Annotated in this window: 103 protein-coding genes and 3 pseudogenes (2 of these 106 running past the window's edge); 50 read left to right on the forward strand and 56 right to left on the reverse strand. The window is 65.5% G+C overall.

Annotated elements, in window-relative coordinates; all coding sequences use genetic code 11:
* The 3 genes from SA190iCDA_RS03115 to SA190iCDA_RS03125 form a co-directional block, all read left to right on the forward strand.
* Positions 1–310 carry the final stretch of a 5-(carboxyamino)imidazole ribonucleotide synthase gene (locus SA190iCDA_RS03115; protein WP_070884943.1) on the forward strand. 773 nt of this gene lie to the left of the window's left edge, so only the last 310 of its 1,083 coding nucleotides appear in the window; its start codon lies off the left edge, out of view; it ends in the stop codon at positions 308–310.
* 99 nt (positions 311–409) lie between these two features.
* The gene (locus SA190iCDA_RS03120; RefSeq protein WP_070884944.1) at positions 410–658 is read left to right on the forward strand and encodes a GlsB/YeaQ/YmgE family stress response membrane protein; all 249 of its coding nucleotides are present in this window, start codon (positions 410–412) and stop codon (positions 656–658) included.
* A gap of 66 nt (positions 659–724) precedes the next feature.
* Positions 725–1,258: a DUF3299 domain-containing protein gene (locus SA190iCDA_RS03125; protein ID WP_070884945.1), complete on the forward strand. Its 534-nt coding sequence runs from the start codon at positions 725–727 to the stop codon at positions 1,256–1,258.
* A gap of 41 nt (positions 1,259–1,299) precedes the next feature.
* Here the strand turns inward: SA190iCDA_RS03125 and SA190iCDA_RS03130 are convergent, their stop codons facing one another.
* From SA190iCDA_RS03130 to SA190iCDA_RS03170, 9 genes are all read right to left on the reverse strand, one after another.
* On the reverse strand, positions 1,300–2,451 hold the full coding sequence (locus SA190iCDA_RS03130; protein WP_070884946.1) for a lipase family protein: 1,152 nt from the start codon (positions 2,449–2,451) through the stop codon (positions 1,300–1,302).
* Between the two features lie 33 nt (positions 2,452–2,484).
* Complete coding sequence (locus SA190iCDA_RS03135) at positions 2,485–2,889, reverse strand: DUF4198 domain-containing protein (protein WP_236100988.1); 405 nt, start codon at positions 2,887–2,889, stop codon at positions 2,485–2,487.
* Between the two features lie 298 nt (positions 2,890–3,187).
* Positions 3,188–4,423 (reverse strand): TIGR02270 family protein, encoded by a 1,236-nt coding sequence (locus tag SA190iCDA_RS03140; RefSeq protein WP_070884948.1) that lies wholly within the window; start codon positions 4,421–4,423, stop codon positions 3,188–3,190.
* Positions 4,423–5,319 (reverse strand): hypothetical protein, encoded by an 897-nt coding sequence (locus SA190iCDA_RS03145; protein WP_083329740.1) that lies wholly within the window; start codon positions 5,317–5,319, stop codon positions 4,423–4,425. The genes SA190iCDA_RS03140 and SA190iCDA_RS03145 overlap by 1 nt, the downstream gene beginning before the upstream one ends.
* Positions 5,316–6,533, reverse strand: a complete 1,218-nt coding sequence (locus SA190iCDA_RS03150; protein ID WP_070884949.1) for a PAAR-like domain-containing protein — start codon at positions 6,531–6,533, stop codon at positions 5,316–5,318. The genes SA190iCDA_RS03145 and SA190iCDA_RS03150 overlap by 4 nt, the downstream gene beginning before the upstream one ends.
* On the reverse strand, positions 6,533–7,570 hold the full coding sequence (locus SA190iCDA_RS03155) for a 3-oxoacyl-ACP synthase (RefSeq protein ID WP_070884950.1): 1,038 nt from the start codon (positions 7,568–7,570) through the stop codon (positions 6,533–6,535). The genes SA190iCDA_RS03150 and SA190iCDA_RS03155 overlap by 1 nt, the downstream gene beginning before the upstream one ends.
* Positions 7,567–8,679: a DUF2169 family type VI secretion system accessory protein gene (locus tag SA190iCDA_RS03160; protein WP_070884951.1), complete on the reverse strand. Its 1,113-nt coding sequence runs from the start codon at positions 8,677–8,679 to the stop codon at positions 7,567–7,569. The genes SA190iCDA_RS03155 and SA190iCDA_RS03160 overlap by 4 nt, the downstream gene beginning before the upstream one ends.
* Before the next feature lie 11 nt (positions 8,680–8,690).
* Positions 8,691–9,143, reverse strand: coding sequence for a DUF6484 domain-containing protein (locus SA190iCDA_RS03165; RefSeq protein WP_070884952.1), 453 nt, complete (start codon positions 9,141–9,143; stop codon positions 8,691–8,693).
* A gap of 25 nt (positions 9,144–9,168) precedes the next feature.
* Complete coding sequence (locus tag SA190iCDA_RS03170; protein WP_070884953.1) at positions 9,169–11,394, reverse strand: type VI secretion system Vgr family protein; 2,226 nt, start codon at positions 11,392–11,394, stop codon at positions 9,169–9,171.
* Positions 11,395–11,675: 281 nt separating this feature from the next.
* On the opposite strand from SA190iCDA_RS03170, the gene SA190iCDA_RS03175 reads away from it, so the two are divergent.
* The gene (locus SA190iCDA_RS03175) at positions 11,676–12,335 is read left to right on the forward strand and encodes an HD domain-containing protein (RefSeq protein ID WP_070884954.1); all 660 of its coding nucleotides are present in this window, start codon (positions 11,676–11,678) and stop codon (positions 12,333–12,335) included.
* Between the two features lie 8 nt (positions 12,336–12,343).
* Positions 12,344–13,510 carry an N-methyl-L-tryptophan oxidase gene (gene solA / locus SA190iCDA_RS03180; RefSeq protein ID WP_070884955.1) on the forward strand — a complete coding sequence of 389 codons (1,167 nt, stop codon included), beginning with the start codon at positions 12,344–12,346 and terminating at the stop codon, positions 13,508–13,510.
* A 309-nt stretch (positions 13,511–13,819) separates the two neighbouring features.
* On the opposite strand, the gene SA190iCDA_RS03185 is transcribed toward solA, so the two are convergent.
* The 4 genes from SA190iCDA_RS03185 to SA190iCDA_RS03200 form a co-directional block, all read right to left on the reverse strand.
* On the reverse strand, positions 13,820–14,308 hold the full coding sequence (locus SA190iCDA_RS03185) for a GNAT family N-acetyltransferase (protein ID WP_070884956.1): 489 nt from the start codon (positions 14,306–14,308) through the stop codon (positions 13,820–13,822).
* A gap of 16 nt (positions 14,309–14,324) precedes the next feature.
* Complete coding sequence (locus tag SA190iCDA_RS03190; RefSeq protein WP_070884957.1) at positions 14,325–14,786, reverse strand: RES family NAD+ phosphorylase; 462 nt, start codon at positions 14,784–14,786, stop codon at positions 14,325–14,327.
* Positions 14,786–15,256 (reverse strand): antitoxin Xre/MbcA/ParS toxin-binding domain-containing protein, encoded by a 471-nt coding sequence (locus SA190iCDA_RS03195; protein ID WP_070884958.1) that lies wholly within the window; start codon positions 15,254–15,256, stop codon positions 14,786–14,788. Before SA190iCDA_RS03195 ends, SA190iCDA_RS03190 begins: the two co-directional genes overlap by 1 nt.
* 88 nt (positions 15,257–15,344) lie before the next feature.
* Positions 15,345–15,887 (reverse strand): gamma carbonic anhydrase family protein, encoded by a 543-nt coding sequence (locus SA190iCDA_RS03200; RefSeq protein WP_070884959.1) that lies wholly within the window; start codon positions 15,885–15,887, stop codon positions 15,345–15,347.
* Between the two features lie 99 nt (positions 15,888–15,986).
* On the opposite strand from SA190iCDA_RS03200, the gene prlC reads away from it, so the two are divergent.
* Positions 15,987–18,035, forward strand: a complete 2,049-nt coding sequence (gene prlC / locus SA190iCDA_RS03205) for an oligopeptidase A (RefSeq protein WP_070884960.1) — start codon at positions 15,987–15,989, stop codon at positions 18,033–18,035.
* The gene (locus SA190iCDA_RS03210) at positions 18,032–18,322 is read left to right on the forward strand and encodes a YheV family putative zinc ribbon protein (RefSeq protein WP_070884961.1); all 291 of its coding nucleotides are present in this window, start codon (positions 18,032–18,034) and stop codon (positions 18,320–18,322) included. Before prlC ends, SA190iCDA_RS03210 begins: the two co-directional genes overlap by 4 nt.
* Before the next feature lie 65 nt (positions 18,323–18,387).
* On the opposite strand, the gene SA190iCDA_RS03215 is transcribed toward SA190iCDA_RS03210, so the two are convergent.
* The 3 genes from SA190iCDA_RS03215 to SA190iCDA_RS03225 all read right to left on the reverse strand — a co-directional run bounded on the left by SA190iCDA_RS03215 (position 18,388) and on the right by SA190iCDA_RS03225 (position 21,484).
* Positions 18,388–19,908, reverse strand: coding sequence for a tripartite tricarboxylate transporter permease (locus tag SA190iCDA_RS03215; RefSeq protein ID WP_070884962.1), 1,521 nt, complete (start codon positions 19,906–19,908; stop codon positions 18,388–18,390).
* A 9-nt stretch (positions 19,909–19,917) separates the two neighbouring features.
* The gene (locus SA190iCDA_RS03220) at positions 19,918–20,442 is read right to left on the reverse strand and encodes a tripartite tricarboxylate transporter TctB family protein (RefSeq protein ID WP_070884963.1); all 525 of its coding nucleotides are present in this window, start codon (positions 20,440–20,442) and stop codon (positions 19,918–19,920) included.
* 64 nt (positions 20,443–20,506) lie between these two features.
* Positions 20,507–21,484, reverse strand: coding sequence for a tripartite tricarboxylate transporter substrate binding protein (locus SA190iCDA_RS03225; protein WP_070884964.1), 978 nt, complete (start codon positions 21,482–21,484; stop codon positions 20,507–20,509).
* A gap of 616 nt (positions 21,485–22,100) precedes the next feature.
* On the opposite strand from SA190iCDA_RS03225, the gene SA190iCDA_RS03230 reads away from it, so the two are divergent.
* The 4 genes from SA190iCDA_RS03230 (at position 22,101) to SA190iCDA_RS03245 (ending at position 26,798) form a co-directional block, all read left to right on the forward strand.
* Complete coding sequence (locus SA190iCDA_RS03230) at positions 22,101–23,408, forward strand: MFS transporter (protein ID WP_070884965.1); 1,308 nt, start codon at positions 22,101–22,103, stop codon at positions 23,406–23,408.
* Positions 23,409–23,434: 26 nt separating this feature from the next.
* Positions 23,435–24,853: an FAD-binding oxidoreductase gene (locus SA190iCDA_RS03235; protein WP_070884966.1), complete on the forward strand. Its 1,419-nt coding sequence runs from the start codon at positions 23,435–23,437 to the stop codon at positions 24,851–24,853.
* A gap of 72 nt (positions 24,854–24,925) precedes the next feature.
* Positions 24,926–25,999: a hypothetical protein gene (locus SA190iCDA_RS03240; protein WP_070884967.1), complete on the forward strand. Its 1,074-nt coding sequence runs from the start codon at positions 24,926–24,928 to the stop codon at positions 25,997–25,999.
* A 19-nt stretch (positions 26,000–26,018) separates the two neighbouring features.
* Complete coding sequence (locus tag SA190iCDA_RS03245; RefSeq protein WP_070884968.1) at positions 26,019–26,798, forward strand: DUF1835 domain-containing protein; 780 nt, start codon at positions 26,019–26,021, stop codon at positions 26,796–26,798.
* 1 nt (position 26,799) lies between these two features.
* On the opposite strand, the gene SA190iCDA_RS03250 is transcribed toward SA190iCDA_RS03245, so the two are convergent.
* A complete protein-coding gene (locus SA190iCDA_RS03250) occupies positions 26,800–27,588 on the reverse strand; it encodes an AraC family transcriptional regulator (RefSeq protein WP_070884969.1) in 789 nt (262 codons plus the stop codon).
* 98 nt (positions 27,589–27,686) lie between these two features.
* Here SA190iCDA_RS03250 and SA190iCDA_RS03255 point away from each other — a divergent pair, with 98 nt between their 5' ends.
* Both SA190iCDA_RS03255 and SA190iCDA_RS23210 read left to right on the forward strand, forming a co-directional pair.
* Entirely contained in the window at positions 27,687–28,703 is a 1,017-nt protein-coding gene (locus SA190iCDA_RS03255; RefSeq protein ID WP_070884970.1) for a bile acid:sodium symporter family protein, read from the forward strand.
* Positions 28,704–28,936: 233 nt separating this feature from the next.
* Positions 28,937–29,397 (forward strand): annotated as a pseudogene (locus SA190iCDA_RS23210) (REP-associated tyrosine transposase).
* Positions 29,398–29,544: 147 nt separating this feature from the next.
* Here the strand turns inward: SA190iCDA_RS23210 and SA190iCDA_RS03265 are convergent.
* From SA190iCDA_RS03265 to SA190iCDA_RS03275, 3 genes are read right to left on the reverse strand one after another with little or no spacing between them, the layout of a single operon-like run.
* The gene (locus SA190iCDA_RS03265) at positions 29,545–32,631 is read right to left on the reverse strand and encodes an efflux RND transporter permease subunit (RefSeq protein WP_070884971.1); all 3,087 of its coding nucleotides are present in this window, start codon (positions 32,629–32,631) and stop codon (positions 29,545–29,547) included.
* Positions 32,628–33,692: an efflux RND transporter periplasmic adaptor subunit gene (locus SA190iCDA_RS03270; RefSeq protein ID WP_070884972.1), complete on the reverse strand. Its 1,065-nt coding sequence runs from the start codon at positions 33,690–33,692 to the stop codon at positions 32,628–32,630. The genes SA190iCDA_RS03265 and SA190iCDA_RS03270 overlap by 4 nt, the downstream gene beginning before the upstream one ends.
* A complete protein-coding gene (locus tag SA190iCDA_RS03275; protein ID WP_070884973.1) occupies positions 33,689–34,798 on the reverse strand; it encodes an efflux RND transporter periplasmic adaptor subunit in 1,110 nt (369 codons plus the stop codon). Before SA190iCDA_RS03275 ends, SA190iCDA_RS03270 begins: the two co-directional genes overlap by 4 nt.
* A gap of 149 nt (positions 34,799–34,947) precedes the next feature.
* Here SA190iCDA_RS03275 and SA190iCDA_RS03280 point away from each other — a divergent pair, with 149 nt between their 5' ends.
* The 15 genes from SA190iCDA_RS03280 (at position 34,948) to SA190iCDA_RS03350 (ending at position 52,895) form a co-directional block, all read left to right on the forward strand.
* Positions 34,948–36,009: a PA0069 family radical SAM protein gene (locus tag SA190iCDA_RS03280; RefSeq protein WP_070884974.1), complete on the forward strand. Its 1,062-nt coding sequence runs from the start codon at positions 34,948–34,950 to the stop codon at positions 36,007–36,009.
* Between the two features lie 298 nt (positions 36,010–36,307).
* Positions 36,308–37,030: a carbonic anhydrase gene (locus SA190iCDA_RS03285; protein WP_070884975.1), complete on the forward strand. Its 723-nt coding sequence runs from the start codon at positions 36,308–36,310 to the stop codon at positions 37,028–37,030.
* Between the two features lie 393 nt (positions 37,031–37,423).
* Positions 37,424–38,329 (forward strand): helix-turn-helix domain-containing protein, encoded by a 906-nt coding sequence (locus SA190iCDA_RS03290; protein WP_070884976.1) that lies wholly within the window; start codon positions 37,424–37,426, stop codon positions 38,327–38,329.
* 221 nt (positions 38,330–38,550) lie between these two features.
* Positions 38,551–39,861: an ABC transporter substrate-binding protein gene (locus SA190iCDA_RS03295; protein ID WP_070884977.1), complete on the forward strand. Its 1,311-nt coding sequence runs from the start codon at positions 38,551–38,553 to the stop codon at positions 39,859–39,861.
* Positions 39,862–39,969: 108 nt separating this feature from the next.
* Positions 39,970–40,902, forward strand: coding sequence for a carbohydrate ABC transporter permease (locus SA190iCDA_RS03300; RefSeq protein ID WP_013793411.1), 933 nt, complete (start codon positions 39,970–39,972; stop codon positions 40,900–40,902).
* Positions 40,903–40,911: 9 nt separating this feature from the next.
* Positions 40,912–41,745 carry a carbohydrate ABC transporter permease gene (locus SA190iCDA_RS03305; RefSeq protein ID WP_027908524.1) on the forward strand — a complete coding sequence of 278 codons (834 nt, stop codon included), beginning with the start codon at positions 40,912–40,914 and terminating at the stop codon, positions 41,743–41,745.
* Between the two features lie 18 nt (positions 41,746–41,763).
* On the forward strand, positions 41,764–42,870 hold the full coding sequence (locus SA190iCDA_RS03310; RefSeq protein ID WP_070884978.1) for an ABC transporter ATP-binding protein: 1,107 nt from the start codon (positions 41,764–41,766) through the stop codon (positions 42,868–42,870).
* Between the two features lie 17 nt (positions 42,871–42,887).
* On the forward strand, positions 42,888–44,363 hold the full coding sequence (locus tag SA190iCDA_RS03315) for a mannitol dehydrogenase family protein (protein WP_070884979.1): 1,476 nt from the start codon (positions 42,888–42,890) through the stop codon (positions 44,361–44,363).
* A gap of 3 nt (positions 44,364–44,366) precedes the next feature.
* Positions 44,367–45,851: a xylulokinase gene (xylB, locus tag SA190iCDA_RS03320; RefSeq protein WP_070884980.1), complete on the forward strand. Its 1,485-nt coding sequence runs from the start codon at positions 44,367–44,369 to the stop codon at positions 45,849–45,851.
* A gap of 70 nt (positions 45,852–45,921) precedes the next feature.
* A complete protein-coding gene (locus tag SA190iCDA_RS03325) occupies positions 45,922–46,857 on the forward strand; it encodes a carbohydrate kinase family protein (protein ID WP_070884981.1) in 936 nt (311 codons plus the stop codon).
* Positions 46,858–46,982: 125 nt separating this feature from the next.
* Positions 46,983–48,647: a glucose-6-phosphate isomerase gene (pgi, locus tag SA190iCDA_RS03330; RefSeq protein WP_070884982.1), complete on the forward strand. Its 1,665-nt coding sequence runs from the start codon at positions 46,983–46,985 to the stop codon at positions 48,645–48,647.
* Positions 48,648–49,032: 385 nt separating this feature from the next.
* A complete protein-coding gene (locus SA190iCDA_RS03335; protein WP_070884983.1) occupies positions 49,033–49,764 on the forward strand; it encodes a carbonic anhydrase in 732 nt (243 codons plus the stop codon).
* A gap of 198 nt (positions 49,765–49,962) precedes the next feature.
* The gene (locus SA190iCDA_RS03340) at positions 49,963–51,492 is read left to right on the forward strand and encodes a SulP family inorganic anion transporter (RefSeq protein ID WP_070884984.1); all 1,530 of its coding nucleotides are present in this window, start codon (positions 49,963–49,965) and stop codon (positions 51,490–51,492) included.
* A 198-nt stretch (positions 51,493–51,690) separates the two neighbouring features.
* On the forward strand, positions 51,691–52,320 hold the full coding sequence (locus SA190iCDA_RS03345) for an SCO family protein (RefSeq protein WP_070884985.1): 630 nt from the start codon (positions 51,691–51,693) through the stop codon (positions 52,318–52,320).
* A gap of 143 nt (positions 52,321–52,463) precedes the next feature.
* Positions 52,464–52,895, forward strand: coding sequence for a GFA family protein (locus tag SA190iCDA_RS03350; protein WP_070884986.1), 432 nt, complete (start codon positions 52,464–52,466; stop codon positions 52,893–52,895).
* A 223-nt stretch (positions 52,896–53,118) separates the two neighbouring features.
* Here the strand turns inward: SA190iCDA_RS03350 and SA190iCDA_RS03355 are convergent, their stop codons facing one another.
* The 7 genes from SA190iCDA_RS03355 to SA190iCDA_RS03385 form a co-directional block, all read right to left on the reverse strand.
* Complete coding sequence (locus SA190iCDA_RS03355) at positions 53,119–53,895, reverse strand: MetQ/NlpA family ABC transporter substrate-binding protein (protein ID WP_070884987.1); 777 nt, start codon at positions 53,893–53,895, stop codon at positions 53,119–53,121.
* Positions 53,896–53,955: 60 nt separating this feature from the next.
* Positions 53,956–54,621 carry a methionine ABC transporter permease gene (locus tag SA190iCDA_RS03360; protein WP_139159454.1) on the reverse strand — a complete coding sequence of 222 codons (666 nt, stop codon included), beginning with the start codon at positions 54,619–54,621 and terminating at the stop codon, positions 53,956–53,958.
* Positions 54,621–55,625 carry a methionine ABC transporter ATP-binding protein gene (locus SA190iCDA_RS03365; RefSeq protein ID WP_070884989.1) on the reverse strand — a complete coding sequence of 335 codons (1,005 nt, stop codon included), beginning with the start codon at positions 55,623–55,625 and terminating at the stop codon, positions 54,621–54,623. Before SA190iCDA_RS03365 ends, SA190iCDA_RS03360 begins: the two co-directional genes overlap by 1 nt.
* A 146-nt stretch (positions 55,626–55,771) precedes the next feature.
* Complete coding sequence (locus tag SA190iCDA_RS03370) at positions 55,772–56,593, reverse strand: hypothetical protein (RefSeq protein WP_070884990.1); 822 nt, start codon at positions 56,591–56,593, stop codon at positions 55,772–55,774.
* A gap of 85 nt (positions 56,594–56,678) precedes the next feature.
* A complete protein-coding gene (znuB, locus tag SA190iCDA_RS03375; protein ID WP_070884991.1) occupies positions 56,679–57,467 on the reverse strand; it encodes a zinc ABC transporter permease subunit ZnuB in 789 nt (262 codons plus the stop codon).
* Positions 57,460–58,263 carry a zinc ABC transporter ATP-binding protein ZnuC gene (gene znuC, locus SA190iCDA_RS03380; protein WP_070884992.1) on the reverse strand — a complete coding sequence of 268 codons (804 nt, stop codon included), beginning with the start codon at positions 58,261–58,263 and terminating at the stop codon, positions 57,460–57,462. The genes znuB and znuC overlap by 8 nt, the downstream gene beginning before the upstream one ends.
* Complete coding sequence (locus SA190iCDA_RS03385) at positions 58,260–58,760, reverse strand: Fur family transcriptional regulator (protein ID WP_170833924.1); 501 nt, start codon at positions 58,758–58,760, stop codon at positions 58,260–58,262. The genes znuC and SA190iCDA_RS03385 overlap by 4 nt, the downstream gene beginning before the upstream one ends.
* A gap of 153 nt (positions 58,761–58,913) precedes the next feature.
* Between SA190iCDA_RS03385 and znuA the strand changes: the two genes are divergently transcribed.
* Positions 58,914–59,870, forward strand: a complete 957-nt coding sequence (gene znuA, locus SA190iCDA_RS03390) for a zinc ABC transporter substrate-binding protein ZnuA (RefSeq protein WP_070884993.1) — start codon at positions 58,914–58,916, stop codon at positions 59,868–59,870.
* Here the strand turns inward: znuA and SA190iCDA_RS03395 are convergent.
* The 3 genes from SA190iCDA_RS03395 to SA190iCDA_RS03405 form a co-directional block, all read right to left on the reverse strand.
* The gene (locus SA190iCDA_RS03395) at positions 59,867–60,529 is read right to left on the reverse strand and encodes a TVP38/TMEM64 family protein (protein ID WP_170833925.1); all 663 of its coding nucleotides are present in this window, start codon (positions 60,527–60,529) and stop codon (positions 59,867–59,869) included. The genes znuA and SA190iCDA_RS03395 overlap by 4 nt on opposite strands.
* A gap of 176 nt (positions 60,530–60,705) precedes the next feature.
* Positions 60,706–61,656, reverse strand: coding sequence for a homoserine kinase (locus SA190iCDA_RS03400; protein ID WP_070884995.1), 951 nt, complete (start codon positions 61,654–61,656; stop codon positions 60,706–60,708).
* 12 nt (positions 61,657–61,668) lie between these two features.
* Complete coding sequence (locus tag SA190iCDA_RS03405) at positions 61,669–61,953, reverse strand: DUF2782 domain-containing protein (RefSeq protein WP_013793388.1); 285 nt, start codon at positions 61,951–61,953, stop codon at positions 61,669–61,671.
* A gap of 74 nt (positions 61,954–62,027) precedes the next feature.
* Here SA190iCDA_RS03405 and polA point away from each other — a divergent pair, with 74 nt between their 5' ends.
* Positions 62,028–64,883 carry a DNA polymerase I gene (polA, locus tag SA190iCDA_RS03410; RefSeq protein WP_070884996.1) on the forward strand — a complete coding sequence of 952 codons (2,856 nt, stop codon included), beginning with the start codon at positions 62,028–62,030 and terminating at the stop codon, positions 64,881–64,883.
* 408 nt (positions 64,884–65,291) lie between these two features.
* Here the strand turns inward: polA and yihA are convergent, their stop codons facing one another.
* From yihA to SA190iCDA_RS23300, 3 genes and pseudogenes are all read right to left on the reverse strand, one after another.
* A complete protein-coding gene (yihA, locus tag SA190iCDA_RS03415) occupies positions 65,292–65,939 on the reverse strand; it encodes a ribosome biogenesis GTP-binding protein YihA/YsxC (RefSeq protein ID WP_070884997.1) in 648 nt (215 codons plus the stop codon).
* 266 nt (positions 65,940–66,205) lie between these two features.
* Entirely contained in the window at positions 66,206–67,102 is an 897-nt protein-coding gene (locus tag SA190iCDA_RS03420) for a D-hexose-6-phosphate mutarotase (RefSeq protein WP_070884998.1), read from the reverse strand.
* Between the two features lie 112 nt (positions 67,103–67,214).
* Positions 67,215–67,370 (reverse strand): annotated as a pseudogene (locus tag SA190iCDA_RS23300) (C4-dicarboxylate ABC transporter); the annotation flags it as partial.
* Between the two features lie 15 nt (positions 67,371–67,385).
* On the opposite strand from SA190iCDA_RS23300, the pseudogene SA190iCDA_RS03425 reads away from it, so the two are divergent.
* A pseudogene (locus tag SA190iCDA_RS03425) lies at positions 67,386–67,535 on the forward strand (ABC transporter substrate-binding protein); the annotation flags it as partial.
* 253 nt (positions 67,536–67,788) lie between these two features.
* Here the strand turns inward: SA190iCDA_RS03425 and argB are convergent.
* The 4 genes from argB to coaBC all read right to left on the reverse strand — a co-directional run bounded on the left by argB (position 67,789) and on the right by coaBC (position 73,016).
* Positions 67,789–68,694, reverse strand: coding sequence for an acetylglutamate kinase (gene argB, locus SA190iCDA_RS03430; protein ID WP_070885000.1), 906 nt, complete (start codon positions 68,692–68,694; stop codon positions 67,789–67,791).
* A 23-nt stretch (positions 68,695–68,717) separates the two neighbouring features.
* Positions 68,718–70,109: a phosphomannomutase/phosphoglucomutase gene (gene algC / locus SA190iCDA_RS03435; RefSeq protein ID WP_205881593.1), complete on the reverse strand. Its 1,392-nt coding sequence runs from the start codon at positions 70,107–70,109 to the stop codon at positions 68,718–68,720.
* A 1,211-nt stretch (positions 70,110–71,320) separates the two neighbouring features.
* Positions 71,321–71,776 carry a dUTP diphosphatase gene (dut, locus tag SA190iCDA_RS03440; RefSeq protein WP_070885002.1) on the reverse strand — a complete coding sequence of 152 codons (456 nt, stop codon included), beginning with the start codon at positions 71,774–71,776 and terminating at the stop codon, positions 71,321–71,323.
* 31 nt (positions 71,777–71,807) lie between these two features.
* Positions 71,808–73,016 carry a bifunctional phosphopantothenoylcysteine decarboxylase/phosphopantothenate--cysteine ligase CoaBC gene (gene coaBC, locus SA190iCDA_RS03445; RefSeq protein ID WP_070885003.1) on the reverse strand — a complete coding sequence of 403 codons (1,209 nt, stop codon included), beginning with the start codon at positions 73,014–73,016 and terminating at the stop codon, positions 71,808–71,810.
* A gap of 165 nt (positions 73,017–73,181) precedes the next feature.
* Here coaBC and radC point away from each other — a divergent pair, with 165 nt between their 5' ends.
* Complete coding sequence (gene radC, locus SA190iCDA_RS03450; protein ID WP_070885004.1) at positions 73,182–73,856, forward strand: RadC family protein; 675 nt, start codon at positions 73,182–73,184, stop codon at positions 73,854–73,856.
* A gap of 24 nt (positions 73,857–73,880) precedes the next feature.
* Here the strand turns inward: radC and SA190iCDA_RS03455 are convergent, their stop codons facing one another.
* Positions 73,881–75,242, reverse strand: a complete 1,362-nt coding sequence (locus tag SA190iCDA_RS03455) for an esterase-like activity of phytase family protein (protein WP_070885005.1) — start codon at positions 75,240–75,242, stop codon at positions 73,881–73,883.
* A 124-nt stretch (positions 75,243–75,366) separates the two neighbouring features.
* Positions 75,367–76,944: an ABC transporter substrate-binding protein gene (locus SA190iCDA_RS03460; RefSeq protein WP_070885006.1), complete on the reverse strand. Its 1,578-nt coding sequence runs from the start codon at positions 76,942–76,944 to the stop codon at positions 75,367–75,369.
* A gap of 381 nt (positions 76,945–77,325) precedes the next feature.
* Between SA190iCDA_RS03460 and rpmB the strand changes: the two genes are divergently transcribed.
* Positions 77,326–77,562, forward strand: a complete 237-nt coding sequence (gene rpmB / locus SA190iCDA_RS03465) for a 50S ribosomal protein L28 (protein WP_013793374.1) — start codon at positions 77,326–77,328, stop codon at positions 77,560–77,562.
* A gap of 10 nt (positions 77,563–77,572) precedes the next feature.
* On the forward strand, positions 77,573–77,728 hold the full coding sequence (gene rpmG, locus SA190iCDA_RS03470) for a 50S ribosomal protein L33 (protein ID WP_013793373.1): 156 nt from the start codon (positions 77,573–77,575) through the stop codon (positions 77,726–77,728).
* A 74-nt stretch (positions 77,729–77,802) separates the two neighbouring features.
* On the opposite strand, the gene SA190iCDA_RS03475 is transcribed toward rpmG, so the two are convergent.
* Complete coding sequence (locus SA190iCDA_RS03475; protein ID WP_070885008.1) at positions 77,803–80,181, reverse strand: penicillin acylase family protein; 2,379 nt, start codon at positions 80,179–80,181, stop codon at positions 77,803–77,805.
* Between the two features lie 106 nt (positions 80,182–80,287).
* Entirely contained in the window at positions 80,288–80,884 is a 597-nt protein-coding gene (locus SA190iCDA_RS03480) for a DUF6436 domain-containing protein (protein WP_070885009.1), read from the reverse strand.
* A gap of 123 nt (positions 80,885–81,007) precedes the next feature.
* Between SA190iCDA_RS03480 and SA190iCDA_RS03485 the strand changes: the two genes are divergently transcribed.
* A complete protein-coding gene (locus SA190iCDA_RS03485; RefSeq protein WP_070885262.1) occupies positions 81,008–81,949 on the forward strand; it encodes an alpha/beta hydrolase in 942 nt (313 codons plus the stop codon).
* Here the strand turns inward: SA190iCDA_RS03485 and SA190iCDA_RS03490 are convergent.
* Positions 81,943–82,674: a hypothetical protein gene (locus tag SA190iCDA_RS03490; protein ID WP_070885010.1), complete on the reverse strand. Its 732-nt coding sequence runs from the start codon at positions 82,672–82,674 to the stop codon at positions 81,943–81,945. The genes SA190iCDA_RS03485 and SA190iCDA_RS03490 overlap by 7 nt on opposite strands.
* An 82-nt stretch (positions 82,675–82,756) precedes the next feature.
* Here SA190iCDA_RS03490 and SA190iCDA_RS03495 point away from each other — a divergent pair, with 82 nt between their 5' ends.
* Positions 82,757–83,380 carry a 2OG-Fe(II) oxygenase gene (locus tag SA190iCDA_RS03495; protein WP_070885011.1) on the forward strand — a complete coding sequence of 208 codons (624 nt, stop codon included), beginning with the start codon at positions 82,757–82,759 and terminating at the stop codon, positions 83,378–83,380.
* Between the two features lie 62 nt (positions 83,381–83,442).
* On the opposite strand, the gene serA is transcribed toward SA190iCDA_RS03495, so the two are convergent.
* Positions 83,443–84,672 carry a phosphoglycerate dehydrogenase gene (serA, locus tag SA190iCDA_RS03500; protein ID WP_070885012.1) on the reverse strand — a complete coding sequence of 410 codons (1,230 nt, stop codon included), beginning with the start codon at positions 84,670–84,672 and terminating at the stop codon, positions 83,443–83,445.
* A gap of 184 nt (positions 84,673–84,856) precedes the next feature.
* Here serA and SA190iCDA_RS03505 point away from each other — a divergent pair, with 184 nt between their 5' ends.
* From SA190iCDA_RS03505 to SA190iCDA_RS03525, 5 genes are all read left to right on the forward strand, one after another.
* Positions 84,857–86,248, forward strand: coding sequence for an FAD-binding oxidoreductase (locus SA190iCDA_RS03505; RefSeq protein ID WP_070885013.1), 1,392 nt, complete (start codon positions 84,857–84,859; stop codon positions 86,246–86,248).
* Positions 86,249–86,272: 24 nt separating this feature from the next.
* On the forward strand, positions 86,273–86,938 hold the full coding sequence (locus SA190iCDA_RS03510; RefSeq protein WP_070885014.1) for a fumarylacetoacetate hydrolase family protein: 666 nt from the start codon (positions 86,273–86,275) through the stop codon (positions 86,936–86,938).
* A 283-nt stretch (positions 86,939–87,221) separates the two neighbouring features.
* Positions 87,222–87,569: a NirD/YgiW/YdeI family stress tolerance protein gene (locus SA190iCDA_RS03515; RefSeq protein ID WP_070885015.1), complete on the forward strand. Its 348-nt coding sequence runs from the start codon at positions 87,222–87,224 to the stop codon at positions 87,567–87,569.
* Between the two features lie 365 nt (positions 87,570–87,934).
* Positions 87,935–88,855, forward strand: coding sequence for an SdiA-regulated domain-containing protein (locus tag SA190iCDA_RS03520; RefSeq protein WP_070885016.1), 921 nt, complete (start codon positions 87,935–87,937; stop codon positions 88,853–88,855).
* 104 nt (positions 88,856–88,959) lie between these two features.
* Entirely contained in the window at positions 88,960–89,880 is a 921-nt protein-coding gene (locus SA190iCDA_RS03525; protein WP_070885017.1) for an SdiA-regulated domain-containing protein, read from the forward strand.
* 278 nt (positions 89,881–90,158) lie between these two features.
* Here SA190iCDA_RS03525 and SA190iCDA_RS03530 read toward each other — a convergent pair whose 3' ends face one another.
* Together SA190iCDA_RS03530 and rpiA are read right to left on the reverse strand one after the other, a co-directional pair.
* The gene (locus SA190iCDA_RS03530; protein ID WP_070885018.1) at positions 90,159–92,111 is read right to left on the reverse strand and encodes an autotransporter domain-containing protein; all 1,953 of its coding nucleotides are present in this window, start codon (positions 92,109–92,111) and stop codon (positions 90,159–90,161) included.
* A gap of 237 nt (positions 92,112–92,348) precedes the next feature.
* Positions 92,349–93,020 carry a ribose-5-phosphate isomerase RpiA gene (gene rpiA, locus SA190iCDA_RS03535; protein ID WP_070885019.1) on the reverse strand — a complete coding sequence of 224 codons (672 nt, stop codon included), beginning with the start codon at positions 93,018–93,020 and terminating at the stop codon, positions 92,349–92,351.
* A 390-nt stretch (positions 93,021–93,410) separates the two neighbouring features.
* On the opposite strand from rpiA, the gene ilvA reads away from it, so the two are divergent.
* A complete protein-coding gene (ilvA, locus tag SA190iCDA_RS03540; RefSeq protein ID WP_070885020.1) occupies positions 93,411–94,925 on the forward strand; it encodes a threonine ammonia-lyase, biosynthetic in 1,515 nt (504 codons plus the stop codon).
* Between the two features lie 113 nt (positions 94,926–95,038).
* Complete coding sequence (locus SA190iCDA_RS03545; RefSeq protein WP_070885021.1) at positions 95,039–95,479, forward strand: DUF2269 family protein; 441 nt, start codon at positions 95,039–95,041, stop codon at positions 95,477–95,479.
* 51 nt (positions 95,480–95,530) lie between these two features.
* Here SA190iCDA_RS03545 and SA190iCDA_RS03550 read toward each other — a convergent pair whose 3' ends face one another.
* On the reverse strand, positions 95,531–96,184 hold the full coding sequence (locus SA190iCDA_RS03550) for an HAD family hydrolase (RefSeq protein WP_070885022.1): 654 nt from the start codon (positions 96,182–96,184) through the stop codon (positions 95,531–95,533).
* A 165-nt stretch (positions 96,185–96,349) separates the two neighbouring features.
* Here SA190iCDA_RS03550 and SA190iCDA_RS03555 point away from each other — a divergent pair, with 165 nt between their 5' ends.
* Both SA190iCDA_RS03555 and ptsP read left to right on the forward strand, forming a co-directional pair.
* A complete protein-coding gene (locus tag SA190iCDA_RS03555; protein ID WP_013793353.1) occupies positions 96,350–96,829 on the forward strand; it encodes an RNA pyrophosphohydrolase in 480 nt (159 codons plus the stop codon).
* A gap of 10 nt (positions 96,830–96,839) precedes the next feature.
* Positions 96,840–99,119 (forward strand): phosphoenolpyruvate--protein phosphotransferase, encoded by a 2,280-nt coding sequence (gene ptsP / locus SA190iCDA_RS03560; RefSeq protein ID WP_070885023.1) that lies wholly within the window; start codon positions 96,840–96,842, stop codon positions 99,117–99,119.
* 116 nt (positions 99,120–99,235) lie between these two features.
* Here the strand turns inward: ptsP and SA190iCDA_RS03565 are convergent, their stop codons facing one another.
* Together SA190iCDA_RS03565 and SA190iCDA_RS03570 are read right to left on the reverse strand one after the other, a co-directional pair.
* Positions 99,236–99,982, reverse strand: a complete 747-nt coding sequence (locus SA190iCDA_RS03565) for an NRDE family protein (protein ID WP_070885024.1) — start codon at positions 99,980–99,982, stop codon at positions 99,236–99,238.
* Entirely contained in the window at positions 99,973–100,437 is a 465-nt protein-coding gene (locus SA190iCDA_RS03570; protein WP_070885025.1) for a hypothetical protein, read from the reverse strand. The genes SA190iCDA_RS03565 and SA190iCDA_RS03570 overlap by 10 nt, the downstream gene beginning before the upstream one ends.
* Before the next feature lie 25 nt (positions 100,438–100,462).
* Here SA190iCDA_RS03570 and SA190iCDA_RS03575 point away from each other — a divergent pair, with 25 nt between their 5' ends.
* The 3 genes from SA190iCDA_RS03575 to SA190iCDA_RS03585 are packed head-to-tail and all read left to right on the forward strand — an operon-like array spanning position 100,463 to position 102,846.
* Complete coding sequence (locus SA190iCDA_RS03575) at positions 100,463–101,245, forward strand: sulfite exporter TauE/SafE family protein (RefSeq protein WP_070885263.1); 783 nt, start codon at positions 100,463–100,465, stop codon at positions 101,243–101,245.
* A gap of 9 nt (positions 101,246–101,254) precedes the next feature.
* A complete protein-coding gene (lgt, locus tag SA190iCDA_RS03580) occupies positions 101,255–102,055 on the forward strand; it encodes a prolipoprotein diacylglyceryl transferase (protein ID WP_070885026.1) in 801 nt (266 codons plus the stop codon).
* Positions 102,052–102,846, forward strand: a complete 795-nt coding sequence (locus tag SA190iCDA_RS03585) for a thymidylate synthase (RefSeq protein WP_070885027.1) — start codon at positions 102,052–102,054, stop codon at positions 102,844–102,846. Before lgt ends, SA190iCDA_RS03585 begins: the two co-directional genes overlap by 4 nt.
* A gap of 93 nt (positions 102,847–102,939) precedes the next feature.
* On the opposite strand, the gene SA190iCDA_RS03590 is transcribed toward SA190iCDA_RS03585, so the two are convergent.
* Together SA190iCDA_RS03590 and SA190iCDA_RS03595 are read right to left on the reverse strand one after the other, a co-directional pair.
* Positions 102,940–103,269, reverse strand: coding sequence for a hypothetical protein (locus SA190iCDA_RS03590; RefSeq protein ID WP_139159455.1), 330 nt, complete (start codon positions 103,267–103,269; stop codon positions 102,940–102,942).
* Positions 103,266–104,189: a LysR family transcriptional regulator gene (locus tag SA190iCDA_RS03595; RefSeq protein WP_070885028.1), complete on the reverse strand. Its 924-nt coding sequence runs from the start codon at positions 104,187–104,189 to the stop codon at positions 103,266–103,268. Before SA190iCDA_RS03595 ends, SA190iCDA_RS03590 begins: the two co-directional genes overlap by 4 nt.
* A 90-nt stretch (positions 104,190–104,279) precedes the next feature.
* Between SA190iCDA_RS03595 and SA190iCDA_RS03600 the strand changes: the two genes are divergently transcribed.
* The gene (locus SA190iCDA_RS03600; RefSeq protein ID WP_070885029.1) at positions 104,280–105,161 is read left to right on the forward strand and encodes a DMT family transporter; all 882 of its coding nucleotides are present in this window, start codon (positions 104,280–104,282) and stop codon (positions 105,159–105,161) included.
* Between the two features lie 107 nt (positions 105,162–105,268).
* Here SA190iCDA_RS03600 and SA190iCDA_RS03605 read toward each other — a convergent pair whose 3' ends face one another.
* From SA190iCDA_RS03605 to SA190iCDA_RS03625, 5 genes are all read right to left on the reverse strand, one after another.
* Positions 105,269–105,589 (reverse strand): cupin domain-containing protein, encoded by a 321-nt coding sequence (locus SA190iCDA_RS03605; RefSeq protein ID WP_070885030.1) that lies wholly within the window; start codon positions 105,587–105,589, stop codon positions 105,269–105,271.
* Positions 105,590–105,605: 16 nt separating this feature from the next.
* Complete coding sequence (locus SA190iCDA_RS03610; RefSeq protein ID WP_070885031.1) at positions 105,606–105,878, reverse strand: hypothetical protein; 273 nt, start codon at positions 105,876–105,878, stop codon at positions 105,606–105,608.
* Complete coding sequence (locus SA190iCDA_RS03615) at positions 105,875–107,293, reverse strand: GTPase/DUF3482 domain-containing protein (RefSeq protein WP_070885032.1); 1,419 nt, start codon at positions 107,291–107,293, stop codon at positions 105,875–105,877. Before SA190iCDA_RS03615 ends, SA190iCDA_RS03610 begins: the two co-directional genes overlap by 4 nt.
* Positions 107,286–108,662, reverse strand: coding sequence for a DUF2868 domain-containing protein (locus SA190iCDA_RS03620; RefSeq protein ID WP_070885033.1), 1,377 nt, complete (start codon positions 108,660–108,662; stop codon positions 107,286–107,288). Before SA190iCDA_RS03620 ends, SA190iCDA_RS03615 begins: the two co-directional genes overlap by 8 nt.
* Positions 108,663–108,726: 64 nt before the next feature.
* Positions 108,727–109,833: a glycerophosphodiester phosphodiesterase gene (locus SA190iCDA_RS03625; RefSeq protein WP_070885034.1), complete on the reverse strand. Its 1,107-nt coding sequence runs from the start codon at positions 109,831–109,833 to the stop codon at positions 108,727–108,729.
* Between the two features lie 111 nt (positions 109,834–109,944).
* Here SA190iCDA_RS03625 and SA190iCDA_RS03630 point away from each other — a divergent pair, with 111 nt between their 5' ends.
* Complete coding sequence (locus tag SA190iCDA_RS03630) at positions 109,945–110,469, forward strand: dihydrofolate reductase (RefSeq protein ID WP_070885035.1); 525 nt, start codon at positions 109,945–109,947, stop codon at positions 110,467–110,469.
* Between the two features lie 18 nt (positions 110,470–110,487).
* On the opposite strand, the gene SA190iCDA_RS03635 is transcribed toward SA190iCDA_RS03630, so the two are convergent.
* On the reverse strand, positions 110,488–111,923 hold the 3' portion of the coding sequence (locus tag SA190iCDA_RS03635; RefSeq protein WP_070885036.1) for a hypothetical protein. 517 nt of this gene lie beyond the right edge of the window; the window shows 1,436 of its 1,953 coding nt (coding positions 518–1,953); the start codon falls outside the window, past its right edge; the stop codon is at positions 110,488–110,490.

A 111,923-nucleotide genomic window follows, 5' to 3' on the forward strand; every position in this document is an offset into this window, starting at 1 on the left:
GCCGCGGGTGCACAACTCCGGGCACTGGACCATCGAAGGCGCCGAGTGCAGCCAGTTCGAGAACCACCTGCGTGCCGTCGCCGGCCTGCCGCTGGGCTCGACCGCCAAGGTCGGCGAGAGCGCCATGCTCAACTTCATCGGCAGCGTACCGGCTGTGGATAAGGTCACCGCCATCGACGAATGCCACCTGCATCACTACGGCAAGGCCTTCAAGGCCGGTCGCAAGGTCGGCCACGCCACCCTGCGCTGCGCGGACCGGGCGACCCTGGACAGCCGCATCGCCCAGGTGCAGGCGCTGATTCCAGGCTAGATAGGCGCGGGCGAGGCAGGTTGAACCTCTGCGCCGTCGCTCTCGTCAGATGAAAGGCGCCGCAGCAGTGCGGCGCCTTTTTCAATTCTGGAGGGCATCATGGGTATTATCGGCACTATTCTAATCGGCCTGATCGTGGGTTTGATTGCCCGTTTCCTCAAGCCTGGCGACGACAGCATGGGCTGGATCATGACCATCCTGCTGGGTATCGGTGGCTCCATCGCCGCGACCTATGGTGGCCAGGCCCTGGGCATCTACCAGGCAGGTGAAGGCGCTGGTTTCATCGGCGCGGTGGTTGGTGCGATCATCCTGCTGGTGATCTACGGCATGATCACCAAGAAGCGCTAAACCGGTAGCCTGACGCATCGACGCCTGGCTGCTCCCTGTTGGCCATTACCACCGCGAGTCCCGTCGATGCGTTACCTGTTGTTGGTCCTGCTGCTGCTGAGCGGCTTCGCCCGCGCCGAACTCCCCGAAACCGACTGGCTGGAGCTGATGCCCGAAGAGGATCAGCGCGCCCTTGAGCGGATGCCGGAAATCGTTCACAACGGCCCTGAGGGCGCCGGCACCTTCGACAGCAAGGGCGGTTTGAAACAGCAGGAAAAAGGCCTGCCCGCCGTCATGTATTCGGCCAAGACCGTGCCGGCCATGAACGGCAGGAAGATCCGCCTCGGGGGCTATCCGGTGCCGCTGGAAACCGACAACGCCGGGCGCAGCACGCTGTTCTTTCTGGTGCCTTACCCAGGCGCCTGCATCCACGTCCCGCCACCGCCGCCCAACCAACTGGTGCTGGTGCGCTACCCCAAGGGCATCGCCCTCAACGATATCTACGAGCCGCTATGGGTCAATGGCACGCTGAAGATCGAAGCGGTCAGCAATGACCTGGCGGACGCCGCCTATGCGCTGGATGCCAACAGTGCGCGGATGGTCGAGGAAAGCGACCTGTGATGTGAAAACGGCGCCTTGAGGGCGCCGTTTTTCTTTTCGGCTCAGGAGCGTATGACCAGGTGCATGGCCTGACGGGCCATATCGACGACCGCCCTGGCGAGCAGATCGAGTACCCAGCGCAGGAAGAACGTGGTCACTTCAATGGTCGCGGGCACTGCACGGCCCAGGAACTTGAAGATTTTCACGATCAGGGCGCGGACGGAATCGCTGATGTCTTTGCAGATCTGGGCACCTTGCACCAGGATCCCGGCAATCTGATCCAGCACCGTGACGCCGATGGTGATCGCGCTGCCGATGACGATATTGGCGGCCTTCTTGAGCAGGTACTGCATGGCCTTGGAGATCATCCACAACGTTGCCGCGGAAAACAGGGTCGGACCGTAGCTGGCGCTTTCCAGCCAGATATCGATTTCCCGATCCAGAGGCGGCTCCGGATTGCGGTAGAGCCCCCTCCAGCTGGCATCGCCAATCGATGGCAGGTAGGAGGTCATGCGGTGAGCGTCAGGGCTGATCTGCGCGCCCTTCCAGGGGATCATGCAGACATTGCCGGTAACCGGCACATGGCTGAACGGGAAGATCGGCACCATGCTCACCGGATCGGCGCTGTGGTAGACCCGGTGGATGTTGCTGGCGCCGAGCTTGCCGCTCAGGTGGCGTGCGAAGCCAGCCACCCCGGTGCGTGGTGAACCAAAGGTATAGAGCTTGATGCCGGCTACACCGAGTTCGCTCAGGTGATCGGCCGCCAGCGTGGCGAGGGCGCCGCCCAGGCTATGGCCAACGCAGTGCACGGTGCTGGGGTTGCGGCCGCGCATGAAGTTATCGATATCGCCACGCAGCGATTTGAACGTTTCGTTGAAGCCTGCGTGAACCGGCCAGGTGCTCGGCCCACGTTGCAGGCCGGCGTTCGCATCGGTCAGAGCGTCGGCAATGCTGTCGGTGCCGCGAAATGCCAGCAGCATCTCCCCTTGGCGGCCGCCCACGCCCTGCACGGCGTAGGCGAATCCGGTACGCGTACGGAAAATCGCGCCGCTGGTTCCACTGGCCATTTGCAGATTGGAAAAGTCGAACGAGTTGCTCAGCCCGAGACGGGCGGCTTCATCCGCTATACCTCCCATCGGTGACACGGCGGCGTCTTTGACCGTGTAGACGTGAGTGGCGATTTGCGCGGATTGTTTGGGGCTCAGGGGGTTCACAGCCGAATCCTTCTGGTCTGGTGAGAGAGGGCGCTATTGGATAACGCAGATACCAAAGGTCTCTGTTTCAGGGTACGCGACGGGCTCGCTATTGAGCTCACAGATGAACTTCAATGGCCGATTCTTTACTTCGCCCAGGTTGTCGTAGTTGTGCTTGGTGAAGACCCAGCCTTTGTGGTCCTTGCCTTGGTAACGAAGCGTCAGACGCTGGCCGATCACCGGTTCATGGGGCATGAAGCCGGCGGTCAGTGACTTGGCCGTCACGGCCGGAAAATGGAAGCGACCCTGTGCATCGCTTTTCACCGAGTTCTTGCGGTGCTCGTTCTTCCAGTGCCAGTGATACTCCTGCTCGATCTCCACGCCTTGCGCGGGCTTGCCATCGAGCAACACGGTGCCCTCGACCTCGGAGAACAGATAAAGCGTCTTGGAAAAAGCCATGGCGTAACCCTGTGTGAGTAGTCCGATAAGCAGCAATGTGCAGCAGGAAAGTGTTTTGCGGTTCAAGGTCGTTCCCTCGCCGAGTGGCTGAGCGTTCCGGGACGTGCCGCAGGTTGATTGCTGCGGCGGAGCGAAATCAGCGGCGCTATGCGCAGACTGACGGAGTGGTCGTGCTTGTCAGCAGGCGGTTTCTTCGAGCGGGATTTCTGCCCATGGCTGGCGCTGCAGTATAGCGACGAGGCCAGCTGGGATTTCTTGAGCATGTTCGCACTCTCCTTGTGTCGTTGATCGCCTGGGCTCAGCAGCCCAGCAATCGCTTTTGCCGGCGTGCCGGCGCATCCGTTGCAAACAGCATGCTGGTCGGCTGGTAGCGCGCCAGCAAGCTGGCCGCTGCACGTCTCTGCCGCTGTGTACCGCTGCGCAGCACGGCCATGCACTGTCTCTCGCTGAACGGCTGGCCCAGCAGATACCCGGTGCCTGGCTGCAAGCTGTGCTGCTGGCCTTGCCACCATTGCTCCACCTGCTGCGGATCGGGCCAGGGCAGATCGATGTCCGGATCCATGGCGACGTTGGCGTCGGACGGATCATCGGTAGGGCCTTCGTCGTAGTCGGGATAGACGTCTAATTCCAGGTCGAGTTCCGCGAGGTCGGCGCCGGTGATCAGGCTGAAGGCTTCACCCGCCGCGCGGGCTGTGGGCAGTTCGTGCATCTGCCGGATCAGCCAGGGAACGGTCTGCGGGTCGCCGAGCAGGCCGATGGCCTGGATCGCCATATGGCGGTGCGCCGCGCTCTGCATCAGGCCGCGCAGCCAGGCGATGCTGGCCTCCCGGGGTTGCCAGGCAAGCAGTACCTCGAGCGCGGGCCGGCGCCGTTCACCCGGCTGTTCGGCGAACAGGCGCAGGTTGCCGAGCGCTTCCTGATCACCCATCTGGGCGCTGGCCCAGTTGCTCCAGAAACGTACGTCGTCGTCGCCATGCAGGCGGTGCTGACGCAGCGGTTGCAGCAGGTCGCGACGCCGCAGGGTGCCAGCCAGCCGGGCCGCGGCAGCCAGTACGCTGGCATCACCGTGGCCAAGGGCCGAGAGCAGCGCCGGGCCGGGATCCCTGCCGTGCAGGGTAAGGATAGCCAGGGCGATCCGGCGGCGCTGCGCGTCCGTGGCATGCAGGTCGGCCTCGACCCGTACCGAGACCTCGTGCCACTCCAGCCAACCCAGTGCGGCGACAAGAAACGGCTCGCCCTCGGGGTTGGTATGCAGATGCTGGTAAAGCGTTTCCAAGGCGCTGTCGTTGCTCAGCCGCAGTGCCAACGCAGCCGTAGCGAATACTTCGCCCTGGGCGTATGGGTTCAGTTGCTCCAGCAACAGGTGAAGCCCCTTGAGGCCGGCGATCTGCAGGCCATCGAGATGGGCCTCGATCCGCTCGTCCAGGTCGCCGAGATGGGCCAGGTCATAATGCGGCGCGCCGACGGCGTAGCTGCGCAGGCCGGCGAGGAAGGCGGCTTCTTCGGTGTGCTGGTCGAGGATGGTGGCGATCATTACTCGACTCGGGCCCACGAAGTACCGTCGAAGGCCAGGATGTCATTTTCCCCGATGGACCAGAGCAGCCCATCTGCACTACTCAAGCTGTGGCAACTATTGGGGATCAAATCACCGAAGTCGACCAGTTCGAGCTGGTCTCCGTTGAGCCAGTACAGTGCGTGGAGTGTAGAGATATAAAGCTTGCCCGCGAACCACTCGAGATCCCATAGATCCGAATCGGTTGCCTCATGATCGATGGTTTCCCATTGATCGTTTTTACCCTTCAAAAGAATGCCATGCATGCCGCAGGCATAAACCCAGCCATCGTCGGCACAGCACACCCGAGTGAGGTTTATGTTGGTAGGGCTGGCGCAGTTCTTCCAGGTTTTACCGTCGAAATGCCAGATTTCGCCATACCAGCCGACGGCGTAGATATCTTGCTCGCTGTAGCCATGAATGGATTCGAAGCCGAAAACCATGTCCTTGGCTGGCTGGTCAGGCATGTCGCCGTGTAGGACGATCCAATTGCCCGGGCTTTCGCGCTTGAATACCTGACGATCCATGCCACAGACATAGGCGAACCCGCCGATATTGCGTATCTCTCGCATGATACTGAGCGTTACGCCCGGACAGGCTATCTGCTCATCGTAATCGTCGTTGTTGCCCATCACGCGAATATTGCCGTGCTCGCCTAGCGCCATGGCTTGGTCTTTTGGGGTTTGAGTAACGCAGATCGAATGAGCGTTCCAGCGGCCTATCTCATACATGCCCCATCCGCCATTGTCCCAGGCATAAAAAGAGGTATGTGGTAAGCCGTCTGACGCGAGATCAGGGTCAATGCACAAGACATAAGCGAGGTCGCCGTAGCGCACAGCCCCGCTGCGGTAACGGTAACCAACATCCTTGAACATCATCGTGTGATACTCCCTGGGTTATCTATTGATCGTTTGCCCTTGTCGTATTGCTGCCAAGCTTTCTCGGCAACCTTGCTTTCGGTTCTACCACTGGGTGACGAGGGTATTTTCGTGTCTGGTTTCACGCCCACTTCTGGGCTGGAGTGGTAGGCATTGAGTTGTGACTCCAGGCACTTCTGATCGCACCCGCCCTGAAAGACCATATTCACTGACGCGGCCCCGCATTCGGTGGCCTGGCGCAAGGTCCATGTACCGTCAGGAGCCAGTTTCTTTGCCCTGACGCCTTGGTAGGTATGCATCAAACCGTGGGTCGCGGTCGTATTGTCAGGGCCTTCCGCGCATACGCAGGGTGCTCGATCAAGGTCATATTTCGAGTTCTTGAACTGTGCCCGCAAGGAGCCACCTTCTTTGCGGGTACCTGGCTCAAGGAACGCCGAAGCCTCTATGAGGTGGTGGCCCGTTTGGCCAGGGCAACAGCCCGGCTGGCGGGTTTTGCCGCGGCCTTTGGGTTTGTAGGGCGTTAGCATGCAGCGCCGAGCCTGCAGGCATTTGTTGGCTCGATTCTTACTAGCGAGTTGCTCGTAGGCGCTCTTGAGCGATGCATTGGCCTGGGTTCTGGCCGCAGAGCCCTTGGCGGTAAGCGCCCGCGCTTTTTGGGCTTTCACCAGTTCCGTGGTAGGCGGGCATGGGTCCCCATCCCCATGAGGGGTGTATTCCTTACAGGCATCCTTCTCTTTCTTGATGTCTTCCTTGCATGGCCCTTCACCCTTGCTTACCGCCATCTGATCCAGATACGGCCAGGTCGGTGTATTCCCTGGAAACGACCCATGGTTATGGGTCGTCAAATCCATATGCCGCACCACGTTCTTGCCTTCGAACTTGACGTCCATCGACCAGGAGGTGAAGTACACCTTGCCCTTGATCTTGCCCGTGATGATGCCTTTCTTCGGCGCGCGGCCGGGTTCGTCGCCGTAGCTGGTCTTGTAGTAGCTCTTGTTCTTGAGCATCACTTCCTTGCGGGTGATGCGGATGGTGCGGGTGCCCTTGGTGGTGTCCTTGGACAGCCCGGTGTTGGGGTACGGGATCGGAATGCCCAGGGGCATGGGCGGCGTCTGCGGTGGGGTGAAGCAGACGTCGGGAAAGGCGGCGATGGACTTGCCGCTGGCCGCCTTGCAGGAAATCTCCCGGTTGTTGGCATAGACCTCGTTGGCCATCAGGCGGCTCCTACCCGTTGATAACGTAGCAACGCCACGGCGCGTTCGCCGGCGTCGTTGCCCAGTTTATAGACGATGTTCGGGCCCAGGCTGTAGCCCTTGCGCGATGCGGCCAGAGCCACCGCCAGCATGGCCGGGCCGATGGCGGCGCCGCATTCGCCGATGCAGTCGGCGGGGTGCCAGATGTCGAACTCTTCCTTGACCACCCGCAGCGTGCGGCTCAGTGCCAGGGCGGCTTCCTTGAAGTAGTACTGCTCGCCGGAATTGTCGGTCAGGCGGTAGTCCATCTGCTCCATACGGCAGTTGCCATCCTTGAGCGCCTCCTGGGTGGCCTGCACCAGGCCGTCGGCGCGCAGCGGCATGTCGTCGGCTTCCACGGTGGCCTTCTCGACGCCAAAGCCCAGCCCGAAGCAGATCAGCTGTTCGGCATCCTGGCGCACCGGCGCACCGACGACCACCGCCGCTGCGCCTTCGCCCGGAATGAAACCGTTGGAGTGGCGGCTGGTCAGCAGCCGCTGGCGCTGTTCGAAGGCGGACAGGGTGGCGGCGTTGAGAAAGGAGTCGACCCCGGCGATCAGCACGTGGCGATGGCCGCCTTCGTGGATCAGCCGGCGCGCATTGAGCAACGCCACCCCGGCACTGACCCGACCCCGCGGGATCAGCGTGGAGGCGTCATGAAAGCGCACGCCCAGCTCGCGCTCGATATCGCGCAGCAGGCTGTTGTCCAGGCCGTCGCAACGCCCTGGGCGCTCCAGTTCAGCAACGCCGAGCAGCAGCGGCGTGGCGGCGCAATCGATGCCCGGCACGGCCGCCAGGCTTTCGGCGATGGCACGGGCCGCCATCTTCATCAGCTTGGCTCGGCCGCGCCACGGCTCTTCCAGCGGCACGCTGGCTGCCACCTGCCACTCGCCGCCGCCATCGATGAAGCGGGTTTCCTGGAAATTGTCGAGGGCGCAGCGGATTGCCGCGCAACTGGCCGGCGCGCTCAGGCCCACGGCGCTGAGCATGCCGCTGGAGAGGATGCTGAGGGCGCTCATGACAGGTCATCCTCAGTCGAGCGGCTGCGGCTCAGGGCGGCCAGCGACGGGTAGTAGTCCTTGCCCAGTTCGCGGGCGCGCCACCAGCCCCGGGACTTCTCACCCACCAGCACCTGGGCGATCTCGAACAGGCTGCGCTTGAGCGGGCGGCGCGTGCGCCAGGTGATTTCCACCTGGTTGGCGTCGGTGTCGATCAGCAGGGTGTCGATCACCGCCAGCGCCGTTTCATGGCCGCCGGCGCTGAGAAAATAGGTCACCGGCATGGGCATGCTGGGCACCCGGAAGCCGGCGCGCTCGGTGGGCAGCAGGCCGAGCAGGAAGACCTCTTCGCCACCTTTGAGGTGGTCGGTCTGCTGATCGGCCGGGGCCGCCTGGAAGTAGCGCTCGTCGAAGTCCCGGGGCAGGAAGGGAAACTGTTCGTCCTGCCAGGCCTGATCGTAGGTGCCGGCGAAGCCGACGCGCGCCTGCCAGTGCTTGCCCAGCGGGCCCAGGGCCATGGGTTCGAAATCACCATGGGGTGCATCCACGGGCTGGCCGAGCTTTTCGGTGCTGGGCATCGGCATGCCGACCACGGTACCGCCGCTCAGGCTGCGCGGGTACCAGCCCTGGCCGGCCGGGTTGCGCAGGTTGCACAGCAGCTGCTCGGGGTTGCCCGGCGCCGGGTGGCTGCCGCCGAAGGCGCTGGCGTAGGAAATATCCTGGCGCACGAAGGGCTGTGGCGCGCCGGCGCTGGTACCCAGGGCGCCGGGCTGCCAGTGGCGTGGGCCGAACACGCTGAACGCCTTGCTGACCCGGCCGACGCGGATGCCCACGGTCAACTGGCTGACCGGACGCCCGCCCGGTGCGTGGGCGCTACCACTGACCAGCACGTCGCAGTAAGGCTTGAACGGCGCGAAGTCGAACTCGCGCAGTGGCGCCGAGAGTGCCGGGTCACCGACGAAGGTGTCGCTCATCAGCAGCGGCTGCTGCTCATCGAGCAGGCGCGCCACGCTGCCGTCCACCGGCAGGCTGAAGGTGCCCTTGACGATGACCACCAGGTATTCGCGGCCATCGGCGTCCAGGCCCTGGTTGTAGGCGGCCACCATCCGGGTGGCATTGAGCAGTTCCATGGGGCGGCTTCTTAGTTGATTTGCACCGAACCGCCCTTGATGCGGTTCACGCCGCTGGAGCGGCTGGACAGGTAGGCGCCCTTGACCAGCACCTTGCCTTCGCGAGTCAGGGTGATGCTGGCCTTGCCGCAGCGCAGCACGATCTCGCGCTCGGCGCTGAATTCCAGGCGTTCGCCGTCCATATGTGCCACGGCCGCTGGAGCAGTGACCGGCGCCTGTGGCAGGCGCTGGATGCGGCCGATCACCAGGGGCTGGCTCGGGTCGCCGCCGACGAACATCAGGGCCACCTGAGCGCCGATGTCCTCGCGGCTGAGGGCCGTGGTGGTGGTCGCGGCGATGCCGGTCTCCGACGGGCAGCCGGGGAAGGCCACCACCGGGCTTGCGGCCTGCGGCACATCGAGCAGTACGCCGATGACCACGCCGTCCAGGCGAGTGGCGGCGGGAGTGTGGTGCTGGACAGTCATGGGAGCTCCTGGCGGTGATCGCTGCCTAGTTCTGCAGGATTTTCTGGCCTTTCATCACGATGTTCTTGGCGGCCTTGACGTTGATCGCCCCGGAGCCGTCGATGCTGATGTTCTTGCCACGAATGGCGATGGTGCCGTCCTTCTTCATGGTGATGCTGGCGGCGCCGGTCTGCAGGGTGATCGAATCGCCGGCCTTGAGCACGAAGTGTTTGCCGACGTTGAGGGTGTCGTCCTTGCCGATACGGGTGTTGCGTTCGCCGCGCACGTAGCGCGACTCGCTGCCGCCGACGGCGGTGGTCTGGTTGGCGCCGATGAACACGCTCTCGTTGGCGGTGACCAGCTCGGTGCGATCGGCGCCGATGGTGATGCGCTCGTTGTTGCCCACGCTTTCGGTACGGTTGGCGCCGATGCTGATGGTTTCGTTGCTGCCCACGCTCTCGGTGCGGTTGGCGCCGATGCTGATGGTCTCGTTGCTGCCCACGCTCTCGGTACGGTTGGCACCAATGCGGATCGATTCGTTGCTGCCGACTTTCTCGGTGCGGTTCACGCCGATGGTGATGGACTCGTTGTTGCCGACCTGTTCGGTACGGTCGACGCCGATGGTGATGGTCTCGTTGTTGTCCACCGTCTCGGTGCGATCATGTTTGACGTGCACCCTCTCGTCGTTGTCAATGGTCTTGCTGCGGTCGTGGCCGACCCAGTGGGTCTCGTCGTTCTCGACCTCGATGTCCTGGTTCTTCTCGGCATGGATGAACAGTTGCTCTTCGCCCTTCTTGTCCTCCATGCGGATCTCGTTGAAGTTCGCCGGCGTGCCGCCCTTGCTCGAACGGCTCTTGGTGCCGCTCTGGGTGGCATTGGCGGGCAGGTCGTAGGGCACCGTCTGCTCGGCGTTGTAGACGCGACCGGTGATGATCGGCCGGTCGGGGTCGCCTTCCAGGAAGCTGACGATGACCTCCTGGCCAATACGCGGGATCTGGATAGAGCCCCAGTTCTTGCCGGCCCAGTTCTGCGACACGCGAATCCAGCAGGAGCTGTTCTCGTTGGACTGGTCGTGGCGGTCCCAGTAGAAGTGCACCTTCACGCGGCCGTACTGATCGGTCCAGATTTCCTCGCCCTTGGGGCCGACCACCATGGCCGTCTGCGGGCCCTGTACGATGGGCTGCACGGTCCGCGGCAGCGGGCGGAACACCTGGCTGGCATCGATGCAGGTCAGGCTACTGTCGAACTGGAAGCTCTCGCTGCCGCGGCCGCTCTCGTAGAGGTCCTGGGTGATGGTGTATTCGGCGTCGACGATCAGGTATTCGCGGTTCTGGTCGTCGCGCGGGTAATCGGTGAGGCTGAACAGGTGGCCGCTGCCCAGGCCGCGGGCATTGCCCTTGAGGCGGATCTGCTCGTACTGCGCCTGAATCGCCTCGATGCGATTGCGCGCGTACTGCTCGCCGTCCTTGCTCTGCACGTATTCGCCCGGGTAGTCGTACAGCGGATAGTCGGCGTTGGCGTGCTCGCGGGCGATGCTGGAGCGTACTTCCAGGCGCGCGCTGGGGCGCTGGAAGTCGTAATCGTTGAGCGCCAGGGAGCCAGGCTGCACTTCGTGGGCCAGGTGCCAGTCGTGAATGTGGTCGCGCTCGCGCATCTGGTCGTCGAGCGGGTAGAAGGGCACGCGCCCGTAACCGGGCGCCGTGCTGTGGGCGCCGTAGGCGTCGCAGAGCACCAGCACGTGGCGCTCCTGCTCGTGGCGAAAGTAGTAATAGATGCCTTCCTGCTCCATCAGCCGGCTGACGAAATCGAAGCTGGTCTCGCGGTACTGCACGCAGTAGTCCCACTCGCGGTAGGAGCGGGTGAGGGCGTCCTCGAAGTCGGAGAAACCCAGGTCGCGGAACACCTGCTTGACGATGTCCGGCACCGTCTTGCCCTGGAAGATGCGGCAATCGGAAGTGCGCGACAGCAACCACAGCCAGGGCTTGAGGGTGACCTGGTAGCTGGCGAACTGGCCACGGTGGGCGGTCTGGCTGCAGCGCGCGACGATGCCGTGGAAGTAGCGGTCGCTGCCGTCGGCCAATTGCACCGCCAGGCCCATGGGTTTGCCGAGCAGGGCATTGAGTTTCAGCGAGGAGTTTTCCGAGGCCAGGCTCAGCTCGTAGTGGAACAGGCGGCCCAGGGACTCGCTGCCGGCCAGGCGCTCCATCACCAGCGCATTGTCGCCGAGCGGGCTATTGACCTTGGCCATGCGCGACTGTTGTGTGATTGCCATGTGCGTATCCCTGCGATGCCATCCTGTGCCAAAGATAACCGGGAACAGGGTTACCTGCTGAGACGCCGTTTGGAATGTGCGCTCAAATAGGCGGGTCTGTCGAAAATCTCGATGGGCCGAGACGACCGTGGCGTGCCGCCAGGCTGCTCGGCGAAGCTGCCAAAGGTGGCGCAAGCCCTATGAGGTTGTCCAGTAATGGCAAGGCGCCACATCCCATCGCGCGGCTTGCGGGCGCTGGCGCCTGGCCCTAAGGTGCGCCTTTCGCACCTGGCGCCCTGTCGATGAATCTGGACTGCTTTGCCCCCTACGCCGAGCTTGCCGGTGAGCTGCTCTCGCGTTGCGCACCGTCGAGCGACGACGGCGCCCATGACCTGTCGCACCTGCGGCGGGTATGGGTCAACGCTCGGCAGCTACAGCGTGAGGAGGGCGGCGACCTCGAGCTGTTGCTGGCGGCCGTGCTGCTGCATGATTGCGTGGCGGTGGAAAAGGATTCGCCCCTGCGTTCCAGCGCTTCGCGGCTGTCCGCCGCTCATGCCGGCGAGGTGCTCGCTGGCCTCGGTTGGCAGGCTGAACGTATCGCCACCGTGTGCCACGCCATCGAGGCGCACAGTTTTTCCGCCGCCATCACGCCGACCAGCCTGGAGGCGCGCATCCTGCAGGACGCCGACCGCCTGGATGCCATCGGCCTGATCGGCGTGGCGCGCTGTTTTCATGTGTCCGGGCGGCTGGGCAGCGCGCTCTACGACGCCGAGGATATCGATGCCCGGCAGCGCCCGCTGGATGATCAGCGCTTCGCCCTGGATCATTTCCACACCAAGCTGCTGGGTCTGGCGTCTGGCTTTCAGACTGCGGCTGGCGCGCGTCTGGCGCGGCAGCGGCATGGGCGAATGGTCGCCTTCCTCGACGCCTTTCGCGACGAAACCCAGTCCTTCGAGCAGTAGAGAACCCCATGCACCATGACGTAATCGTGATCGGCCTGGGCGCCATGGGCGCCGCCACCCTCTATCAGCTGGCCAGGCGCGGTGTGCGCGTGGTCGGCGTGGACCGTTACGCGCCGCCCCATGACCAGGGCTCCAGCCATGGCGACACGCGCATCACCCGCCAGGCGGTGGGCGAGGGCGCCGCCTATGTGCCGCTGGCGCTCAACTCCCAGCGTATCTGGCGTGAACTGGAGGCGCAGAGCGGCGAAGCGCTGTTCGAGGCCTGCGGCATGCTGATGCTCAGTAGCAGCCAGGAGCCGACCCGCGGCCATGGCACGGCGGACTTTGGCGGCGAAACGGCGGCCCTGGCCGCGCACTTTGGCATCCAGCACAGCCTGTTGGATGCCGCCGCCATCCGCCAGCGTTTCCCGCAGTTCGGCGGCTTTGGCGACCAGGCCACCGGCTATTACGAGCCGGGCGCCGGTTACGTACGCCCCGAGCGGGCCATCGAGGTCCAGCTGAGGCTGGCCGAGGCGCGGGGCGCGGTCTTGCACACCGACACGCCGGTCGAGGCTATCGAGTCGGATGCCGGAGGTGTTCGGGTGCGCACGGGCAGCGGCACGCTCACGGCGGACAAGGCCATCGTCTGCGCCGGCATGTGGACGGGCAAGCTGCTCGGTGCGTCGCTCGACGGTTTGCTCAAGGTCTGTCGCCAGCAACTGGTGTGGTTCGAACTCGACGAACCCGGGCGCTTTGCCGCCGACTCGCCGGTGTACATCCTGCTGCACGGCGCGGCCGATACCGACAGCTGCTACGGTTTCCCGCCGCTGCCGGGCGAGAACGCGATCAAGATCGCCACCGAGCAATATCTTGAAGGCTGTGATCCGGATGCCGTGGACCGCCACGTAAGCCAGGCCGATATCGACGCCCTGTACGACGCCCATGTGGCCGGCCGGCTGCTCGGCGTTTCCCGGCGGGTACTGAAGTCCAAGGTGTGCACCTACACCATCACCCCGGACTTCAACTTCATCATCGACGCCCATCCGCAGATGGCCAACGTGACCCTGGTGTCGGCCTGCTCGGGGCATGGCTTCAAGCATTCCGCCGGCATCGGCGAAGCGCTGGCCATGCACCACTGCAATGAGACCGGCGCGGCTGGCCTGTCGGCGTTTTCGCTGGCGCGCTTCAGATCGTAGCCTGCTCGGGAGCTACTGACGAATAGGCGGAAGCAAGGCAAGAGCGGACATTGAGCTTCAAGCCGCAAGCCTCAAGCTGCAAGAAGAAGCTGGAGCAATGCGGACTGCTTTTAACTTGTAGCTTGGGGCTTGCAGCTTGCGGCTGCTCCCGCCACTTTGCGGCCACCGCTGCCCATGTGTCGGCTAAAGATCATTGGCATTCAGCCAGGCCGTAGGGTGGATCGGGGCGCGTAGCCGACGCTCTTTTCATCCACCATGGCGATTGCAGAGGTGGACGGATGAAGCGCCGTCCACCCTACAGGAGCGGCGTCAGTCATTCAGCCAGCGATACATCACATGGCAATCCACCAGGCTCAGGGTGCGGTGGCGATACGCCTTGGGCAGGGTGCCGACGATGGTGAAGCCATGCTTCTGCCACAGCGCCACGGCGACCGTGTTGCTGGCCACCACGGAGTTGAACTGCATGGCCTTGAAGCCCAGTTCCCGGGCAACCTGCAGCGAGTGCTGGCACAGCGCGCTTGCCACGCCCTTGCCGCGAGCCGCGGGAGAGGTCATGTAGCCGCAGTTGCACACGTGATCGCCCGGCCCTGCGGCGTTGGCCTTGATGTAATAGGTGCCGAGGATCTGCCCGTCTTCTTCGGCCACGAAGGTGGCGCGGGGCAGCTCGACCCAGGTTTTCCAGGCCGTCTCGCGGTCCATGGCCGGATCATAGGCGTAGGTTTCCTGGCCCTGGACAACATCGCGGATGATGGGCCAGACCTGATCGAAATCGGTTTCGCTGATGGGGCGGATATTCACTGGGTTTCCGGATTGATCACGCCTTGAACATGCGTGGGTCGTAGGTGAAGTCGTAGGTGTCGACGACGCGGATACGGCTGACGGCGGGGTGCGACGGGTTAACCACCAGGTTGCGCTCCAGCGGCAGCACCGCTGACGGCACGATCAGGCCGAGGTGGCTGACCGCGCGTAGCCAGGCGCTGCCGAACTCCATGCTCGGGCGATCCACCGGCAGCGCGTTCCAGCCTGCAGGCAGCTCGCCGGCAGCAGGCTCCCAGTAGAGATCTTCGTCTTCCGGCAGCTCGAAACAGGTGATCTTCATCGGCATCGCCGGCGGGCCTTCGGCGTGGACAAAGGTTTCCAGGCAGCAGATGCCAGGGCTGAGGCCCATGTATACGGCAGCGATGTCCTGCTCGTTCCAGCGTCCGCCTTCGATGGCGGCGCCTCGCCCGGACAGGTCGGTCGCCCGCTTGGCCTTGGCCACGCGCCAGGCACGCATCAGGCCGCGCCACCCCAGTCGAGGGCGTTGAGCACCCGGCGTACCTGCTTGGCGCCAATCTCCGTTTCGCAGAGCATGACCGGCGCCTGGCCGCCAAGCGAGCGATTGCCGCGGGACATCCACTCGGCGGCCGCCTGGCGGCTCTCGAACACCTCTTCGGCCAGCTGGCAGACCATGGCGATCCGATCCAGGCGCTCCGAGGCCACCGGGTCGAGTACCTTGCGCTCGCGGCGGCGGCGTTCGAGGGTCGAGATCGACGCGTTGAGGAGAATTTCCAGGCTGCGCTCGGGCAGGGTGAAGGTCGCCTTTACGGCTTGCACCAGGTCGGCGGCGAAGCCGTCGCGAATCTGCTGCAGGCGCTCGGCTTCACTGAGCTTTTCCCGGCCGGCGCTGAACTCCCAGAAGGCGGCGACCACGGGCGAGTGGTCGTCCTTGCCCTGTTTGGCCTGACGCATTGCGGTAACGGTCATGCTGCCTCCTTCATTTGAATGAAAATAAACGTCAAATGAAGGCTACTCCTTTTCACTCGTGCTTGCACGTCCGATTGGCGGATGGTGGCTAGCGGTCGTAGCCCTCGGCAATGTGCTGATCCTTGAGCTTCACGTAGTTGCCGGCGGTGTAGCTGAAGAAGTTGCGTTCCTTGTCGGTCAGCGGTCGCGCCTGCTTCGCCGGGCTGCCGACGTACAGGAAGCCGCTCTCCAGCACCTTGCCCGGCGGCACCAGGCTGCCGGCGCCGATGATCACGTCGTCCTCGACCACCGCGCCGTCCATCACCGTGCTGCCCATGCCGACCAGGATGCGGCTGCCCAGGGTGCAGCCGTGCAGCATCACCTTGTGGCCGATGGTCACTTCGTCGCCGATGATCAGCGGAAAACCGTCCGGGTTGAACGGCCCGGCGTGGGTGATGTGCAGCACGCTGCCGTCCTGCACGCTGGTGCGCTTGCCGATGCGGATGCGGTGCATGTCGCCGCGAATCACCGTCAGCGGCCACACCGAACTGTCCTCGCCGATCTGCACGTCGCCGATGACCACCGCCGAGCTGTCGACGAACACTCGATCACCGAGCGTCGGCTTGGTGCCCTTATAAGTACGAATCGCCACGATAGAACCTCTTCAGCTGCGCTGGGGGTTGATTGTAATTAAGATGACCGCCATATCACTGGTCAGTGTTCTTAATTCATTCCACCACAGGTACCCGACGTGAGTGCGAACAATCCCCTGCTGCAAGATTTCGACCTGCCGCCGTATTCGACCATTCTGCCCGAGCATGTAAAGCCGGCGGTGGATGTCATTCTCGCCGAGAGCCGCAGCGTGGTGGCCAAGGTGTTGGCCAGCCAGGGCGATGCACCGCGCTGGGAAACCCTGATCGACGCGCTCGACGAGCAGGGCGCCAAGCTGGGCGGCGCCTGGAGCCCGGTCAGCCACCTCAACGCCGTGCGCAACAACCCCGAGCTGCGCGCCGCCTACGAGGCCTGCCTGCCGAAACTGTCGCAATACTGGACGGAAATGGGCCAGAACCGCGCCCTGTTCCAGGCCTACGAGGCGCTGGCCGCCAGCCCCGAAGCGGCCAAATTCGACGTTGCGCAAAAGACCATTCTCGAACAGGCCCTGCGTGACTTCCGCCTGTCCGGTATCGACCTGCCGCCCGAGCAGCAGAAGCGCTACGGCGAGATCCAGATGAAGCTGTCCGAGCTGGGCAGCCGCTTCTCCAACCAGTTGCTGGATGCCACCCAAGCGTGGACCAAGCACATCGAGGACGAAAGCCTGTTGGCCGGCATCACCGAGTCGGCCAAGGCGCAGATGCAGCAGGCCGCCGAAGCCAAGAACCTGTCGGGCTGGCTGATCACCCTGGAATTCCCCAGCTACTACGCGGTGATGACCTATGCGGACAATCGCGCGCTGCGCGAAGAGCTGTACGCCGCCTACTGCACCCGCGCCTCGGACCAGGGGCCGAATGCCGGGCAGCACGACAACGGCCCGGTGATGGCCGAGATTCTCGAGCTGCGCCAGGAGCTGGCGCGCCTGCTCGGTTTCGGCAACTACGCCGAGCTCAGCCTGGCCAGCAAGATGGCCGAGTCCAGCGAGCAGGTGCTGAGCTTCCTGCGCGACCTGGCGGTGCGCAGCAAACCGTTCGCCGAGCAGGACCTGAGCGAGCTGCGCGCCTTTGCCGCCGAGCAGGGCTGTAGCGACCTGCAAAGCTGGGACCTGGGCTACTACAGCGAGAAGCTGCGCGAGCAGCGCTACAGCATTTCCCAGGAGATCCTGCGTGCCCACTTTCCGATCGACAAGGTGCTGAGCGGCCTGTTCGCCATCGTCGAGAAGCTCTACGGCATCCAGATCAAGGAACTGCACGACTTCGATACCTGGCACCCGGACGTGCGCCTGTTCGAGATCACCGAGAATGGCGGGCACGTCGGGCGCTTCTTCTTCGACCTCTACGCCCGCGCCAACAAGCGCGGCGGTGCCTGGATGGATGGCGCCCGCGACAAGCGCCGCGCGCTGAGTGGCGAGCTGGTCAGCCCGGTCGCCAACCTGGTGTGCAACTTCACGCCTGCTTCGGCGGGCAAGCCGGCGCTGCTGACCCATGACGAGGTCACCACGCTGTTCCACGAATTCGGCCATGGCCTGCACCACCTGCTGACCCGCGTCGAGCATGTCGGTGTGTCCGGCATCAACGGCGTGGCCTGGGACGCCGTGGAGCTGCCGAGCCAGTTCATGGAGAACTGGTGCTGGGAGCCCGAGGGCCTGGCGCTGATCTCCGGCCATTACCAGACCGGCGAGCCGCTGCCCCAGGACCTGCTCGACAAGATGCTCGCCGCCAAGAACTTCCAGTCCGGCCTGATGATGGTGCGCCAGCTGGAGTTCTCGCTGTTCGACTTCGAGCTGCACGTCACCCACGGTGACGGCCGCAGCGTGCTGGAAGTGCTCGAGGGCATCCGCGACGAGGTCTCGGTGCTGCGTCCGCCGGCCTACAACCGCTTCCCCAACAGCTTCGCGCACATCTTCGCCGGCGGTTACGCGGCCGGTTACTACAGCTACAAGTGGGCCGAAGTGCTTTCCGCCGACGCCTTCTCGAAGTTCGAAGAGGAGGGCGTGCTCAACCCGCAGACCGGCCGCGCCTTCCGCGAGGCGATCCTGGCGCGTGGTGGTTCCCAGGCGCCAATGGTGCTGTTCGTCGATTTCCGCGGCCGTGAGCCGAGCATCGACGCGCTGCTGCGCCATCTGGGCCTGAGTGCGGAGGCGGCATGAGCGAGGCCCCTGTGGAAGTCACGCCCAAGCGTTTCATCGCCGGTGCCGTGTGCCCGGCGTGCAGCGAGATGGACAGCATCAAGATGTGGAACGTCGACGGCGTGCCGCACCGTGAATGCGTGCAGTGCGGTTATGCCGACACCCTGGACGAGCGCGGTAACTCGGTGGCCAGAGAGCTGCCGACCCGCGTCAACGTCAGCGCCCTGACGCCGAAGAAACCGGCCGATCCCAAGGTCAAGGCCGTGCAGTTCTTCCCCAATCCGAAGCTGAAGAAAAGCGACGACTGAACGCGTCGCACCCATGAAAAACGCCGCTTCAATTGGAGCGGCGTTTTTCATTTCAGGCGGCGTGATCAGGTACGCAGTATTTCGTTGATCGCGCTGGGCTTGGGGCGCAGAGCGCTGAACACCTGCCAGAGCACGAATACCAGGGCCAAGCCCAGGAAAGTGCCGGCGATGGGGTTGGTGAAGAACGCCGTGAAGTTGCCATCGGACAGCATCAGGCCACGGCGCAGGTCGGTTTCCGCCATCGGCCCGAGGATGAATCCGATGATGAACGGCGCCGCCGGCATGCCCGCCTTGACGAAGCCATAGCCGAGCAGGCCGAACAGCAGGATCGACCAGACATCGAACAGGCGGCTGGACAGACCGAAGGCGCCGACTACGCACAGCACCAGGATGATCGGCAGCAGGATGTGCTTGGGCACGTCGAGCAGCTTGATGAACAGGCGCAGGCCGTAGAACTCCATGAACAGCATCATCACCGTGGCGACGATCAGCGCGGCGAAGATGGTGTACACCAGCGGACCCTGGCTGATGAACAGCAGCGGGCCGGGCTGGATGCCGTGGATCAGGAAGCCGCCGAGCATGATCGCGGTGACGGTGTCGCCGGGAATGCCCAGGGTCATCAGCGGCATCATGGCGCCACCGATACCGGCGTTGTTGGCCGTCTCACTGGCCACCACGCCGCCGATGTTGCCCTTGCCGTAGGTGTCTCCGTCCTTGGCGCGCTTCTTGGCAATGATGTAGGACACCAGATTGGAAGTGCCCGCACCGATGCCCGGGAGGATGCCGATACCCAGACCGATAAGGCCGGAACGGCCGGCGTTGGGCAGCTGCTCGCGGAATTCCTTGAGCGAGAAGCCGAAGCCCTTGATGTTCTTCATGCTCACCGACTTGGCCTTGCCCTGTACGGCATGGCGGCCAGTTTCGGCGAGCTTGATGATCTCGGCGACGGCGAACATGCCGATCATCACGGTCAGCATCGAGAAGCCGCCGTTAAGCTCGCTGAAGCCGAAGGTGAAGCGGCGAACGGCTTCTACCGGGGCAATGCCCACGGTGGACACGGCGATGCCCAGGGCGCCGGCGAACAGCCCCTTGACCATGGAGCCGGCCGACAGGGTGGCGATCAGGGTCAGGGAGAACACGGCGATGGCGAAGTATTCATGGGGCCCGAAGCTCAGAGCCACCTTGGCCAGCTGCGGAGCGATGAACATCAGCGCGGCGATGCTGAAGATGGTGCCCAGGAACGAGAACACGATGCCGACGCCCAGCGCCTTGACGCCGTGGCCCTGCTCCATCAGCGGGCCGCCATCGAACACCGTGGCGATCGAAGAGGGCGTTCCGGGAATCTTCAAAAGAATCGCCGAGATCAGGCCGCCGGACGTGGCGCCGATGAACAGCGCTACCAGCAGTGACAAGCCTGCTTGCGGGCCCATGGTGAAGGTCAGCGGCAGGCACAGCGCCACGGCCATGGTGGCGGACAGACCCGGCACGGCGCCGAATACGATGCCCATGGCCACGCCAACGGCCATCAGCATCATGATGTTCAATGAGAAGACGGCACCGAAGCCTTGCTGCAGTAAGTCGAGCATGGTCGATCCTCAGATGAAATTGTTCAGCGGGCCGGCGGGCAGCATCAGGTCGAAGGCCTCGCGGAACAGCAGGAAGATGACGGCCGAGCAGATCACCGCAGTCAGCAGGTAGGCCACATGCCGGGGTTTCTGCGTGACGGGCGTCAGCACCAGGAACTGCAGGTACAGGTAGACCACCGTCATGATCGGAAAACCGACCGGGCCGAGCAGCGCCATATAGCCGAGGATCAGGCCCAGGGTCAGCACGACGGTTTTCGGTTCGATGACATCTGCTGGCACTTCGTCCTTGGGCACCTCGGGCAAGTCGCTGGCGGTGGTCACCGGGACTTTGCCGGCGGGCGCCTTGTTCGGCAGTGCACTGAGCAGTTGGAACACGCCCAGCAGGGTCAGGAAACCGGCCAGCAGCACAGGGAGGGTGCCGGCATCGATGCCATCATGCCCGGGGAGTCGATAGGCCATCACCATGTAGGCGAGGCTGACACCGATCATGATGACGCCGATGATCAGCTCTTTCTTTTTCGCGGTGGTGCTCATGTGAAACCTCGAAGAACGAATACACGGCGCCGGCCCGCTCATCGAGCCGGCGCTGCGTCATGACTCACTTGGCCTGGCGCAGTTGATCCTTGAACTGCATGAAGTCTTCGCGGGTCTTGGCCAGAATCTGCTTGGCCTCATCGGTGCCGTAGAACGCGACAGGCTGCTTGAATTTCTTCAGGTCCTCGGCGTACTCGGGTTTCTCGGAGATCTGCTTCATGATGTCGGACATTTTCTTGATGATCGCCGGGTCGGTGCCGTTCGGGAAGGCGACCACGTAAGGCTTGTCCATGGTGATATCCAGGCCTTGCTCTTTCAGGGTCGGTACGTCGCCCAGCAGCTCGTTACGCTCGGCGTTCGGCTGGCCGAGAGCAACCATCTGGCCGCCGTTGACGTAGTCCTGTACCGAGCCGTAGGTGATGGCGCCCAGGTCGAGACGGCCGCCCAGCATGCCCACCACGCGGTCGGATACGGTGCCGCCGTCGACCATCTTCAGCTTGGCGCCGGTGAGTTTTTCCAGCATCAGGCCCTGCAGGTGGGAGAAGCTGCCCATCTCGGTGCCATAGGTGATGGTGCCCGGCTTGGCTTTGGCCTTCTCGACCAGGTCCTGCATGCTGGTCACGCCCGATTGCTTGGAGGCGACGAACACGGTGCTCTTGTCGACGCCGGCGATGCACGCCACGTCGAAGGTCTCGTAGCTGTCTTCGGTCAGGCCGGCCACTTCGTTGACGATCAGCTGGCCCGGGTGGGTGAACAGGATGGTATTACCGTCAGCCGCGGCGCCTTTGACCTGCTCAGCGGCCAGGGTGCCACCGCCACCGGCGACGTTGGTCACCACCATGCTCTTGCCGGTGATCTCGTTGAAGTACTTGGCCATCATGCGGGCGTTGAAGTCAGTGTCTCCGCCCGGGTTGGCGATCACCACGACCTGCACGGGGCGGGTCGGCCATTTGACGTCATCGGCGATGGCCGCTGACTGGGCACCGATGGCACCCATGCCGACGACGGCAGAAAGAAGAGAGGCGCGGAATATTTTTTTCATTGGAAGCTCCGTGGTGGTGTGGTGCCGTCAGTTCATGACGGTAAATCAGGAACGGCGCATTGCTGCCGTGCCGCAAGACGCGAGAGGAAAAGGCGTGATTCAGGTGCGGCAGCGCGGCGATGGCAGAAACCGTCGCGACCGACAGATGGGCAGGCAGGAGAGGCGTGATCAGGCACAGGCATGGGCGCTTGACCGGGGCAAGGCGAGCAGGGGTGTCAGGGTACCCGGGTAGGCAATTGTGGTCGTGGACATGACCGTTAGCCTCTCTTGTTATAGGTTGTCGTATGACTTGACGAATTAGTATCAAGCTCGCTCGACACTGTCAACGAACCCTTGCTCTTGATGCGGTTTTGAGACACGTACCAAAACACCGTGAGGCTCCCTAGAAGTGGCGGTATGTGGAGGAGGGATGATCTTTCAAATCGTTGTACGATAACGTATAACAAGAATCGTGCTTGGGGCTGTATCCTCGGTTTCCATCAGCCCGCACGCTTCTGGCGCCGCCATAACAACAAACAAGGCCTCTGATGATCAGCATCCCCTGCAGATCCCCACATCCGCTGTGAACCCTGACCCCGGCCCTTATCCGTGTCGTGTTTCACCGCAAGGATCACCCATGTCTGCCACTAGAACCGGGCGTGTGCGCTTCAGCATCGTGGCGATGCTGTTCATGGTCACCGCGGTGACCTTTGCCGACCGCTCCAGCATGTCCATCGCCGGGGCCGCCCTGCAGGCCGATCTGGGCATCGACGCCCTGACCCTCGGCTATATCTTCTCGGCGTTCGGCTGGGCCTACGTCGTCGCGCAGATCCCCGGTGGTTGGCTATTCGACCGTTTCGACGTCAAGCGCGTGTACGGCATTGCCCTGCTGTGCTGGTCGGCGCTCACATTCGCCCAGGGGTTCGTCGGCTTCCTGCCGGTGGCCTGGACGGTGGCCTGCCTGTTTCTGCTGCGTGTGGCGGTAGGCCTCGCAGCGGCCCCCTGCTTTCCGGGCAATGCGCGGATCATCGCCGCCTGGTTCCCGAGCAGCGAGCGCGCCACCGCCACTGCGGTGTCCGGGTCGGCGCAATATTGCTCCACGGCGCTGTTCGCACCGCTGATGGGCTGGGTGGTGCAAGCCTTCGGCTGGCAACAGGTGTTCATCGTGCTGGGCTGCTTCGGTTTCGCGCTGTGCTTTCTCTGGGCGCGAACCATCCACAGCCCGCGTCTGCACCCGCGCATCGGCGCCGCAGAGTTCGCCCACATCGAGCGCGGCGGCGGGCTGCTCGACCTGACGCCGCTGCCGGCGACCGGCAAGCCCCAGCAGCGCGGTCACCTGTGGCAGCTGCTGAGCCAGCGCACCCTGCTGGGCATATACGCCGGCCAGTATCTGAGCAACGCCACCACCTACTTTCTGCTCACCTGGTTTCCGGTGTACCTGGTGCAGGAGCGCGGCATGACCTTGATGGCGGCCGGTTTCGCTACGGTGGTGCCAGCCATCAGCGGGTTCGCCGGCAGCCTGAGCGGCGGCATGCTATCCGACCGCCTGGTGCGCCACGGCCACTCGCTGACCCTGGCACGCAAGCTGCCCATCGTCACCGGCATGTGCCTGTCGGCCTGTATCGGTCTGTGCGTGTTCGTCGACAGCGACGCCGCAGTGCTGGCGCTGATGGGCCTGGCGTTCTTTGGCAAGGGCTTCGGCACCCTGGGCTGGACCCTGGTGGCCGACACCTCGCCGCGGCAGATCGTCGGGCTCAGCGGCGGCCTGTTCAATAGCTTCGGCAACCTGGCGGCGATCACCACGCCGATCATCGTCGGTTACCTGGTCAGCCGCAGCGGTTCGTTCGACCTGGCCCTGGGCTTTGTTGCGGCCAATTCGCTGCTGGCGGTGCTCTGCTACCTGCTAGTGGTCGGCCGTATCCAGCGCATCGAATTGAAAGATTGAAACCCGCCGACGGAGGAGGAGAGACCATGAGCATGCTTGATCAGCGTCTGCTGCAGGCCCTGGAACAGGTGGTCGGCGAAGCCGGGCTGGTGCGCGATGAACAGCGCCTGCAAAGCTACCTGAGCGACTGGCGCAATGCTTACCGCGGACGGGCAGCGCTGGTGGTGCGCCCGGCCAGCACTGAGCAGGTGGCGGCCGTGGTGCGGCTGTGCAGCGCGGCGGGTGTAACGCTGGTGCCCCAGGGCGGCAATACCGGGTTGTGCGGCGGTTCGATTCCGGACGACTCCGGCACCCAGGTGGTGCTGTCTCTGACGCGCATGACGCAGATCCGCGACGTGGACGCCGGCAACGAAACCATCACCGTGGAAGCCGGGGTGCTGCTGCAGCGCCTGCAGGAGGCGGCGGCCGAGGTGGGCAGGCTGTTTCCGCTGTCCCTGGGCGCCGAAGGCAGCTGTACCGTCGGCGGCAACCTGGCGACCAACGCCGGCGGCACCGCCGTGCTGCGCTACGGCAATATGCGCGACCTGACGCTGGGCCTGGAAGTGGTGCTACCTGACGGGCGCATCTGGAACGGCCTGCGCGGCCTGCGCAAGGACAACACCGGGTACGACCTCAAGCACCTGTTCATCGGCTCGGAAGGCACCCTGGGCGTCATCACCGCGGCGGTGCTCAAGCTGTATCCCGCAGTGCGCAGCCGCACCACCGCCTGGGTCGCATTGCCAAGCCCACAGGCGGCGGTCGACCTGATCGGGCGCATGCGCACGTTGTGCGGTGATCGCCTCACCGGCTTCGAGCTGATGTCGCGGCAGAGCGTGGAGTTCGTGCTTAGCCATGTGGCCGGGTGCAACGACCCGTTCGCCGAGGCTCACCCCTGGTACGTGCTGATCGAGCTGAGCGACACGCTGGTCGATGCGCCATTGGCCGAGATGCTGGAAAACGGCCTGGGCGCAGCATTCGAGCAGGGCGAAGCGCTGGACGCCGTGGTGGCCGGTAACGAAACCCAGGTCGCCGCGCTGTGGAAGATGCGCGAGGGCATTTCCGAAGCGCAGAACCATGAGGGGCCGAGCCTCAAGCATGACATCAGCGTGCCGGTCAGCAGCATCCCCGCCTTTATCGAGGCGGCTGATCAGCAACTGCAAGCAGCGTTTCCCGGGGTGCGGATCGTCGCCTACGGCCATGTCGGTGACGGCAACCTGCACTACAACATCAGCAAGCCGGTGGGCAGCGAGGACGCGCCGTTCAAGGCCCAGGCCGAGGCCATCATGCACGTCATCTACGACGTCACCCGGGCGTTCGCCGGCAGCATCAGCGCCGAGCACGGCCTCGGCCAGGCCAAGCGCGAGGCGGCGCGGCGCTACAAGGACCCGCTGGAACTGGAGCTGATGCGCAGCCTCAAGCGGACGCTGGATCCCGCCGGGCTGATGAACCCTGGCAAGCTGCTCTGATCCGGCGTCTGGAGTTCGCGGTGGGCGTGGCGGATACTGCCGGCCTCCCGTGACAGGAATAAGGACGTTTTCGTGCGCTTGCTGCTACTGCCCCTGCTTGCCATCGCCCTGCCGACGCTGGCCGATGTACGTATCGATGCTCTCACCGCCAAGCGCAGCGATTGGGAGACCTACCGCTTCCCGCTGCTGGTCGGCGACAGCCCTGCCATTGCCCGTATCAACACCTTCCTGCATGCGCGCGAGCTGCAGGCGTTGCCGGGGCGCTTCGCCATATCGCCGTTCGAGAAGGTGCAGCCCAAGGAGAGGGAAATCTGGGGTGTGAACAACCTCGATTACCGGGTTCTCGGTCAAGGCCCGGGGTTTCTGTCGCTCGCCATCGACGGCGAGTACACCGGCGCCTACACCAGCCAGGGCACGCGCAGCTACAACTTCGACCTGGCCAGCGGCCGGCCCATTGGTTTGCCGCAATTGCTCAACCCTGAGGGACTGCTGCGTCTGCAGGGCGAGCTGCAGGCGCAGCGGGTCAAGCGCCTGGAGGACTTTCTCAAGGCCATGCCGCCGAGCAATCCGGCGGATTACGACAAGCTGAGCGACGACGAGCAGTGGCTGGAAGGCCAGCGCGCGATGTACACCGAATGCCTCAACTCGCGCCGTGAAGCCAGCCTCGACTACGACCGCCTGCAACTGGGCACAGACAACCTGACCGTGATTGGCGATACCTGCGCCAACCATGCCAGCCGCGCGCTGGACGACCTCGGTGAGTTCTCCAATAGTGTCAGCTACGCGTCCCTGAGCGCCGATCTGAGCCCCTATGGTCGCTGCCTGCTGCTGGAAAAACGCAGCGATTGTGCCTTACCGGCGAACAGCACGGCCCAAGGCGTATACCGCGGCACCCTCGGCCGCTACCCGATCACTCTGGTGATCGAGCAGCCCTATGCCGATCACAGCCTGTCCGCCAGCTACTTCTACGACAAGCACGCCACGCAGATCGAACTGGGCGGCGAGTTTCAGCAGGATCACCTCACCCTTCACGAAAACGGCGAACCGCCGGCCCGCTTCGAACTCGAATTCCAGACCGATGGCAGCCTGACGGGCACCTGGCAGCAGGGCAACAAGCCCGAGCTTGCCGTGAAACTCACTCCGTAAAGCTCGACAAGGAGGATTTATGTGGCATCTGGTCTGTGGTGACAATGCCGTCGCCGGCGTCAGCCATGTGATCGGCCAGCAGGCGGCCGAGGCCGGTTTGCGCGTACTGCGCGACGACCTGGCCGTCGGCCCGCTGGGCGATGTCGACACCGTGCCCTGTGCGGCGCGCGTGGCGTTCTGGGGCGCGGTGTGGCCGGCGAGCGTGACGCCGGTGCCGGATTTCGCAGAGGACTTGCCCGCCGATGCCCAGTGGCTCGCCGGCCTGGCGCTGCAGGAGCGGCCGGTTACCGTCTGGCATGGCGACAGTGCCAGCGAGCAACTGCTGCTGGCGCGGGTCGCCCATGCCCTCGAGGGCAGCGGCGTGGCCCTGATCGAGGTGGCCTGCGGCACCGGCAACAGCTGGGTGCAGAGCCGCAAGGCCGTTGCCATGCATGCACCGCAGGCGCTGCTGGAACTGGCCAACCCGCAGCCAGTGGAGGCCGACCGGCTGGCCGCACTGGCAGCGCAATGGCGTGGCGCAGTGGCCGATGGCGGGCTGATTCACCGCTGGCAGGCGGGGCAGTTCGCTGGTGAGGATTACCAGGCCATCGACGCGGCGCTGCTGCGCCACGCTCGCGCCGAGCCGCAACCCTTGGCACGGGTCATGGCCGAGGTGATGGCGCGCTGCGACGGCTTCTTCGCCACTGATTACTTTCTGTTCTGGCGTGCCCGCGAGCTGGCTGCAGGCGGACAACTGGTGCTCGCGGGCGAGCCGGGCGAGCACGGTTACTCGGGCTTGCAGGTGCGCCGCGGCAGCTGATTCAGCCGCTGAAGAACTCGCCGGGCGTGGCACCGAACTGCTGGCGAAACGCGGCGATAAAGGCCGAGGTGGAGTCGTAGCCACAGAGCAGGGCAACGTCGGTGACCCGTTCGCCGCGCTCCAGCGGCATCAGCGCGCCGAGCAGGCGCAGGCGTTGCCGCCAGGCGCGAAAGGTCAGGCCAGTATCGCGCAGGAACAGGCGGCTGAGGGTCTTTTCCGACACGCCGAGGCCTTCGCCCCAGGCGGCCAGGGTGCGGTCGTCGTCCGGTTTCTTCTGCAGCCTGCTGCATAACGTGCGCAGGCGTGCATCGCCTGGCCAGGGCAGGGATAGATGCACCTCGGGCGCCACGTGCAGGCGGTCGAGCAGCACTGCGGCGAGGCGCCCGTCCGGCCCGCTCTCGTCGTACTCCACCGGCAGTTCGCAGAAGCTGCGGATCAGCTCGCGGGTCAGGGCATCCACGCCCAGCACCCGGCAGCTCTGCGCTGCGCTCTCGGGGGTCTGGTCCTGCAGGTAGAGGCTGCGCATCTCGGTGTTAGGCGAACTCAGCACCTCGTGCTCCAGGCCGGCGGGAATCCAGATCGCCCGTTGCGGCGGTGCGACGAAACTGCCGGCCGCGGTGCGCACGTGCAGCACCCCCTGGATCGCATAGGTCAGCTGCACCCAGGCATGGCTGTGGCGCGGCGTACCGGTCTGGTGTGGCAGCGATTCGTTGCGTGCATAGAGCGGCCGGGGCAGGCGTGCCAGCTGGGGAATGCTGCGCTCGGCGATGGCTTGTCCGTTAGGCGACATGATCTGGCTTTATGGCGTTAGTCGGCAATTGCCGCTCAGGGTAGAGTGGCCGCCTTTCTGTGGCAACTGTCTGCCATCGCCTGCCCGGAGTCCTGCCCATGGCCCGTTCCCGATTACTGCCCGACAACTTCACCCTGACGCTGATCGCCGTCGTGCTTACCGCCACCTTTGTGCCCGTCAGCGGCCAGGCAGCCGTGGCGTTCGGCTGGATCACCAACCTGGCCATCGCCCTGTTGTTCTTCCTGCACGGCGCCAAGCTGTCCCGTGAGGCGATCCTCGCCGGCGCCGGCCACTGGCGCCTGCACCTGCTGGTGTTCAGCTGCACCTTTATCCTCTTTCCGCTGCTGGGGCTGGCCCTCAAGCCGCTCCTGTCGCCGCTGATCGGCACCGAGCTGTACCTGGGCATGGTCTACCTGTGCGCCCTGCCGGCCACGGTGCAGTCGGCCATCGCCTTCACCTCGCTGGCGCGCGGCAACATCCCCGCCGCGATCTGCAGCGCGGCGGCGTCCAGCCTGTTTGGCATCTTCCTCACCCCGCTGCTGGTGGCGCTGTTGATGGACGTGCACGGCAGCGGCGGCTCGCTGCTCGACGCCATTGGCAAGATCACCCTGCAGCTGCTGGTGCCGTTCATTCTCGGCCAGATCGCCCGGCGCTGGATCGGCGCCTGGGTCGGCCGCAACAAGAACTGGCTCAAGTACGTCGACCAGAGCTCGATCCTGCTGGTGGTCTACACCGCGTTCAGCGCGGCGGTGGTCGACGGCCTGTGGAACCAGGTGTCGTGGCCGACGCTCGGCCTGCTGATCTTCTCCTGCTGCCTGTTGCTGGCCCTGGCCCTGGGCATCACCGCGTTGCTTGGCAAGGTGTGCGGGTTCAATCAGGAAGACCGCATCACCATCCTGTTCTGCGGCTCGAAAAAGAGCCTGGCCACCGGCGTGCCGATGGCCCAGGTGCTGTTCGCCGGTAGCAGCATCGGCCTGATGATCCTGCCGATGATGCTGTTCCACCAGATCCAGCTGATGGTCTGCGCGGTACTCGCCCAGCGCTACGCCCGCCGCCCGGAAACCGCGGTCGAGTCCCAGAACGCCCAGCCGGCGCCGGTCGCCAAGGCGCCCTGATGGATTCCGCGCGGGGGCTTAGCAGGCTGTTGGAAAACTACCTGCGTTGCCGCCGCGTCGTTGCAGTTTTCGCGGGCATGGACTGGGCGTCCCCGCCCGCTCCCACAGATTTTGCATCCGACACCGAATTGGCAGCGCCTACACATCCCCCTGTGGGAACGCGCCATGCGCGCGAATGGATATCGAGCACTACACTGGCATCACTGAATCAACACGGAGGTCGATTCATGCCGATGCCATCCAGACCAGGCTATCGCGCCCTGCGCAGAGGCCGCGCGTCCTGTCCGGGCGCGGCCTATCTGATCACCACGGTCACCCGTGACCGCATACCGGTGTTCAGCCATTTTCCTGCGGGCTGCGCGGCGGCTCGCTGCTTCGAAACTCCAACGCTTCTGCGCGACAGCCATATGCTGGCCTGGGTGCTGATGCCGGATCATGCCCATTGGTTGATTCGGCTGGGCGAAGTGGACAGCCTGGCTGCTTTGATGAATCGGCTGAAGTCATCCAGCAGTCGGGTGGCGGAAAATGTGCGGGCATCGAGAGGGGCATCTGGGTGGCGGGCTTTCATGATCACGGCTTGCGCGCCGAAGAGGATTTGCTCGGTGTGGCGCGCTATATCGTGGCCAATCCACTACGGGCTGGATTGGTCAGGCGGGTGGGTGACTATCCGTTCTGGAATGCGGTCTGGCTTTAGGTGTGAGTCGACTGCTGGATTTTTCGCGGGCATGGCCCGCTCCCACGGGATCTGACACACCTCCAGACCTGTGGGAGCGGGCCATGCCCGCGAAGGGCCTATTGAGCAGCGTCGATCTTACTGACAGCGTGCGATAGGTCATTCACTTCACGCCGGCGCATCCTCCCGCTCCTCTTCAGAAGGCTCCTCGATGCGATACCAGGCCACATACAGCGCCGGCAGGAACAGCAGGGTCAGCAGGGTGGCGCTGAAGATGCCGCCGATCATGGCGTAGGCCATCGGCCCCCAGAACACTTCGCGGGCGATGGGGATCATGCCCAGGCTGGCGGCGGCGGCGGTCAGCAGGATGGGGCGGCGACGGTGCTGGGTGGCGTCGATCACCGCTTGCCAGGGCGAGTCGCCGGCGCGCTCGAACTCGTCGATCTGGGTCACCAGGATCACCGAGTTGCGGATGATGATGCCGATCAGCGCCAGCACACCGAGAATCGCCACGAAGCCCAGAGGCGTGCCGGTCGGCACCAGGGCCAGCACCACGCCGATCAGGCCTAGCGGCGCCACGCTGAACACCAGGAAGGTCTTGGCCACGCTGTGCAGCTGGATCATCAGGAAGGTGGCCATCAGGAACAGCATCAGCGGCAGCACGCTGGCGATCGGGCCCTGGGCCTTGCCGCTTTCCTCCACGGTGCCGCCGGTGGCGACGCTGTAGCCGTTGGGCAACGCGTCGGAGAACTTCTGGATGTCCGGCGCCAGGTCCGCCACCAGGTCGGTGGGCTGGATATCGCTGACCACCGCGGCCTTGAGGGTGATGGTTGGCTTGCGGTCGCGGCGCCACACCAGTGGCTGTTCCAGTTCGTAGCCGACGGTGGCGAAGGCGCGCAGCGGGATGGCCACGCCGTTCGGGTTGACGATCTGCAGGTTCTCCAGGGTCTGCGGCGAGCTGCGTTCGCTGTCTTCGGCGCGGCCGATCACGTCGATCAGGTAGATGTCGTCCTTCACCTGGGTCACCGTGGTGCCGCTGACGATGCCGTTGAGCAGGTTGGCGACGTCTTCGGAGGACAGCCCGAACTGCCGCGCCTTGTCCTGGGCGACGTCGATGCGCAGCACCTTGCCGGGCTCGTTCCAGTCGTAAACCATCTCGCCGATGTCCGGGTTCTTGTCCAGCAGGGTGGCCAGCTCCAGGGCGTGCTTGCGCACCTGGTCGACGTCCGCGCCGCTGATCCGGTACTGGATCGGCCGGCCCACCGGCGGGCCCATTTCCAGGGGCTGCACGAAGGTGCCGATGCCGACGAAGTCCTCGCGCAGGCGCTTGTCGAGCTTGGCCACCAGGCGGTCGCGGGCATCGATGTCCTGGGCAACGATCACCAGCTGGGCATAGAAGGGGTTCTGCAGTTGCTGGTCGAGCGGCAGGTAGAAGCGCAGGGCGCCCTGGCCGATGTAGGTGCTCCAGCGGGCGATGTCCTGGTCGCCCTGCAGGCTGGCTTCGAGGCGGTCGACCTGGGCGCGGGTCTCGTTGATCGAGGCGTTCTGCGGCAGGTTGAGGTCGACGAGAATTTCCGGGCGATCCGAGGCCGGGAAGAACTGGCTCTGCACCATCGTCATGCCGGCCAGGGAGGCGACGAACAGGGCGATGGTCAGGCCGATGGTCCACCAGCGGTGCCGCATGGCCAGCAGCAGGCCCTTGTCGAAGGCGCGGGCGATGCGGCCCGGGCCGCTCTCCTTGGCCTTCATGCGCTTGGGCAGGATATGCACGGCGATCACCGGGGCGAACACCACGGCCACCAACCAGGACAACGACAGCGCCACGGCGATCACCGCGAACAGGGTGAAGGTGTACTCGCCCGCCGAGCTGGCATTCAGGCCGATGGGCACGAAGCCGGCCACCGTCACCAGGGTGCCGGTAAGCATCGGAAAGGCCGTGGAGGTGTAGGCGAAGGTGCCGGCGTCGTGCAGCGAATCGCCTTTTTCCAGTCGGGTGACCATCACCTCGACGGTGATCATCGCATCGTCGACCATCAAGCCGAGGGCGATGATCAATGCGCCCAGGGAGATGCGCTGCATGGTGATGCCGCTGTACTCCATGAACATGAACACCATGGCCAGCACCAACGGGATCGAGCAGGCGACCACCAGGCCGGCGCGAATGCCGAGGCTGACGAAGCTCACCAGCATGACGATCAGCACCGCCTCGAACAGCGCGCGGGTGAAGCCGCTGACGGCTTCCTCGACCACCTCGGCCTGGTCGGAGACCACGTGCACGCCCACGCCCACCGGCAGCTCGGCGGTCAACTGGTCCATGCGCCCGTGCAGGGCCTTGCCGAAGGTCTGGATATTGCCGCCGTCACGCATGGCGATGGCCAGGCCGATGGCCGGCTTGCCGTTGTAGCGGAACAGGGCCTGGGGCGGGTCGACGTAACCGCGGCTGATCTCGGCGATATCGGTCAGGCGGTAGAAGCGGTCGTCCAGGCGCAGATTGACGTTGCGCAGGTCGGCTTCGGAAGCGAACTGGCCGCTGGTGCGCACGGAAATCCGCTCCGGCCCGGCCTCGATCACCCCGGAGGGCGTCACCGCGTTCTGCGCCTGCAGGCTCTGGATCACCTGGCGCTGGTCGATGCCCAGGGCGGCCAGTTTGCGGGTCGAGAAGTTGAGGTAGAACACCTCGTTCTGCTGGCCGACCATCTGCACCTTGCCCAGGTCCGGCACGCTGCGGATCTCGGCGCGCACCTGCTCCACATAGTCGCGCAGCTGGCGCATGCTCAGGCCGTCGCCGGTGAAGGCGTAGATGGAGCCGAACACGTCGCCGAATTCGTCGTTGAACGACGGCCCTTGCAGCCCCTGGGGAAACTCGCCGCGGATGTCGTCGATCTTCTTGCGCACCTGGTACCAGATGCCGTCGATATCGTCGGCCTTGGTGGTGTCGCGCAGGAACACCATCACGGTCGATTCGCCGGGGCGTGTGTAACTCTTCACGTAGTCCAGCGAGTCCAGTTCCTCGAGCTTCTTCTCGATGCGGTCGGTGACCTGGCTGAGGGTTTCGTCGACCGTGGCGCCGGGCCAGCGGGTCTGGATGACCATGGTCTTGATGGTGAACGCCGGGTCTTCCTCGCGGCCCAGGTTCATGTAGGAAATCACGCCCATCAGCAGCGACACGAACATCAGGTACCAGACGAACGACTGGTGGCGCAGCGCCCAGTCCGAAAGGTTGAAGCCGTCCTTGCGCGGCGCCTGCTGGGTCATGGTGCAACGCCCTCATCGATGCGGATCTGCTGGCCGTCCCTGAGCTCGCTCAGGCCGGCGCTGACTACCTTGTCGCCGGCCGAGAGGCCTTCGACGCTGATCTGTTCACCTTCGCGGCCGACCACTTTCACGCTGCGCGGGTGCACGGTCTTGGCCCGGGTGTCGATCACCCATACCCGGCTCTGGCCGTCGATTTCCTGCACGGCGGCGGCCGGCAGCAGGCTGCGTGGCGTCTGCGCGCGGGTCAGGCTGATGGCCACGGCGGTGCCCAGGCGCAGGCCGGGCGGCGTGTCTTCCAGGGTCAGGCGGGCGCGGCGGGTGCGGGTGGCGGCATCGGCGCGCGGCTCCAGCTCGCGCAGCCGGCCGTGGGTGGCGATGCTCGGGTCGAGCTGCGAGGCGACGTTGAACTGCACCTGATCGTCGAGCCCGTCAGCCAGCTCCACGGGCAGGTCGAACACCGCTTCGCGCACGTCCGGGCGGGCCAGGGTGACCACCTCCTGGCCGGCGCCGACCACCTGGCCGGCCTCGACGTGCCAGGCGGTGACCACCGCATCGAAATCGCTGCTCAGGGTGCCGTAGGCCAGTCGATCACGGGCCTGTCGGGTGGCGGCCTCGGCCTGCTCGCGGTTGCTGCGGGCGTTGCTCAGCTCGGTCTGGGCCTGCTCCAGGTTGGCCTTGGCACCGACGCCACGGTCGAACAGTTCCTGCTGGCGCCGGGCATTGGCCTGGGCGTTGATCCACTGCGCTTCGCTGCGCGCCTGATCGCCTTCGCTGGCACGCAGGGCGTTCTGCTGGTCGGTGGGGTCGAGGGTGGCCAGGGTGGTTCCAGCCTTCACTTCGGCACCAGCATCCACCAGGCGCTGGGCGACGCGGCCGCCGACCCGGAAGCCCAGGGTGCTCTGCACCCGCGCCTCAATGGTGCCGGCGAAGCGGCCGAGCACCTCCTGGCCTTGCTGCTGCACCTCGGTGTACAGCACCGGGCGGATCGGCTCGGGTTTGTCGTCCTCGGCGCAGCCTGCGAGCAGCGCGGCGATCAGCGCGAACGGGATAGCACGGTTCATGGCTGCTGCTCCTGTCGCTGCTTCTGCTCGCGGGCCTCGGCGATTTCCACCTTCTGACCCGGGTGCAGCAACTGCCCGCCGGCCACCACTACGCGGTCGCCATCGTCCAGGCCGGCGCGGATGATGACCTTGTCGGTCAGGTAGCGGCCGACCTGCACCGGGTGCAGCTGCACCACATCGCCGTCACCCAGGCGCCACACCGCTGGCTCACGCTCGGCCTTGGTCAGGGCCGACCAGGGCAGCTCGACGCTGCGCACCGCCGGGTTGCTGACATGGGCGCTGACGGTGGAACCCAGGGTCATAGCCGCCGGCACCTGCTCCAGGCCAACCTTGACCTGCACCGTACCGCTCTGCGCCGACACCTGGGGGTTGACCTCGCGTACCGTGCCGCTGGCGCTCACCTCGGGATTGTCCAGCAGGCTGACGCGCAGCGGCTGGCCGGGCTCGACCAGCAGCGCTTCGAAGACGTTGAATACCGCATCGCGCTCGCCCTCGCGGGCCAGGCCGAAGATCGGCGTGGCGGCCTGTACCACCTGGCCGACCTCAGCCTGGCGGGCGGTGATCACCCCGTCGCTGTCGGCGCGCAGTTCGGTATAGCCGGCCTGCTCGCGGGCATCGGCCAATTGCGCCTGGGCGGCAGCCAGGCTGTTGCGCGCGCCGCGGTCACTGGCCAGGGCGCTGTCGTATTCGCTGCGGCTGGTGTAGCCCTTGGGTAGCAATTGCTGCTGGCGCCACAGGTTGGCGGCGCTGAGCCTGGCCTGGGCCTGGGCCGCCTCGACCGCCGCCTCGGCGGAGCGCACCGCGTTGCGCTGGTCCTGCGGGTCAAGGCGGGCCAGTACCTGGCCGGCCTTTACCCTATCGCCGACATCCACCAGGCGTTCGGTGATCTTGCCGCCCACGCGAAACGACAGGTCGGTCTGCACCCGCGCCTGGATATCGCCGGTGATGGTGGCATCCGCCGCGTAATCGACCTGACTGACCGTGGCCACCTTCACTCGCGGGTTCTTCGGCGCGGGCGGCGGCTCGTCGGCGCAGCCAGCCAGCAGCGCGAAAGCCAGCAAGGCCGCGGCGAGGCGAGGCAGAGCAGAGGTCGATACGGGCGGCATGCGGGCTCCGGCACGGCAGGGATGCAAAGGGGTGTGCAGATGCGACCGCGCGAGGCGACGAACGGTTCAGGCTACTGCGCGACGAGCGTGGCTTGTACTGCGCACGCAATCCAACTACTGTATTTATATACAGTTACCGGGCCTGCATCATGAATTCGACTTCAGCGCCGCGCGGGCGCGGCACCGCCAGCAAACCGCATAACCGCTTCGCGCCTACCAGCAGCGAGGCCGAAGACGACGGCTGGTATCAGGAGCAGACGCCGCTGACCTTCGTCACCGAGGTGCGCCATGAACGGGCGAAGACGGTGATCAGCCGCAACAGCTCGCCGGACGTGGGCTTCGACCGCTCGGTGAACCCCTACCGGGGCTGCGAGCATGGCTGCATCTACTGTTTCGCCCGACCGAGCCATGCCTACTGGGATCTGTCGCCGGGCATCGATTTCGAAACCAAGCTGATCGCCAAGACCAACCTCGCCGAGCGCCTCGAGGAGCAACTGAGCAAGCCGGGCTACGTGCCGGCTCCCATCGCCCTGGGCATCAACACCGACGGCTACCAGCCCATCGAGCGTGAACACCAACTGACCCGCCAGGCCCTGGAGATCCTGCTGCGTTACCGCCACCCGGTAAGCATCATCACCAAGAGCGCGCTGATTCTGCGTGACCTGGATCTGCTCGAAGAGCTGGCCAGCCTCAACCTGGTGAGCATCGCGTTCAGCATCACCACCCTGGACGACGAGCTCAAACGCATCATGGAGCCGCGCACCGCCGCGCCCAAGGCCCGGTTGCGGGCGATGAAAACCCTGCACGAGCACGGTGTGCCGGTCGGTTTGATGGCGGCGCCAATGATCCCGATGATCAACGACATGGAGCTCGAGCGCCTGCTCGAAGCCGGGCGCGAGGCCGGGGCCAGTTCGGCCGGCTACGTGCTGCTGCGTTTGCCGCTGGAGATCGCCGGGTTGTTCGAGGAGTGGCTGCAGAACCATTTCCCCGACCGCGCCGAGCACGTGATGAGCCTGATCCGCCAGTCCCGTGGCGGGCAGAACTACGACAGCCGCTTTGGCGCACGCATGAAGGGCGAGGGCCACTTCGCCGAATTGCTGGCCCAGCGCTTTCGCCTGGCGCGCCGTCGCTATGGCTACGACGGCAGCAAGCGGGCGGTGCTGGATTGTTCACAGTTTGCGCCGCCGGGGCAGCAAATGGGGTTGTTCTGACCGCTGCTTGATCAGCGGTTCCCGGGTGTCGCTGCGCTCGACCCGGGCTACGGGGTTGCGTAGCCTGGCGTTGAGCGCCGCGATACCCAGGAGATTCGCGTCCTTCAGGCTCGAAACCGCAGCCCATCGGCACCCTGACCGATCCGCGAGCGGCCGTCTGACAGAGATTTATCGCGCCAACGTGTCTCGAAGGGTTTTGCCACAGTCCAATCCTCCGATCTCTTGCCGGCAGCCCTGCCGGCTGGGAAGCTGTGCGCTGTCGCACGCTTGGTCTTCCATTCGTTAACGAGGTAACGCTATGCCTGGTAATCGTCGTCCTGCCGATAGCAAAACCAAGAACGCGGCCTCGGCCGCCGAGGCGCTGGATCATCTGGTCGAGGGCTTTCTGCGCTTTCGCCAGGATGTGTTTCCTCAGCAACAGGCGCTGTTCAAGAAGCTGGCCCATGCCCAGTCGCCGCGCGCCATGTTCATCACCTGCGCCGATTCGCGCATCGTGCCCGAGCTGATCACCCAGAGCGAGCCGGGCGACCTGTTCGTGACCCGCAACGTCGGCAACGTGGTGCCGCCCTACGGCCAGATGAACGGCGGCGTATCCACCGCCATCGAATACGCGGTCGCCGCCCTGGGCGTGCAGCACATCATCGTCTGCGGGCACTCCGACTGCGGCGCGATGAAGGCCGTGCTCGACCCGGAAACCCTGGAGCGTATGCCCACGGTCAAGGCCTGGCTGCGCCATGCCGAAGTGGCCAAGACGGTGGTCGCCGACAACTGCGGCTGCGCCGATCACACCACCCTGGGGGTGCTTACCGAGGAAAACGTGGTGGCCCAACTCGACCACCTGCGCACCCATCCGTCGGTGGCGTCGCGCCTGGCCGCTGGTCAGCTGTTCATCCACGGTTGGGTGTACGACATCGAAAGCAGCGAGATCAAGGCCTACGATGCCGAAACCGGCGAGTTCCGCCAGATCGGCGACGGCCCGCTGCCGATGGCGACGCCGCGTCCGCGTTATCCACAGGGCTGATCCGTAAAGCGGTTCGCAGGCGCAACGTCTGCGAACCACCCGAGCTGTACTAGCTGATTCGGGTGGATTGGGGCGCATAGCCGACGCTCTTCTCCTTCGCCTTTACTGCCGGATGGGTAAGGCGTCGTCCAACCGGTGGGAGCGCGCCATGCGTGCGGACGAATCACGGGCATGGCCCGTTCCCACAACAGCAGGCCACTGGTCGCTCCCTCCCTGATCGGGCGCACAGTCGTGATCCCGCTCTCACGGCTTCAGTTTGTGACCCGCATCGCCACCTAAGGTGAGCCAGCGAACCCGCCGCACTGTGCTAGGGTCTTTAGTCGGTCGGTGAGTTGCGTGGCAAGCGCGGCCCACCGGCAATCACCGACAAGAACAAGACGATGCCGGCCCGCCATGTCCCGATCGCAGAGAACGCTCGACCCGTCCTATGAGCTGATGGATGACCACGAGGGTCATTCGCTGATCTATCGCCAGCACGGCTTTCCCAGCCCGCTGGTGCGCTGGCATTTCCACAAGGAATACGAGCTGCACCTGATCGTCGCCAGTGCCGGCAAGGTCTTCATTGGCGACTACATCGGCAATTTCTCCCCCGATACCCTGTTTCTCACCGGCCCCAACCTGCCGCACAACTGGATCAGCCAGATGGCGCCGGGCGAGGCGGTGGCCGAGCGCGACATGCTGGTCAACTTCACCGACGAGGTGCTGGAAAGCGGCACCGCGGCGTTCGCCGAACTCAAGGATCTGCAGCCGCTGCTGGCCCGCGCCCAGTACGGCATCGAGTTCCGTTGCCCGCACACCATCGCCGAGGCGCGCCAGCTGCTGCAGCGCATCGCCCATTCCCAGGGCATGACCCGTCTGGGGCATTTCTTCATCCTCATGGAGCTGCTGGCCGGCTGCGAGGCGTACCAGCTGCTCTCGGACCGTACCGCTGCGCAGCTGGCCGACGAGCACCACGTCGACCGCATCAACCGCGCCGTGGACTACATCTTCCAGCGCTACGCCCAGGAGCTGAGCCAGGAAGAGGTGGCCGAATACCTGGGCATGACGCCCACCTATTTCTCGCGCTTCTTCAAGCAGGCCACCGGGCGCGGCTTCGTCGAGTTCGTCAATCGCCTGCGGGTGAGCAAATCCTGCGAGCTGCTGACCCAGAGCGACAAGCCGGTGACCGAGGTGTGTTTCGAGTCCGGCTTCAACAACATTTCCAACTTCAACCGGCGCTTCCAGCAGCTCAAGGGCATGACGCCCAGCGGCTACCGACGGCTGGTTACCCAGCGCATCACCGCGCAAAACCTGTACTGATTCCGTCACCCCGATCCGTCGGGAAATAGCCGAAAACGGCGTGCTTGACGCGTCGAGTGCTTTCGTTGAAGCGGCAGTGCCTTGGCCGATCAGTGCAAAAAAGTATCGGTTGCAGTGCAGTCGAGGCGTTGTTCGCGTTCGGCGCTAGGGGTGTAATCCGGGTCGGCCCACAAAAACAATAATGTCTCCCGAGGTTCACCGAGGGAGAGGAGTTCAAGACCATGAACCATACGCTCAAAGTATTCGTAGCCGCTTCATGCCTTTCCCTCACCGTCGGCGCCCAGGCTGCCGAGACCGTGACCATCGCCACGGTCAACAACAGCGACATGATTCGCATGCAGCGCCTGGCCAAGACCTTCGAAGAACAGCACCCGGACATCAAGCTCAAGTGGGTGGTGCTCGAAGAGAACGTGCTGCGCCAGCGCCTGACCACCGATATCGCCACCCAGGGCGGCCAGTTCGACGTGCTGACCATCGGCATGTACGAAGCGGCGCTATGGGGCGAGAAGGGCTGGCTGGAACCGATGAAGGACCTGCCCGCCGATTACGCCCTCGATGACGTGTTCCCCTCCGTGCGTGAAGGTCTGTCGGCCAAGGGCCAGCTCTATGCGCTGCCGTTCTACGCCGAAGCCTCGATCACCTACTACCGCAAGGACCTGTTCGAGCAGGCCGGGCTGGAGATGCCCGAGCAGCCGACCTGGGAGCAGATGGCCGAGTTCGCCGGCAAGCTGCACCAGCCCGACAAGGGCCAGTACGGCATCTGCCTGCGCGGCAAGGCCGGCTGGGGCGAGAACATGGCGCTGATCACCACCGTGGCCAACGCCTACGGCGCGCGCTGGTTCGATGAGCAGTGGAAGCCGGAATTCACCGGCAACGAGTGGAAGAACGCGCTGAACTTCTACGTCGACACCATGAAGAAATACGGGCCGCCGGGTGCCTCCAGCAACGGCTTCAACGAGAACCTGGCGCTGTTCAACAGCGGCAAGTGCGCCATGTGGGTCGATGCCAGCGTGGCCGGCTCGTTCGTCACCGACAAGTCCCAGAGCAAGGTGGCCGACTCGGTGGGCTTCACCTTCGCGCCGACCCAGGTCACCGACAAGGGCGCCTCGTGGCTGTATTCCTGGGCGCTGGCGATCCCCACCAGTTCCAAGTCCAAGGACGCCGCCAAGACCTTCAGCGCCTGGGCCACGTCCAAGGCCTACGGTGAACTGGTCGCCGAGAAGGATGGCGTTGCCAACGTACCGCCAGGCACCCGCGCCTCGACCTACAGCGACGCCTACATGAAGGCCGCGCCGTTCGCCAAGGTGACCCTCGACTCGCTGAAGAAGGCCAACCCGGCCGACCCGAGTGCCAAGCCGGTGCCATACGTGGGCATCCAGCTGGTGACCATTCCCGAGTTCCAGGCCATCGGTACCGCCGTCGGCAAGCTGTTCGCCGCGGCGCTTACCGGGCAGATGCAGCCCGAGCAGGCGCTGCAGGCCGCGCAGCAGAGCACCGAACGGGAAATGAAGCGCGCCGGGTATCCGAAGTAAGCACGCCCGATGGTGGGCCGCCGTGCAGCGGCCCATCGCGGGTGATCAGACAACGCCTGGGTCACTCGGCCCGATCCGTCATACACAACCGCTCATTGCGGAGCCCCCATGGATAACACAACCCTCGACTCCCGCTCGCCAGCGGCAGGCGAAGCCGTCGCCACGCGGCGCAAGCGTCTGGCGCCCGGCTGGTTCCTGGTCAGCCCCTCGGTGGTTCTGCTGCTGATCTGGATGATCGTGCCCCTGGGCATGACCATCTACTTCTCGCTGATCCGCTACAACCTGCTGTACCCCGGCGAGAACGACTTCGTCGGCCTGGAAAACTTCGAATATTTCGTCACCGATGCCGCCTTCCTGTCCGGTGCCGGCAACACCCTGCTGCTGGTCGGCAGCGTACTGTTGATCAGCGTGGTGTTCGGCGTGCTGATCTCCGCGCTGCTGGAGGCCAGCGAGTTCTTTGGTCGCGGCATCGTGCGGGTGCTGCTGATCTCGCCGTTCTTCATCATGCCCACGGTCAGCGCGCTGCTGTGGAAGAATCTGATCTTCCATCCGGTCTCGGGGATTCTCGCCGCCGTATGGCAGTTCTTCGGCGCCCAGCCGGTGGACTGGCTGGCGCACCACCCGCTGTTCTCGATCATCCTTATCGTGTCGTGGCAGTGGCTGCCGTTCGCCATCCTGATCCTGATGACCGCCATGCAGTCGCTGGATCAGGAGCAGAAGGAGGCCGCGCGCCTCGACGGTGCCGGCCCGCTGGCGATCTTCTGGCACCTGACCCTGCCGCACCTGGCACGGCCGATCGCCGTGGTGGTGATGATCGAAACCATCTTCCTGCTCTCGGTATTCGCCGAGATCTACACCACCACCAGCGGCGGCCCGGGTTACGAGTCGACCAACCTGGCCTACCTGATCTACACCCAGGCGCTGCTGCAGTTCGACGTGGGCATGGCCTCCGCCGGCGGGCTGATCGCCGTGGTCATCGCCAATATCGCCGCCATCGTGCTGATCCGCATGATCGGCAAGAACCTGACCGACCGGCAGTAGGAGCAGAGCATGCTGACGCTAAAACAATCCCGTCGCCTGCAGAGCGTGCTGGTCGGCACGCTGGCCTGGGCCGTGGCCGCGCTGATCTTCTTCCCGATCTTCTGGATGGTGCTGACCAGCCTGAAGACCGAGCTGGATGCCTTCGCCACGCCACCGCAGTTCATCTTCACCCCGACCCTGGAGAACTACCTGCACATCAACGAGCGCAGCGATTACTTCGCCTATGCCTGGAACTCGGTGCTGATCTCCTTCTCGGCGACCCTGCTGTGCATGCTCATCGCGGTGCCGGCGGCCTACTCGATGGCGTTCTTCGAGACCAAGCGCACCAAGGGCACGCTGCTGTGGATGCTGTCCACCAAGATGCTGCCGCCGGTGGGCGTGCTGGTGCCGATTTATCTCTTGGCCAAGCAGTTCGGCCTGCTCGATTCGCGCATTGCGCTGATCGTCATCTACACCCTGATCAACCTGCCGATCGTGGTGTGGATGGTGTACACCTACTTCAAGGACATCCCCGGCGAGATCCTCGAAGCAGCGCGCCTCGATGGCGCCACCACCTGGCAGGAAATCGTTCGCGTGCTGCTGCCCATCGCCCGCGGTGGCCTGGCCTCGACCATGCTGCTGTCGCTGATCCTGTGCTGGAACGAGGCGTTCTGGTCGCTCAACCTGACCAGCTCCGCCGCCGCGCCGCTGACCGCGCTGGTGGCCTCCTACTCCAGTCCCGAAGGCCTGTTCTGGGCCAAGCTTTCCGCCGTTTCGACCCTCGCCTGCGCGCCCATCCTGATCTTCGGCTGGATCAGCCAGAAGCAGCTGGTGCGTGGTCTGTCGTTCGGCGCTGTGAAATAACAAGAAGGATCAAGAGCCATGGCTGATTTGAAAATCCGCAACCTGAAAAAAGGCTTCGACGGCACGGCGATCATCAAGGGCATCGACCTGGATATCGAGAACCGTGAGTTCGTGGTGTTCGTCGGCCCGTCCGGCTGTGGCAAGTCCACGCTGCTGCGCCTGATCGCCGGGCTGGAGGAGGTCTCCAGCGGCACCATCACCCTCGATGGCGTCGACATCACCGACACCGCGCCGGCCAAGCGCGACCTGGCGATGGTCTTCCAGACCTACGCCCTGTACCCGCACATGACGGTGCGCAAGAACCTGTCCTTCGCCCTGGACCTGGCCCGGGTCGGCAAGGGGGAGGTCGAGGAGAAGGTCGCCAATGCCGCGCGCATCCTCGAACTGGGCGCGCTGCTGGAGCGCAAGCCCAAGCAGCTCTCCGGCGGCCAGCGCCAGCGCGTCGCTATCGGCCGCGCCATCGTGCGCAACCCGAAGATCTTCCTGTTCGACGAGCCGCTGTCCAACCTCGATGCCGCCCTGCGTGTGCAGACCCGCCTGGAACTGGCTCGCCTGCACAAGGAGCTCAAGGCGACGATGATCTACGTGACCCACGACCAGGTCGAGGCCATGACCCTGGCCGACAAGGTGGTGGTGCTCAATGGTGGTCGCGTCGAGCAGGTCGGCTCGCCGCTGGAACTCTACAACCACCCGGTCAACCTGTTCGTCGCCGGCTTTCTCGGCACGCCGAAGATGGGCTTCCTGCGCGGCCAGGTGGAGGGCGTCGACGGCGGCCGCTGTCAGCTGCGCCTGAGCTGCGGCGCCGCGCTGGACCTGCCGCTGGCCGGCACCGGCCTGCGCAACGGCGACCCGGTCACCCTGGGCATCCGCCCCGAACACCTCAACGTGGTGCCGGCCGGGCAGGGCCGTTTGCAGGCCACCGCCGATGTCAGCGAGCGCCTGGGCAGCGACACCTTCTGCCACGTGCGCGTCGGCGAGGAAGACCTCACCGTGCGGGTGCGCGGCGACTTCTCGCCGGCCTACGGCGAAGCCCTGGCGCTGGATTTCGACCCGGCCCACTGCCACGTCTTCAACGCCGATGGCCTGGCCATCGACAAACGCATCCAGGCCGGCCAGGCCGCCTGACGCGCAGGAATCGCCCCATGAAACTGAATCGCAAGAATCTCGCTGCACTGGCCCCGGAAGTCGAAGTACCGGTTTATGACCCCTCGACCGTGCGTCAGGGCGTCGCCCATATCGGCGTCGGCGGCTTCCACCGCGCCCACCAGGCGATCTACACCGAAGCGCTGCTCAACCGCGGTGAAGCCCGCGAGTGGGGCATCTGCGGCGTCGGCCTGCGCCGCGAAGACCGCGCCATGCAGCAGGCGCTGGCCGAGCAGGATCACCTCTACACCATGTTCGTGCTGGGCGACGAGCCGGGCCTGGAAGTGCGGGTGGTCGGCGCCATCAACGGCATGCTGCTGGCCGAGGATTCACCGGCTGCGCTGATCGACAAGCTGGCCGACCCGGCGGTCCGCATCGTTTCGCTGACCATTACCGAAGGTGGTTACTGCATCGACGACAGCACCGGCGAGTTCATGGCCCACCTGCCGGACATCCAGCACGACCTGGCGCACCCGCAAGCGCCGCGCAGCGCGTTCGGCTTCCTCTGTGCGGCCCTGGCCAAGCGCCGCGCCGCCGGCACCCCGGCGTTCACCCTGATGTCCTGCGATAACCTGCCACACAACGGCGCGGTGACCCGCAAGGCGCTGCTGGCCTTCGCCCACCTGGCCGACCACGAGCTGGCGACCTGGATCGACGGCCACGTGAGCTTCCCCAATGCCATGGTCGACCGCATCACGCCGATGACCAGCGATGCCCACCGCGCCCAGCTGGCCGAGCGCCATGGCATCGAAGATGCCTGGCCGGTGGTCTGCGAGCCCTTCCTGCAGTGGGTGCTGGAAGACAAGTTCGTCAACGGCCGGCCTGCCTGGGAAAAGGTCGGCGTGCAGTTCACCGACGACGTCACCCCCTACGAGGAGATGAAGATCAAGCTGCTCAACGGCAGCCACCTGGCGCTGACCTATCTGGGTTTTCTCAAGGGCTACCGCTACGTTCACGAGGCCATGAACGACCCGTTGTTCCGCCGCTACGTGCGCACCTTCATGGACCTGGACGTGACCCCGCAGCTGGCGCCGGTGCCGGGCATCGACCTGGACCTTTACAAGGACACCCTGATCGAACGCTTCTCCAACCAGGCCATCGCCGACCAGCTCGAGCGCGTCTGCTCGGACGGCTCGTCGAAGTTTCCCAAGTTCATCGTGCCGACCCTCAACCGCCTGATCGAGGACGGTCGCCCGCTGGAGCGCGCGGCCTTGGTGGTCGCAGCCTGGGCGCTGTACCTCAAGGGCGTCGACGAAACCGGCACCACGTACCGCATACCCGACCCGCGCGCCGCGTTCTGCCAGGCGCTGGTGGCCGATGACGACAAGGTGCGCGAGCGGGTGCTGGGCGTCGAGGTGATCTTCGGCACCGCCATCCCGCAGTCGGCGGCCTTCGTCACTGCCTTCGAGCTGTGCTACGACAGCCTGCGCAAGCTGGGCGTGACGCGCACCCTGCAGACCCTGCTGGGTGACTGAGCCATGTACCTCGGCATCGATTGCGGCACCCAGGGCACCAAGGCGCTGATTCTGGACATCCACAGCGGCAAGGTGCTCGGTGAGGGTAGCGCGGCGCACCGGTTGATCAGCGGCCCCAACGGCCGTCGCGAGCAGGATCCGGCCGACTGGCTGCTGGCCTTCGAGCAGGCCACCGCCCAGGCCCTGCAGCAGGCCGGGGTGGCGGGCAGCGAGATACTCGGTATCGGCGTGTCCGGCCAGCAGCACGGCCTGGTGCTGCTCGATGCCAGGGGCGGGGTGCTGCGCCCGGCCAAGCTGTGGTGCGACACCGAGTCGACCGCGGAGAACGCCCACCTGCTGGATTTTCTCGGTGGCGACAGCGGCTCCCTGGAGCGCCTGGGCGTGGCCATCGCGCCGGGCTACACGGTGTCGAAACTGCTGTGGACCCGTGACCATCATCCCGAGGTGTTCGCCCGTATTGCCCATATCCTGCTGCCCCATGACTACCTCAACTACTGGCTGACCGGGCGCGCCTGCGCCGAGTACGGCGATGCCTCCGGCACCGGCTATTTCAACGTGCGCACGCGCGCCTGGGACACCGAACTGCTGGAACTGATCGACCCGCAGGGCGCCCTGGTGCGGGCCCTGCCGGAGCTGATCGAGTCCGACCGTTGCGTCGGTTCGATTCGCCCGGAAATCGCCGAGCGCCTGGGCCTGAACCCCTGGGCGTTGGTTGCCAGCGGCGGTGGCGACAACATGATGGGCGCCATCGGCACCGGCAACATCGCCCCAGGCGCCATCACCATGAGCCTCGGCACCTCGGGCACGGTGTACGCCCATGCCGAACAGCCGCTGGTCAGCCCGCACCCGCAGGTGGCGACCTTCTGCTCGTCATCCGGCGGCTGGCTGCCGCTGATCTGCACCATGAACCTGACCAACGCCAGCGGCGCGATCCGCGACCTGCTGGGCCTGGATGTCGAGACCTTCGGTGCCCTGGTCGGCGAGGCGCCCATCGGCGCCGGGGGCGTGCTGATGCTGCCGTTCCTCAACGGCGAGCGGGTGCCGGCGCTGCCCCTGGCCACCGCCAGCCTGCATGGCCTGACGGCGGACAACCTGACCCGCGCCAACCTCTGCCGCGCGGTGGTGGAAGGCACCACCTTCGGCCTGCGCTACGGCCTCGACCTGCTGCGCGACAGCGGCATCCGCAGCGACAGCATCCGCCTGATCGGTGGCGGCGCGAAAAGCGCGACCTGGCGACAGATCGTCGCCGACATCATGGGCGCGCCGGTGACCTGCCCGCAGCACACCGAGGCGGCGGCGCTCGGCGCGGCGATTCAGGCGGCCTGGTGCGTGAGCCGACAGCACGGCGAGGCGTCGAGCCTGCAAAGCCTCTGCGAGCGCTGCGTGAGTCTCGATGGCAGTCGCAGCGCCGAGCCCGACGAGCTGCGCATCCGCGCCTACGAAGGCGTTTACCAGCGCTACCGCGAGCAGGTGCGCGCGCTGCAATAATCCACGCCGGTGGCGCTGCCGCCGGCCCTTTCCCTGGGCGAATACGCCTGTTCCGTGACGCGGAGATCCCATGTACCTGGTATGCGGCGAAGCCCTGTTCGATTTCTTCTGCAACCCCGGCGAGCGCAGCAGCGAGCTGAATTTCAAGGCCCTGGCCGGCGGCTCGCCGTTCAACGTGGCGGTCGGCCTGCGCCGCCTCGGCGTCGACTCGGCGCTGCTGGGCGGTATCTCCAGCGACTACCTTGGCCAGCGTTTGCGCCAGGTGCTGGCAGAGGAGGGCGTCAGCGATCGCTACCTGGTTGCCAGCGACGCGCCGACCACCATGGCCATGGTCGCCCTGGATGCCCAGGGCTCGCCGCAGTACATGTTCCGCGGCGAAGGCTGCGCCGATCGCCAGCTGCTGGCCGGGCACCTGCCGGCGCTCGACGAGACGGTCAGCGGCCTGCACGTCGGTTCCTATTCGCTGGTGGTGGCGCCGGTTGGCGACACCCTGCTGGCGCTGGTCGAGCGCGAGAGCGAGCGGCGGCTGATCAGCCTGGACCCCAACGTGCGCCTCAATCCGGCACCCGATATCGAGCGCTGGCGGCAGCGAATTGAATCTTTTGCCGCCCACGCGCATCTGATCAAGGTCAGCGAGGAGGACCTGGAGTTGCTGTATCCCGGTGTCCCCCCGTCGACGAGCATCGAGCGCTGGCTGGCCGGGCGCTGCCAGGTGGTGTTCCTGACCCGCGGCAGCGCCGGCGCAAGCGTGTTCAGCCGGCAGCATGGGCACTGGTCGGTGCCGGCCCGCCAGGTGGTCACCCGTGACACCGTGGGCGCCGGCGATACCTTCCAGGCGGCGATCATCGCCTACCTGGTGCAGCACGGGCTGGACAGCCCGGCTGGCCTGGCGGCATTGTCGCGTGAGGCGCTCGTTGCGATGCTCGATTTCGCCGTGCAGGCGGCGGCGCTGACCTGTTCACGGGTTGGCCCGCAGTTGCCGTATCGCCATGAGTTGGAGTGTTGACAGGCCGTTGAGGGACATGAGGCGCAGTAGGCAATTTTCAATGCAGTATTGCCAACGCCTGGCGCTCGACGGCATGTATTTGAATTCGCGAGGTCAGCCTGGCTGGCCCGAACCAAGGAGTCTTCATGCCGTATCTTTCTTCATCGCTGGATGTCACCCAACTGCCGAGCTGGCAGGCCCTGGTCGCCCACCGCGAGCGCCTCGCCAGCTTCAGCATGCGCCAGGCCTTCGCCGCTGATCCCAAGCGTTTCGAGACCTTCAGCCTGAGCGGCTGCGGGCTGTTCCTGGATTACTCGAAGAACCTGATCAACACCGAGACCCGCGAGCTGCTGGTCAACCTGGCCCGCGAAGTCGGCCTGGAGAAGGCCATCCGCGCGCTGTTCGACGGTGAACTGCTGAACAACACCGAGAAACGCCCGGCCCTGCACACCGCCCTGCGCCGCCCGCTGGGCGACAAGGTGGAAGTCGATGGCGTGGACGTCATCCCCGAGGTGCAGCGCGTGCTGCAGCAGATGACCGAGCTGGTCGGGCGCATCCACAACGGCCTGTGGCGTGGCTATACCGAGAAGCCGATCACCGACGTGGTGAACATCGGCATCGGCGGCTCCTTCCTCGGCCCGCAACTGGTCTCCGAGGCGCTGCTGCCGTTCGCCCAGCGCGGTGTGCGCTGCCATTACCTGGCCAATATCGATGGCAGCGAGTTCCACGAACTGGCCGCCAAGCTGCGCGCCGAGACCACTCTGTTCATCGTCTCGTCGAAATCCTTCGGCACCCTGGAAACTCTCAAGAACGCCCAGGCCGCACGGGGCTGGTACCTGGCCCAGGGCGGTTCGGAGTCCGAGCTGTATCGCCACTTCATCGCCGTGTCGAGCAACCGCGAGGCAGCCGTGAGCTTTGGCATCCGCGAGGAAAACATCTTCCCGATGTGGGATTGGGTCGGCGGCCGTTATTCGCTGTGGTCGGCCATCGGCTTGCCGATCGCCCTGTCGATCGGCATGTCCAACTTCAAGGAGCTGCTGTCCGGTGCCTACCGCATGGACGAGCACTTCAAGACCGCGCCGTTCGAGGAGAACATGCCGGTGCTGCTGGCCCTGCTGGGCGTGTGGTACGGCAACTTCTGGAACGCCCAGAGCCACGCCATCCTGCCCTACGACCACTACCTGCGTAACATCACCAAGCACCTGCAGCAGCTGGACATGGAGTCCAACGGCAAGAGCGTGCGCGGCGACGGCCAGCCGGTCAGCGTGGCTACCGGCCCGGTGATCTGGGGCGGTGTGGGCTGCAACGGCCAGCACGCCTATCACCAGTTGCTGCACCAGGGCACCCAGCTGATTCCGGCGGACTTCATCGTGCCGGTGAGCAGCTACAACCCGGTGGCCGACCACCATCAGTGGCTGTACGCCAATTGCCTGTCCCAGAGCCAGGCACTGATGCTCGGCAAGTCCCGCGAAGAGGCGGAAGCCGAACTGCGTGCCAAGGGCATGGGCGAGGACGACGTGCAGCGCCTGGCGCCGCACAAGGTGATCCCCGGCAACCGGCCGAGCAACACCCTGGTGATGGAGCGCGTCAGCCCCCGTCGCCTGGGTGCGCTGATCGCCATGTACGAGCACAAGGTGTTCGTGCAAAGCGTCATCTGGGGCAACAACGCCTTCGACCAGTGGGGCGTGGAACTCGGCAAGGAGCTGGGCAAGGGCGTGTACTCGCGCATGGTCGGCAGTGATGAGCCAGCGGCCGAGGATGGCTCCACCCAGGGCCTGATCGACTTCTTCCGCGGTCGCCATCGCGGCTGATCGCGGCAACGCGGCTCGCGTTGAAACGGCAACAGACCCTAGATAGCTCGCACCGGCGTGTGCGGGCTATCGTTCCTCCCTTCGGTACCTATCATCTCGTGTCTGACTCCTGATGGACGGCACGGCGCTGTAACACGTGAGACATCTGCGCGTTTTTAGATGGGGCGTCATCGAGCCCAATCTAGAGCAGTTGCTTGCTGCATGGCCGAAGCTGGCTGGCGTGGCATGCGGTTACAAATGCGCTTCCGACAGCAACCGCATCTCTTGCGATTAAGGTTGGTTTAAGCCTTTATGGTTAAGTTCGTCTTCGATGTGACTGAATGGTCACGAAGCAAACTGCCACTAGATGGCAAGTCAATATCACGACCGAAAACCAGGAGGCACCATGAGCGAGCGCATTCGTTCCATCCGATCCGCCACACCCACCGCAGCCGGCAAGCAGAGCGCAGACGAGGCCCTGCAAACCCTGCTTGATGGCTTCCAGCGTTTTCGCAACGATGTCTTCCCCGAGCAGCGCGAGCTGTTCAGCAAGCTGGCCCGCCAGCAGAGCCCCCAGGCCATGTTCATCACCTGCGCGGATTCGCGCATCGTCCCCGAGCTGATCACCCAGAGCGACCCCGGCTCGCTGTTCGTGACCCGTAACGTCGGCAACGTGGTGCCGCCCTATGGCCAGATGAACGGCGGCGTTTCCACCGCCATCGAATACGCGGTGATGGGCCTGGGCGTGCAACACATCATCATCTGCGGCCATTCCGACTGCGGCGCCATGAAGGCGGTGCTCAACCCGCAGAGCATCGAACGCATGCCGACGGTCAAGGCCTGGCTGCGCCACGCCGAGGTCGCCAAGACCGTTACCCAGCAGAGCTGCGGCTGCGCCGAGCACCAGGAACTCGGCGTGTTGACCGAAGAGAACGTGGTCGCCCAGCTCGATCACCTACGCACCCATCCCTCCGTCGCCGCACGCCTGGCCAGCGGCCAACTGTTCATTCATGGCTGGGTCTACGACATCGAGAACTGCACCATCAAGGCGTACGACGCCGAGCGTGGCGAGTTCCTGCCCCTCGATGGCGAAACCACCCCCAGTGCCAGCCCACGAGCCCGTTACCTGGCCTCGTAAACACTTATGACAGGACGTCACCCGGTGGCCATGAATCGACCCGCGGATTAACCGCCCACAATCGACAGCCGTTTTCGGGCTTGTTGCCTGGCCCCTGGCAACAAGCCTCTTGGGTTCTGACTGCCTTACACCTGCTGACGGAGAGCTGCGGCTTTCCATCATGACCTTACGTGCGCCGGATCTGCAGGAGACCGCACCATGACCCTCGCTTCATTCAAATCCGCTCTGCCCCGCGATGCCCTGGCATCCATCGTGGTCTTTCTCGTCGCCCTGCCGCTGTGCATGGGCATTGCCATCGCCTCCGGCATGCCGCCGGCCAAGGGCCTGATCACCGGCATCATCGGTGGTCTGGTGGTCGGCTGGCTGGCCGGCTCGCCCCTGCAGGTCAGCGGCCCGGCGGCCGGCCTGGCCGTGTTGGTGTTCGAACTGGTGCGCACCCACGGCATCGCCATGCTCGGGCCGATCCTGCTGCTCGCCGGCCTGCTGCAGCTGGTTGCCGGGCGCCTGCGCCTGGGTTGCTGGTTTCGCGTCACCGCACCGGCGGTGGTGTACGGCATGCTCGCCGGTATCGGCATTCTCATCGTGCTTTCGCAGTTCCACGTGATGTTCGACGTCAAGCCCCAGGCCTCCGGCCTGGACAATCTGCTGGCATTCCCCGCCACCCTGCGTCAGGCCATCCCCGGCCTCGGCGGCGGCAGTGCCCTGGCGGCGGCGTTGCTGGGTTTCGGCACCATCAGCTGCATGTTCCTGTGGGACAAGCTGCGCCCCCAGAGCCTGCGCTTTCTGCCTGGCGCGCTGATCGGCGTGACGCTGATGACCGGCATCAGCCTGTGGCTGGGCCTGGGTGTGGCGCGGGTCGAGGTGCCGGCAAACCTGAGCGATGCCATCGACTGGATACAGCCGGCCGACCTGTTCAACCTGGCCAACCCGCAGATCATCCTGGCCGCGGTGGTGGTGGCCTTTATCGCCAGCGCGGAAACCCTGTTGTCGGCCGCGGCGGTGGATCGCATGCACAACGGCCCGCGTTCCAACCTGGACCGTGAGCTGTCCGCCCAGGGCATCGGCAACATGCTTTGCGGCGTACTAGGCGCGCTGCCGATGACCGGGGTGATAGTGCGCAGCTCGGCCAACGTCCAGGCCGGCGCCCGCACCCGCCTGTCGACCATCTTCCACGGTGCCTGGCTGCTGGCCTTCGTCATGCTGCTGCCGACAGTGCTGCAGAGCATTCCGGTCGCCTGCCTGGGCGGCGTACTGGTCTACACCGGCTTCAAGCTGGTCGACATCAAGGCCATTCGCAGTTTGGGCCGCTATGGCCGCGCCCCGGTATTCATCTATGCGGCCACCGCCCTGGGCATCGTCGCCGTCGACCTGCTGACCGGCGTGCTGATCGGTTTCGCTCTGACCCTGGTCAAGCTGGCCGGCAAGGCCTCGCGCCTGAAGGTCAGCCTCAGCGAGATCGGCCCCGGCGAAGCGGAGCTGCGCCTGACCGGCTCGGCCACCTTCCTCAAGGTGCCCCACCTGGCCAGCGTGCTGGAGGGCATTGCGCCGACCACCCGCCTGCACGTGCCCCTCGACAACCTCAGCTACGTCGACCATGCCTGCATGGAACTGCTCGACGACTGGGGCCGCGCCGCCGAGCAGCAGGGTGGAGCGCTGTTGATCGAACGCCACGGCCTGACCCGCCGCCTCGAGGGCCGTGCGCTGAGCATGCGCCGCGCAGCGGCCTGAGGCAGGCCTGCGGCGGCTGTCGGCGTGACAGCCCGCCGCAGGCGTTAACGGCCCACCTGACGCTGCGTATCTGGTACCTTTTCCCGCTGCGCATCGCCAGATGGCCGATTCCTGTGCCGCCCAGGCGCACCTCTCCCGCCAGGTCGGGGAATCGGGTCATACGGGGCGATACCCTTCACCCTGACCAGCGTGGCCGCCATGACTCGCAAGCACCTCATCGTATTCGTCCTTATCGCCGCCGTGGCCCTGGTGCTCGGCCTGATCGTCAACCAGGCCCTGCGCGGCAAGTCCAACGACGCCGCGGCGCTGCTCGACGCCGGCATCGTCATGCTGCCCCAGCAGCGCCAGGTTCCCGCCCTGGATTTCCTCGACCAGGACGGCCAGACCTTTTCCACCGGCCAGCTCAAGAATCAATGGAGCCTGCTGTTCTTCGGCTATACCTTCTGCCCGGACATCTGCCCGGCGACCCTGGCGCAGCTGCGCCAACTGCGTACGCAGATCCCGGAAGACGCGTGGAACAACCTGCGCATCGTGCTGGTGAGCGTCGACCCGGCCCGTGACACGCCGGAGCAGATGAAGAAGTACCTGGGTTACTTCAATGCCGGCTTCATGGGCCTGAGCGGCGAGCCGGACACCATCCAGAAACTCTCCAGCGCGGTGAGCATTCCCTATATTCCGGCCGATACCAGCAAGGAAAACTACACCGTCGACCACAGCGGCAACCTCGCCGTCATCGGCCCGGACGGCACCCAGCGCGGCTTCATCCGTGCGCCCATCGATATCGACAAGCTGGCTGCGCAGCTGCCGGGGCTGGTCGGCAGCGAATAAGCAATGGGGCCATCGGGTCCCATTTCCAGGAACGTCTCTAGCGCTCTGGTCGATTTGCTCCTTGGGTATCGTATCGCTTGGCGCCCGGCTACCTATTCGGGATGTGGCTTATGCTATGGGCTCGAGCAAGCGAGGGCCTGACGATGAACAAGGATATCGGCGAGATCAACGGTGCCTGCCACTGCGGCGGGGTGCGCTTTCACGTGACGCTCAGCGAGGGCCTGCACAGCGCACGGCGCTGCAACTGCTCTTATTGCCGGATGCGCGGTGCCGTGGCGGTTTCGGCCGAGCTGGCCGACTTTCGTATTCTGCAGGGTGCAGAGCTGCTGACGACCTATCGCTTCAATACCAGAAGCGCCGAGCACTTCTTCTGCTCGCGCTGTGGCATCTACACCCATCATCAACGCCGCTCCAATCCCCGGCAGTACGGCGTCAACGTGGCCTGCCTGGAGGGCATCAGCCCGTTCGACTTCGACGAAGTGCCGGTCAGCGATGGCATCGCCCATCCCAAGGACGACCCCAGCGGCGCCGGGTCGCGGCAGGCCGGGATGCTGCGCTTTATTCCCGCCGACTGAGAACCTGTCCACGATCTGCTACGCGTCGGCCCTACTGCGTTAAAAACAGGCTCGGAATGCTCATTTACAGCTCGTAAACTCCGCTTCCTCGCCTGTTTTCGCCTTGTATGGCTCTAGCTCGCGAGATCGTGAACAGGCTCTGAGAAACCAGGGCTGCAGAAATGAAAATGCCGCGTGGCCCGGAGGCGACGCGGCATTGGTTGCAGCGGTTGCGTAGCGGCGATCAGAACGCCGGAAGCACCGCGCCCTGGTATTTTTCCAGGATGAAGGCTTTCACCTCATCGCTGTGCAGGGCCTTGACCAGCTTCTGCACGGCCGGGCTGTCCTGGTTATCTTCGCGGGTCACCAGGATGTTCACGTACGGCGAGTCGCTGCCTTCAATGGCCAGGGCGTCCTCGGTCGGGTTCAGCTTGGCTTCCAGGGCGTAGTTGGTGTTGATCAGTGCCAGGTCCACCTGGGTCAGCACGCGCGGCAGGGTCGCCGCTTCCAGTTCACGCACCTTGATGCCCTTCGGGTTCTCGGCGATGTCCTTCGGGGTGGAGAGGATGTTGCTCGGATCCTTCAGGGTGATCACGCCAGCCTTCTGCAGCAGCAGCAGGGCGCGGCCGCCGTTGGTGGCGTCGTTGGGGATTACCACGTTGGCGCCTTGCGGCAGCTCTTTGAGGTCCTTGATCTTGCTGGAGTAGGCGCCGAACGGCTCGACGTGCACGCCACCGACGCTGACCAGGCTGGTGCCACGGCTCTTGTTGAACTCGTCCAGGTACGGCTGGTGCTGGAAGAAGTTGGCGTCCAGGCGCTTCTCGGCGACCTGTACGTTGGGCTGCACGTAGTCGGTGAAGACCTTGACGTCCAGTTCCACGCCTTCCTTGGCCAGGGCCGGTTTGACGAAATTCAGGATCTCGGCGTGCGGCACGGCGGAGGCGGCGACGCGCAGGGCTTCGGCCTGGGCGGCGCTGGAGAAGGCTGCGACGACAGCCAGGGCAGTGAGCAGTTTTTTCATCGTTGACTCCTTGAAGTGAGATGGCGTGGCGGCACGCTGCCGCTGGCCCTTCCAGCTGTTTTATTTACGGGAAAAATGCACCACCAGGCGGTCGCCGATGGTTTGCAAGATCTGTACGAGCACCACCAGCAGGGCGACGGTCACGAACATCACGTCCGGCTGGTAACGCTGGTAGCCGTAACGCACCGCCAGGTCGCCCAGGCCGCCGCCGCCGATCAGGCCGCTCATCGCGGTGTAGGACACCAGGGTGATGGCGGTCACGGTGATGGCCGCGAGGATGCCCGGCAGGGCTTCGGGCAGCAGGGCGTTGAAGATGATCTGCCGGGTGCTGGCGCCCATCGCCTGGGTCGCCTCGATGATGCCGCGATCGACCTCGCGCAGGGCGGTTTCCACCAGGCGCGCGAAGAACGGCGTGGCGCCGACCACCAGTGGCGGAATGGCCCCGGCGACGCCCAGGGAGGTGCCGGTGATCACCACCGTGACCGGGATCAGCAGGATCAGCAGGATCACGAACGGTACCGAACGCAGCACGTTCACCACCAGGGAGATCACCGCGTACAGGCCCTTCTGTTCGAACATCTGCCGTGGGCCGGTAAGGAACAGCAGCACGCCCAGGGGCAGGCCGAACAGCACGGTGAACAGCATCGAGCCGCCGAGCATGTTCAGGGTATCGAGACTGGCCTGCCAGATTTCCAGCCAGTCGACGTTGGGAAGCAAGGTTTCCATCAGCGCAGGACCTCCAGGTGCACGTCAGCCGCTTCGAAGCGGGCCAGGGCGGCGTCGATGTCGCCGCCGGTCAGCGCCAGGGTCAGCTGGCCGTAGGGCGTGTCCTTGATACGGTCGATACGCCCGGCAAGGATGCTGTAGTCGATGCCGGTTTCCCGGGCCACCTGGCCGAGAACCGGCGAATAGGTGGACTCGCCGATGAAGGTCAGGCGCAGGATGCGCCCCTGCACGTGGGCGAAGTCATCGCGCTGGTCGTTCTCGTCGACATGCTCGGCTTCCTGCACAAAACGCCTGGTGGTGGCGTGCTGCGGGTGCAGGAATACCTCGGCCACCGGGCCCTGTTCGACGATCACCCCGGCATCCATGACCGCCACGCGGTCGCAGACCCGGCGGATCACGTCCATCTCATGGGTGATCAGCACGATGGTCAGGCCCAGCTCGCGGTTGATCTCGGCCAGCAGTTGCAGCACCGAGGCGGTGGTCTGCGGGTCGAGGGCGCTGGTGGCTTCGTCGCAGAGCAGAATCTTCGGCCGGGTGGCCAGGGCGCGGGCGATGCCGACGCGCTGCTTCTGGCCGCCGGAGAGCTGCGCCGGGTACTTGCTGGCGTGCTCCTTGAGGCCGACGCGCTCGAGCAGCGCGGCAACGCGCTGGTCGATTTCCCGGGCCGGCACGCCGGCCAGCTTCAGCGGCATGCCGACGTTGGCGGCCACGGTCTTGGAGGACAGCAGGTTGAAGTGCTGGAAGATCATGCCCACCTGCTGGCGGAACTTGCGCAGGCCGTCGGCGCCCAGGGCGGTGACGTCCACGCCGTCGATGTCGATGCGCCCGCCGGAGGGCTCCTCGAGGCGGTTGATCAGGCGCAGCAGGGTGCTCTTGCCGGCACCGGAATGACCGATGATGCCGAACACTTCGCCGCGTTCGATATGCAGGTCGCAGGGTTGCAGGGCGGGGATATCGCGGCCACTGACGCGGTACGCCTTGTGAACCTGATGAAAGTCGATCACGCGTTAAACCTTTTGGGTTCTTCGTTGTGCCGGGTAGGCATAAGCATAAAGGGGGGCCAGTTTACCCGGCGCTGCTTAGGCCTCAAAAATCTTTGTAGGCCTATGTTTATATCTAAAAAGCTGGTTTTCAGCCTGGCTCGGGGGCTTTATTGGCCCCGGGCACGCAAGACCATATGCGGCACCTGAACCGGTTTGACGGCATGACTGAGCGCAAGTTTGAACCTTGGGTCGAGCTTCATCACTCGCGCTTCGAGCAGGGCCGTCACGCGGCGCAGGTCCTCGGCGCTGCGCACCTGGATATGCACGCTGCGGTCGAAGGCCACCACATCCGCGGCCACGGCATCCAGGCGCTCGAACAGCGCCGCCTCGTCACGGCTGTCGAGCATCGCCAGGCTGATTTCGCTGCGCTTGGCTGCAGGGTCGATCAGTTGTGCCGGCATTGGCGCCGGCGCGCCGACGGCCGCACGGCTGGCGGCGGCTTGGGCTTCGGTGGCCTGGCGCAGCAGGCGCAGTTGCTCCTGGCGCGCTGCCTGGGCCTGCTCACCAGCCTGGCGGGCCTGCTCGACGGCGCTCAGCTCGGCTTGGCGGGCCTTGCCGATGGCGCCATCCAGGCCGGTGGTCAGGGCTGGCGCCTTGGGCATCAGGGTGCGCGCGTGGGCCAGGGATTTGGCGGCCTGATCCAGGTCGCCGGCTTCCAGGGCCTTCTGGCCTGCCTGCAGGTAGGCTTCGGAGAGCTGGCGCTGGGCCTGCAGCAGGACAGCGGGCTCGCCGTCCGCCTGCAGAACCTGAAGCTGGGCTTCAGCCTCGGCCAGCTGGCCGGCGGCCAGGTGCGCGTCGAACAGCTCCTGGGCGGCCGGCGCCACTGCGACGACAGCTGGCGCTGGCTCGGCTGCCTGCTGGCTCTGGCAGCCAACGATCAGCAGGGCCAACGCGGCCAGGGCAGCGCAGCGTAAAGGGAACGATGTCATGACTGCGGGTCTCGGTTTGTGCAAAAAATACGCAATTCTACACGGCGGTCGGCGGGCCACCAAATGTGCCATCACGGTGGGTGGTTCAGGCCCTGCGGCGCGGCAGCAGAAAGCTCAGCAGGAACAGGCTGGCCGCGGCAACGACTATCGACGGGCCGGCCGGCGTGTCCTTGAACCAGGACAGGCTCAGGCCGCAACACACCGCCACGATGCCCAGCAGGCTGGCGCCAAAGGCCATCTGCTCGGGCGTGCGGGCATGGCGCTGGGCAGCGGCCGCGGGGATGATCAGCAGCGAGGTGATCAGCAGCACGCCGACGATCTTCATGGCCACGGCGATGACAATGGCGATCAGCAGCATCAGGCCCAGGCGGATCGCCGCCACCGGCAGGCCTTCGACCCGGGCCAGCTCCTCGTGCACGGTGATCGCCAGCAGCGGGCGCCACATCAGCACCAGCAGCACCAGCACCAGGGCGCTGCCGGCGAGGATCCAGGCGAGATCCGTGGGGCTCACCGCCAGCAGGTCGCCGAACAGGTAGCCCATCAGGTCGATGCGCACATCGCGCATGAAACTCAGCACCACCAGGCCCAGGGACAGGGTGCTGTGGGCGAGGATGCCGAGCAGGGTGTCGCTGGCCAGGGGCTGGCGGGTCTGCAGGGTGACCAGCAGGACTGCCAGCAGCACGCAGCCGACGGTCACCGCGAAGGTCGGGTTGACGTCCAGCATCAGGCCCAGCGCCACGCCCAGCAGGGCGGCGTGGGACAGGGTGTCGCCGAAGTAGGCCATGCGCCGCCACACCACGAAGGACCCAAGGGGGCCGGCGACCAGGGCCAGGGCAAGGCCGGCGAGCAGGGCGTTGAGCAGAAAATCAGCCATGCTTGCAGCCGTCTCCATGTACATGAGGACGAACCGGACCATGGATGGTCAGGCCCGGTTTGTCGCTGACCACGCTGCCATGCAGGTCGTGTTCGTGGTCATGGTGGTGGTGATAGACGGCCAGGCTCTGGGCGTCGCGGCCGAACAGCTCGACGAAGGCCGGGTCGAAGCTGACCTGCTCCGGATGGCCCGAGCAGCATACGTGGCGGTTCAGGCAGACCACCTGGTCGGTGGTACTCATTACCAGGTGCAGGTCGTGGGACACCATCAGCACGCCGCAGCCATGGCGGTCGCGCAGGCGGGTGATCAGCCGGTACAGCTCGGCCTGGCCGGCCACGTCGACGCCTTGCACCGGCTCGTCGAGCACCAGCAGCTGGGGCTCGCGCAGCAGCGCCCGGGCCAGCAGCACACGCTGCAGCTCGCCGCCGGAAATGCCCTGCAGCGGGCTGTCGAGCACCTGGCTGGCGCCCACTTCGGCCAGGGCGGCCTGGGCGCGGGGGCGATCCACGCCCGGCACCAGGCGCAGGAAGCGCAGCACGCTGAGCGGCAGGGTCGGGTCGACATGCAGCTTCTGCGGCATATAGCCGATGCGCAGCTTCGGCTTGCGCCATACGCGGCCGCTGTCCGGGGTGAGCAGGCCGAGCACGGCGCGCACCAGAGTGGTCTTGCCGGCGCCATTGGGGCCGATCAGGGTAACGATCTCGCCGGGCAGGATGGTCAGCTCGACCTTGTCGAGCACGGTCTGCCCGGTGAACCCGACGGTCACGCCATCGAGGCGTATCAGCGCGTCGCTCATTGCTTGCCTTGGCAGCCTGCGCACAGGCCGACGACTTCCACGGTCTGGCTTTCCACCGCGAAGCCGACGCCCCTGGCGCCGCGCACGATGGCGTCACTGATGGTGGTCTGCTCCAGTTCGACGGCGGCATTGCAGCTGCGGCAGATCAGGAACTGGCTCTGGTGTGCATGGGCCGGGTGGCTGCAGCCGACGAAGGCGTTGAGCGAGGCGATGCGATGCACCAGGCCGTTTTCCAGCAGGAAGTCCAGGGCGCGGTAGACCGTGGGCGGCGCGGCACGGCGGCCATCTTCCTCGCTGAGCACGCCGAGAATGTCGTAGGCGCCCAGCGGCTTGTGGCTGGCCCAGACCAACTCCAGCACGCGCTTGCGCAAGGCGGTCAGGCGCAGACCCTGGCGTACGCAGATGGTCTCGGCCTCGGCCAGCGCCTGGCTGACGCAATGGGAGTGATCATGGGGGCGCGATGCCAGTGGCGGCACGACGCTGGCGGGTTTGTACATGGCGTGGGCCTCGAAACGTAGGACGTTATTCTATTACGCATTGACCGCCCGGCGCCACGCATCGGCCCGCCTGCCCGTCAGTGCGCTTCGACGGGAGGTAGAAAGAGATGTTATTGTATTACTTCCATTCGCTCGTGATCGATCTTCCCGCCTATGTTGCCGCGCCTGCTTTCCCCGTTTTCGTTGCTGTTCGCCTTCCTGCTGTTCGCTGCAGGCGCCGCCCAGGCCGAGGTGCGTGTGCTGACCAGCATCAAGCCCCTGCAACTGATCGCCGCCGCGGTGCAGGACGGCGTGGGCGAGCCGCAGGTGCTGTTGCCGCCGGGTGCGTCGCCGCACCATTACGCGCTGCGCCCCTCCGACATGCGGCGGGTGCAGGAGGTGGACCTGCTGTACTGGATCGGCCCGGACATGGAGAGCTTCATGCCCCGTGTGCTGGCGACCCGCGAGAAGCCCAGCGTGGCCGTGCAGAGCCTGCCGGACATGACGCTGCGGCACTTCGGCGAGGAGCATGTTCACGACCACGACCACGACCACGGGGCTGGGCAGGCTCAGGCAGCGCCTGACGAGCACGACCATGACCATCGCCCCGGCAGCCTGGACGCTCACCTGTGGCTGTCGTCGGCCAATGCCCGGGTGATCGCCGCGCGCATGGCGGCGGATCTCGCCAAGGCCGACCCGGCCAACGCGGCGCGTTACCAGGCCAACCTGGCATCCTTCGGCAAGCGCCTGGATGCCCTGGAGCCGCGCCTGCAGGCCCAGCTGGCGCCGCTGACGGACAAGCCGTACTTCGTGTTCCACGAAGCCTTCGATTATTTCGAAGCCGCGTACGGCCTCAAACATGTCGGCGTGTTCAGCGTCGCCAGCGAAGTGCAGCCGGGCGCCCGTCATGTGGCGGCCATGCGCGAGCGCTTGCAGGAAGTCGGCCCGAGTTGCGTATTCAGCGAGCCGCCGCTGCGCCCGCGCCTGGCCGAAACGCTGACCGCCGGGCTGCCGGCGACGCTGGCCGAACTGGACGCCATGGGCACCACCGCGCCCGTCGATGCCGAGGGTTACCAGACCATGCTGCAGACCCTGGCCGATGGCTTCAGCGCCTGCCTCGGCAAGCTCTAGAGGGTCCCTTGCCGGTTGCGCCGGCGCCACAGGTAGATCGCCAAGCCGGCCGCGGCCAGCACGGCGAGCGCTACGGCGCCGCTGCCCAGGTCATGATCGAGCAGCGATTCGCCGAGTACCACGAAGGCTACGGCGTAGATCCCGGTGATCAGCCCCGAGACCCCGAAGTAGATCCAGAAGGGTACGCCGGCCATACCCAGCAGGTAGTGCTTGATGAAGATCGGCACGCCCGGGGCCAGCTTGACCAGCAGCGCGAAACGCAGCGCGCCCTGATCCTTTTCGAAATCCGGAATGTCGTAGCGCGTGCGCGCCAGCAGCCGGGCGAGCCAGGGGCGCAGGCCACTGCGGGCGATCCAGTAGCAGAGCACCAGGTTGGTGGACAGGGCGACGGCGCTGCCGGCAAGGCCCACGTAGGTGCCGAAGGTCGCCCCGGCGACGATAAAGAATGGCGTGATCGGCACGCCCAGGGCAGGCAGCAGCGCCATGGCCAGAAAGAAGGGCACCACCCCGGCCTCTTCGCGCCAGGCGATGAAGGCCTGGTAATCCCAGGCATTCCAGATCAGCACGGCGAGCACCAGCAAGGTGACCGCGCCCAGTGCACGTCGTGCCCAGGTGGCGGGCGTCGAGCGCCGAGTGTGCTTGGACGAGGGTGATGGCATGGCGGCCCTTGTCGTGCAACTGACCCGACCTCTGGACGAGCCGATGATGACGGCCTCTCGCAGGCGCGATGCACGCCCCTGCGAGAGGCGATTGAGAGTCGCAGCATAGGGGCAAGGGTTCGAAGGGGACAAGGGTGACGCCGAGCAAGGCGCCACCATTTCGTCACATCCTGCGTCTACAGCGCGAACGGCAGGGCCAGGCTGACCTGCTGGCGTGCCGCCAGGCGGCGCTGGAACTCACCGGGGTCGTGGATCAGTACGTCCTGGCCGGCAAAGGCCTCGGCAGCGATCAGCCGTGACAGCCAGAAACGCACGCAGGCGATACGCAGCATGGCTGGCCAGCTCTCGGCTTCCGCGGCGGTAAACGGGCGCAAGGCGCCATAGGCGCCCAGCAGCGCGCGGGCGCGCCCTTCATCCAGGCGGCCCTGTTCGTCCGAGCACCAGTCGTTCACGGTGATCGCCAGGTCATAGAGCATCGGCCCCGAGCAGGCGTTGTAGAAGTCGATCACCCCGCTCAGGTGGGTGCCTTCGAACATGCAGTTGTCGCGAAACAGGTCGGCATGCAGATTGGCGCGCGGCAGCTTGCGCACCTGATCCTGCCGGGCAGCGATTTCGGCCAGGGCGTCATTGAGCAGCGTCGTCGCGTCCGGCGCCTGATGGGTGGCCAGCACCTTGCCCTCACGCAGCATCCACTCCAGGCCACGGTCGCTCTTGCGCTGCAGCGGGTGGTCGCGGGTCGCCAGGTGAATGCGCGCCAGCAGCTCGCCCACCTCGTGGCAATGCTGGGCATTGACGTCGCGCACGTGCTTGCCGCTCAGGCGCGGTTGCAGCAGCGCCGGCTTGCCGGCCAGGGTGCGCAGTGCTTCGTCGTTGTCGGTACGCAGCGCGTAGGGCACCGGCAGCCCGGCGTCATGGAGAATGTCGAGCAGCTCGATAAAGAACGGCAGATCCTCGCTGGGCCCGCGCTCGACCAGCGTCAGCACGAACTCGCCCTGTTCCAGGCTGACGAAGAAATTGCTGTTCTCGCTACCGGCCTCGATGCCCTGGAAGTCGAGCAGGCGGCCGAGCCCGTAGGGCGCGAGAAAGGTTTCCAGTTGCGGACGTTGCAGCGGGGTGAACACCGACATGAATTGACTGCCTTACCAGCTGAAGATTTCCCAGGCCGGAATCAACATATCCGGCGAATCGGAACGCACGAAATTGCCGTCGCTGCCGTCGGCCCGTACCAGGAAATAGGGTTTGCCACCCTTGGGGGTGACCTTGATGGCGTAGAGGAAGCCGTTGACCCGGTATTCCTCCACGGTGCGGTCGCCGTCCTGGCGAATGGTTACGTCGGGCTCCGCAGACGGCGCATCGCTGGCCTGCGCGGCGAACGGCACGGCTGCCAGCACGGCAAGCAGGATCAGGCGATTGAATGGTCCCATGGTAACCTTGTCCCTTTGATATCAACGGTGCTTGTATTCTAGCGCCACGCCCGCCGAAAAGGTTGATTGCCCTCATGAGCCAAGCTCCCCTCGTCCTGGTCGACGGTTCTTCTTATCTGTACCGCGCCTTCCATGCCCTGCCGCCCCTGACCAACTCCAAAGGCCTGCCCACCGGCGCCGTGAAGGGTGTGCTGAACATGCTGCGCAGCCTGCGCCGGCAGTACCCGGAAAGCCCCTTCGCGGTGGTCTTCGATGCCAAGGGCGGCACCTTCCGCGACGAGCTGTTCGCCGACTACAAGGCCAACCGCCCGCCCATGCCCGACGAGCTGCGCCTGCAGGTCGAGCCGCTGCATGCCAGTGTGCGGGCGCTGGGCCTGCCGTTGCTGTGTGTGGAGGGCGTGGAGGCCGACGACGTGATCGGCACCCTGGCCCGGCAGGCCGCCGCCGAGGGCTGCGACGTGGTGATCTCCACCGGCGACAAGGACATGGCGCAGCTGGTCTGCCAGCACGTCACCCTGGTCAACACCATGACCGGCAGCGTCTACGACATCGAAGGCGTAAGGGAGAAGTTCGGCGTCGGCCCCGAGCTGATCATCGATTACCTGGCGCTGATGGGCGACAAGATCGACAACATTCCCGGCGTACCGGGCGTCGGCGAAAAGACCGCCCTGGGCCTGCTGGTCGGCGTCGGCGGCGGCCTCGACGTGATCTACGCCAACCTCGACAAGGTGCCGGGCCTGCCGATCCGCGGTGCCAAGAGCCTGCCGGCCAAGCTCGAGGAACACCGCGAGATGGCCTACCTCTCCTACCAGTTGGCGACCATCAAGCTGGATGTACCGCTGGATCTGGATTACGCCAGGCTGCACCCTGGCGAACCGGATGTCGATACCCTGACCGCCCTCTACGAGCAGCTGGAGTTCAAGGGCTGGCTCGACGAACTGCTGCGCCAGAACAAGGGCGCGACACCCAAGACCAAGGCGGCAGCCCGCTCCGAACTGACGCCGCCTTCGGATGACTTGTTCAGTGCGGCGGCCAGTGCGGCGGTGGGCGAGGTGCCGGCGGTCCAGGCCGCCGCAACGCCTGCGGTTGCCGAAGACCAGCCGTCGGTGGTGGCGGGCGAGTACCGCACCATTCTCGACCAGGGCGAGTTCGACACCCTGCTGGAGGAACTCCAACAGGCCGAGCTGATCGCCTTCGACACCGAAACCACCAGCATCGACGCCCAGCAGGCGCAACTGGTCGGTCTGTCCTTCGCGATCAAGGCCGGTGAGGCGGTGTACGTGCCGGTGGCGCACAGCTACATGGGCGTGCCGCAGCAGCTGGATCGCGACGCCGTGCTGCGTGCGCTCAAGCCGATTCTCGAAGACCCGAACAAAGCCAAGGTCGGCCAGCATGCCAAGTACGACATCAACGTACTGGCCAATGCCAGCACGCCGATCAAGGTGCAGGGCGTGGCCTTCGACACCATGCTCGAGTCCTACGTGCTGGACTCCACCGCCACCCGCCATGACATGGACAGCCTGTCGCTCAAATACCTGGGCCACAGCACCATCCGTTTCGAGGACATCGCGGGCAAGGGCGCCAAGCAGCTGACCTTCGACCAGATCGCCCTGGAGCAGGCCGGCCCCTACGCCGCCGAAGACGCTGACGTGACCCTGCGCCTGCACCAGAATCTGTGGGGCCGCCTGCAGCAGGTGCCGAGCGTGGCGAGCGTGCTGCGCGATATCGAGATCCCCCTGGTGCCGGTGCTGGCGCGCATCGAGCGCAATGGCGCGCTGGTGGACGCCAAACTGCTCGGTGAGCACAGCCAGGAGCTGGGCGAGAAGCTGGTGGCGCTGGAGCGCCAGGCCTTCGAGGTCGCTGGCGAGGAGTTCAACCTCGGCTCGCCCAAGCAGCTCGGCGCCATCCTCTATGAGAAGCTCGGTTTGCCGATTCTCAGCAAGACCGCCAAGGGCCAGGCCTCCACCGCCGAAGCGGTGCTCGCCGAGCTGGCCGAGCAGGACTACGAACTGCCCAAGGTGCTGATGCAGTACCGCAGCCTGAGCAAGCTCAAGAGCACCTACACCGACCGCCTGCCGGAGCAGATCAACCCCCGCACCGGGCGCATCCACACCAGTTATCAACAGGCGGTGGCGTCCACCGGACGGCTGTCTTCCAGCGACCCCAACCTGCAGAACATCCCGGTGCGAAGCGCCGAGGGCCGGCGCATTCGCCAGGCCTTCGTGGCGCCGGCGGGCTACAAGCTGGTGGCCGCGGACTACTCGCAGATCGAGCTGCGCATCATGGCGCACCTGTCCCGCGACGAGGGGCTGATGAACGCCTTTCGCGACAACCTCGACGTACACACCGCCACGGCCGCGGAAGTCTTCAAGGTCGAGCTCGATCAGGTCAGCAACGACCAGCGGCGTAGCGCCAAGGCGATCAACTTCGGGCTGATCTACGGCATGGGCGCCCAGAAGCTGGCCAAGGACATCGGCGTCGACGGCAAGACCGCCAAGGCCTATATCGAGACCTACTTCACCCGCTACCCGGGCGTGCGCGAGTACATGGATCGCACCCGCCATCAGGCCGCGGAGCAGGGCTACGTGGAGACTCTGTTCGGCCGGCGCCTGTACCTGCCGGCGATCAAGTCCAGCCGGCCCCAGGAGCGCGCCGGTGCCGAACGCACGGCGATCAACGCGCCAATGCAGGGCACCGCCGCCGACATCATCAAGAAAGCCATGGTGGCGGTGGATGAGTGGCTGACCGAGTCCGGCCTGGATGCCCGGGTGATCCTGCAGGTGCATGATGAACTGGTGCTGGAGGTGCGCGAGGATCTGGTCGAACAGGTCAGTGCGCAGATTCGCCCGCTGATGGGCGAAACGGTGAAGCTCGACGTACCGCTGCTGGTCGAGGTCGGCGTCGGCAACAACTGGGATGAAGCGCACTGAACCATCTCAGAGGGACGCAGCTGCGTCCCGTTATCAGTTAGTACTGTGCGGTCTTAATAGGAATGACGACCAAACAAAGGGATCTAAGCACCGCTGAACTTTACTTCTGTCCACCCGGTCAGAGTTTGTGAATGGCCCATAAAGCCCTTCGATGCTCCTTTGTTGTGTTAAGTGTTGGCAGACATCTGAGCCCCGCCCTAGCGGTTCAGACCCTTAAACCCCGATCTTCTCCCTCCCCATACGAAGTTCGGGGTTTTTTTTGCCTGCAGAAAAGTGCCAGGCCGCCATGCCGCCTCTCTCCCTTACCAGCAGGCTAGTCCTTCAGCGCTCGAGGGCAATGCCAGCGGATGCAAAAACGCCCCGCATGGGCGGGGCGTTTCGTTCGGCAACCTGGCGTTGAGCAAGGGCTCACTCAGCCACGTCGTCTTCCTGTTCCTCGCCGATCAGGCCCAGCCAGTGGCCCAGCACGGCCTGAGCTTCTTCCACGCCAATGCGCTTGGGTGCCGAGAACAGCTGGATGCTGACCTGCTCGCCCCAGGTCTTGCGGATCTCCTGCTGCACCTTGAGCAGCGCGGTCTTGGCCGCGCCGAAGGCCAGCTTGTCGGCCTTGGTCAGCAGGATGTGCATGGGCATGCCGCTGGCGCCGGACCAGTCGAGCATCATGCGGTCGAACTCGGTCAGCGGGTGACGGATGTCCATCATCAGGATCAGCCCGCGCAGGCTTTCGCGGCTGCCCAGGTAGGCTTCGAGGTGCTTCTGCCAGTGCTGCTTGAGCGGAATCGGCACCTTGGCGTAGCCGTAGCCGGGCAGGTCGACCAGGCGGCGCTCGTCGTCCAGGCGGAAGAAGTTCAGCAACTGGGTACGTCCCGGCGTCTTCGAGGTACGCGCCAGGCTGGCGTGGGTCAGGGTGTTCAGCGCGCTGGACTTGCCGGCGTTGGAGCGGCCGGCGAAGGCGACCTCATAGCCCTGGTCGTCCGGGCACTGGTCGACCTTGGCGGCGCTGATCAGAAAGGTGGCTTGCTGACACAAGCCGATTGCGGGGTTCTTTGCGTGCATCGGGGTTTCCGGTGAAGGGGCTGCATCGCCGCAGTCTAACAGGCTGGCGACGCGCTGACCCGCGCAACCCGTAGGGCCGGGCCCGTTTTGCCGCGATACTGCGTTTCTCGCCGGCTCATTTAGCCCACTAAACTTCGCGGCTGTGTGCCCCACATGGATGTGGGAAATGCCGCAAGCCCGCAGGGAGCGGGCGCGGCCCTTGCCTCGCGGCAAAACGGTCTCCGGCGCGCCCGTGCGTGAAACGGCAACAGACCCTACGCGTCATCTCAAAGTGGCTGTGCCCACAGGGTCACGTCGAGGCGGTACTCGGCGCCCGGGGCGAGGATCAGCGAATCGTCCAGCACGTTGGCGTGCTCGATGCAGAGCATGCCCTGCCAGGCGTCATCGGCGAATTGCGACAGGCGCTTGGCCTTGTCGATCCACGGATTCCACACCACAGCAGAGCCCGAGCCTTCGCTGCGCATGAAGATACGGCGCTTCCAGAGCGGGTCGACGATGCTCAATTGTGGCGGCGTATCGAGGTAGATGCGGTCGGTTTCGCCGGTGAAGGTCACCGCGCCTTTCTGGCGGACTTTCTTCCAGTCCTGCAGGGTGTCGACGTAGCGGCAAGCGTCCAGGCCTTCGATCTGTATCTTGCGGATATCGCTGACCGCGAAATAGGTGTGCAGCGCCTGGCTGATCGGCAGTTCGCTGTCGCCCAGGTTGCGGGTGGTCAGGCTCAGTTTCAGCCGCTCGCCGAGGCGGATATCGAGCTGCAGCTCGGCGGCATGGGGCCACTCGGCAATCGGTTGGGCGGCGGTGTCGAAGGCGAACGACAGGGTCACGCCATCTTCTTCGGTGTTCAGGCCGATCAGTTGCCAGTCGCGGTCGCGCACCAGACCATGGGCCGGCGCATCGGTAGGGCGGGAATATGCGTTGCGAATCGCCTCGGGGTTGCGCTGCAGGTCACCGAACCAGGGCCAGCACACCGGCACACCGCCGCGTACGCTCTTGCCGGCGCTGTAGGCGGCCTCGTCGCTGAGCCAGATCAGCGGCTCGCCCCTGGCCGGCTGGTAGCGCAGGATCTGCGCGCCCTGTTCGCTGACCAGCAGTTCGGCGCCGGCATGCTGGATGCGCCAGCAGACCAGGTCGCCCAGCTGGATGCGTTCGTTGGAGGTGCTCATGGATGTGCTGCTCCTGAAGAGATTGGCTGTTGGGCCGCGACGCGACGGCGAGGTTCGCCAGTGCCATTAAAAAAACGCCCGTCGAAACGGGCGTTTTGCGTTGCCTGGCAGTTTACGAACCGTAGACCTGGTTCGGAAGCCAGGTGATCAGCGCCGGGAACTGGAGGTGATGACCGACGTCATCAACTGGATGATGAACGGAATCACCCCACGCTACCACCGAGCACGGCGTCACGCCGCGCAGGTAGAACAGCGAGAAGCACAGCGGCTGGTGTGGGCGTGGCGCCTGCCGGACGACGTGCTCGCCAGGCTCAAGGACGTCTCGGTCGAAGTGGTCGACGCCACCGCCGCCGATCCTGCCGCGCAAAGGGTCTGGGAGCAACAGAAGGCCTGCCTGGCGCGCCTGCACGAATACGCCGAGGCCAACGAGAGGATATCTGCGCGATTCGTTGATGGGCGGAAGCAGACACTCAGCGATTGCGTAGGAGCGGCTTTAGCCGCGAGTTTTTTATCAAGGCAAACAAAGAGCTCGGGGCTAAAGCGGATCGCCGCCCGGCCCCTCCTACGAGTACGCGGCCGTCTGCTTTCGTCACCTAGCAGTCAGAGCCGATAAAGCCGCCGCGAGTTGATGCTACAGAAATGACAACGCCGGCTTAGAGCCGGCGTTTTCGTTTCACCAGCCGCGGTCAGGGACGCTTGCGGTTGCTGATCATGGTGCCGTTCCCGACATCGGTGAAGATCTCCAGCAGCACCGCGTTCGGCACGCGGCCGTCGATGATGTGCGAGCTGGTCACGCCACCCTGTACCGCTTCCAGGGCGCACTTGATCTTCGGCAGCATGCCGCCGTAGATGGTGCCGTCGGCGATCAGTTCGTTGACCTGCTCGGTGCTCAGGCCGGTAAGTACTTCGCCCTGCTTGTCCATCAGGCCGGCGATGTTGGTCAGCAGCATCAGCTTCTCGGCTTTCAGTGCTTCGGCCACCTTGCCGGCCACCAGGTCGGCGTTGATGTTGTAGGACTCACCATTGGCGCCCACGCCGATCGGCGCGATCACCGGGATGAAGTCGCCCTTGGCCAGCATGTTCAGCAGGTCGGTATTGACCCCGGTGACTTCGCCAACGTGGCCGATGTCGATGATTTCCGGCTGGGTCATTTCCGGCGTCTGCCGGCTGACGGTGAGCTTGCGCGCACGGATCAGCTCGGCATCCTTGCCGGTCAGGCCGATGGCGCTGCCGCCATGGCGGTTGATCAGGTTGACGATGTCCTTGTTGACCTGGCCGCCGAGCACCATTTCCACCACGTCCATGGTCGCCGCGTCGGTGACGCGCATGCCATCGATGAAGTGGCTTTCGATGGAGAGGCGCTTGAGCAGGTCGCCGATCTGCGGGCCGCCGCCATGAACCACCACCGGGTTGATGCCCACCGCCTTCATCAGCACGATGTCCCGGGCGAAGCCTTCCTTCAGGTCATCACTTTCCATGGCGTTGCCGCCGTACTTGATCACCAGGGTCTTGCCAACGAAGCGACGGATGTACGGCAGTGCTTCGGACAGCACCTTGGCGACGTTGGTGGCGGCTTCACGCTCTAGGGTCATGCGGGGCTCCAGTGCTGGACGGGTCAGAACGGTAGTTGGACGTCAGGGGCGACGCGGTGCATCTGCGAGCGGAACAGCTCCTGGATGCGCTCCAGCTCGGCCTGGCTTTCAGCTTCGAAGCGCAGCACCAGCACCGGCGTGGTGTTGGAGGCGCGCACCAGGCCCCAGCCTTTGGGGTAATCGACGCGCACACCATCGAGGTTGGTCACACTGCCTTCGCCCCACTGACCTTCACGCTGCAGGCGCTCGATGATCGGGAACTTGGTCTGCTCGGTGACCTGCACGTTGATTTCCGGGGTCGACACGTCGTTGGGGAAGGCTGCGAACACCTGCTCGGCGGTGCGCTTGTCCTGGCTGAGGATTTCCAGCAGGCGTGCGGCGGCGTAGATGCCGTCGTCGAAACCGAACCAGCGCTCCTTGAAGAACACGTGGCCGCTCATCTCGCCGGCCAGCAGGGCACCGGTTTCCTTCATCTTCTTCTTGATCAGCGAGTGGCCGGTCTTCCACATCACCGGGCGGCCACCGTAGCCACTGATCAGCGGGGTCAGGCGACGGGTGCATTTGACGTCGAAGATGATGTCGGCGCCTGGGTTGCGTGATACCACGTCCTTGGCGAACAGCATCAGCAGGCGGTCCGGGTAGACGATGGTGCCGGTGTTGGTGACCACGCCCACGCGGTCGCCATCGCCGTCGAAGGCCAGGCCGACGTCGGCGTTCTCTTCCTTGACCTTGGCGATCAGGTCGACCAGGTTCTCGGGCTTGCCCGGATCCGGGTGGTGGTTGGGGAAGTTGCCGTCGACCTCGCAGTACAGCGGAATGACTTTGCAGCCCAGTGCTTCGATCAGCTGCGGGGCGATCACCCCGGCGGCGCCGTTGCCGCAATCGACCACCACGCGCAGCGGCTTGGCCATGGCGATGTCGCTGCGGATCTGCTCCAGATAGCGTGGCAGCAGGTCGACGCGTTCGACGCTGCCTTCACCGCTGCTCAGATCGTTGGTGTCGATACGGGTTTTCAGCGCCTGGATCTGCTCGTTGGCCAGGGTGTCGCCGGCGATGACGATCTTGAAGCCGTTGTAGTCCGGCGGGTTGTGGCTGCCGGTGAGCATCACCGCGGTCTTGCCGGCCAGCACATGGGCGGCGAAGTAGACCACCGGGGTCGGCACCATGCCGACGTCGCTGACCTGGCAGCCGCTGTCGGCCACGCCCTGTATCAGCTGCTCCACCAGGCTTGGGCCGGACAGCCGACCGTCGCGGCCAACGGCCACGTTCGGCTCGCCTTCGGCCAGGCTCTGGGAACCAATGGCGCGGCCGATCCAGTAGGCGGTTTCCGGGGTCAGGCCAGCGCCCACCACACCGCGAATATCATAGGCTCGGAAGATGTCTGCTGGGAGTTTTGGGGCTTGCGGCGCGGTCATGATCGGTGTCTGCTCCAGTCCCAGGAGATCCTGGTCGTCGTCGAGGATGTCGATATCGAGAATATCGGTGTCTTGAAACAGCGGATTCACGAAATCCGCCGGCTTGGCTGCGACGCGACTACTGGGTGTTTCACTGGCGACGGAGTCCGGGCGGGTCGCCACGGGTTCCTGGGCGCGACGGGGCAGTCGGCTCAGGTTCTGCGCCAGGTTGTTCAGGGCGGGCAAGCTCAAGCTGAAGGCTTTGACGGCTTTGCCCGCGGAGAGTTCTTTTACCAGCTCGGCCAATTGCGCAACGTCGTGCGCCAGGCGCTGCTGCAGACGGCGGTTGGCCAGATAGAGCCCGGCCAGCGCCCCGATCAGTGCAACCAGCAGGGCGAGCCCCAGCAGCAGGGGCGACAGGCCCGAGGCGCCGAGGCCTGCGGCCGGCGTGAAGTTCAGCGTCCAGTGCGGGTTGCCGGTGGCGAACGCCTGGGCCGTGCCCTCGGCCTGGCCGCGCTGGGCCAGCACCTGGGCGGCGCCGGCGTCGAAGCGCTGCACCAGCTGGATCTGCCCGACGTCCGCCGGCAGCGGCGGCAGGTTGCCGAGCAGGCGGTTGAGGTCGACGGCCAGCAGCAGGGTGCCGGCCATGGGCAGTTTATCGTCCTGGCGCACCGGCGCGACGCTGTAGGCCAGCCAGCGTTCACCGACCCGGTAGGCTTCCACGGCTGGCGCCTGACCGGCCTCCAGGCGGCGCAGCAGGTCCAGTGCGGCGAAATTCATCGGCGCGCTGCGCGAGCTGTCCGGGACCGCCTGGCCGGGCAGGTTGAGCTGGGCATCGACCACGCCATTCCAGTAGCGCAGGCCGTTCTCGGCATTGCGTAGCTGGGCATCGTCCCCGCTTTGCAGCGCCTCGGCCAGGGCCGGGTTGCGCGCCGCGGCCAGGGTGTCGGCGCTGAGTTGCTTGAGGGCCTGCTGCAGGCTGGCCGCCTGGCCGCTGCCCCAGGCCTGGCTGAGCTGTTGCTGCTGCAACTGCTGGGCCGGGCTGACGGCGGCGAACCACAGGATGGCGCCAGCCAGGGCCACGCCGAGGGTGGCAGCGATCGCGCCGGGCAGCAGGTCGGCAGCAGCCATTGACCGGCCGCGAGTGCTGGAGTGCGAATCGCCGGGGTGGTCTTCCTTGGGCGCGCGTTTGAAGCCTTTCATCCGACGTCTCCTGGCGATCTAGGGGTGTTTCAGTGGCTACCCGAGTGGCCGAATCCACCGGCGCCGCGTTCGCTGTCGTCGAATTCCTCGACCAGCTCGAAGCGCGCCTGGATGACCGGCACCAGCACCAGCTGGGCGATGCGCTCGCCGATGACCATCTTGAACGCGGTGTTGCCGCGGTTCCAGCACGACACCATCAGCTCGCCCTGGTAATCCGAATCGATCAGGCCGACCAGATTGCCGAGTACGATGCCGTGCTTGTGGCCCAGGCCCGAGCGCGGCAGGATCAATGCCGCCAGGCCCGGGTCGGCGACGTGGATGGCCAGGCCGGTGGGGATCAGCACGGTCTGGCCCGGCTCCAGGGTCAGATCTTCCTTGAGCATGGCGCGCAGGTCCAGGCCGGCCGAACCGGGCGTGGCGTAGGCGGGCATGGGGAATTCGCTGCCGAGGCGGGGGTCGAGGATCTTGGCTTGTAGGGCGTGCATGGGGCGATCAGGGCTTCCGTGGGAATGAAGGTCAGTGTTTGGGTTGCTGCGCGGCGATGAAGCTCACCAGCTGGCGGGCGATCTTGCCTTTGCTGGTCTGCGCGAAGCTGGTCTGCTGCAGCCCGCGATCGATGATGGTGATCGCGTTGTCCTCGCTGTTGAAACCGATGCTCGGGTTGGCCACGTCGTTGGCGACGATCAGGTCGAGGTTCTTGTCCTTGAGCTTGCGCGAGGCGTACTCCAGCAGGTTCTCGGTCTCGGCGGCGAAGCCGACGCTGAACGGCCGGTCGTCGCGGTGCGCCAGGGTGGCGAGGATGTCCGGGTTGCGCACCATCTGCAACAGCAGGCCATCACCGCTGTTGGGGTCTTTCTTCAATTTGTGCTGGGCGACAACTTCCGGGCGGTAGTCGGCGACCGCGGCGGCGGCGATGAGAATGTCGCAGGGCATCGCCGCTTCGCAGGCGGCGAGCATGTCGCGGGCGCTGACCACGTCGATGCGGGTGACCCGATCCGGCGTGGCGAGGTGCACCGGGCCGCTGATCAGGGTGACCTTGGCGCCGGCTTCCACCGCCGCTTCGGCGAGGGCGAAGCCCATCTTGCCGGAGCTGTGGTTGGTGATGTAGCGCACCGGGTCGATATTTTCCTGGGTCGGGCCGGCGGTGATCAGCACGTGCTTGCCGCTCAGTGCCCGGTGTTCGAAGCAGTCGGCGGCCAGTTGCGCCAGGTCATCGGCCTCGAGCATGCGGCCCAGGCCGACGTCGCCACAGGCCTGGCTGCCGGAGGCCGGGCCGAACAGTTTCAGGCCGCGGCTGCGCAGCAGCTCGACGTTGGCCAGGGTCGCCGGGTCGCGCCACATCGCCTGGTTCATCGCCGGCGCCAGGGCCACCGGGGCATCGGTGGCCAGCACCAGGGTGGTCAGCAGGTCATCGGCGACGCCCTGGGCCAGGCGCGCCATGAGGTCGGCGGTGGCCGGGGCGATCAGCACCAGGTCGGCCCAGCGGGCCAGCTCGATATGGCCCATGGCGGCTTCGGCCGCCGGGTCGAGCAGGTCCAGGTGCACCGGGTGGCCGGACAGCGCCTGCAGGGTCAGCGGGGTGATGAATTCGCGACCACCCTGGGTCATGACCACGCGCACTTCGGCGCCCTGGTCCTTGAGGCGGCGGACCAGCTCGGCGCTCTTGTACGCCGCGATGCCGCCACCCACGCCGAGGATGATGCGTTTGCGATACAGCCGCTGCATAACTCTGCCTTTGTCGTGTGTAGTTACAGACGCAGATGACCGAGACCTCCCCAGGCCCGGCGCCCTGCGAAAAACCGGGCTACGATAGCACAGCGGCAGCAGGGGAGCAGCGGCGCGCCGGGCGAGCGCAACGGCGGTGGGAATTGGCTGGGTAGGGCATGCCTGATGAGCATTCGTGAGTGGCCCGCGGCAGAGCGCCCGCGGGAAAAGCTGCTGGCCCAGGGGGCGGCCAGCCTGACCGACGCCGAGCTGTTGGCGATCTTCCTGCGTACCGGTGTGGCCGGGCAGAGTGCGGTGGACCTGGCCCGCCACCTGCTCGCCGATTTCGGCAGCCTGCGCGCCTTGTTGCAGGCCGACCTGCCGTCCTTCAGCCAACACCTGGGGCTCGGCCCGGCCAAGTTCGCCCAGCTGCAGGCGGTACTGGAAATGGGCCGTCGTCACCTGGCCGAGCAACTGCGCCGCGACTCGGCCCTGGAAAGCCCCCAGGCGGTGCGTGACTACCTCAAGGCACAGCTGCGCCATGAGCCCCACGAAGTGTTCGCTTGCCTGTTTCTCGATGCCAAGCACCGGGTGCTGGCCTTCGAGGCGCTGTTCCACGGCTCCATCGACAGCGCCAGCGTCTACCCGCGGCAGGTGGTCAAGCGCGCCCTGGCCCATAATGCCGCGGCGCTGATCCTCACCCACAATCACCCGTCAGGCGTCGCCGAGCCGAGCCAGGCCGACAAGGTGCTGACCCAGCGCCTCAAGGAGGCGCTGGCGCTGGTCGAGGTGCGCATCCTCGATCATTTCATCGTCGGTGACGGCGAGCCGCTGTCGATGGTCGAGCATGGCTGGATGTAACAGCGCTCGCCTGGCCGGCCCGCGTTAGCGGGCCTTGAGCAGCTCGCCGACTTCCAGCAGCACCAGTTCGTTGTCGTCAGCCCTGTTCGGTTCGCGGCTGCTGGAGAACGGCAGGTTGTTGTCGTTGCCGACCAGGATATGGCGCCCATCGACGATGTCGACGTTCTCGATGGTGAAGAAAGGAAAGGTCAGCACGCCATCGTTCAGTGGCTTGCGGGCAATGCCTTGCGGGTCCTTGATGGCGAGCAGGTCGATGTAACCGACCTTGCGCACGGCCTGGCCGACGTTGCTGTCGTCGAAGGCGACCTTGTAGACGCGCTTGAAGCGGGCGATATCCGAGAAGCAGGTGGGGCCCTTTTCGCCCGGCGGGCAGGCCTTGTCCGCCGTGCCTTCGCCATTGTCGCGCTCGATGACCAGGCCGCTGGCCGCGTCGATCATGTTGAAGTCGCCGATGGCGTGGCCGGGTTGCTCCAGCGGGTAGAACCAGTGGCGGCCCGTCCAGGCTTGGCTGGCGACGTCGAACTCGAGCACACGCAGCACGCTCTGGCCATCGCGTTGCTCGGCACCCTGGCTGGCCGCGTCCCACAGCGGGCCTTCCAGCAGTGCATAAAGCTTGCTGCCGTCCTTGGCGGCGGCCATGCCTTCCAGGCCTTTGGAGCGGCGCACCTGGAAGTTCATCGCGTCGGCTGGCCAGGCTGGGGTGGTGACGGCGGGGTTGTCGGGCGAGCGCACCGGCTCGCCGTCGGCCTCGACGTCGAACACTGCCTGCACGCGGCCCTTCAGATCGGTCTTGATCAGGTAGGGGCCGAACTCGTCGCCGATCCAGATGGAGTCGCCGATCAGCTGGAAGCTTTCCGGGTCGAAATCCGCGCCGCTCAGGTAGCGCGCCGGCGTGCCCTCGTGAACGATGCGAAATGGCACCTTCTTGTCCGGGTCGCTGAGAAACACCGTGTCCAGCCGCTTGAAGTCGCCGCGCTGGAAGTCGATGGCGTAATGGCTGAGGTGGAGCATGGCATCGGCGGAGTTGGCCTTGGTGCCGAAGCCGTTGTCGGTGAGCAGCCAAAAGCTGCCATCGGGCATGTGCTTGATGCCGGAGTGGCCCTGCAGCGGCTGGCCGTCGAAAGGCAGCGACATACCGGTGGGGCGATTGGCCGACAGGCCTTGCAGGCTGCCGACCTGCTCGTTGCGCTGGCCGCTGGAGAATTTGCCGCTGATGGCGAAGTCCGCCGGCGCATCGGCGGGCGGCTGGATGAAGCTTGCCGCCGGCATCACTGCATGGCCGGCCAGGGTGGCGGGGTAGGCAGTGGCGCTGTCCTGGGCAATGGCGAACGAGGCCCAGCAGGCCGTACCGGCGAGAAGGGTGTGAAGGCGAAGAGTGCGACGCATGCCAGAGGATCCCCTGCGGTTAAAAGCCAACAGGGTGCGGCAGCCGTATGTCATGCCGGTGACAGCCACCGGCATGCTTTATCGACAGCGGACTGCCCTGCGCCAGGGGGGCAGCCCGCTGCGGTTACCGCACGCTGACCCGGGAGAAATCCTGCCGGCCGAAGGGGCTCACGCTGTAACCCTCGACGCCCTTGCGGGTCAGCGCGTAGGCGGTCGGGTGGGCCAGGGGCAGCCACAGCGCCTGTTGCTGGATGATCGCCTGGGCGTCCTGGTACTGCGCGCTGCGCTTGGCCTGGTCGCTGAGCGCCTTGCCCTCGGCGATCAGCGTGTCGAGCCTGGCATCGCAGAAACGCGCGAAGTTCAGGCCGGACTCCACCGAGGCGCAGGAAAACTGCGGGGTCAGGAAGTTGTCCGGGTCGCCGTTGTCGCCGGCCCAGCCCATGAACAGCAGGTCATGCTCGCCGGCCTTGGCGCGGCGGATCAGCTCGCCCCACTCGATCACCCGGATCTGCGCCTTGATGCCGACCGCGGCCAGGTCGGCCTGCAGCAATTGTGCACCGAGGCTGGGGTTGGGGTTGAGCAGGCTGCCCGAGGGGCGCGTCCAGATGGTGGTGCTGAAGCCACCGGCCAGTCCGGCCTCCTTGAGCAGCTCGCGGGCCTTCTGCGGGTCATGGTCGTAGCCCGGCAGGTCGCTGGCGTAGCTCCAGGTATTCGGCGGATAGGGGCCGTTGGCCGGCTCGGCGCTGTTTTCGAACACCGCCTTGAGGTAGCTGCGCTTGTCGAACGCCAGGTTGATCGCCTGGCGCACGGCGGGTTTGTCCAGGGGCGGATGCTGGCTGTTGAGGGCCACGAAGGCGGTCATGAAGGCGGCGGTCTTCACCGTGCTCAGGCCCGCATCCTGGCTCGCCGCTTCGACGTCGACCGGTTTGGGCGACAGGGCGATCTGGCATTCGCCGCGGCGCAGGCGCTGCAGGCGCACGTTGGCATCCGGGGTGATGGCGAAGACCAGGTTGTCGACCTCTGGCTTGCCGGCGAAGTAGTCGGCGTTGGCGGTGTAGCGCACCGCGGCGTCCTTCTGGAAGCGCCGGAACACGAAGGGGCCGGTGCCGATCGGCTGGCTGTTGAGCTTCTCCGGCGTGCCGGCCTTGAGCAGCTGGTCGGCGTACTCGGCGGAATAGATGGAGGCGAAACCCATGCTCAGGGTGGCGAGAAAGGTCGCGTCCGGTTTGTTCAGGGTGACGCGCACGGTGTGGGCGTCGACCTTCTCCACCGCCTTGATCAGCGCGGGCCACTGCATGGACTGGGCATGGGGATAGCCGCTGGTGGCCGTCTTGTGCCAGGGGTGGTTGGCATCGAGCATGCGCTGGAAGCTGAACAGCACGTCATCGGCTTCCAGCGTCGGGCGGCTGGGCTTGAAATAGTCGGTGCGGTGGAACAATACGTCCGGGCGCAGGGTGAAGGTATAGGTCAGGCCGTCGTCGGAGATCGTCCAGCTGCTGGCCAGGCTGGGCACCAGCTTGCCATTGGCGGCGTCGAATTCGACCAGGCGGTTCATCAGCACGTCGGCCGAGGCGTTGGTGGTGGTCAGGGAGTTGTACTGCACCACATCGAAGCCGTCGGGACTGGCTTCGGTACAGACGCTCAGGGTCGCGGCCTGGGCGAACAGCGGGGCGACGAGCAGCGGCAACAGGGCAAGGCGCATGGTGATCTCCTGAACGAAACGGCGCGCATCCGGCGGGCCGCTGGTGAGAAGGCTGAGGGGGAGAGGGTCGCGTTAACGCGTGGACAGACCCTAAACGATAAGATGCAGGCTAACAACGCAATACGGCGACGAGCGGTCGTTCGCGCCCATGCCCGCCGCCTGGGGCTCAGCGCCCGAACGGCCGGTATTTTATAGTGCGTTCGCGCTTGTTGCTGTGGGGGTTTTCTGGTATAAAGCAGCGCTCTTTTCTAGGGGCCCGGTTGCTTGATCGCGATCTATCACCGGTAAGACCCTGAAGAAACGCGGCGCCCAGCGCCGAAAAACAGAGATTAAGCGGCCAACCCATGCCGGGTTGGGCATGTGGTTTTAGAGGGCTGAGGTATGTCGAGAGTCTGTCAAGTTACCGGTAAGGGTCCGGTAACCGGGAATAACATTTCCCACGCAAACAACAAAACCCGTCGTCGTTTCCTGCCGAACCTGCAGCATCACCGCTTCTGGGTCGAGTCTGAAAACCGCTTCGTCCGTCTGCGTCTGTCCACCAAAGGCATGCGCATCATCGACAAGCGTGGTATTGACGTAGTGCTGGCCGAGCTTCGTGCTCGCGGCGAAAAGGTTTAAGGAGACTGTCATGCGTGAACTGATCCGTTTGGTGTCCAGCGCCGGTACCGGCCACTTCTACACCACCGACAAGAACAAACGCACCACTCCGGACAAGATCGAGATCAAGAAATACGATCCGGTCGTCCGCAAGCATGTTGCGTACAAGGAAGCCAAGATCAAGTAATTGATCGGCTGACTCGAAAAGCCCGCCCCATGGCGGGCTTTTTCATGCCCGCGATTTGGCGCGCCGCTGATCGTTCAGGGCGCCGGTCGCAGTGTCAGCGTGCTGCGCGTGTTGGCAGTTACGTCGTCGGCACTCAGGTGTTGCGGCACGTATTCGCCGGCTATGAAGCGCTGGGCCTGGTCGCTGTAGTGGCGGTCGAACGGCACGCCGCTCTGGCCCAGCGGGTTGATGCCCAGGCTATGGTCGGCATCGGCCAGGTCGATCAGCCGACGCGTCGAGGGTCCGTAGCCCACCGGCCAGGGCGCGGCGCCAATGCGGTGCGACAGGTTGTTGGGCGTCTCGTGGCCACCCGGCGCTGGCAGCGGGCCGACGTTGAGCAGCGCATCCAGGGGCCACTGCACGCCCAACGGGTGCTGGTGGGTGAGGGTGTGGGCCTGGCCCCAGCGCCATTGCGCCGGGTCGTCGCCCAGGGTGGCGCGCAGGTGCTGCAGGGTGGCGCGCCAGGCCTCGGCCACCGCTTCGGCGCGGCTGCGTGGCTGGCCATCGGCGCGCGCCCACCAGGGCGAGTTCGCATCGGCGCTCAGGCGCGGCAGTGCGCTGTCGATCATCCGGGTCGACAGCAGTTGCTCGAAGGCCTGGGCGCCCAGGCGCGGTTCCAGGGTGGCGCGGCCCAGCTCATAGATGAGCTGGTTGAACAGGGTCGCCGGCAACGATTGCAGCGGGTGATCGCCCTGCCAGGCGGCCAGGGCCTCGACCAGCTGCCGTTCCTGTCCGTCCGCTGCTGCGGCGCGCAGGTCGTCGAGGATCGGCGCCAGCAGCCGTGGCCCATAGGCCGTGCCGGTATCCAGCTGCAGGGCCTGGCTGTTGTCAAGATCCCAGCGCACGTCCGGGTCGCCCAGCCGTTGGTTCAGGCGCTGACCGCGCTCCGGCGGGTTGTAGTAGCCCGGAATCTCGATGCCGCTGGCCGGCAGCGGCTGGAAGTTGGCCGAGACGATGTAGCCGCGGGTTGGGTTCTCTTCCTGCGGGTTGGCGCTGAAGGGATGGAAGCCCGGTTTGTCGGCAGCGCTCGTGCTGCCATCGAGGATGAAGGCGGGGTTCACCCCGGCGGGGCGTATCGGCAGTCTGGCCGCGGCCCACCAGGCGATGTCGCCGCGGGCGTTGGCCCACACCAGGTTGAGGCCCGGTGCATGGATGCGCTCGGCGGCGGCGCGGCCCTTTTCCAGGGTGTCGGCACGGTTGAGGCGGTAAAAGGCCTCGAGCAGCGGGTTCTCGCTTTCCAGAAAGGCCCACCACATGGCGATCGGCCTGGTGCCGGCGCTGTCGCCCAGGGCATCGTTAATGATCGGGCCGTGGGGAGAGCGGCGCAGCTGCAGGGTCACCGGTGCGCCGTCCTTGACCCGGATGACCTCCTCGCGCTGCTGCAGATCGACCCAGCCGCCCTGATACCAGACCTGCTCGGGGTTGTCCGGGTTGAGGCGTTCGGCGATCAGGTCCATGTCGTCGTTCTGGAACATGGTCAGGGTCCAGGCGAAATCCCGGTTGTGACCGAGAAAGGCCACCGGGGTCGCCGGCTGATGATGGCCGTAGAGCTCGAAACCCGGGTACTTGAGGTGCGCCTCGTACCACACCGACGGCGCCGAGAAGCGGATGTGCGGATCGCCGGCCAGCAGTGGCTTGCCGCTGGCGGTGCGGGCACCGGCCACCGCCCAGGCATTGCTGCCCTCGAACTGCGGCAGCCCGCTGTCGGCCAGGGCCTGATCGCTCAGGGCGGCGAGCCGGTCGAGCAGCCGCCAGTCGTCGTTGCCGAGTGCTGTGTCGATCACGCCGTCGGAGTGCCAGTCGATATCGAAGATCGCCAGGTAGTCGCTGCCCAGCTCATCGCGAATGCGCGTCAGCAGGGGTTCGCTGCGCAGCGCCGCGGCGAAGCTGTAGGCCAGGTAGCCGGCGATGGACAGGGTATCGGCGGCGCTGAACGGGCGTTTCTCGATGCCCAGCAGGTCGAATTCCAGCGGCGCCGGTCGGCTGTTCTGGTACTGGTTGATGCCATCGAGGTAGGCGGCCAACGCCCTGCCGTGGGGGCTGTCGGAGTTCAGTTCGCGAGCCTGCTGGTCGGCCCGCTCGCGGATCTGCAGGGTGCGAAACAGGCGGTCGGTGGGTAACAGCCTGGCGCCAAGCACTTCGGCCAGCTCACCCCGGGCCAGGCGGCGCAGCATCTCCATCTGGAACAGGCGATCCTGGGCCTGCACGAAGCCCAGGGCGCGGTACAGGTCGGCTTCGCTCTGCGCCTCGATATGCGGCACGCCGCGTTCGTCATAGCGCACCTGCACGGGCGCGTCGAGGCGCTGCAGGGCCAGTTCGCCATCGCGCACTGGCTGCTTGCCCTGCAGGTACCAGGCGCCACCGCCAGCGGCCGCCAGCAGCACGGCCGCCAGGGTGATGAGGAAGCGTTTCATGCTGCCGTCCTTGTCTTACGCGGGCCGCCATGCTGCGGGCAATCCGCGCCGACTGCAAGGCGACCGGCTCAGGACGTGACGCGGCCCCAGACCTGCAGCGGCCGGGCTAGTGAGGCCAGGTACGGTCGTCGTGTTCATCTGCCCACGCGCAGAAACAACCGCTCGCCAAGTTGTTGTCCGCCAGCACCTTGCGGCCGTCGAGCAACGCATCGAGCAGCGGCTCGACGAAGCTGTTGCCGGAGGTGCAGGTCATGCCGCTGCCGTAGGGGCCGACGTAGGCCAGCCGGCCGTGTCGATCCCAGATCGCCACGGCCGGGCTGGCGGGTAGCCGCTCACTGCCGGCCAGCCCGGCGAGTGATCGCAATGCCCGCAAGGTATCCGGCAGTTGCCCCTGGCTGCCGGGCTTCTGCACGGCATAGAACTGCACGCCCCGCCCGCCGTAGCGTTCCAGCAACTCGCCAAGGTGCTGCTGGTTGCCAACGTTGCAAGGGCAGGCGGGGTCCCAGAAATGCACCAGGCGAATCTTGCCCGGCCCTGCCAACTGCTCTGGCAGGTGCAGCTCGCCTCCGGTAAACAGCGCGGTACGCTCATCGAACGGGCGCAGGTAATGGGCCTGGAACCACCAGAAGGCGGCGAGCATGGCGGCCAGCCAGATGACGGCGATCAGGCAGGCGAGGGGCGTGATGCGGCGGGAACGGGCCATGCCTGAAGCTTCCGTAGGTGGTTCGGTGGCTTGCCATGGCGAGCCTGGCAGCAGAAGATCGTCACTGTACCGGCTGCCCACCCCGGTGATGCTGCCGTGAATCAATCAGAGTCGATGCTGCCGATGTCCGATATCTTCCAACCCGAACCGCTGGTCGCCAGCCTGCGCCCCCTGGCCAGCGCGGCGCCGTTGTCGGCTGCAGAGCTGGCCTATCGGCAGTTCTACGGCTTCCTGCCGCGCGAGGCGGTCGAGAGCCGGCTGGGCTGGTTCGAGGTGGACGACTACCGTATCGCCGCCCAGTTGTGGAACCCCGTTGCGCCCCGCGCCACCCTGTTGCTGCTGCACGGCTATTACGATCACAGCGGCCTGTACCGGCATGTGATCGACTGGGCGCTGGAAGCCGGCTTCGCGGTGCTCGCCGTGGACTTGCCGGGCCACGGCCTGTCCAGCGGCCCGCGGGCCAGCATCAAGGATTTCGCCGAATACCAGGTCGTGCTGCGCGCCGCCTTGCAGCAGGCCGATGCCCTGGGCCTGCCGGCGCCCTGGCACCTGTGCGGGCAGAGCACGGGTGGGGCTATCCTGATCGACTACCTGCTCAACGACCAGCCGCTGGCCGAGGTCGGCGAAACCATCCTGCTGGCGCCTCTGGTACGGCCGCGGCGCTGGAACTGGTCGCAGCTCAGCTATCGCCTGCTGCGCCGTTTCGTGCAGGAGATTCCGCGGCGCTTCAGCGAGAATTCCAGCGATCCGGAGTTTCTCGATTTCCTGCGCAACCGCGACCCCTTGCAGCCCAAGGTGGTGCCGACCCTCTGGGTCGGTGCGCTGAGCCAGTGGGTGCCGCGCATCGAGCAGGCGCCGCGCTGCACACGCAGCCCGCTGATCATCCAGGGCGAGGCGGACATGACGGTGGACTGGCGGCACAACCTGGCGGTGCTCGAGAACAAGTTCAGCGCGCCGCGCATCCTGCGGCTACCCGAAGCGCGCCACCATCTGGCCAACGAGGTGGCGCCGCTGCGCCAGCGCTATTTCGCTTATCTCGGCGAGCAGCTGGACCGCGCTTACTGACCCACCGCCAGACCGGCGCGGATCGCCGCCAGGGCCGCCTTGTAGTAGGCCGCGCCTTCGCTGGACTGGGCGAAGGTGACGAACTCCTCCAGCTCCGGGTCGGACAGATTGCGATAGACGTGCAGCAGGGTGTTGTCCAGGTCCTTGTCGATCTGCGCCATCAGCCGTTGGCGCTGGCCGTCGAGCAGTCCTTGCGCAGTGCCGCCGCCGAGCAGGCCGGGAATCATCTGGCTGAGGCTGTCGGCCGCCACACCGGCCAGGGCCAGACTGATCTCCGCACCCGCTTCACTGGCCGGCAGGGCCTGGGCCAGGTGGCGGATCAGCAGACGGCGGGTGGCATCGGCTTCGCTGACCGGCAGGCCGTCGGCGTACTTGGCCAATTGGTCTGGGCGGGTGGCGAGCAGCTCGGCGCTGACGATCTTGCGGCCCAATGGCGATTCGAAGAAGCGCAGGGCCGGCGCCGGGTCGGGGAGGCCTGCGCGCAGACTGCTCTCGGCGCGCTCGTCCATGGCGCGAGCGGCGAAGCGCCGGTTGCTGTTGTCGACCAGGGCCTGGTACACCGCCGGCGGCAGGCTCTTGCTATAGCGTGCCTGGGCGGCGCTCAGGGCATCGCTGAAATGCGCGCGCTGCTGCGGCCAGCCGGCTTTTTCATACAGCTCGGCATGGGTGTCGGCCATTGCCGGCAGGCTCAGGAGCAACAGCAAGAAACAACACAACGCGCGCATACGAACTCCTGTCTGGGGCGGCTATTTTCGGCAGCCAGGTGGAGCTTGTCGAGGTGTACGCGACACAGGGTAGAATCGCGCCATGACCACAGACATTTCCGATTCGCTGCTGAGCCGCATCATCGATGACCTTGCCGAATTCGGATGGTCGTTGCAAACCCAATTCGCCCCTGCTTCTCTGACCGGGGAACTGGCGGAGGAGTGCCGCCAGCGCATCGCCCAGGGCACCCTGGCGCCGGCCGGTACCGGCCGTGGCCACGCGGTGGCGGTGCACGAAGGCACCCGCAGCGACCATATCCAGTGGCTCGAGGCGGGGCAGTCGCCGGCCTGCGACGGCTACCTGCAGCTGCTCGACGAGTTGCGCGTGGCCATCAACCAGAGCCTCTACCTGGGGCTGGTGGACTACGAAAGCCACTTCGCTTTCTATCCGCCGGGCGGCTTCTATCTCAAGCACCTGGATCGCTTCCGCGACGATGACCGCCGCGCGGTGTCGGCCGTACTCTACCTCAATGACGACTGGCAGGCCGAGGAGGGCGGCCAGCTGCGCCTGTACCTGGCGGACGGCGAGGTGCGTGACGTGCTGCCCGAGGCCGGCACGCTGGTGGTGTTCCTGTCTGCCGACGTGCCCCACGAGGTGCTGCCGGCCACCCGCGACCGCCTGTCCCTGACCGGCTGGTTCCGCCGCCGCGGCGACGGGGTGTTCTAGCGCCAGGTTGCAGGCATGAAAAAGGGAGGCCGAAGCCTCCCCTTGTCGTTGCAGTGCTGTGCTTAGAACAGCACGCGGCTGCGGATGGTGCCGTTGACCTGCTGCAGCTTCTCCAGCGCCAGGTCCGAGTAGTCGGCATCGACGTCGATGACCACGTAGCCGACCTTGTCGTTGGTCTGCAGGTACTGGCCGGAGATGTTGATGCCGTTGTCGGCGAACACCTTGTTGATCTCGCTCATCACGCCCGGCACGTTGGCGTGGATGTGCAGCAGGCGGTGCTTGCCCGGGTGCGCCGGCAGGGCCACTTCCGGGAAGTTGACCGAGGATACCGAAGTACCGTTGTCGCTGTACTTGACCAGCTTCTCGGCCACTTCCAGGCCGATGTTGGCCTGGGCCTCGGCGGTGGAGCCGCCGATGTGCGGGGTCAGGATCACGCGATCCAGGCCGCGCAGCGGGCTTTCGAAGACGTCGTCGTTGGATTTCGGCTCGACCGGGAACACGTCGATGGCCGCGCCGATCAGGTGCTCGTCCTTGATCGCCTGAGCCAGGTGGTCGAGCTCGACCACGGTGCCGCGGGCGGCGTTGATCAGGATGCCGCCCTTCTTCATGGCGCGGATTTCCGCCTCGCCGATCATCCACTGGGTGGACGGCAGTTCCGGTACGTGCAGGGAGATGATGTCGCACAGGCCGAGCAGGTCATGCAGCTTGCCGATCTGCTGGGCGTTGCCCAGCGGCAGCTTGGTCACGGTGTCGTAGAAGAACACCTGCATGCCGAGGGCTTCGGCGAGTACCGACAGCTGGGTGCCGATCGAGCCGTAGCCGACGATGCCCAGCTTCTTGCCGCGGATTTCGAAGGAGTTGGCCGCCGACTTGATCCAGCCGCCGCGGTGGCAGGAGGCGTTCTTCTCGGGGATGCCGCGCAGCAGCAGAATGGCCTGGGCGAGCACCAGCTCGGCCACCGAGCGGGTGTTGGAATACGGCGCGTTGAACACGGCGATACCGCGCTCGCGAGCGGCGTCCAGGTCGACCTGGTTGGTGCCGATGCAGAAGCAGCCGACGGCGACCAGCTTCTTGGCGCAGTCGAAGATCTCTTCGGTCAGTTGGGTACGCGAACGGATGCCGATGAAGTGCGCGTCGGCGATCTTGGCCTTCAGCTCCTCGCCGGAGAGCGCGGTCTTGAGGTACTCGATGTTGGTGTAGCCGGACGCCTTCAGGGTGTCCACGGCATTTTGGTGGACGCCTTCGAGAAGAAGGAACTTGATCTTGCTCTTGTCGAGAGAGGTCGTGCTCATCGGAGTACCTGTTGCCCCACTAAATTAAGTGTCAGGAGAAGGATCGGCGCGCTCGCCAATCGGGCCGGCAAGTCGCTGTGCAGCGCGATTTGCGGGGGGCGTATGCTAGCATGGCTTGTCTTTTCCTTGCTCGGTTGCGACCTGAACGGTTCTCAGGGCGACCATGAAAGTTTCGAGAGTTGCTATGACCGATCTCATGCCGATTGACGAACTCAGAACGCTGGTCGAGCCCGGCAAGGTGCTCACCGACGCTGCGTCCCTGGAAACCTACGGCAAGGACTGGACCCGGCAATACGAGCCCGCGCCCAGTGCCATCGTGTTTCCCAAGACGGTCGAGCAGGTGCAGGCCATCGTGCGCTGGGCCAACGCCCACAGGATCGCCCTGGTGCCATCGGGCGGCCGTACCGGGCTGTCGGCGGCGGCGGTGGCAGCCAATGGCGAGGTGGTGGTGTCGTTCGACTACATGAACCAGATCCTCGATTTCGACGCCTCCAACCGCACCGTGGTCTGCCAGCCGGGCGTGGTCACTGGCGTGCTGCAGCAGTTCGCCGAGGACAAGGGCCTGTATTACCCGGTGGATTTCGCCTCGAGCGGCTCCAGCCAGATCGGCGGCAACATCGGCACCAATGCCGGCGGCATCAAGGTGATCCGCTACGGCCTGACCCGTAACTGGGTGGCGGGGCTGAAGGTGGTCACCGGCACCGGCGAGTTGCTCGAGTTGAACAAGGACCTGATCAAGAACGCCACCGGCTACGACCTGCGCCAGCTGTTCATCGGTGCCGAGGGCACCCTGGGCTTCGTAGTCGAGGCGACCATGCGCCTGGACCGTGCGCCGCGTAACCTCACCGCCATGGTGCTGGGCACGCCGGACTTCGACTCGATCATGCCGGTGCTGCATGCCTTCCAGGGCAAGCTCGACCTTACCGCCTTCGAGTTCTTTTCCGACAAGGGCCTGGCGCGGATCATGGCGCGCGGTGATGTCCCCTCGCCCTTCGACACCTGCTGCCCGTTCTATGCCCTGCTGGAGTTCGAAGCCAGCAGCGAGGAAGTGGCCAGCGAGGCCCTGAGCACCTTCGAGCACTGCATCGAGCAGGGCTGGGTACTGGACGGAGTGATGAGCCAGAGCCAGACTCAGCTGAAGAACCTGTGGAAGCTGCGCGAGTACCTGTCCGAAACCATCTCGCACCACACACCCTACAAGAACGACATTTCCGTCACCGTCTCGCAGGTGCCGGCATTCCTGCGCGATATCGACGCCATCGTCACCGAGCATTATCCCGACTACGAAGTGGTCTGGTACGGCCATATCGGCGACGGTAACCTGCACCTGAACATCCTCAAGCCCGAGCACATGGACAAGGAGGCCTTCTTCGCCTCGTGCGCCCGGGTCAACAAATGGGTGTTCGAGACCGTCCAGCGCTACAACGGCTCGATCTCCGCCGAGCACGGCGTGGGCCTGGTCAAGCGCGATTACCTGGAATACAGCCGCTCGCCGGCGGAAATCGCCTACATGAAGGCGGTCAAGGCGGTGTTCGACCCCAACGGCATCATGAACCCGGGCAAGATATTCGCCTGAACGTGCACAACAACAGGAGCGACCATGAGCTACCAGCACCAGTACATCGATGGCACCCGTATCCATTTCCCGCTGGGCAAGGTGGTGTGCGTCGGCCGCAACTACGCCGAACACGCCAAGGAGCTCAACAACCCGCTGCCGACCGAACCGTTGCTGTTCATCAAGCCGGGTAGCTGCGTGGTGCCGCTGGAAGGTGGCTTCAGCATCCCGGGAGATCGTGGCTCGGTGCATTACGAGGCGGAAATCGCCGTGCTGATCGGTAAGCCCCTGTCGCGCCAGCCCAACGAGGAAGAGGTGATCGACGCCATCTCCGGCTTCGCTCCGGCCCTGGACCTGACCCTGCGTGACCTGCAGAGCAAGCTCAAGGACAAGGGCCATCCCTGGGAGATCGCCAAGTCCTTCGACGGCGCCTGCGTGCTGGCGCCCTTCGTGCCGGGTGATGCTGTGGCCGACCTGACCGCTATCGGCATCCGCCTGACCATCAACGGCGAGGTGCGCCAGGATGGCAGCAGCGCCGAGATGATCTTCCCGATCGTGCCGGTGATCCAGGAAATGGCCGGCCACTTCAACCTGCAACCCGGCGACGTGATCCTTACCGGCACGCCCGCAGGCGTCGGCCCGCTGAACAAGGGCGACGAGCTGGTGCTGGATCTGGTCGGTCACTCGAGCTTCGCCAGCCGGGTCCTCTGACAAGACCGCTGAGTGGCGATAGCAGCCGCTGTAGGGTGGACGACGCTTCATCCGTCCACCGCTCTGCGATCGCGATGGTGGATGAAAAGAGCGTCATCCACCCTACGTCCTGCGAGCCTCAAGCGGCAAGTAAAGAGCAGGGCAGACGCGATCCTGCTCAGCTTGGAACCTGCGGCTTGATACTTGTAGCTGCTCTTTAAGTTTCGCTTAAGCCGGCTTTAAGCCTCGCTTCAGCTGGGCGACTTAACCTGACCCCGTCATCTACAGATAAAGGGTCATCCCCATGAAAGCTCCCGTACTCGCACTGCTGCTCGCTCCGCTGTTCTCCACCGCCGCCCTGGCTGCCGGCTATACCGGCCCGGGTCAGGTCGCCCAGGTCACCACGGTCGAGCAGGCGCTGAAAGCCGGCGACGACACCCCGGTCGTGCTGCAAGGCCAGATCGTCAAGCGCCTGCAGGACGAGCTCTACGAGTTCAAGGACGCCACCGGCACCATCCATGTCGAGATCGACGACGAAGACTGGCCGCCGCAAGCCATCTCCGAGAAGGCCACCGTCAAGCTGACCGGCGAAGTCGACAAGGACCTGACCAGCCGTGAAATCGACGTCGATCTCGTCGAACTGGTGAAATAAGCCCTAGGGCCTGTTAGCACTTCCGCGCAAGCCGCGTTGCCGCGTAAAGTCTCGCCAGGCTAGGCGGAGGACGCAGGGAATGGTTGTTCCCTTGCCAAGTCCTCCAACAACGCATGGCGAGATTTTTCGCGCAACCCGAAGGGCCGGGCCCGTTTTGCCGCGATGCTGCGTTTCTCGCCGGCTCATTTAGCCCGCTAAACTTCGCGGCTCGTGCCTTGCCTCGCGGCAAAACGGGCTCCGGCGCGGTCGTGCGGAAGTGTTAACAGGCCCTGGGCTGTTAGCTTCCCTTCACCGCACCGAATGGCCGCCTCTCGACGTATCGAGGGGCGGCGCCGTCATTTCTGTCATTGCATATGCGAGTCGCCATGGGCCGTCTGTTTTCGATCAAGGGATTATTCCTGCTGTTGGTGCTTGTCCTGCTGGCCGCACTGGTTTGCGTTGGTGTGCAATTCCGCCTGTTCGAACGGGCCTGGTTCAATGTCAGCCAGCCGGTTGAAGCGCCCGCCCATTCGCGGTGGCTGAGCGACTACCGGGTGGTGATCGAGGCGCAGCGCATCGAAGGGCTGGAAGACGACGTGTCGGCGCTGACCTACGATCCGGACCGTAAAAGCCTGTTCACCGTCACCAACCAACATCCCAAGCTGATCGAGCTGTCGCTCGATGGCAAGGTGCTGCGGCAGATCGAGCTGATCGGCTTCGGCGACCCGGAAGCCGTCGAGTACGTGGCCCCCGGGCGTTTCGTCATCGCCGACGAGCGCGCGCAGCGGCTGGTCAAGGTGCGCATCGACGATGACACCACCGCCATCGATGTCGCCGAGGCGCAACAGATGTCGCTGGGCCTGGAAATGGGCACCAAGAACAAGGGGTTCGAGGGGCTCGCCTATGACCGGAAAGGCCTGCGGCTGTTCGTGGCCAAGGAGCGCGACCCCATGCGCATCTATGAGGTATTGGGGTTTCCCGACCTCGATCCGGCTACGCCGAACTCCGTGCAGATTCGCGACGACCGCAAGCGCGATGCCGGCATCTTCGTGCGTGATCTTTCCAGCCTGCATTACGACAGCCTGACCGGCCACCTGCTGGCGCTGTCGGATGAGTCGCGCCTGGTCGTCGAACTGGATGAAGCCGGCAAGCCGCTCAGCAGCCTGTCACTGTTGCAAGGGCAGCAGGGTCTGAAGAAGTCGGTGCCCCAGGCCGAGGGCATCACCATGGACGATCAGGGCGTGCTGTACATGACCAGCGAGCCCAACCTCTTCTATGTATTCAGCAAGGGCGGCAAGGCCGATTAGTCGGGTTGCCACGCTGGTGAAGCGAGACGAGGGCTGTTAGCTTCGCGGGTCGCAGGGCGCTCCTGAGGGAGCGACCGTGTTTGTTTCTCCATGAGTGAGCGAGTATGCGTCGTCTGATTTCCCTCAAGACCGTGTTGCTGCTGCTGGTACTGGTCGCGGCATTGTTGCTGGCTATCTGGGGCCAGGAGTTCCGGGTATTCGAGCGGGCCTGGTTCAATGTGCGACAGCCCGCCGAGGCGCCGGCCAATACGCTGTGGCTCGATAGCTATCAGGTGAGCCGTGAGGCCAAGGTGATCGAAGGGCTGGACGACGACGTGTCGGCGCTGACCTACGATCCGGTGCGCAAAACGCTGTTTACCGTCACCAACCAGAATACCCGGTTGATCGAGCTGTCGCTCGACGGCAAGATGCTGCGCGAGATCCGTCTGGTCGGCTTCGGCGATCCGGAAGCCGTGGAGTACGTCGCCCCTGGCGTCCTGGTGATCGCCGATGAACGCCCGCAGCGCCTGGTGGAGGTTCGCATCGACGACGCCACTACCCAGGTCGATGCTGCCGACGGCCAGCAGCTGTCGCTGGGCCTGGAAATGGAGGCCAAGAACAAGGGCTTCGAGGGCCTGGCCTATGACCTGGCGGGCAAGCGCCTGTTCATTGCCAAGGAGCGTGATCCGCTGCGCATTTACGAGGTGCACGGCTTCCCGCATCTCGATCCGCACAGCCCCTCGGCAATCCGCATCATCGATGACCGTGAGCGCGACGAAGGCCTGTTCGTCCGCGATCTGTCCAGCCTGCAATACGATGCCCGTACCGGTCACCTGCTGGCGCTGTCCGATGATTCGCGGCTGCTGGTGGAAATGGATACCAAGGGCGAACCGGTCAGCAGTCTGTCGCTGGTCGGCGGCCAGCAGGGCCTCAAGGAGCCCGTGCCCCAGGCCGAAGGTATCGCCATGGACGAGCAGGGCGTGATCTACATGATCAGCGAGCCCAACCTGTTCTACACCTTCGAAAAAAGGCCGGGTGATCGCTGACTCGGCCTTTTCGGTCAAAATATCAGCTGCGTAGGGCGAACCGGGACGCCGGCCGCTCGTAGCCTAGGCGAACAGTCCGCCGCGCGGAGGCGACTCACCTGCACAAGCATGCCGCCAGCCTGCCACGGCGTACTGCCTTCGACGAGTACGCCCGACAGTCTGAAACGGTGTAAACCTATTTCAGGGCTAGACATAGCCTTAGCGCTTAGCACCTTCACGCCTTCGCCAGTCGCGAACGGCAACGGGGCACGGCGCCGTGACCCACTTACCGCGCTGCGTCAGAACAGGTACTGCAGGCCCAGGCTATAGCTGGCCTGGTCGCCATTGGCATGCCGCAGGCGCGTGTTGGCTTCGGCGTAGACGGCGAAGGCCTCGCTGATGATCAGTTGCGTGCCCAGGCGCGCGCGGGCGAAGTGCTTGTCGTTTTCCCGACCGTTGCTCACCCGGCGTGCCGAGCCGTCGGCCAGACTGGTAACGATGAAATCCTCGCTCATGCCATCGGCCAGCTCTTCGATCCAACTGAGGCTGGCATAAGGCTGCAAGCCCATGGCCTTGTCCAGCGCGATATCGCCGCGTACCTGCCAGCCGAAGCTCAACTCCAGCGAGTCGAAGCGTTCATCGGCGAAGCGCAGGGCGGTACGTTGCGTGGATTTCTCGCTGAAGCCATCGAGCCTGTAGTGGCGATAGTCGAGACCCGCTTGCGGGCCGGTACGCCAGTCGCCGAACAGCAGGTCATAACCGCCCAGCAGGCCTGTGCCCCAGAACGTGGCATCGGTTTCGCCGGCAAGCTTCTGGTCGAGCAGCGCCGGACCGCCGGCGTTGCCCTGGATGAATACCGAGCGCTTCAGATCGAAGCGGGTACGACCGGCGCTGAGGTCGGCGTTCAGCCACAGCGGCCCGGTATTGCCCAGCAGCGCGTGGAGGCCGGCCTGCCAGGTGTCGCTCTCTACCTTGCCACCGTGTTGCAGGTCATCCTGGCCGCGGCTGAAGCTCAGGCCGGCACCCAGGTTCAGCCAGTCGCTGAGTTGGGCATCGCCGAACAGGTAGGCGGTGGCCTGGCGGGAGCGCTGCTCCAGTGAGCCGTCGAAGCCGCCGCTGGGCTGCCATTGACCCTCCACCCCGACACCGCCGTCGACGCTGCCGACTTCCCGGGGGGTGGCGCGCAGGCTCAGCCAGCGACGCTCCAGCAATTGCTGGTGAGTCTGCTGCTGGCGCTTGAGCGTTTCTTCCAGGGTGCCGAGCATGGCCCCGCCGGATAGCGCCGAATAGCGCAGGTCGGTATGGGTGGCTTCCAGCACCAGGCGGGTCAGCAGGCGGGAATAGTCACGCAGGCGCTGCGCAATGCGTTCTGCACCGAAGGCGCCGACCAGCACGGATTCGTTGTCGAGGGCCGGGTCGTGCCAGGTGGCGCCACCGGGAATGGTCGGGTTGGTGGTCTGCTCATAGCCGTCGAGATCGCCTATTTGCCAATTGGTGGCCTCCACGAAGAGCACCGGAATACCCAGGCCCTCGAAGCTTTCGGCGTCGCTGCAGCAGCCGGTGCCGGCTGGATAGGCGGCGTTCAGACCGGGGTTGGTGTGCAGGTCGATGCCCAGTTCCTTGGCAATGCGCAGGGTGTGTTCGCGTAGCGCCACCAGTTGCGGTGCGGCGACGCTGTCCGAGCCGGCATGGGCGTACATCATGTCGCCGGTGATCAGGCTGTCGATGTTGATCATGCCGGTCAGACGGGCGCGTGCCTCGGCATCCAGGGAGGCGACGTAGGCGCGCGAGCCACGCAGGCCTTCCTCCTCGGCACCGAAGCCGATAAAGGTCACGCCATCCTCGAACGACAGGCCGGCCAGGTTGCGGGCGATTTCCGTCAACACCCCCGCACCCGAGGCATTGTCATCCAGGCCCTGCAGGGTGGGGCGGCCGAAGAAGGTGTCGAAATGGGCGCCGACCACCAGGTTCTTACCGGTAGTACCGCCGGTCTCGACAATCACGTTCTGCGAGCTGCGGCTGCCTGCCCAGGTAAAGTCCTGGCGATAGCTGTTGTACCCGGCCGCCGACAGGCGCTCCTGCATCCAGTCGGTCGCGCCCGCAAAACTGCTGGTGCCGCGATAACGGCCCGGGTAGTCGTTGATCAGCCTGTCGACGGTGCCGCCGGCGTATTCGCCGTATTGGTAGGCCATGGCCAGGGTGGGTAACAGCGTGCCTGCCAGGCCCATGCCCAGAATGAGAGGTTTGATCACATCATGCTCCTTATGCTGTTTTTGTGTGGCAGTCAGCGCAGAGCAGTATGTGGGCCGGAAATCCGAACCGGTAGGAAAATGGCGTAGTACAGAGGCCCAAGTGTCGCCTGGCTGTAAGTATGACGGGCACCTACCGCTGCGGCGGCGGCAGGGGTGAGCGCCTAGCTGGCAGGCCGGCACTCACTTGGTGCGGGCCGGCAGGTGATGGGGCGGATGCTGGTCACCCGCCCGCGGGGTTCAGCGCTTGAGCGTCTTCACGCCTTCGGCGGTGCCGAGCAGCAGCAGATCGGCCGGGCGGGCGGCGAACAGGCCGTTGGTGACCACACCGACGATGGCGTTGATGTCCGTTTCCAGTTTCACCGGGTCGGTGATGCTCATGTTGTGTACGTCGAGGATCACGTTGCCGTTGTCGGTCAGCACGCCTTCACGGTACACCGGGTCGCCGCCCAGTTTGACCAACTGGCGGGCCACGTGGCTGCGCGCCATGGGGATCACTTCCACCGGCAGCGGGAATTCGCCGAGCACCGGTACCAGCTTGCTGCCGTCGGCGATGCAGATGAAGGTGCGTGCTACAGCCGCGACGATCTTCTCGCGGGTCAGGGCCGCGCCGCCGCCCTTGATCAGGTTCAGGCGCTCGTCGCTTTCGTCGGCGCCATCGACGTAGAACTCCAGGTCGCTGACGGTATTGAGTTCATACACCGGAATACCATGGCCCTTGAGGCGCGCGGCGGTGGCTTCCGAGCTGGCCACGGCGCCGTCGAACTCCAGCTTGTGCTTGGCCAGGGCGTCGATGAAGCAGTTGGCGGTGGAGCCGGTGCCGACCCCAATCACGCTCTTGGCGTCGAGCTTGGGAAGGATGAAGTCGACGGCGGCCTGGGCCACGGCTTGTTTGAGCTGATCCTGGGTCATGCGGGTTCCACGAGAAGGAAGGAAACGAGGCCGCGATTATAGCCGGCAAAACCCCGGAATTCGTATGGTCGCTCGGCGGATGGTAGGGGCTGCTGTCGCTTCAGCGCGACCGCGCCGGAGCCCATTTTTTCGCGAGGCAAGGCGCGAGCCGCGAACTTTGGCCGTGCAAATGAGTCGGCGAGCAACGCAGCATCACGGAAAAATGGGCCCGGCCCTTGGGTTGTGGGGGGAGATTTCACCGTGCCTCGCCGCAGAGCTTGGAAATCGCTGCTGTTGTGGCCCTGTGCAACCCGGTGAAATTTTCCGCCGCAACGCGGCTGGTGCTGAAACGATGGCAGCCCCTGATGTTAGACTCGTCGATTCCCCTCGAAGCCGCCTACGATGCCCGCCATGCTCGAACAGTACGTCAAGAAGACCCTGACCTCCCGTGTCTATGACGTTGCCGTGGAAACCCCGCTGCAACCCGCTCGCCAACTTTCCGAACGCCTGGGCAATCAGATTCTGCTCAAGCGCGAGGATCTGCAGCCGGTTTACTCGTTCAAGATTCGTGGCGCCTACAACAAGCTCGTCCAGCTCAGCCCTGAAGAACTGGCGCGCGGCGTGGTCACCGCCTCGGCCGGCAACCATGCCCAGGGCCTGGCGTTGGCTGCCAAGCACATGGGCGTGAAGGCGACCATCGTCATGCCGCGCACCACGCCCGAGCTCAAGGTGCAGGGCGTGCGTTCGCGGGGCGGCAAGGTGGTGCTGCATGGCGATGCCTTCCCCGAGGCCCTGGCTCACTCGCTGAAGCTGGTCGAGGAAAAGGGCTACACCTATATCCATCCCTACGATGATCCGCTGGTGATCGCCGGCCAGGGCACCGTGGCGATGGAAATCCTCCGTCAGCACCAGGGGCGCCTCGATGCGGTATTCGTACCGGTCGGCGGCGGCGGCCTGATCGCCGGTATCGCCGCCTACATCAAGTACCTGCGTCCTGAGGTGAGGGTCATCGGCGTGGAGCCGGACGACTCCAATTGCCTGCAGCAGGCCCTGGCCGCTGGCGAGCGCGTGGTGTTGCCCCAGGTCGGGCTGTTCGCCGATGGCGTGGCGGTGGCGCAGATCGGCCAGCACACCTTCGCCATCTGCAAGGATCATGTCGACGAGGTGATCACCGTCAGTACCGACGAGATCTGCGCGGCGATCAAGGACATCTACGACGATACCCGCTCGATCACCGAGCCAGCCGGCGCATTGGCCGTGGCCGGGATCAAGCGCTACGTCGAACGGGAAGGAATCAGTGGCCAGGTGCTGGTCGGCATCGACTCCGGCGCCAACGTCAACTTCGACCGCCTGCGCCATGTGGCCGAGCGCGCCGAGCTGGGGGAAAAGCGCGAGGCGATCATCGCCGTCACCATCCCCGAGAGGCCGGGCAGTTTCAAGGCGTTCTGCGAGGCCATCGGCAAGCGGCAGATCACCGAATTCAACTACCGCTATCACCAGGACGGCGAGGCGCACATCTTCGTCGGCGTGCAGACCCACCCGGAGAACGACCCGCGCGCGGCGCTGGTGGAAAACCTGCGCAGTCAGGGCTTCCCGGTACTCGACCTGACCGACAACGAACTGGCCAAGCTGCATATCCGCCACACCGTGGGCGGTCATGCCGCGGCGGTGCCGGACGAGTGCGTGTTCCGCTTCGAGTTTCCCGAGCGGCCGGGCGCGTTGTTCAACTTCCTCAACAAGCTGGGCGGGCGCTGGAACATCACCCTGTTCCATTACCGCAACCATGGCGCCGCCGATGGCCGGGTGCTGGCGGCCCTGCAGGTGCCGGAAGACGAGCGCCACCTGCTGGCGCCGGCGCTGGACGAGATCGGCTATCCGTACTGGGACGAGAGCGACAACCCGGCCTACAAGCTGTTTCTTGGCTAGTCGCTTCTCCTGACGCGCCGCTTCACCTGGGCTACCGAGATTGCTACCGGTAGCCTGGGTTGAGCGAAGCGATACCCAGGGCCACTCTCTATAGGAAATCGAAGGAAATCGTGATGGAGCATTATCTGCTGATCAGAGTCCTCCATGCGCTGCCCGGCATTCTGCTGCTGGCGGGCGTGTCGGCCCATGCCTTGATGCTCTGGAAAGCCTGGCGCGGCGGCGACCGGCAGGTGCTGCAACGCAAGCTGCAGCGCACCCGCACCATCAGCCTGCCGGTGTTCGCCGTGCTGGCGCTGAGCCTGCCGGTGAGCGGCTGGTGGATGGTCAACCTGGCCGGCTGGCCGCTGAGCCAGCTGTGGCTGCTGCTGGGCAGCAGCCTCTTCGCTGTGCTGATGATCGTCGGCCTGCTGCTGTTCGGCCGCCTGGGCGCCTGGCAGGCGCAAGCCGAGGGCGCGGTGCCGGCCACGTCGCTGCGCCTGGTGATGGTCTATACCGCGCTGATCGTGGTGCTGCTGCTGGTGATCATGGCGGTGATGGGCGCCAAGCCGGTCTAGCGAACCGCCCTAAGCCGGGCGCTGTCGCGAAGGCGGCGCCCCGTACAGCTCTTAGCGCAGTGACATCACCGGCCAGCCGCGCTTCTCGGCTTCGGCCAGCAGGTTCGGATCCGGGTCGACGGCCACCGGATAGCTGACCTGCTCGAGCAGCGGCAGATCGTTCATCGAGTCGCTGTAGAAGGTCGAGCGGTCCAGGTCGAAGCCGTTTTCCTGCATCCAGCGGTTGAGGCGGGTGACCTTGCCTTCCTTGAAGCACGGCACGTCGGTGGTGCGCCCGGTGTAGCGGCCGTCGACCATCTCGCATTCGGTGGCCAGCAGGGTGTCGACGCCCAGGCGTGCGGCGATCGGCGCGGTGACGAAGCGGTTGGTGGCGGTGATGATCAGCAGCTTGTCGCCAGCGGCGCGGTGCCTGTCGAGCAGCGCCAGGGCCTTGGGCAGAATGATCGGTTCGATGCATTCGGCCATGAACTCGCGGTGCCAGGCATCGAGTTGGGCCATCTCGGTGCGACCGAAGATATCCAAAGTGAAGTTCAGGTAGTCGGTGATGTTCAGGCGCCCGACCAGGTAGTCCTGATAGAAGGCATCGTTGCGCGCCTTGTAGGTGGCGCCGTCGAGAATCCCGCGCTCGCACAGCCAGTCGCCCCAGGCGTGGTCGCTGTCGCCGCCAAGCAGGGTATTGTCGAGATCGAATAAAGCCAAACGCACAGCATCACCTCTTCATACAGGGCCATGGAGGCGGCCAGAATAGCGGCTTTGCCGGCCCGGGGAAAACCACGCGACTGGCCGCCGTGCAGTCCCGCCCGAGCGCGTTGCCGCTGTCGCGAGCTTTGTGGAACAATGCGGTGACATGCGTTTACGAGGTTGTGTGCCGTGATCGATCCTGATGGTTTTCGCCCCAACGTCGGCATCATTCTCACCAATGATGTTGGCCAGGTGCTTTGGGCGCGTCGAATTAACCAGGATGCCTGGCAGTTCCCGCAAGGCGGTATCAATGACCGCGAGTCGCCGGAAGAAGCGTTGTACCGCGAACTCAACGAGGAGGTGGGCCTGGAAGAGCAGGACGTGAAAATTCTCGCCTGCACCCGGGGCTGGTTGAGGTATCGTCTGCCCCAGCGCCTGGTGCGCACGCATAGCCAGCCGCTGTGCATCGGCCAGAAACAGAAGTGGTTCCTGCTGCGCCTGACCTCCGATGAGCAACGGGTGCGTATGGACCTGACCGGCAAGCCGGAGTTCGACGGCTGGCGCTGGGTCAGTTATTGGTACCCGTTGGGGCAGGTGGTTACATTCAAGCGCGAAGTCTACCGTCGCGCACTCAAGGAACTCGCACCGCGCCTGTTGGCACGGGATTAGGCAGGTCAGCATGCTCAACACGCTGCGCAAGATCGTCCAGGAAGTGAATGCCGCCAAGGATCTCAAGGCGGCGCTGGGCATCATCGTGCAGCGCGTCAAGGAGACCATGGGCACCCAGGTGTGCTCGGTCTACCTGCTCGACCCGGAGACCAACCGCTTCGTGCTGATGGCCACCGACGGCCTCAACAAGCGCTCGATCGGCAAGGTCAGCATGGCCCGCAACGAGGGTCTGGTCGGCCTGGTCGGTACCCGCGAAGAGCCGCTGAACCTCGAAAACGCCTCCGAACATCCCCGTTACCGCTACTTCGCCGAAACCGGTGAGGAGCGCTATGCCTCCTTTCTCGGCTCACCAATCATCCACCACCGTCGGGTAATGGGCGTGCTGGTGGTGCAGCAGAAGGAGCGCCGCCAGTTCGACGAAGGCGAGGAAGCCTTCCTGGTCACCATGAGTGCGCAGCTCGCCGGGGTGATCGCCCATGCCGAGGCCACCGGGTCGATCCGCGGCCTGGGCAAACAGGGCAAGGGCATTCAGGAGGCCAAGTTCGTCGGCGTGCCGGGCTCGCCCGGTGCGGCGGTCGGTACCGCCGTGGTGGTGCTGCCGCCTGCCGACCTGGAAGTGGTGCCGGACAAGAGCATCGACGACATCGATGCCGAGCTGAAACTGTTCCAGAACGCTCTGGAGGGCGTGCGCGCCGACATGCGCAACCTTTCCGAGCGCATGGCCACCCAGCTGCGCCCGGAAGAGCGCGCGCTGTTCGACGTCTACCAGATGATGCTCGAAGACGCGGCCCTCGGTAACGAGGTGGTCAACGTCATCAAGACCGGCCAGTGGGCCCAGGGCGCCCTGCGCCACGTGGTCAGCGAGCACATCAACCGTTTCGAACTGATGGACGACGCCTACCTGCGCGAGCGCGCCTCGGATGTGCGTGACCTGGGCCGTCGCCTGCTCGCCTACCTGCAGCAGGCCCGCCAGCAGACCCTGGTGTACCCGGACAACTGCATCCTGGTCGCCGAGGAACTGTCGCCGGCCATGCTCGGTGAAGTGCCGGAAGGCAAGCTGGTCGGCCTGGTGTCGGTGCAGGGCTCGGGCAACTCCCACGTGGCAATCTTCGCCCGGGCCATGGGTATTCCCACGGTGATGGGCGCGGTCGAGCTACCGTACTCGAAGATCGACGGCATCCAGCTGATCGTCGACGGTTATCACGGCGAAGTATTCACCAACCCCAGCGAGATCCTGCGCAAGCAGTATGCCGATGTGGTCGAGGAGGATCGCCAGCTTACCAAGGGTCTCGACGCCCTGCGCGCGCTGCCCTGCGAGACCCTCGACGGCCATCACATGCCGCTGTGGGTCAACACCGGCCTGCTCGCCGATGTGGTGCGCGCCCAGGAGCGCGGCGCCGAGGGCGTTGGCCTGTACCGCACCGAAGTGCCGTTCATGATCAAGGACCGCTTCCCCAGCGAGAAGGAACAGCTGGCCATCTACCGCGAACAGCTGACCGCCTTCCATCCGCTGCCGGTGACCATGCGCACCCTGGACGTCGGCGGCGACAAGGGGCTGAGCTACTTCCCGATCAAGGAAGAGAACCCTTTCCTCGGCTGGCGCGGCATCCGCGTGACCCTCGACCACCCGGAAATCTTCCTGGTGCAGGTGCGCGCCATGCTCAAGGCCAGCGAGGGCCTGAATAACCTGCGCATTCTGCTGCCGATGATTTCCGGCATCCAGGAGCTGGAAGAGTCGCTGCACCTGATTCACCGCGCCTGGGGCGAGGTGCGCGATGAAGGCACCGACGTACCCTTGCCGCCGATTGGCGTGATGATCGAGATTCCCGCCGCGGTCTACCAGACCCGCGACCTGGCCCGCCAGGTGGACTTCCTGTCGGTCGGCTCCAACGACCTGACCCAGTACCTGCTGGCCGTGGATCGCAACAACCCGCGGGTCGCCGACCTCTACGACTTCCTCCACCCAGCGGTGCTGCAGGCGCTGACCAAGGTGGTCGAGGACGCCCATGCCGAAGGCAAGCCGGTGAGCATCTGCGGCGAGATGGCCGGCGACCCGAGCGCCGCCGTGCTGCTGATGGCCATGGGCTTCGACAGCCTGTCGATGAACGCCACCAACCTGCCCAAGGTGAAGTGGCTGCTGCGCCAGATCAGCCTGAGCAAGGCCAAGGACCTGCTTGGCCAGGCCATGCGCATCGACAACCCGCAGGTTATCCACAGCACCCTGCAGCTGGCCCTGCGCAACCTGGGCCTCGGCCGGATGATCAACCCGGCGTCGGGTATTCAGGCTTAACGGCGGGAGTTGGCGGTTTATCTGTGGGGCGGGCCATGCCCGCGAAAGCATCATGGGTATGGACTAGGCGTCCCCGCCCGTTCCCATAACAGAGGTCAGCGACAGCTCTCGCCCCTCTAGCGCTCGAAGCGCACCTCACCAATCGACGTACCTTCAGGCCCAAAACTGCGCTCGATGATCCGCCGCCTTCCATCGGCATACGTGAACAGCAACGTGCTGGCGCGGGTGCCGTAGTTCGGGCTGGTGATGAACACGCTGCCGAGCAGGCGCTCCAGATCCAGGCCCACGCCGGTATCCGGTAGCGCCGTATCGTCGGGCTTCTTGGCGTCGGCCAGGAGCGCGAACAGCGCCTGCTCATCCGGTGCGTCGAGCGTTGCGGCAAGTGCTGCCTTGGCACGTTCGAGCTTGGGCCAGGGCGTATCCAATGCTGCATTGGAAACGCCATGGATGCCGGCGGGCAGCGCCTGGGCCTGCCCGCTGTGGGAATTGAAGTGCCACAGCGCGTGGCGGTCGCCGACCAGCAGGTTGAAGCCGCTGTATTCATCCGCCTCACGGCACAGCTGGTTCAGAAAAGCCTCCGGCCCCTGGTTTCCCTGCAGAAAGCGCAGCGGCAGTTCGCCGCGTGAGCGGGAGCCCTGCTCAGCCTGCGGGTCTCGGATATTGGTGAGAGCGGCAAAGCGGCCATCGGGGCCGATGCCCAGCCAGGTGCCGCCGGCCTGCAGGTCGCGCCCGGCGATCAGGCCGGGCGTCTGCGGCCACTCGGCCATGGCCGCGGTCGGGCGGGCATGGAATTCATCGCGGTTGGCGGCGACCAGCAAGGGAAGGCTGTGGCCTGGACGCCAGGCGAGGACGATCAGGCACATGGCTTTTTGAGGCAGGCGTGTACGCCTGCTGCGTCGAGTGGTGCGCCGACATGTACCGCGACCTTGCTGGCGCCACTGCCTTTGCCCAGCTCCAGCAATATGCGCTCTTCGACCTGCGAGAGGCCGCCTTCCAGCCGTTCCAGCGGATGCACGACCAGGCGCGGCGGTAGGCTTAGACGCATGAAACGTTTGCGGATTACCGCTGCGACCGCCTCTTTGATCAGCCGATCCGCGACGCCGAAGTCGGCCACTAGCAGGCGTACGTTGCTGAATGGCGGGTCGGCGCGCAATTGCAGCTCATTGCCGCTTTCCAGGTGAATGATGTGCAACTGATCGCAGGCCATACGCAAATAGAGGGTGTTGAACACAGCGGTTTCTCGTCCCTGGAAAGTGCCACTGTACGCAAAGCCATCAATCGTCGTGAAGTAGAGTGCATGGCCGGCTTCCGTTACCATGCCGCATCGCTTCGCAGAGCACACCATGATCTTCCTTCTCTACATCCTGCTCGGTGCCGCGGCGGGCCTGCTGGCCGGGCTGTTTGGCGTCGGTGGCGGCATGATCATCGTGCCGGTGCTGATCTTCGCCTTTACCGCCCAGGGTTTCGATGCCTCGGTGCTGACCCATATGGCGGTAGGCACCTCGCTGGCGACCATTCTGTTCACCTCGGTCAATGCGGTGCGCGAGCACCACAGCCGTGGCGCGGTACGCTGGGGGCTGTTCGTCTGGCTGACCGTGGGGATCGTGCTGGGCTCGGCGCTGGGGGCGCTGACGGCGGAATCCATCGACGGCCTGGTGCTGCAGAAGATCATTGGTGTGTTCGCCCTGTGCGTCGCCTTGCAACTGGCGCTGGACCTCAAGCCCAGGGCCAGCCGCGAGGTGCCCGGCAAGGTCGGGCTGGGCACTGCCGGTGGCGTGATCGGTTGGGCTTCGGCGATCATCGGCATTGGTGGTGGCTCGTTGACCGTACCCTTCCTGACCTGGCGCGGTGTGTCCGTGCAGCAGGCGGTGGCGACCTCATCGGCCTGTGGCTGGCCGATCGCCGCGGCCGGCGCCCTGAGTTACTTGTGGCTGGGTTGGGGTGACGCGCGTCTGCCTCACTGGAGCTTTGGTTACGTGTACCTGCCGGCGCTGCTTGGCATTGCCCTGACCAGCGTGTTTTTCGCCCGCACCGGCGCTCGCTTGGCCCATCGCCTGTCGCCGCGGGTGCTCAAGCGCCTGTTCGCGCTGTTGCTGTTTATCGTCGGCCTGAATTTTCTGTTGTGAGGAATCCTGATGCTGCCTTACCCGAATATTGACCCGGTCGCCCTCGACCTGGGGTTCCTGCAGATTCACTGGTACGGCCTGATGTATCTGGTCGGCATCGGTGGCGCCTGGTTCCTCGCCTCGCGGCGCCTGCACGCCTTCGACCCGACCTGGAGCAAGGAGAAACTCTCCGACCTGGTGTTCTGGGTGGCGATGGGGGTGATCGTCGGTGGGCGCCTGGGCTACGTGCTGTTCTACGACCTGCCAGCCTATATCGCCAACCCGCTGCTGATTCTCGAAGTATGGAAGGGCGGCATGTCGTTCCACGGCGGCCTGATCGGCGTGATGCTGGCCACCCTGTGGTTCGCCAAGCGCAACGGCAAGAGCTTCTTCGAACTGATGGACTTCATCGCGCCGCTGGTGCCGATCGGCCTGGCCGCCGGGCGTATCGGCAACTTCATCAATGCCGAGTTGTGGGGCAAGGTCAGCGACGTGCCCTGGGCCATGGTGTTCCCGACCGGCGGGCCGGAGCCGCGCCATCCGTCGCAGCTGTATCAGTTCGCCCTGGAAGGCGTGGCGCTGTTCACCATCCTCTGGTTCTACTCGCGCAAACCGCGCCCGACCATGGCGGTCTCCGGCCTGTTCGCGGTGTGCTACGGCATCTTCCGCTTTATCGTCGAGTTCGTTCGCGTGCCCGATGCCCAGCTCGGTTACCTGGCGTGGGGCTGGCTGACCATGGGCCAGGTGCTCTGTGTACCGATGGTGCTCGCCGGCCTGGGCCTGATGGTCTATGCCTACAAGCGCCAGACCACTGTGGAGGTGGTGCGATGAAACAGTATCTCGACCTGATGCGCCATGTGCGCGACAACGGCACCTTCAAGGAAGACCGCACCGGTACCGGCACCTACAGCGTATTCGCTCACCAGATGCGCTTCGACCTGGCTGACGGCTTTCCCATCGTCACCACCAAGAAGTGCCACCTCAAGTCGATCATTCACGAGTTGCTGTGGTTCCTGCAGGGCGACACCAACATCAAGTACCTGAAGGACAACGGCGTACGCATCTGGGACGAGTGGGCCGACGAGAACGGTGACCTCGGCCCGGTGTACGGCTACCAGTGGCGCAACTGGCCGGCGCCGAACGGCGAGTCGGTCGACCAGATCAGCAAGCTGATCGAGATGATCAGGAAGAACCCGGACTCGCGTCGCCTGATCGTCTCGGCCTGGAACCCGGCGCTGGTCGAACAGATGGCCCTGCCGCCGTGCCACGCGCTGTTCCAGTTCTACGTGGCGGACGGCAAGCTGAGCTGCCAGCTGTATCAGCGCTCGGCCGATATCTTCCTCGGCGTGCCCTTCAACATCGCCAGCTATGCGCTGCTGACCTTGATGGTCGCCCAGGTCTGCGACCTGCAGCCGGGCGAGTTCATCTGGACCGGCGGCGACTGCCACCTGTACGCCAATCACCTGGAACAGGCCGACCTGCAACTGACCCGCGAGCCGCTGCCGCTGCCGACCATGAAGCTCAACCCGGAAGTGAAAGACCTGTTCGCCTTCAGGTTCGAGGACTTCGAGCTGGTCGGCTACGAAGCGCACCCGCATATCAAGGCGCCGGTGGCGGTCTGAGCCGCTTCCCGGGTATCGCTTCGCTCAACCCAGGCTACGCTAAGCAAAACCGTAGCCTGGGTTAGCCGAAGGCGTATCCGGGGATCAAATCGCTCACTTTCGTAGCGCGAAACGCTCGGCGATTTCCTCGATGCGTTCGCGTGGCCCGCTGAGTGTCCACTCGAACCAGTTGTCCCACTCCAGCCTCAGCTCTTCCAGGCCACGGCGCAGGCGGTAGCTGTCGTAGTCGATGCCTTTGTCGAACGCCAGCGGGCTGTATTGTGCGACCTGTCGCCAGCCCTCGGCCTTGAGGCTCTGCAGAATCCGGTTGCCGACCGCGGTGTCGATAGCTTCCAGGGTCACCTGATCGGCCGTATCCACCGGCTGCCGCTCCAGGCGACGGCGCTCCAGCCACTGGCGAAGTCTATCCAGCCGCCCACTCATGGCGATGGCCCCTTGCCCAGCCCCTCGGCCAGGTGGTCGATCAGCACCCGCAGCTTGGGCGGCAGGTGGCGGGTCGGGTGGTAGAGAATCCATGCGGTGCCCTGGTAGGAGCCGGTGTAGCGCCACTGCGGCAGCACCCGCACCAGCTCGCCGCTGGCCAGCGCCGCGGCGGCGGTGAAGTGCGGCAGGCAGGTGATGCCCAGGTGACCGAGCACCGCGTTCAGGCGCACTTCGCTGTGGTTGCTGGCGAAGCGGCCGCTCACCGCCACCACGCACTGCTCCGGCCCGTTGCTGAAATGCCAGCGGTGGTCGTCCGGGGTTTCATCCAGATACAGGCAGGCATGGCGCACCAGCTCGCCCGGGTGCTGGGGCGTGCCATGACGCTGCAGGTAGGTGGGGCTGGCACACAGCAGCTGCTGGACATTGCACAGCGGCCGACCCGCCAGGGTTGGCGGCGGCTGGTCGGTGATGCTCACCAGCAGGTCGAACTGCTCGCTGATCAAATCCGGGCTGCGGTCACTGAGGTTGAGGCTGACGTCCACTTCCGGGTAGCGCTGCAGAAAATCCTCGATAAGCGGCATCACCAGAAAACGACCGAAAGCCTTGGGCACGCTCAGGCGTACCCGGCCACGCGGTTGGCTCATCAGCCGCTCGCCCACATCCAGGGCGGCCTGGGCGGCGTCGAGCATGTCCTTGCAGCGCTCGAACACCTCGCTGCCGGCTTCGCTCAGGCGCAGGCGCCGTGTGGTGCGCTCCAGCAGCCGCACGCCGAGGGTCTGCTCGAGGTGGGCGATCTGCCGGCTCACCGCCGACGCCGTGCTGCCCTGCTGGCGAGCGGCGGCAGAGAAGCTGCCGGCCTCGACCACGCGCACGAAGATGGCCAGATAGGGAAGCAGTTGCGGTGTCAGATTCGTGCGCATGGGGAACAGGTCTTGTTCGAAGTTGACGGATTATCACGCCCAGGGACGCAATGGACAATGCGCGCCTCACCGATTGCAGGAAGTATCCCCATGTCCACCCTGGTTAGCCGTTCCCCGTCGCGCCTGCTGCAGGCCAGCGATGTGCTCTTGCTGCTGGTCGCCATGGTCTGGGGCACCAGCTATGGCGTGGCCAAGGAGGCGCTGGTGTTTTATCCGGTGCTGGGTTTTCTCGCCGTGCGCTTCTGCCTGACCTTCGTGATTCTGCTCCCGCAGTTGCGTGGCGAAGGGCGCCAGGCCTGGGCGCCGGGCATTCCGCTGGGCGGCGTGATGCTGGCGATCTTCCTGTGCGAAACCTATGGCGTGTTGCACACCTCGGCGAGCAATGCGGCGTTCCTGATCAGCCTGTGCGTGGTCATCACGCCGTTCGTGGAGTGGTTGATGTTCGACCGCAGGCCTGACTCGCGCCTGCTGCCAGCGGTTGCGCTGTCGCTGTTCGGCACCTGGCTGCTCAGCGGCGGCGTCGACCTGCAATTCAACCTCGGCGACGGCCTGATGCTGATGGCGGCGCTGCTGCGCGCCGTGCTGGTGTGCCTGACCGGGCGGCTGACCGCCCACACCCAGGTGCCGGCCCTGGCGCTGACCGCAGTGCAGACCGGGGTGATCGGTGTTGGCTGCCTGCTGCTTGGCGTAATCGTCCTGCCGGGCGGTTTGCCGGCACTGCCGACAGAGCCGGCGTTCTGGATCGGCACCCTGTACCTAGTGCTGTTCGCCACGCTGTTCGCCTTTTTCGTGCAGAACTACGCGCTGCGCCGCAGCAGCCCGACCCGGGTGTCGCTGTTGACGGGCAGCGAGCCGCTGTTCGGTGCGCTGTTCGCGGCGCTCTGGCTCAGCGAACAACTGAGCGTGCAGGCATGGATCGGCGGCTTGCTGATCGTCGCGGCGACGCTGTGGACCAGCCTGCTCAGGCGCTGAGTTGAGGTGATTGTTCGTGGTGGAAGGGTCGGGCCGCGTAGGTGAGGCGTCTTCCACCCTACGGGGCGATACCCACAGATGGTCGCGCGCATGGCGCGCTCCCACAGTCAAACGCCATTGCCAGGATGCAGATGGATGGCCAGCCACAGTGCGCCGTCGCTGGTGCGCTCCACCCGGTGCGCTGTGCCGGCGGGCAGAAACAGGTGATCGCCAGCGGTCAGCTCGACAGCTTCTCCCGCTACCGTCATGCGCGCTTCGCCGCGGGCCAGCAGCACCCATTCATCCTGCTCCTGCACGTAGTCAACCGACTCGATACGCGACGAGCTGAGGATGCGCTCGATCACCAGGTTGCGATGGCTCAGCAGGGTGTCGAAGCGCTCGCCCTGGGCAGGCGGCGCGCTGTCGTGGAACAGGTTGGCGATGGGCATCGGTCTGGGCTCGGGTTCAGCGGCGGCCGGGTCTGGGCACCCCGGCAACCAGCAGGTGGTGGTGATCACGGCAGTAGAGTTCCTCGTACCAGCCGTAATGCGGGTCGTTGCAATGGCCATGTTGCAGGCAGGCCGGCAGGTGCTTGAGGTCGCTCTTGAAATCCTCGCTCAGGGCGGCGAACAGCGAGTCCGGCTGCGGCCAGCCGGCGCGATGGGGCGCCTGGCCGAGGCTGTTGCCCAAACGCAGCTCGCGCTTGAGGATGGCGGCCAGCTCGCTACACAGGCTCATTTCGCGCTCGGCGGCGCGTCGATTTCCTTGGCCAGGCGCTCGACCTGTTCCAGTCGCTCGACCTGATCGAGGCGCGCGCCGGGGTTCAGCGACGACCACTCCGGCCGTGCCCGGGCGATACGCAGGGCGCCCGGCAGCTTGCCTTCGCGCCACTGGCTGTCCTGCAGGGCACCGAGGCGTACCGCTTCGACGGCCGCGTGGCCGCGTTGATCCAGCGCGGCCAGCAGGTGCTGCTGGCGCAGGGCGAGCAGGCGCAACACGGCGTCGTCGACGGTCAGCTCGCGTTGGCCCTGGAGCTTGCCCTTGAGGCGCGAACCGTAGTTGCGCAGGGTCTGCGCGCCGCCGCCGAGCAGCGCACCCGCCAGGGCAGCGGTGCCCAGGGTCAGGCCGCCGACCAGCAGGTCAACGCCCGCGCCGGCCGCTGCACCCGCCGCGGCGCCGCCACCCAGGCGGATGCCCAGTTGCTTGATGGTTTCCGGATTGAACAGGTCGTCGCCCCAGCGACCGTCCAGCAAGGGCAGGTCATCGGCGCGGGCGTCCTCGCGGCGAAAGGCGTACAGGCGCAGCAGGGCTTCCACGCAGCGCTGTTCACGCTGGCGCACCTGAGCGCGCAGCGCCTCGATGGCGCTCTTGGCCAGCTCCGGCTGGTTGGCGACGCTGCGCCGGCAGGCGGCGCAGTCGACCAGCAGCTCGGCGATCAGGCGCTTGGCGCTGCGGTGGCGGGCGACCCGCTGGGCTTCATGATCGTGGATCAGCCGTTGCAGTTGCGGGCGCGACTTCTCGTGCATCAGCGCCAGGCTTTCGTACAGGCGGCGCTCACCATCAAGCGGCGGCGCCACGCTGTCGAACCGCACCAGGGCATGCAGCCCCAGGCGTGCCAGGGCTTCGCGCCAGTCGTCTTCGCGGTGGTTGGCGCCCGCCACGAAATTCAGCACCGGCAGCAGCGGCCGACCACACATGGCCAGCACGTTCAGTTCGTCGCGGTACTTGGCCAGCACCGGCTCCCGGGCGTCGATCACGTACAGCCCGGCGTCCGAGGCCTGCAGCTGGCGCAGCACCTTGGCTTCCTGTTCGAAGCGCTGGCGCGCCTCGCTGCCTTCCATGAAGCGCGCCAGGCGCGCCGGGCCGTCGAGGCGTTCACCGGGGCGGTCCAACTGGTCGAGGTAGTCGAGCAGGGCGATGGCATCTTCCAGGCCCGGCGTGTCGTAGAGCTCCAGCAGCGCCTCGCCGTCCACCGACAGGCGTGCACCTTCGACATGGCGGGTGGTACTGGGGCGATGGGACACCTCGCCAAAGCCGACATCACGGGTCAGGGTGCGCAGCAGTGAGGTCTTGCCGACGTTGGTATGGCCGACCACGGCGAGTCGCAGGGCGGACTCAGGCGCGGAGCGAACAGTGCGCAGCGAGTCAGTCATGGCCAGTCTCCAGCCAGGTCAGGGGCGAGCTGTCCCGATGGGCCAGTTGCAGGTCGTCCAGCGCCTTGTGCCAGTCGCCAAGGCGCTCGCTGTCGAGGGTCTCGCCCCGGGGCGGCTGCAGCAGCCAGATACGGGTGGCGCCGGCGCAGCGGGCCAGCTCGGCGAGCAGCGCCAGGCTGCCGCGGTCCGGCGAGCGCCGCGGGTCGCAGGCAATGGCCAGGCGCGCGGGCGGAAAGCGGGTGAGCTGGTCGAGCAATTGGCGGCGTTGTTCGCGGCTGTCGATGATGCCGGCGTCGGCCACCGATTTGGGCAGCACCGGCGGCCAGGGGCGCCGGTCATCCAGCTCGATGGCCACCAGCAACGCACCGCTGCTGGTGTCGACGCCAGTAGCGGCCTGCACCTGATAAAGCTGCGCCGGCTCGGCATCGCAGACGCCCAGGCGCTCGCTGTTGGGTTGCAGGCGCTCGCGCAGCAGGTCGTAACCGGGCAGGTCGACGTCCAGTTGCAACTGTGACACACCGCTACGCCAGCGCCACAGGCACAGCAGCCCCAGCAGCAGGCGTGGCAGTACGCCATAGATCACCAGCACGCCGATCAGCCAGCCGGCCCAGGCATGGCGAGCGGCCTCCAGGGGCAGTGGGCTGTCGCCGCTGGCGCGGATGGTGGCGGCATCGGGTACCGGAAAACCGAGCAGGCCAGGCAGTGCGCCGAGGGCCTGGGTGAGGACGACGAAGGTGTCGCCGCCCAGCAGGGTGGTTTCCCAGACGAAGCCGTAGCGGCGGGTGGACAGCAGCGCCAGGAGCATCACCAGGGCGGTGCTCAGCGCCACCAGCCATAGCCCATGCACGGCCATGCCGACCAGCCAGCGATTGAGGCGCTGGCGACGCAGCAGCAGGACCAGGGCGGGGCCGGTGTGCAGCGCGCTGGCGTCACGGGCCAGTTTCTCGCTGAGCCACAGCCACAGGCGGCCGAGCACCGCGCCGTGGCCGCCGCCGAACAGCAGGCCGATCAGCCAGCCGAGCAACATCAGAACATGCAGGCCGAGCAGGCTGCCCAGGGCCCAGAACACGTTGACCGGCGTTTGCCCGTCGCCCAGCGCAGCTACCGCCAGGCCGGCGCCACTGGCCAGGGCCAGCAGGCCGAGCAGCAGCAGGGCCAGGCGCGCACCCTGCAGCCAGTGGCGCTGCGCCTGTTGCTGGCCATCACGTTCAGCCAGCAGCAGGGCCCGGGTTTCGATGCGGGTGGCCAGGTCACCGCCGGCCACCTGGGCGCGACGGTTGGCTTCGCTGTCTTCGAGCAGGCCGGCATGTTCTTCGCGCAGGCGCACGGCCTCGCAGAGCCAGAGGCGTTGCAGCTTGGGTAGGGACACGCGATCTCCCGGTGAGTGTCGGTCTCCGGGAGCATACCCGCTGCGTGGTGAATGACAACAGACCCTAGTGTTTGGCGGCGTCGCGCAGGCGCACGGCGATATCCGGCTGATCGATGAACAGCCCATCGATGCCGGTGGCCAGGAAGGCGCGCAGCTCGGTGTCGATATCGCCGCGTGCGGCCGGGTCGCTGCCACGCTGCAGATCAGTGGGCAGGAACTGGTTCTCGGCGCGGAAGGTATAGGGATGCACCACCAGGCCGGCGGCGTGGGCGTCGGCGACGAAGCGCGTCGGCTCGCCCAGGCTGCCGTCGGCCTTGCGCGGGATCACGTAGCCCTTGTCCGGGCCGACGCCGTTGGCGTATTCGGCGACCGCCTTGAGCCCGGCGGGCGTGGCCATCTGCTCGTAGGTCAGCGGGTTGCCCTGCACCACCTGGTCCTGGGGCTGGCCCTTGCCGTACAGCTGCACCAGGCGCAGCGAACCGAGCTGGCGCAGCGCCTTCAGGTTGCTGACTTCGAAGGACTGGATAAACACCGGCGCCCCTGCGTCGCGATAGCCGTTGCGGGCCAGGGTCTCGACCAGCGGTTTCTCCATGGCCAGGCCCAGGTCCTGGAAGTGCTGGGGATGCTTGGTCTCGATATACAGGCCGATCTCGCGGCCCTGGCTGACCTGCAGGGCCTTCACCAGGTCGATGATTTCCTGCAGGGTCGGGATCTCGAACTGGCCATCCAGGCGGGTGTTGCCCGGGCGAATATCGGGAATCCGCTCGATGGCGCGCAGGCGTTTCAGTTCGGCGGCGGTGAAGTCTTCGCTGAACCAGCCGTCGAGCTCGACGCCGTCGATGCTGGCCTTGCGTTTGCGGTCGGCGAATTCGGGGTGCCGGGCCACGTCGGTGGTCAGGCCCAGCTCGTTGTCGTGGCGGGCGAACAGCTGGCCGTCCTTGCTCATCACCAGGTCGGGCTCGACATAGTCGGCACCCTGCAGCACCGCGACCGCGTAGGCGGCGAGGGTGTGCTCGGGCAGGTAGCCGCTGGCGCCGCGGTGGGCGATGATCAGCGGTTTGCCGGCGTCGGCGCGTTTGGCAGAGGGGGCTGTCGGCTCTTGCGCGCTGGCGGTGAAGGGCAGGGCGAGCAGGGCGCTGAGCAGTAGCCGGCGGGGCTGGCGTAGGGGCATCGGGCATCTCTCCTGAGCGATGTTGGCTGATGGTTTGCCAACACTGCACCGACAAAGATGGCGCGACGATGACAATGCAGCAAGTCATGCGGGTCGATGGCGGGCTCTGCTATGCTCGTTGCCATGACCACTCGACTCCCCCTCTGCCTGATCGCCGCCCTCGCCGAAAACCGCGTGATCGGCCGCGATAACCAACTGCCCTGGCACCTGCCGGCGGACCTCAAGCACTTCAAGGCCAAGACCCTCGGCAAGCCGATCATCATGGGTCGCAAGACCTGGGATTCCCTGGGCCGGCCGTTGCCGGGCCGCCTCAATCTGGTGGTCAGCCGCCAGGTCGGCCTGATGCTCGAAGGCGCCGAAGTATTCGCCACGGTCGAGGCAGCCCACCAGCGCGCCGAGGCCTGGGCCAGGGAGCAGGGCGTCGATGAAGTGATGCTGATCGGCGGCGCGCAGCTGTACGAGCAGGCGCTGCCCGTTGCCGACCGCCTGTACCTGACCCGGGTGGCGCTGCAGCCGCAAGGCGATGCCTGGTTCCCGGCGTTCGACGAGGCGCAGTGGCAGCGTATCGAGCGCGACGAACAGCCGGCCACCGAGTCGGCGCCGGCGCACTGTTTCGAGACCTGGGCACGCCTTTAACCCGCTATCGCCCTGGGGTTAAACGCGTTTCGCCGCTTCGCTGGGCTCGGCCACCTGATCACGGTCATCGATGAATTCGGTGCGCGGCGAGCCGTCGGCGTTGAGCTGGAAAACGCGGCTGGGCTGGCCTTCGGCATTGAACAGCACCTGGCCGAGGCCGGCGGAGTTCCACAGGCGCTCGCCCGATTTGCTGTGCTTGGGGATATGCGGGAAGACCTGCATGCGCCGGCGCTTGGTCAGCCAGTTGAGCGGCGACCAGGGCGCGTACAGCCAGCGGTTGAGGCGGTCGAAGACGTCCAGCAGGCGGCGCGGGAATTCGTTCTTCACGCCGCTGCTGGTGATCTGCCAGATGGTCGGGCCGCGCGACCGGTGCCGTACCTTGATCTCGTAGAAGAACGAGTAGTGCACGTCGCCGGACAGCACCACGTAGTCCCGTGGCGTGCGCGAGTGGCGGAAGATGTTCATCATCACGCTGGCGGCGCCGCGGTGGGCCATCCAGTTTTCCGCATCGACCATCAGCGGATGGCCGGCCCAGCTGAATACCCGCTGCACGGCCTCGATCAGCTTGACCCCGAACATCGGTGCCGGCGAAACGATGATGGCGCTCGGGTGGTCGAGCAGGTTCTGCTGCAATTCGCTGAGCGCTTCCCAGTCGAGCAGGCCCGAAGGGCGCCTGAGGTTGCGCTCGCTGCGCCAGCGCCGGGTGCGGGTATCGAGCACCAGCAGCGCCGGGCTGCTGGGCAGCACGTAATGCCAGCGCTGGAAGCCCATCAGCTCATCGATCAGGCGATCCTGGGCCGGGCTGTCCAGGCCAATGCCCCTGGCCCGTTCGCACAGTGCCCGGGCATTGGCCAGGGGCTCGCTGAAGGCGTCGGGATCGTTGCCCCAGCCCTGGCACAGCAGGTAGCCGATCAGCGCGTTGCCGATGATGCGCTTGGAAAAGGGATGGCCGTAGGCGGTCTCCTCCCACTGGGCCGACAGGTTCCAGTCATCGGTGATGTCGTGGTCATCGAAGATCATCAGGTTCGGCAGGTGCGCCAGCACCCGCGCCACGTCACCGAGGCTGGCGACGAACGCGGCGATGCAGGCGCGCTCGCGGTCATAGCGCTGGGCATCCTCGGCGCTCAGCTCGGGCGCTTCGCGGTCGAGCAGCAACCAGGGCGTGGGCGACCACACCAACAGGTACATGGCCAGCACTTCGGCCAGGGTGACCAGGTGGTTGTCGGCATTGGCGCTGGTGAAAATGGGCTTTTCGCTGCCGCCGAAGAAGCGCTCGCGCAGGGTTTCGTTGCTCTTCAGCGCCGGCAGCAGGTCGGCGCGGTGGTAGTAGCTGGCCGGGTGGTCATAGAGATCGGCGCTGTCCTCGACGACCGCGCCTTCGAGTTTCTCGTGATGCAGGCCCAGGCGCTCGATCAACTGGTGGATGGCGCGCAGCATCGGCCCGGCGACATCGT

This window comes from Pseudomonas argentinensis, assembly GCF_001839655.2.
Taxonomy (GTDB): domain Bacteria; phylum Pseudomonadota; class Gammaproteobacteria; order Pseudomonadales; family Pseudomonadaceae; genus Aquipseudomonas; species Aquipseudomonas argentinensis_B.

Coding starts and splice junctions, on each gene's coding strand:
- SA190iCDA_RS03120 (WP_070884944.1), top strand. CDS start 410: ATGGGTATTATCGGCACTATTCTAATCGGCCTGATCGTGGGTTTGATT.
- SA190iCDA_RS03125 (WP_070884945.1), top strand. CDS start 725: ATGCGTTACCTGTTGTTGGTCCTGCTGCTGCTGAGCGGCTTCGCCCGC.
- SA190iCDA_RS03135 (WP_236100988.1), bottom strand. CDS start 2,889: ATGGCTTTTTCCAAGACGCTTTATCTGTTCTCCGAGGTCGAGGGCACC.
- SA190iCDA_RS03140 (WP_070884948.1), bottom strand. CDS start 4,423: ATGATCGCCACCATCCTCGACCAGCACACCGAAGAAGCCGCCTTCCTC.
- SA190iCDA_RS03145 (WP_083329740.1), bottom strand. CDS start 5,319: ATGATGTTCAAGGATGTTGGTTACCGTTACCGCAGCGGGGCTGTGCGC.
- SA190iCDA_RS03150 (WP_070884949.1), bottom strand. CDS start 6,533: ATGGCCAACGAGGTCTATGCCAACAACCGGGAGATTTCCTGCAAGGCG.
- SA190iCDA_RS03155 (WP_070884950.1), bottom strand. CDS start 7,570: ATGAGCGCCCTCAGCATCCTCTCCAGCGGCATGCTCAGCGCCGTGGGC.
- SA190iCDA_RS03160 (WP_070884951.1), bottom strand. CDS start 8,679: ATGGAACTGCTCAATGCCACCCGGATGGTGGCCGCCTACAACCAGGGC.
- SA190iCDA_RS03165 (WP_070884952.1), bottom strand. CDS start 9,143: ATGACTGTCCAGCACCACACTCCCGCCGCCACTCGCCTGGACGGCGTG.
- SA190iCDA_RS03170 (WP_070884953.1), bottom strand. CDS start 11,394: ATGGCAATCACACAACAGTCGCGCATGGCCAAGGTCAATAGCCCGCTC.
- SA190iCDA_RS03175 (WP_070884954.1), top strand. CDS start 11,676: ATGAATCTGGACTGCTTTGCCCCCTACGCCGAGCTTGCCGGTGAGCTG.
- solA (WP_070884955.1), top strand. CDS start 12,344: ATGCACCATGACGTAATCGTGATCGGCCTGGGCGCCATGGGCGCCGCC.
- SA190iCDA_RS03190 (WP_070884957.1), bottom strand. CDS start 14,786: ATGCGTGCCTGGCGCGTGGCCAAGGCCAAGCGGGCGACCGACCTGTCC.
- SA190iCDA_RS03195 (WP_070884958.1), bottom strand. CDS start 15,256: ATGACCGTTACCGCAATGCGTCAGGCCAAACAGGGCAAGGACGACCAC.
- SA190iCDA_RS03210 (WP_070884961.1), top strand. CDS start 18,032: ATGAGCGAGGCCCCTGTGGAAGTCACGCCCAAGCGTTTCATCGCCGGT.
- SA190iCDA_RS03215 (WP_070884962.1), bottom strand. CDS start 19,908: ATGCTCGACTTACTGCAGCAAGGCTTCGGTGCCGTCTTCTCATTGAAC.
- SA190iCDA_RS03220 (WP_070884963.1), bottom strand. CDS start 20,442: ATGAGCACCACCGCGAAAAAGAAAGAGCTGATCATCGGCGTCATCATG.
- SA190iCDA_RS03225 (WP_070884964.1), bottom strand. CDS start 21,484: ATGAAAAAAATATTCCGCGCCTCTCTTCTTTCTGCCGTCGTCGGCATG.
- SA190iCDA_RS03230 (WP_070884965.1), top strand. CDS start 22,101: ATGTCTGCCACTAGAACCGGGCGTGTGCGCTTCAGCATCGTGGCGATG.
- SA190iCDA_RS03235 (WP_070884966.1), top strand. CDS start 23,435: ATGAGCATGCTTGATCAGCGTCTGCTGCAGGCCCTGGAACAGGTGGTC.
- SA190iCDA_RS03245 (WP_070884968.1), top strand. CDS start 26,019: ATGTGGCATCTGGTCTGTGGTGACAATGCCGTCGCCGGCGTCAGCCAT.
- SA190iCDA_RS03250 (WP_070884969.1), bottom strand. CDS start 27,588: ATGTCGCCTAACGGACAAGCCATCGCCGAGCGCAGCATTCCCCAGCTG.
- SA190iCDA_RS03255 (WP_070884970.1), top strand. CDS start 27,687: ATGGCCCGTTCCCGATTACTGCCCGACAACTTCACCCTGACGCTGATC.
- SA190iCDA_RS03265 (WP_070884971.1), bottom strand. CDS start 32,631: ATGACCCAGCAGGCGCCGCGCAAGGACGGCTTCAACCTTTCGGACTGG.
- SA190iCDA_RS03270 (WP_070884972.1), bottom strand. CDS start 33,692: ATGAACCGTGCTATCCCGTTCGCGCTGATCGCCGCGCTGCTCGCAGGC.
- SA190iCDA_RS03275 (WP_070884973.1), bottom strand. CDS start 34,798: ATGCCGCCCGTATCGACCTCTGCTCTGCCTCGCCTCGCCGCGGCCTTG.
- SA190iCDA_RS03280 (WP_070884974.1), top strand. CDS start 34,948: ATGAATTCGACTTCAGCGCCGCGCGGGCGCGGCACCGCCAGCAAACCG.
- SA190iCDA_RS03285 (WP_070884975.1), top strand. CDS start 36,308: ATGCCTGGTAATCGTCGTCCTGCCGATAGCAAAACCAAGAACGCGGCC.
- SA190iCDA_RS03290 (WP_070884976.1), top strand. CDS start 37,424: ATGTCCCGATCGCAGAGAACGCTCGACCCGTCCTATGAGCTGATGGAT.
- SA190iCDA_RS03295 (WP_070884977.1), top strand. CDS start 38,551: ATGAACCATACGCTCAAAGTATTCGTAGCCGCTTCATGCCTTTCCCTC.
- SA190iCDA_RS03300 (WP_013793411.1), top strand. CDS start 39,970: ATGGATAACACAACCCTCGACTCCCGCTCGCCAGCGGCAGGCGAAGCC.
- SA190iCDA_RS03305 (WP_027908524.1), top strand. CDS start 40,912: ATGCTGACGCTAAAACAATCCCGTCGCCTGCAGAGCGTGCTGGTCGGC.
- SA190iCDA_RS03310 (WP_070884978.1), top strand. CDS start 41,764: ATGGCTGATTTGAAAATCCGCAACCTGAAAAAAGGCTTCGACGGCACG.
- SA190iCDA_RS03315 (WP_070884979.1), top strand. CDS start 42,888: ATGAAACTGAATCGCAAGAATCTCGCTGCACTGGCCCCGGAAGTCGAA.
- xylB (WP_070884980.1), top strand. CDS start 44,367: ATGTACCTCGGCATCGATTGCGGCACCCAGGGCACCAAGGCGCTGATT.
- SA190iCDA_RS03325 (WP_070884981.1), top strand. CDS start 45,922: ATGTACCTGGTATGCGGCGAAGCCCTGTTCGATTTCTTCTGCAACCCC.
- pgi (WP_070884982.1), top strand. CDS start 46,983: ATGCCGTATCTTTCTTCATCGCTGGATGTCACCCAACTGCCGAGCTGG.
- SA190iCDA_RS03335 (WP_070884983.1), top strand. CDS start 49,033: ATGAGCGAGCGCATTCGTTCCATCCGATCCGCCACACCCACCGCAGCC.
- SA190iCDA_RS03340 (WP_070884984.1), top strand. CDS start 49,963: ATGACCCTCGCTTCATTCAAATCCGCTCTGCCCCGCGATGCCCTGGCA.
- SA190iCDA_RS03345 (WP_070884985.1), top strand. CDS start 51,691: ATGACTCGCAAGCACCTCATCGTATTCGTCCTTATCGCCGCCGTGGCC.
- SA190iCDA_RS03350 (WP_070884986.1), top strand. CDS start 52,464: ATGAACAAGGATATCGGCGAGATCAACGGTGCCTGCCACTGCGGCGGG.
- SA190iCDA_RS03355 (WP_070884987.1), bottom strand. CDS start 53,895: ATGAAAAAACTGCTCACTGCCCTGGCTGTCGTCGCAGCCTTCTCCAGC.
- SA190iCDA_RS03360 (WP_139159454.1), bottom strand. CDS start 54,621: ATGGAAACCTTGCTTCCCAACGTCGACTGGCTGGAAATCTGGCAGGCC.
- SA190iCDA_RS03370 (WP_070884990.1), bottom strand. CDS start 56,593: ATGACATCGTTCCCTTTACGCTGCGCTGCCCTGGCCGCGTTGGCCCTG.
- znuB (WP_070884991.1), bottom strand. CDS start 57,467: ATGGCTGATTTTCTGCTCAACGCCCTGCTCGCCGGCCTTGCCCTGGCC.
- znuC (WP_070884992.1), bottom strand. CDS start 58,263: ATGAGCGACGCGCTGATACGCCTCGATGGCGTGACCGTCGGGTTCACC.
- SA190iCDA_RS03385 (WP_170833924.1), bottom strand. CDS start 58,760: ATGTACAAACCCGCCAGCGTCGTGCCGCCACTGGCATCGCGCCCCCAT.
- znuA (WP_070884993.1), top strand. CDS start 58,914: ATGTTGCCGCGCCTGCTTTCCCCGTTTTCGTTGCTGTTCGCCTTCCTG.
- SA190iCDA_RS03395 (WP_170833925.1), bottom strand. CDS start 60,529: ATGCCATCACCCTCGTCCAAGCACACTCGGCGCTCGACGCCCGCCACC.
- SA190iCDA_RS03400 (WP_070884995.1), bottom strand. CDS start 61,656: ATGTCGGTGTTCACCCCGCTGCAACGTCCGCAACTGGAAACCTTTCTC.
- SA190iCDA_RS03405 (WP_013793388.1), bottom strand. CDS start 61,953: ATGGGACCATTCAATCGCCTGATCCTGCTTGCCGTGCTGGCAGCCGTG.
- polA (WP_070884996.1), top strand. CDS start 62,028: ATGAGCCAAGCTCCCCTCGTCCTGGTCGACGGTTCTTCTTATCTGTAC.
- yihA (WP_070884997.1), bottom strand. CDS start 65,939: ATGCACGCAAAGAACCCCGCAATCGGCTTGTGTCAGCAAGCCACCTTT.
- SA190iCDA_RS03420 (WP_070884998.1), bottom strand. CDS start 67,102: ATGAGCACCTCCAACGAACGCATCCAGCTGGGCGACCTGGTCTGCTGG.
- argB (WP_070885000.1), bottom strand. CDS start 68,694: ATGACCCTAGAGCGTGAAGCCGCCACCAACGTCGCCAAGGTGCTGTCC.
- algC (WP_205881593.1), bottom strand. CDS start 70,109: ATGACCGCGCCGCAAGCCCCAAAACTCCCAGCAGACATCTTCCGAGCC.
- dut (WP_070885002.1), bottom strand. CDS start 71,776: ATGCACGCCCTACAAGCCAAGATCCTCGACCCCCGCCTCGGCAGCGAA.
- coaBC (WP_070885003.1), bottom strand. CDS start 73,016: ATGCAGCGGCTGTATCGCAAACGCATCATCCTCGGCGTGGGTGGCGGC.
- radC (WP_070885004.1), top strand. CDS start 73,182: ATGAGCATTCGTGAGTGGCCCGCGGCAGAGCGCCCGCGGGAAAAGCTG.
- SA190iCDA_RS03455 (WP_070885005.1), bottom strand. CDS start 75,242: ATGCGTCGCACTCTTCGCCTTCACACCCTTCTCGCCGGTACGGCCTGC.
- SA190iCDA_RS03460 (WP_070885006.1), bottom strand. CDS start 76,944: ATGCGCCTTGCCCTGTTGCCGCTGCTCGTCGCCCCGCTGTTCGCCCAG.
- rpmB (WP_013793374.1), top strand. CDS start 77,326: ATGTCGAGAGTCTGTCAAGTTACCGGTAAGGGTCCGGTAACCGGGAAT.
- rpmG (WP_013793373.1), top strand. CDS start 77,573: ATGCGTGAACTGATCCGTTTGGTGTCCAGCGCCGGTACCGGCCACTTC.
- SA190iCDA_RS03475 (WP_070885008.1), bottom strand. CDS start 80,181: ATGAAACGCTTCCTCATCACCCTGGCGGCCGTGCTGCTGGCGGCCGCT.
- SA190iCDA_RS03480 (WP_070885009.1), bottom strand. CDS start 80,884: ATGGCCCGTTCCCGCCGCATCACGCCCCTCGCCTGCCTGATCGCCGTC.
- SA190iCDA_RS03485 (WP_070885262.1), top strand. CDS start 81,008: ATGTCCGATATCTTCCAACCCGAACCGCTGGTCGCCAGCCTGCGCCCC.
- SA190iCDA_RS03490 (WP_070885010.1), bottom strand. CDS start 82,674: ATGCGCGCGTTGTGTTGTTTCTTGCTGTTGCTCCTGAGCCTGCCGGCA.
- SA190iCDA_RS03495 (WP_070885011.1), top strand. CDS start 82,757: ATGACCACAGACATTTCCGATTCGCTGCTGAGCCGCATCATCGATGAC.
- serA (WP_070885012.1), bottom strand. CDS start 84,672: ATGAGCACGACCTCTCTCGACAAGAGCAAGATCAAGTTCCTTCTTCTC.
- SA190iCDA_RS03505 (WP_070885013.1), top strand. CDS start 84,857: ATGACCGATCTCATGCCGATTGACGAACTCAGAACGCTGGTCGAGCCC.
- SA190iCDA_RS03510 (WP_070885014.1), top strand. CDS start 86,273: ATGAGCTACCAGCACCAGTACATCGATGGCACCCGTATCCATTTCCCG.
- SA190iCDA_RS03515 (WP_070885015.1), top strand. CDS start 87,222: ATGAAAGCTCCCGTACTCGCACTGCTGCTCGCTCCGCTGTTCTCCACC.
- SA190iCDA_RS03520 (WP_070885016.1), top strand. CDS start 87,935: ATGGGCCGTCTGTTTTCGATCAAGGGATTATTCCTGCTGTTGGTGCTT.
- SA190iCDA_RS03525 (WP_070885017.1), top strand. CDS start 88,960: ATGCGTCGTCTGATTTCCCTCAAGACCGTGTTGCTGCTGCTGGTACTG.
- rpiA (WP_070885019.1), bottom strand. CDS start 93,020: ATGACCCAGGATCAGCTCAAACAAGCCGTGGCCCAGGCCGCCGTCGAC.
- ilvA (WP_070885020.1), top strand. CDS start 93,411: ATGCTCGAACAGTACGTCAAGAAGACCCTGACCTCCCGTGTCTATGAC.
- SA190iCDA_RS03545 (WP_070885021.1), top strand. CDS start 95,039: ATGGAGCATTATCTGCTGATCAGAGTCCTCCATGCGCTGCCCGGCATT.
- ptsP (WP_070885023.1), top strand. CDS start 96,840: ATGCTCAACACGCTGCGCAAGATCGTCCAGGAAGTGAATGCCGCCAAG.
- SA190iCDA_RS03565 (WP_070885024.1), bottom strand. CDS start 99,982: ATGTGCCTGATCGTCCTCGCCTGGCGTCCAGGCCACAGCCTTCCCTTG.
- SA190iCDA_RS03570 (WP_070885025.1), bottom strand. CDS start 100,437: ATGGTAACGGAAGCCGGCCATGCACTCTACTTCACGACGATTGATGGC.
- SA190iCDA_RS03575 (WP_070885263.1), top strand. CDS start 100,463: ATGATCTTCCTTCTCTACATCCTGCTCGGTGCCGCGGCGGGCCTGCTG.
- lgt (WP_070885026.1), top strand. CDS start 101,255: ATGCTGCCTTACCCGAATATTGACCCGGTCGCCCTCGACCTGGGGTTC.
- SA190iCDA_RS03585 (WP_070885027.1), top strand. CDS start 102,052: ATGAAACAGTATCTCGACCTGATGCGCCATGTGCGCGACAACGGCACC.
- SA190iCDA_RS03590 (WP_139159455.1), bottom strand. CDS start 103,269: ATGAGTGGGCGGCTGGATAGACTTCGCCAGTGGCTGGAGCGCCGTCGC.
- SA190iCDA_RS03595 (WP_070885028.1), bottom strand. CDS start 104,189: ATGCGCACGAATCTGACACCGCAACTGCTTCCCTATCTGGCCATCTTC.
- SA190iCDA_RS03600 (WP_070885029.1), top strand. CDS start 104,280: ATGTCCACCCTGGTTAGCCGTTCCCCGTCGCGCCTGCTGCAGGCCAGC.
- SA190iCDA_RS03605 (WP_070885030.1), bottom strand. CDS start 105,589: ATGCCCATCGCCAACCTGTTCCACGACAGCGCGCCGCCTGCCCAGGGC.
- SA190iCDA_RS03610 (WP_070885031.1), bottom strand. CDS start 105,878: ATGAGCCTGTGTAGCGAGCTGGCCGCCATCCTCAAGCGCGAGCTGCGT.
- SA190iCDA_RS03615 (WP_070885032.1), bottom strand. CDS start 107,293: ATGACTGACTCGCTGCGCACTGTTCGCTCCGCGCCTGAGTCCGCCCTG.
- SA190iCDA_RS03625 (WP_070885034.1), bottom strand. CDS start 109,833: ATGCCCCTACGCCAGCCCCGCCGGCTACTGCTCAGCGCCCTGCTCGCC.
- SA190iCDA_RS03630 (WP_070885035.1), top strand. CDS start 109,945: ATGCTCGTTGCCATGACCACTCGACTCCCCCTCTGCCTGATCGCCGCC.